At 64.2% G+C, this 82,355-nt stretch carries 67 protein-coding genes, 2 tRNA genes and 2 pseudogenes; 37 read left to right on the forward strand and 34 right to left on the reverse strand.

The features are described from left to right. Positions 1 to 991 (reverse strand): exodeoxyribonuclease V subunit gamma (locus ABF648_RS00455; protein WP_415630321.1); only part of this gene is annotated, 991 nt, incomplete at its 3' end. A 75-nt stretch (positions 992 to 1,066) separates the two neighbouring features. On the opposite strand from ABF648_RS00455, the gene ABF648_RS00460 reads away from it, so the two are divergent. After that, positions 1,067 to 3,238 (forward strand): ATP-dependent DNA helicase UvrD2, encoded by a 2,172-nt coding sequence (locus ABF648_RS00460; protein ID WP_415630322.1) that lies wholly within the window; start codon positions 1,067 to 1,069, stop codon positions 3,236 to 3,238. A gap of 169 nt (positions 3,239 to 3,407) precedes the next feature. On the opposite strand, the gene ABF648_RS00465 is transcribed toward ABF648_RS00460, so the two are convergent. The 3 genes from ABF648_RS00465 to ABF648_RS00475 form a co-directional block, all read right to left on the reverse strand. Continuing rightward, on the reverse strand, positions 3,408 to 4,208 hold the full coding sequence (locus ABF648_RS00465; protein ID WP_415630323.1) for a class II glutamine amidotransferase: 801 nt from the start codon (positions 4,206 to 4,208) through the stop codon (positions 3,408 to 3,410). Positions 4,209 to 4,448: 240 nt separating this feature from the next. Next, positions 4,449 to 5,369 (reverse strand): hypothetical protein, encoded by a 921-nt coding sequence (locus ABF648_RS00470; protein ID WP_415630324.1) that lies wholly within the window; start codon positions 5,367 to 5,369, stop codon positions 4,449 to 4,451. A gap of 331 nt (positions 5,370 to 5,700) precedes the next feature. Continuing rightward, positions 5,701 to 5,862 (reverse strand): DUF5679 domain-containing protein, encoded by a 162-nt coding sequence (locus ABF648_RS00475; RefSeq protein WP_415630325.1) that lies wholly within the window; start codon positions 5,860 to 5,862, stop codon positions 5,701 to 5,703. Positions 5,863 to 6,287: 425 nt separating this feature from the next. On the opposite strand from ABF648_RS00475, the gene ABF648_RS00480 reads away from it, so the two are divergent. Further along, a complete protein-coding gene (locus ABF648_RS00480; RefSeq protein WP_415630326.1) occupies positions 6,288 to 6,887 on the forward strand; it encodes a SprT-like domain-containing protein in 600 nt (199 codons plus the stop codon). Positions 6,888 to 7,091: 204 nt separating this feature from the next. Here ABF648_RS00480 and ABF648_RS00485 read toward each other — a convergent pair whose 3' ends face one another. Further along, positions 7,092 to 8,462, reverse strand: coding sequence for a zinc-dependent metalloprotease (locus ABF648_RS00485; RefSeq protein ID WP_415630327.1), 1,371 nt, complete (start codon positions 8,460 to 8,462; stop codon positions 7,092 to 7,094). A gap of 232 nt (positions 8,463 to 8,694) precedes the next feature. Between ABF648_RS00485 and ABF648_RS00490 the strand changes: the two genes are divergently transcribed. Further along, on the forward strand, positions 8,695 to 9,738 hold the full coding sequence (locus ABF648_RS00490) for a PDZ domain-containing protein (protein WP_415630328.1): 1,044 nt from the start codon (positions 8,695 to 8,697) through the stop codon (positions 9,736 to 9,738). A 282-nt stretch (positions 9,739 to 10,020) separates the two neighbouring features. Then, entirely contained in the window at positions 10,021 to 12,960 is a 2,940-nt protein-coding gene (locus ABF648_RS00495) for a UPF0182 family protein (protein ID WP_415630329.1), read from the forward strand. Positions 12,961 to 13,074: 114 nt separating this feature from the next. On the opposite strand, the gene ABF648_RS00500 is transcribed toward ABF648_RS00495, so the two are convergent. Further along, on the reverse strand, positions 13,075 to 14,442 hold the full coding sequence (locus ABF648_RS00500) for a M16 family metallopeptidase (RefSeq protein WP_415630330.1): 1,368 nt from the start codon (positions 14,440 to 14,442) through the stop codon (positions 13,075 to 13,077). Beyond that, positions 14,439 to 15,716 carry a M16 family metallopeptidase gene (locus tag ABF648_RS00505; RefSeq protein ID WP_415630331.1) on the reverse strand — a complete coding sequence of 426 codons (1,278 nt, stop codon included), beginning with the start codon at positions 15,714 to 15,716 and terminating at the stop codon, positions 14,439 to 14,441. Before ABF648_RS00505 ends, ABF648_RS00500 begins: the two co-directional genes overlap by 4 nt. Positions 15,717 to 15,849: 133 nt before the next feature. Between ABF648_RS00505 and ABF648_RS00510 the strand changes: the two genes are divergently transcribed. Then, on the forward strand, positions 15,850 to 17,094 hold the full coding sequence (locus ABF648_RS00510) for an alpha/beta fold hydrolase (RefSeq protein ID WP_415630332.1): 1,245 nt from the start codon (positions 15,850 to 15,852) through the stop codon (positions 17,092 to 17,094). 143 nt (positions 17,095 to 17,237) lie between these two features. Further along, the gene (gene bioB, locus ABF648_RS00515; protein WP_415630333.1) at positions 17,238 to 18,389 is read left to right on the forward strand and encodes a biotin synthase BioB; all 1,152 of its coding nucleotides are present in this window, start codon (positions 17,238 to 17,240) and stop codon (positions 18,387 to 18,389) included. A gap of 469 nt (positions 18,390 to 18,858) precedes the next feature. Here the strand turns inward: bioB and ABF648_RS00520 are convergent, their stop codons facing one another. After that, positions 18,859 to 19,260 (reverse strand): hypothetical protein, encoded by a 402-nt coding sequence (locus ABF648_RS00520; protein WP_415630334.1) that lies wholly within the window; start codon positions 19,258 to 19,260, stop codon positions 18,859 to 18,861. Between ABF648_RS00520 and ABF648_RS00525 the strand changes: the two genes are divergently transcribed. After that, the gene (locus ABF648_RS00525) at positions 19,253 to 21,274 is read left to right on the forward strand and encodes a CotH kinase family protein (RefSeq protein ID WP_415630335.1); all 2,022 of its coding nucleotides are present in this window, start codon (positions 19,253 to 19,255) and stop codon (positions 21,272 to 21,274) included. The two genes, ABF648_RS00520 and ABF648_RS00525, sit on opposite strands and share 8 nt — an antisense overlap. A gap of 69 nt (positions 21,275 to 21,343) precedes the next feature. Here the strand turns inward: ABF648_RS00525 and ABF648_RS00530 are convergent. Next, positions 21,344 to 21,420, reverse strand: a tRNA-Met gene (locus ABF648_RS00530). Positions 21,421 to 21,611: 191 nt separating this feature from the next. Here ABF648_RS00530 and serA point away from each other — a divergent pair. Beyond that, a complete protein-coding gene (gene serA, locus ABF648_RS00535; RefSeq protein WP_415630336.1) occupies positions 21,612 to 22,808 on the forward strand; it encodes a phosphoglycerate dehydrogenase in 1,197 nt (398 codons plus the stop codon). A gap of 143 nt (positions 22,809 to 22,951) precedes the next feature. Here the strand turns inward: serA and ABF648_RS00540 are convergent, their stop codons facing one another. From ABF648_RS00540 to ABF648_RS00555, 4 genes are all read right to left on the reverse strand, one after another. Then, positions 22,952 to 23,773, reverse strand: a complete 822-nt coding sequence (locus ABF648_RS00540) for an inositol monophosphatase family protein (RefSeq protein ID WP_415630337.1) — start codon at positions 23,771 to 23,773, stop codon at positions 22,952 to 22,954. Positions 23,774 to 23,876: 103 nt separating this feature from the next. Beyond that, positions 23,877 to 24,929, reverse strand: a complete 1,053-nt coding sequence (gene rsgA, locus ABF648_RS00545) for a ribosome small subunit-dependent GTPase A (RefSeq protein WP_415630338.1) — start codon at positions 24,927 to 24,929, stop codon at positions 23,877 to 23,879. Next, on the reverse strand, positions 24,926 to 26,248 hold the full coding sequence (aroA, locus tag ABF648_RS00550; protein WP_415630339.1) for a 3-phosphoshikimate 1-carboxyvinyltransferase: 1,323 nt from the start codon (positions 26,246 to 26,248) through the stop codon (positions 24,926 to 24,928). Before aroA ends, rsgA begins: the two co-directional genes overlap by 4 nt. 33 nt (positions 26,249 to 26,281) lie before the next feature. After that, entirely contained in the window at positions 26,282 to 26,839 is a 558-nt protein-coding gene (locus tag ABF648_RS00555; RefSeq protein WP_415630340.1) for a hypothetical protein, read from the reverse strand. A 137-nt stretch (positions 26,840 to 26,976) separates the two neighbouring features. Between ABF648_RS00555 and ABF648_RS00560 the strand changes: the two genes are divergently transcribed. The 3 genes from ABF648_RS00560 (at position 26,977) to ABF648_RS00570 (ending at position 28,791) form a co-directional block, all read left to right on the forward strand. Continuing rightward, positions 26,977 to 27,780 (forward strand): SOS response-associated peptidase, encoded by an 804-nt coding sequence (locus tag ABF648_RS00560; protein ID WP_415630341.1) that lies wholly within the window; start codon positions 26,977 to 26,979, stop codon positions 27,778 to 27,780. A gap of 65 nt (positions 27,781 to 27,845) precedes the next feature. Next, complete coding sequence (locus ABF648_RS00565; RefSeq protein WP_415630384.1) at positions 27,846 to 28,499, forward strand: sigma-70 family RNA polymerase sigma factor; 654 nt, start codon at positions 27,846 to 27,848, stop codon at positions 28,497 to 28,499. Then, complete coding sequence (locus tag ABF648_RS00570; protein ID WP_415630342.1) at positions 28,492 to 28,791, forward strand: zf-HC2 domain-containing protein; 300 nt, start codon at positions 28,492 to 28,494, stop codon at positions 28,789 to 28,791. Before ABF648_RS00565 ends, ABF648_RS00570 begins: the two co-directional genes overlap by 8 nt. A gap of 182 nt (positions 28,792 to 28,973) precedes the next feature. On the opposite strand, the gene ABF648_RS00575 is transcribed toward ABF648_RS00570, so the two are convergent. Further along, complete coding sequence (locus ABF648_RS00575; protein ID WP_415630385.1) at positions 28,974 to 29,048, reverse strand: 50S ribosomal protein bL37; 75 nt, start codon at positions 29,046 to 29,048, stop codon at positions 28,974 to 28,976. 241 nt (positions 29,049 to 29,289) lie between these two features. Between ABF648_RS00575 and ABF648_RS00580 the strand changes: the two genes are divergently transcribed. Further along, on the forward strand, positions 29,290 to 30,762 hold the full coding sequence (locus ABF648_RS00580; protein ID WP_415630343.1) for a sensor histidine kinase: 1,473 nt from the start codon (positions 29,290 to 29,292) through the stop codon (positions 30,760 to 30,762). Positions 30,763 to 30,786: 24 nt separating this feature from the next. Here the strand turns inward: ABF648_RS00580 and ABF648_RS00585 are convergent, their stop codons facing one another. The 7 genes from ABF648_RS00585 to ABF648_RS00615 form a co-directional block, all read right to left on the reverse strand. Continuing rightward, positions 30,787 to 31,035, reverse strand: a complete 249-nt coding sequence (locus ABF648_RS00585) for a WhiB family transcriptional regulator (protein WP_415630344.1) — start codon at positions 31,033 to 31,035, stop codon at positions 30,787 to 30,789. A 186-nt stretch (positions 31,036 to 31,221) separates the two neighbouring features. Then, positions 31,222 to 34,782, reverse strand: a complete 3,561-nt coding sequence (locus tag ABF648_RS00590) for a multifunctional oxoglutarate decarboxylase/oxoglutarate dehydrogenase thiamine pyrophosphate-binding subunit/dihydrolipoyllysine-residue succinyltransferase subunit (RefSeq protein WP_415630345.1) — start codon at positions 34,780 to 34,782, stop codon at positions 31,222 to 31,224. Further along, the gene (locus tag ABF648_RS00595; RefSeq protein WP_415630346.1) at positions 34,701 to 35,255 is read right to left on the reverse strand and encodes a 2-oxoglutarate dehydrogenase E1 subunit family protein; all 555 of its coding nucleotides are present in this window, start codon (positions 35,253 to 35,255) and stop codon (positions 34,701 to 34,703) included. Before ABF648_RS00595 ends, ABF648_RS00590 begins: the two co-directional genes overlap by 82 nt. Before the next feature lie 22 nt (positions 35,256 to 35,277). Further along, positions 35,278 to 36,624, reverse strand: a complete 1,347-nt coding sequence (locus ABF648_RS00600) for a glycosyltransferase 87 family protein (protein WP_415630347.1) — start codon at positions 36,622 to 36,624, stop codon at positions 35,278 to 35,280. After that, positions 36,621 to 38,036, reverse strand: a complete 1,416-nt coding sequence (locus ABF648_RS00605) for a glycosyltransferase 87 family protein (RefSeq protein ID WP_415630348.1) — start codon at positions 38,034 to 38,036, stop codon at positions 36,621 to 36,623. The genes ABF648_RS00600 and ABF648_RS00605 overlap by 4 nt, the downstream gene beginning before the upstream one ends. Further along, complete coding sequence (locus tag ABF648_RS00610) at positions 38,033 to 39,436, reverse strand: glycosyltransferase 87 family protein (RefSeq protein WP_415630349.1); 1,404 nt, start codon at positions 39,434 to 39,436, stop codon at positions 38,033 to 38,035. The genes ABF648_RS00605 and ABF648_RS00610 overlap by 4 nt, the downstream gene beginning before the upstream one ends. 119 nt (positions 39,437 to 39,555) lie before the next feature. Next, positions 39,556 to 39,627: transfer RNA gene (locus ABF648_RS00615), tRNA-Arg, on the reverse strand. A 213-nt stretch (positions 39,628 to 39,840) separates the two neighbouring features. Here ABF648_RS00615 and lysA point away from each other — a divergent pair. The 21 genes from lysA (at position 39,841) to ABF648_RS00720 (ending at position 59,775) form a co-directional block, all read left to right on the forward strand. Continuing rightward, positions 39,841 to 41,244, forward strand: a complete 1,404-nt coding sequence (gene lysA / locus ABF648_RS00620; RefSeq protein ID WP_415630350.1) for a diaminopimelate decarboxylase — start codon at positions 39,841 to 39,843, stop codon at positions 41,242 to 41,244. A gap of 10 nt (positions 41,245 to 41,254) precedes the next feature. Further along, on the forward strand, positions 41,255 to 42,583 hold the full coding sequence (locus tag ABF648_RS00625) for a homoserine dehydrogenase (protein WP_415630386.1): 1,329 nt from the start codon (positions 41,255 to 41,257) through the stop codon (positions 42,581 to 42,583). Between the two features lie 7 nt (positions 42,584 to 42,590). Then, on the forward strand, positions 42,591 to 43,214 hold the full coding sequence (thrH, locus tag ABF648_RS00630) for a bifunctional phosphoserine phosphatase/homoserine phosphotransferase ThrH (RefSeq protein WP_415630351.1): 624 nt from the start codon (positions 42,591 to 42,593) through the stop codon (positions 43,212 to 43,214). A 372-nt stretch (positions 43,215 to 43,586) separates the two neighbouring features. Continuing rightward, complete coding sequence (rho, locus tag ABF648_RS00635) at positions 43,587 to 45,656, forward strand: transcription termination factor Rho (protein WP_415630352.1); 2,070 nt, start codon at positions 43,587 to 43,589, stop codon at positions 45,654 to 45,656. Between the two features lie 123 nt (positions 45,657 to 45,779). Continuing rightward, positions 45,780 to 46,001: a 50S ribosomal protein L31 gene (gene rpmE / locus ABF648_RS00640; protein ID WP_415630353.1), complete on the forward strand. Its 222-nt coding sequence runs from the start codon at positions 45,780 to 45,782 to the stop codon at positions 45,999 to 46,001. 189 nt (positions 46,002 to 46,190) lie between these two features. Then, entirely contained in the window at positions 46,191 to 47,267 is a 1,077-nt protein-coding gene (prfA, locus tag ABF648_RS00645) for a peptide chain release factor 1 (RefSeq protein WP_415630354.1), read from the forward strand. Further along, positions 47,264 to 48,199 (forward strand): peptide chain release factor N(5)-glutamine methyltransferase, encoded by a 936-nt coding sequence (gene prmC / locus ABF648_RS00650; protein ID WP_415630355.1) that lies wholly within the window; start codon positions 47,264 to 47,266, stop codon positions 48,197 to 48,199. Before prfA ends, prmC begins: the two co-directional genes overlap by 4 nt. A 5-nt stretch (positions 48,200 to 48,204) precedes the next feature. Further along, complete coding sequence (locus ABF648_RS00655) at positions 48,205 to 49,191, forward strand: L-threonylcarbamoyladenylate synthase (RefSeq protein ID WP_415630356.1); 987 nt, start codon at positions 48,205 to 48,207, stop codon at positions 49,189 to 49,191. A 9-nt stretch (positions 49,192 to 49,200) separates the two neighbouring features. After that, a complete protein-coding gene (locus ABF648_RS00660) occupies positions 49,201 to 50,352 on the forward strand; it encodes an MraY family glycosyltransferase (RefSeq protein WP_415630357.1) in 1,152 nt (383 codons plus the stop codon). 46 nt (positions 50,353 to 50,398) lie between these two features. Next, entirely contained in the window at positions 50,399 to 50,845 is a 447-nt protein-coding gene (locus ABF648_RS00665) for a hypothetical protein (protein WP_415630358.1), read from the forward strand. Continuing rightward, positions 50,842 to 51,060: a hypothetical protein gene (locus tag ABF648_RS00670; protein ID WP_415630359.1), complete on the forward strand. Its 219-nt coding sequence runs from the start codon at positions 50,842 to 50,844 to the stop codon at positions 51,058 to 51,060. The genes ABF648_RS00665 and ABF648_RS00670 overlap by 4 nt, the downstream gene beginning before the upstream one ends. Beyond that, a complete protein-coding gene (gene atpB, locus ABF648_RS00675) occupies positions 51,057 to 51,971 on the forward strand; it encodes a F0F1 ATP synthase subunit A (protein ID WP_415630360.1) in 915 nt (304 codons plus the stop codon). Before ABF648_RS00670 ends, atpB begins: the two co-directional genes overlap by 4 nt. Before the next feature lie 44 nt (positions 51,972 to 52,015). Then, entirely contained in the window at positions 52,016 to 52,237 is a 222-nt protein-coding gene (locus ABF648_RS00680) for a F0F1 ATP synthase subunit C (RefSeq protein ID WP_415630361.1), read from the forward strand. A gap of 10 nt (positions 52,238 to 52,247) precedes the next feature. Then, the gene (locus tag ABF648_RS00685; RefSeq protein ID WP_415630362.1) at positions 52,248 to 52,802 is read left to right on the forward strand and encodes a F0F1 ATP synthase subunit B; all 555 of its coding nucleotides are present in this window, start codon (positions 52,248 to 52,250) and stop codon (positions 52,800 to 52,802) included. A gap of 5 nt (positions 52,803 to 52,807) precedes the next feature. Further along, a complete protein-coding gene (locus ABF648_RS00690; RefSeq protein WP_415630363.1) occupies positions 52,808 to 53,575 on the forward strand; it encodes a F0F1 ATP synthase subunit delta in 768 nt (255 codons plus the stop codon). 59 nt (positions 53,576 to 53,634) lie between these two features. Next, positions 53,635 to 55,272, forward strand: coding sequence for a F0F1 ATP synthase subunit alpha (atpA, locus tag ABF648_RS00695; protein WP_415630364.1), 1,638 nt, complete (start codon positions 53,635 to 53,637; stop codon positions 55,270 to 55,272). Between the two features lie 3 nt (positions 55,273 to 55,275). Then, complete coding sequence (locus ABF648_RS00700; RefSeq protein WP_415630365.1) at positions 55,276 to 56,220, forward strand: F0F1 ATP synthase subunit gamma; 945 nt, start codon at positions 55,276 to 55,278, stop codon at positions 56,218 to 56,220. Then, entirely contained in the window at positions 56,221 to 57,672 is a 1,452-nt protein-coding gene (gene atpD / locus ABF648_RS00705) for a F0F1 ATP synthase subunit beta (RefSeq protein WP_415630366.1), read from the forward strand. Continuing rightward, a complete protein-coding gene (locus ABF648_RS00710) occupies positions 57,672 to 58,139 on the forward strand; it encodes a F0F1 ATP synthase subunit epsilon (protein ID WP_415630367.1) in 468 nt (155 codons plus the stop codon). The genes atpD and ABF648_RS00710 overlap by 1 nt, the downstream gene beginning before the upstream one ends. Before the next feature lie 67 nt (positions 58,140 to 58,206). Beyond that, positions 58,207 to 58,671 carry a DUF2550 domain-containing protein gene (locus ABF648_RS00715; RefSeq protein ID WP_415630368.1) on the forward strand — a complete coding sequence of 155 codons (465 nt, stop codon included), beginning with the start codon at positions 58,207 to 58,209 and terminating at the stop codon, positions 58,669 to 58,671. A 54-nt stretch (positions 58,672 to 58,725) separates the two neighbouring features. Further along, positions 58,726 to 59,775, forward strand: a complete 1,050-nt coding sequence (locus ABF648_RS00720; protein WP_415630369.1) for a biotin/lipoate A/B protein ligase family protein — start codon at positions 58,726 to 58,728, stop codon at positions 59,773 to 59,775. On the opposite strand, the gene ABF648_RS00725 is transcribed toward ABF648_RS00720, so the two are convergent. Next, positions 59,760 to 60,401, reverse strand: a complete 642-nt coding sequence (locus tag ABF648_RS00725; RefSeq protein ID WP_415630370.1) for a cob(I)yrinic acid a,c-diamide adenosyltransferase — start codon at positions 60,399 to 60,401, stop codon at positions 59,760 to 59,762. The genes ABF648_RS00720 and ABF648_RS00725 overlap by 16 nt on opposite strands. A 307-nt stretch (positions 60,402 to 60,708) precedes the next feature. Here ABF648_RS00725 and ABF648_RS00730 point away from each other — a divergent pair, with 307 nt between their 5' ends. Further along, positions 60,709 to 61,218 (forward strand): peptidylprolyl isomerase, encoded by a 510-nt coding sequence (locus ABF648_RS00730; protein WP_415630371.1) that lies wholly within the window; start codon positions 60,709 to 60,711, stop codon positions 61,216 to 61,218. A gap of 39 nt (positions 61,219 to 61,257) precedes the next feature. Here the strand turns inward: ABF648_RS00730 and ABF648_RS00735 are convergent, their stop codons facing one another. Further along, complete coding sequence (locus tag ABF648_RS00735; RefSeq protein WP_415630372.1) at positions 61,258 to 62,073, reverse strand: alpha/beta fold hydrolase; 816 nt, start codon at positions 62,071 to 62,073, stop codon at positions 61,258 to 61,260. Beyond that, positions 62,070 to 62,348: a hypothetical protein gene (locus tag ABF648_RS00740; protein ID WP_415630373.1), complete on the reverse strand. Its 279-nt coding sequence runs from the start codon at positions 62,346 to 62,348 to the stop codon at positions 62,070 to 62,072. The genes ABF648_RS00735 and ABF648_RS00740 overlap by 4 nt, the downstream gene beginning before the upstream one ends. Positions 62,349 to 62,426: 78 nt before the next feature. Between ABF648_RS00740 and nucS the strand changes: the two genes are divergently transcribed. Then, a complete protein-coding gene (gene nucS / locus ABF648_RS00745) occupies positions 62,427 to 63,122 on the forward strand; it encodes an endonuclease NucS (protein WP_415630374.1) in 696 nt (231 codons plus the stop codon). A 26-nt stretch (positions 63,123 to 63,148) separates the two neighbouring features. On the opposite strand, the gene ABF648_RS00750 is transcribed toward nucS, so the two are convergent. The 3 genes from ABF648_RS00750 to ABF648_RS00760 form a co-directional block, all read right to left on the reverse strand. Beyond that, on the reverse strand, positions 63,149 to 64,783 hold the full coding sequence (locus ABF648_RS00750; RefSeq protein WP_415630375.1) for a DivIVA domain-containing protein: 1,635 nt from the start codon (positions 64,781 to 64,783) through the stop codon (positions 63,149 to 63,151). Positions 64,784 to 64,959: 176 nt separating this feature from the next. Beyond that, positions 64,960 to 65,406 carry a methylmalonyl-CoA epimerase gene (gene mce / locus ABF648_RS00755; RefSeq protein ID WP_415630376.1) on the reverse strand — a complete coding sequence of 149 codons (447 nt, stop codon included), beginning with the start codon at positions 65,404 to 65,406 and terminating at the stop codon, positions 64,960 to 64,962. A gap of 97 nt (positions 65,407 to 65,503) precedes the next feature. Continuing rightward, on the reverse strand, positions 65,504 to 66,466 hold the full coding sequence (locus tag ABF648_RS00760) for a co-chaperone YbbN (protein WP_415630377.1): 963 nt from the start codon (positions 66,464 to 66,466) through the stop codon (positions 65,504 to 65,506). A 113-nt stretch (positions 66,467 to 66,579) separates the two neighbouring features. Here ABF648_RS00760 and pgm point away from each other — a divergent pair, with 113 nt between their 5' ends. Then, positions 66,580 to 68,211, forward strand: coding sequence for a phosphoglucomutase (alpha-D-glucose-1,6-bisphosphate-dependent) (pgm, locus tag ABF648_RS00765; RefSeq protein WP_415630378.1), 1,632 nt, complete (start codon positions 66,580 to 66,582; stop codon positions 68,209 to 68,211). 189 nt (positions 68,212 to 68,400) lie between these two features. Here the strand turns inward: pgm and ABF648_RS00770 are convergent, their stop codons facing one another. From ABF648_RS00770 to glgX, 7 genes and pseudogenes are all read right to left on the reverse strand, one after another. Next, on the reverse strand, positions 68,401 to 70,107 hold the full coding sequence (locus tag ABF648_RS00770; protein WP_415630379.1) for a DUF885 domain-containing protein: 1,707 nt from the start codon (positions 70,105 to 70,107) through the stop codon (positions 68,401 to 68,403). A 28-nt stretch (positions 70,108 to 70,135) separates the two neighbouring features. Further along, positions 70,136 to 70,918: an NUDIX hydrolase gene (locus tag ABF648_RS00775; protein WP_415630380.1), complete on the reverse strand. Its 783-nt coding sequence runs from the start codon at positions 70,916 to 70,918 to the stop codon at positions 70,136 to 70,138. Between the two features lie 25 nt (positions 70,919 to 70,943). Then, complete coding sequence (glgB, locus tag ABF648_RS00780; protein ID WP_415630381.1) at positions 70,944 to 72,872, reverse strand: 1,4-alpha-glucan branching protein GlgB; 1,929 nt, start codon at positions 72,870 to 72,872, stop codon at positions 70,944 to 70,946. Further along, on the reverse strand, positions 72,862 to 74,235 hold the full coding sequence (locus tag ABF648_RS00785; RefSeq protein ID WP_415630382.1) for a maltokinase N-terminal cap-like domain-containing protein: 1,374 nt from the start codon (positions 74,233 to 74,235) through the stop codon (positions 72,862 to 72,864). The genes glgB and ABF648_RS00785 overlap by 11 nt, the downstream gene beginning before the upstream one ends. Beyond that, positions 74,232 to 75,947 carry a maltose alpha-D-glucosyltransferase gene (treS, locus tag ABF648_RS00790; protein ID WP_415630387.1) on the reverse strand — a complete coding sequence of 572 codons (1,716 nt, stop codon included), beginning with the start codon at positions 75,945 to 75,947 and terminating at the stop codon, positions 74,232 to 74,234. Before treS ends, ABF648_RS00785 begins: the two co-directional genes overlap by 4 nt. A gap of 155 nt (positions 75,948 to 76,102) precedes the next feature. Next, positions 76,103 to 78,331, reverse strand: a complete 2,229-nt coding sequence (locus ABF648_RS00795) for an alpha-1,4-glucan--maltose-1-phosphate maltosyltransferase (protein WP_415630383.1) — start codon at positions 78,329 to 78,331, stop codon at positions 76,103 to 76,105. An 850-nt stretch (positions 78,332 to 79,181) separates the two neighbouring features. Next, positions 79,182 to 81,263 (reverse strand): annotated as a pseudogene (glgX, locus tag ABF648_RS00800) (glycogen debranching protein GlgX); the annotation flags it as partial. Positions 81,264 to 81,669: 406 nt separating this feature from the next. On the opposite strand from glgX, the pseudogene ABF648_RS00805 reads away from it, so the two are divergent. Next, a pseudogene (locus ABF648_RS00805) lies at positions 81,670 to 82,355 on the forward strand (hypothetical protein); the annotation flags it as partial.

The raw sequence follows: 82,355 nt of genomic DNA on the forward strand, positions 1-82,355 counted from the left end.
GGGCCGAGCGTTCACCGAGATGGGGGCTGTCCTCACGTGCCACGCGTACCGTCGTGGTGTCTGCACTCGTGCTGTCGTAGTCTCGCCATTGCCGCCAGGCCGAGTCGTGAACCCGGTCATATCGGCGGGCCAGCACACTGCGGCGTGGTCCGGCTGCGGGAGTGCCCAGCTGCCAGATCGTGACCGGTATTCGGCCGGACAAGGCTGCCAGCAATTCCAGGTCTGAGGGCGGAAAGCCGTGTTCACTGATGACTCCGAGGTTCTGCGGGAGCTTCCGAGCTGCTGAGCTGCCGATCCGTGCACAGAGCTTGCGGGCGCGCGCGGAGGGCTGGGGCCAGTGTTCCAGCCGGGACACCAGGCGCGAGAACAGCTCGGCCTGCCAGATGTCCTCATTCGCCATGGGATTGCCCCGCACATCCAGGAGTCTCCCGGCCTCCCAGGCGATCAGCATGTTGCCGCAGTAGCGCGCGTAGTCGGTGATCAGAGAGACATATCGGCGGGCAGTGGAGATGATTCGGCCCGGCCGGGCACGGCGGGTTTCGCCGTGCCCGTCAAGGTGACGCTGCACAAGGGCGAACCAGGGCTCTCCACCGCACTCCTGCATCACGGCGGTCACATGGGCGACCAGAGCCGGGGACGACCAGGGGTCACCTGTGACATCCAGGCCCAACAGCTCCTGCTCGAGGCGGTGGCGCAGTACCCCCAGGCTGACCATGTCGATGCCGGCACAGATTCCCTCTGACGCCCGGTTTTCCTCTGATGCATCGTGTATCCGAGCATCGGGTCTGCCGGCGGATCCGGTGCCTTCGAGGGCTGTCCATTGGCGCAGGCTGCGACGCTGCGCGGCCCCCCGCACCACCACTGTCGGCTGGTCGAACAGATCCCCTGTGGCATGGCTCAGGTGATCGGTCACCTCGGCGCACAGGGTTGACCAGTCCGGGCATGCCCTCAACTGCCAACCGGTGGTGCGTGCAGGGGCAGGAGAGAGCATGGGAATCACTGTAGAGCTGCCCAGTGACATATTTCTGGAGGCTGTGGGCAGCCATGGTTGTCACAGCGGGCGTCTATGGTTGCCGCCATGACCACCCAGCTCAACTCCGCGCAGCCGACTTCGGCGACTCTCGCGGACAGGGAGGTCCTGGACTGTCTCGACGAGCAACAACGCCAGGTGGCCCTGACGATCGGTGGTCCTCTCGTGGTGATCGCCGGCGCCGGAACGGGTAAGACGCGGGCGATCACCCACCGGATCGCGCATGGAGTGCTGAGTGGACAGCAGCAGGCCGCTGCGATCCTTGCCGTGACCTTCACCACACGGGCAGCGGGCGAGATGAGATCCCGGCTGAAAGCGCTCGGCGTGCCACGGGTCAGGGCCTGCACCTTTCACGCGGCTGCCCTGCGTCAGCTGCGCTATTTCTGGCCCCGCACCATGGGCAGCGAGCTTCCCGAGCTGACAGGATCAACATTTCCCCTCGTGGCGGAGGCCGCCTCCAGACTGCGCCTGAAGGTGGACACAGCACTACTGCGCGATCTCAGCACCGAGCTGTCGTGGGCGAAGTCCACCAATGTGTTGCCCAGGGACTATCCCGAAGTGGCACCCGCCGCGCATCGTTCCGTGTCGGGCGCCGATCCCGAGACTGTCGCCAGGGTGGCCGCTGAATACGAGCGGGTCAAATCCTCCCGTGGGGTGATGGATTATGACGACATTCTGTTGTGCATGGTCGCACTCATGCACGAGCATCCTGACGTCGCGCAGGAGTTGCAGTCCGGTTATCGGCACTTCGTCGTCGACGAATACCAGGATGTCAGCCCTCTGCAACACAGCCTGCTGCGCCAGTGGCTGGGCGACAGATCGGATGTATGCGTCGTCGGCGACCCGGACCAGGCCATTCATTCCTTCGCCGGGGCCGATGCCCACTTCTTGACCAGATTCGACCAGGAATTTTCTGACGCCACGAAGCTGCGGCTCGAACACAACTACCGCTCGACCCCGCAGATCCTGCACTTCGCCAATGATCTGCTTCATCCTCCGGGCCGCCGTTCTGTGGGTGCGGGTGTTCTGTTGAGCCCATCGAGGCCGGATGGTGCGGCGGTGTCCACCATCGCGGCATCCGACGAGGCCGCCGAGGCAGAGGCCGTGACTCGCTGGCTGGTCGAACGTCACGGAGCCGGAACCGCCTGGTCGCAGATGGCAGTGCTGTTCCGCGTCAATGCGCAGGCAGTGGGGCTGGAGGCTGCGTTCACCGATGCCGCAGTGCCCTATCAGGTCAAGGGCACCGAGCGGTTCTACGACCGCACGGAAACCCATGCAGCCCTGGCCCGGTTTCGCCGCGACGCCCTCGCCCACCCCGATGCGCCCGCGCTCGATGCGGTCGAGACCGCCCTCGGCACCCTCGGCTGGAAACAGCAGGCGCCTGAGGGGCAGGGTGCGGTGCGGGCACGTTGGGAAACCTGGACGGCGCTGCGTGACATGGCATCTGATCTGGTCGCCTCGGGCACCACCACCATGGCCGAGCTCGTCGAAGCGATCGCCGAGCGTGCCCGCATGCAGCAGGTCCCGGTGGCCGAGGGCGTCACCTTGGCCACCTTTCATTCCTCGAAGGGCCTGGAATGGCCGGTGGTGGCACTGTTCGGGGTGTCTGAGGGCCTCGTGCCGTTCTCGATGGCAACAGAGCCGGCGGAGATCGCCGAGGAGCGCAGACTGCTCTACGTGGGGCTCACCCGCGCACGCGATGAGCTGCAGATCAGTTGGTCCACCGGTTCTCACGGCAGACGAGGGCGCCGCCGGCCCTCGCGATTCCTGTCTGGCCTTGTTCCCGGAGAGCCGGCAGCGAGCGGAGCCGATCAGCATGGGTCCTCGGCTTCTCGGCGCCGCAGAGCCCGTAGCCAGAAGTGCATGGTCTGCGGGAAGCCATTGACCTCAGCCGTGGAACTGAAGCTGGGCCATCATCAGGCGTGCGAGGTGGCCTATGACGAGGAGCTCTTCGACCGGCTGCGCAGTTGGCGCAGCGCGATGGCGAACGGGCTGTCCCTGCCCGCCTATGTGATCTTCACCGACGCCACTCTGCGAGCGTTCGCGGAGGTGCAGCCAGATGACACCGCTGCTCTACTGCGGATCCGGGGAGTCGGCCTGCGCAAAGCCGAGCGATACGGCGAACAGGTGCTGGAGCTGGTCGGCGGAGCACAGCTGCAGGATGTTCTCGAACGGCACCCGGCAGACAAATCCCACTCGGCTGCCTGAGACGCAGTGCAGGGCGATTGCTCGGAATCGGTGAACGATCACCGAGCGGTCCCGGCGCGAAGCCCGTTGCAGGATTCGTCACGGTTCGATGGCATGTGTACTCAGGACGCATTCACTCCTGACATGTTCACTGCGAGGCCTCGAGCCATGGGGCCGTGATAGGTGAAGATCAGGCCACCGACTGCTGGACGGTTTCGGCGGGCTCGAAGATGTCGAGACGATCGCCGATTTCCACCCGTAGGTCATCGTGCACGGTGATCACGCGGAACTGCTCAATGGACTGAGCGCCCGGTACCGTGATGGCTGAGGAGCACACCACGACCCGCTCCTGGTCTGCGGCCAGCTGCAGGTCGTAGAGGTTGGCGGGCGAGGTGGGCTTCAACGAGGTGGGATCGCACTGCGAATAGGCGTACATCGTGTCCGGGGTGGCCACCAGGCAGTTCAAGGCGTGGGGACGGGCAAGAGGATCATCGATGGCCACGTCTGCGCTGATCAATCTGACGGTTGCTTCGATAGCATCGGGCCAGTCCATGGTGCGTGCGAACACGAGGAGAATCGCGAAGTACAGCTCTGAATCCGTGGTGCCGAGGCATGGACGCGCATCATGCGCAGTGGCCCAGTCGCGCAGCCTCTGGCTGACCGGGAAGGCGCCGTTGTGGCAGAAGGCGATGTCGCCCTGGATGAATGGGTGGCAGTTGTCCTGCATGACCGCAAGCCCTTCCGAGGCCTTGCGGAGGTGCAGTATTTCCTGGCGTGAGGCACGGCGGGTGACAGTTCTCGCGAACTCTGGATCTGTCCACGCTGGGTCGGCGCAACGGTACCGATGCAAATCACCCTCAGAATCGCGCCAGGCTGTGCCCCATCCGTCCTTGTGCTCATGAGACAGCTTCTTCAGGTCCTTGATTCCTGTCGGCATGACCGCTCCGAGTCTGGTGGGCCGGACGGACATGAGACCTAGAAGACGACACATACCTTGTTGCTCTGCCTTTCGAGTACTACCTGTGGGTGCGTGAACCTGGTCCCCCCGCGAAGCACGATACTCATCAAGCGATGCACATCAAGAAGTGATCATCAAACAATCACAATCACCGGCCATTCAGGCTCCGGTCACCAAACCCTTGAGGCTTCAATGAGTTGACCTGTCCTTCACCAGTGTGAGCCCTTGGCCAAAATGGACTCCTGGCATCCACATCGTGAACGGCTCCCAGACTCACGCCGCAGTCGGCAGATCACCGGTTCTGAGCAGGTGGCCGCACATCGGACAGTCCGCAGAGGGGCGGTGAACTGGCCAGTTGCCGCCTTCTGTGTCATTGCCTGCCGTCAGCCGTCCGGAGCGCAGGTGTGCCGCGACGACCGCAGAGGTCACCGTGACAGTCCATTCGAGGGTGGCCGACTCGGGCGTCGCGGATTCGAAGATCCGTTGAGCCCTCTCCGGGCCGCTCCGTCGCCACTCCCGTGGGCCCCGCTGACAGTCCAGACAGGCCGTGACGCCCGGCACGACGAGAGAACTGAGATGACCGCGGGATTTGTCCGCCTGGGCCAACAGGTGCGGTGTGCCACTCCTGATGAGCAGCCAGGCGAGGGCAGGATCCAGGGCCCGGGTCCCGGTGGCGAGCACCACCAGGTCATGGGGGTGGTCGGCGAGCTGGGTCCAGTGCGCTGCCCTCGAGGATCTCCCGTCCATGAGGGGCATCGTGGTGAGGGTGTCGGCAAACCAATGCACTCGATATGTGGACGAGAGCTGGGCACGCAACCGCATCGCCAGGGGACCGATACCCACAACGGCCAGCCATTCCCTGCGCGGGGCGGACAAGTGTGCCTGCAACAGCAACCCCTGCGCGAGCAGTGCGGTCAAGAACTCCCGGAGGAATTTCCGGTCTGCGACGGGCAGACCCGCCAGCAGTCTTTCCGTGGTGATGGACCCGTCCATAAGCGCCAGGACCCGTGGCAGGAGTGCCACACCAGGACCGGTCAGTTCGACTCGGCGGCCGTTGCGACCGGTGAGCCGAAGCTTCGAAGACCCGATGAGCCGGGGGTTTGCTTCGAGTCTCAGATAGGAATCGAGTTTCAGGGACTGACCCTGCTCGGGATGGGCTCGCACCGAATCTGCACACACCGACTCTGGCGGCATCAAGGGGATGCGTGGCGCGGTGGGAAATGCCGGCGAGTCAGGGTGCTTCGCCGAGAGCGAGGTGGGGACAACCTGCTCGGCGTCACAATGCCGATGTGGGCGATGGTGACCCGGCCGGGGAGACGGCGGTGCAGTGGCTTGATTCGCATTCATGCGTCAAGTGTGCGGAATCTGGATGCATCTGCGCCAGGTTTATGAGTGAATCACCAACACGCCATCAGGTGGGACCAACACAGCGGCCGCTGTGGACAACACCTGCTGAGGCTGCGAGACACCAGGAACATCCGAGGGCAGGCTCCTCGCCGGGCTCCGGATATTCCTGGTGGTGAGGTCAGGCCTTGCCCAGGATCCTGTTCAATTTCGTGCCGCACTCGGGGCAGGTGGCCTTGGCCATTCTCGTGCCCTTGGCGTTGACCACCACGTTGCCCTTGGCCTGACGCTTGGTCTTGCACTTCACGCAGTAGTACTCGCCCTCGTAGGTCTCGTCTGCCATGTCTTCTCCTCGTCGTTCAATCGTGTCAGGCAAGTCATCCTCCAGCTGGATGACCGTGGACGACCGCCCTCCATACTCTCCCCAGCTGCCAAATGCCTTCCGCACATCTGAGATGTGGACCCTCGTGTTGCTGCCCTGGTGGCCAGGTACCGAGATGCTGGTCACAGCCAGGGCAAGAAGAAACCCCCGGCGTGCCACGTCTGCCTTCCCCTGCAGACAGGACCCTCCGGGGGTTCCGACAGACACATTGCCAGCGACATGGCACGGCGTCAAGCGGAGCAGACCGTGCGGAGTCGTTTACCCGAGTCTCGACGCCTAGCAAAGACCGCGCAAGGCGAGCGACAGGTCTCTGCCCGGTAACGGCGGAGCTCACCATCCAGCCCGATCGAAGCAAAAACGTCAGTGGCACTGGCTACTCTCAAGACATGCCCAGAAGCCAGCAATTGACGCCATCCGATGACGCTGGTGGGCATCGTCATCCGGACCGTCTGCTGGAGATCCCCCACGGTGCCGAATTGCCGCCCCGGGTGACTCATATCGTCGTACGAGCCAGCTCCAGGCGGAAGCGCACCGTCGAGTTGAAGTCCGAGCAGGATCGGCTCGTGCTCATGGTGCCTGCAGGTCTCAGCGCCCGGCAGGAGTCCGATCTTGCCAAGGATCTGCTGGCGAAGCTGGCCAGGCGGCGGGCCCGCCCGGGGCTCAGTCGTGATGACGCGTCGCTCGCGGCCAAGGCGGAGAATCTGCGTTCTGCCTATCTGCCGGAGGTGCCTGAGCCGGTCAGCGTCCGTTGGGCCACCAACCAGACCACACGATGGGGCTCCTGCACATCCCTCGACCGCACGATAAGGATCTCCAGTGCGCTGCGGCAGATGCCTGATTGGGTTCTGGACTATGTCCTTGTCCATGAACTGGCCCATCTGCGGCATCCCGGCCACGGCGCGGCCTTCCAAGAAATGGTGGAACGCTTTCCCAGAGCAGAAAGGGCGAAGGGCTATCTCCAGGGATGGTCGCAGGCCCGGGGTTGACCTGGCGGGCAAAAACCGGTGCGAGGGATGCGGCGGCGCGGTGATGCAGCGCACTGTGACGTCATCGACAAGGGCGTATGAGATGTGCCGCGCGCTCCATCCAGCGGCTGATTCCCATCGCGGGCGCACCCTGGCCGCCAGACACCCACTTCGAGGTGTCCAACGACTGGCATCACATCACCAGCTGCCCGGAGCTGGTGGTGCTCAGTCGTGCGGCGCGTCCGGGCCCTGATCACTACCGTTGTCACCCTGCTGTTCCAGCAACTTGGCCAACTCGGCGTCCCAGTCCTGCGAGTCGTCCGCGAGCCGATCTCCCTGTACGAACCCCATCGGATCGTCGAGGTCTTTGGCGGTGGGGATCAAATCAGGATGCGACCACAGCGCGTCACGGCCCTCGGTGCCACGGTCGGCCTCGACGGCCTGCCACAACCGCATGGCCTCACGCACGCGTCGCGGATGCAGCTCCAGACCTACCAGTGCTCCGGTTACCTTTTCCGCGGGACCTCCGGTTGCCCTGCGCCGGCGCACTGCCTCCATGAGCGCCGGCTCGTGGGGAAGCCAGTGTCCTGCCGCGTCATGGGACACGGCATCCACCCATCCCTCGACGAGCGCAAGGAGAGTCTCCAACCGGCCGAGCACCTCTTCCTGCTCAGGTGTCCGGACGGGCTTGAAGAGTTTGCCCTGGAGCTGTTTGGACACTTCCTGGAGTTTCTCCGGGGTGAGCTCGCCGAGCGAATCCAGGTCGATGGCATCGGTGAGCGCTGATGCGTCGATGGTGATCTCGCGCGCGAAGTGCTCGATGAGGGCCAGAAGCTGTGGCCCCAGCCAGGCGACGGATGCGAAGAGCCGCTGGCGCGCGGACTCGCGCACCGTGAGGTACATCAGGGCGTCGTCGGGCATCCCCAGACCCTTGATGAAGGCGTCCGCATTCTCGGGAAGGATCACCACACGCGGCACGCTGAGCAGTTGGAGGCCCAGTTCAGCACCGCTGACCACCTCCGCCGCGATCTGCGCGATTGCCTGGGCCAGCTGAACGGAGTACATCTGCCCGGCAGCCGAGCGGAGCAGTGGTCCGAAGATGCCGGTGAACTGGGCGAGCTCTGGCACCTCGGTGGCGGCCTCGCCCCCGAATGTGGTGGCCATGGCATCGGCGATCGACGTGACAATGGGGTCCACGATGGTCCGCCAGCTGTCCATCGTGTCCTCGACCCATTCGGCGCGGCTCCAGGCCTGCGCAGGCCTGGCAAGCGGGGGAAAGCTCGTGACCGGGTCGAGCCAGGATTCCGCGAGCCGATCGGCGTCGGCGAGTTCACGGCGTTGCGTCTGATTCGGCGTGGGATCGGGGCCCAATGACGCCAGCATCTGGCGAGCGGCACGACGCGTGGCGTTCCAGTCGATTCCGCTCGCCGGATCGGCATTCGCCCCTGCCTGCTGAACCGCCTGCTGGAACTGGTTCATCAGCGAGCTCAGATCGAGGCCCTGTGCCGGCACGGTGAAGCCGAGCTGGCGCAACAGTTCACTGAGGGGATCACGCCCGGAATCCTCCCCGGGTCCCATCGTGTTGTCATCATTCATTGCTGACTCCTCATCCGAGATGTGCGGCGGTCCTGTACAACCAATGGCGCAAACCCATCGCACACAACCCTCCGCCTCCATTCAAGCGCACCCGATCAATGGGAAAGCAGCTTCGGCACGCGACGGGAAAGAAGCTTTGGCACGAGCTGCGAGGATTCGACTCGGGTAAACTGCCCGACATGCCTGGGGTGTCCGTGACTGTGTCGTCCACCGCCCGAGGATGGCTGCGCGGATGAGGGGCAGAACCGTCACGGCAATTGTGTCCGGTGTCTGCCTGATCGTGCTCATCATCATTATCGCCGTCATACCCGTGCCCTTCGTGTGCTGGAGTCCAGGCGCACCGCAGAACGCCCTGGGCGACAGCCAAGGGGTACCGCTGGTCTCCGTGGACAGCAATACCGCACCCGGGCAGGGCGGTCAGCTGCTGATGGTTCCCGTGACGACCACGGGCCCGGCGTCGCAGGTGACATTCCCGGCAGCCCTGCTGGCCTATCTGTTTGCCCATCACGCCGCAGTTCCCCGCGCATGGGTCTATCCCGCCGGCATGACCTCCGGCGAGATCATCCAGTCCCGCAATGATGCCTTGTCAGCTGCCCAGCAGAATGCGACTGTGTCTGCGCTGCGGACAGCAGGCATCGAGGTTGACCAGAATCCGGTGGTTGAGTCTGTGTCAACCAGCGGACCTGCCTATCAGCTGCTGTTGGTGGGTGACGTCATCGAGACGGTGAACGGCACCTCAGTCCAGACTCCGGCCGAGGTGGACGAGATCATCGCAGGACTCAGCGTGGGGGAGCCGGTCACCTTCACCATCGTGCGCAAGGCAGTAACCATGAACATCACCGTGACCACGCAGGCCAGTGCATCGAGCCGCTATTCGCCCAGGGTCGGGGTGACCCTCGACCAGGGTTATCGCTACACGCCGCAGGTGCGATTCAACGTGAAGACCGACGAGCAGGATGCCAGCGCCGGGTTGATGCTCGCCCTGGCGGTCTACCAGCGGACCACGCACCAGGACATCACGGGCGGGAAGATCGTCGCTGGCACAGGAACCATCGAATCGGCTGGTGCGATCGGCGTGACGTCCGGCATCGAGGAGAAGATGTACGTCGCCGCACAACACGGAGCCACGGATTTCCTGGTTCCTTCATCGAACTGCTCGGAGGTCAGGCGGGTGACCACCCGCATGAAGATCATCAGAGTGAACAAGCTCGACGACGCAGTGAGTTCGCTCAACGCTCTGCGCGACGATCCCTCGGCGGCTGTGCCAAGCTGCTGATCCAGAAGCCCGCGAGCCAGAAGCTGACGAGGATGCAACGATGAGCCTCATCCCACTGATCAGACCGGACTTCCACCGGCCCCGACGGCCCGGGTGCCGGACGCTTACGAGCACTGATGGCACCGGGTACGGTGTGGCACGTTGGCTCAGCTCGCCGCGGGAGCTGCTGGCGGCGGAGGGTCTGCATCCTGCTGTGAATCGGGCATCGGCTCAAACTGTTGTTGCGCTCATGATTTTTGTTGCAGGGGAGGAGCAATCGTGACTCACGCCGGAGGAAACCGCGTGTCAGCACGCAAGCGCCGGACGCGTGCACTGGGCCCAACCCTGGCGATTCTTGTGGCGATCGTCATCGTGTGGTGGCTGGTCAGCGAACTGGCGACCGATTGGTTGTGGTTCCGCAACCTGGACTACGCGTCCGTCTTCACGACCCGGTGGCTCACCGGAGTGATCCTGTTCGTGGGTGGCGGCCTGCTCATGGGTGGCGTCTGCGCGGTCAGCATGGTCGTGGCCTGGCGGCTCCGCCCCACCCACGCAGCCTCCCTGGACTCGGAGCTCCTGGACCAGTACCGCGGCACGATGAGCAGGCGTACCAGGACAGTGATCGTCATTCCGGCGGTGCTGCTGGGCATCATCGCCGGTGCTGTGTCGGCAACCAATGTCGATGCCACGCTCGCCTTCCTGCATCGCACATCCTTCGGTGAGAGGGATCCCTACTTCCACATGGATGTGTCCTTCTACGTCTTCACGATGCCTTTCCTCGGATTCCTGCTGGCATCGGTGATGGCGGCACTCATTCTCGGCACCATCATGGCGGCGCTGGTGCACTTCGTCACCGGCTCGCTGCGTGCTCCCACAATGCGGTTCAACAACCAGCTGTTCGATCCCCGGAACGCGAATGTCCGGAAAGTGAGCATCCGCAATGCCCAGCGTCCTCCTGCCCAGCGCCAGAATCTCTTCGGTTCGGCAGCGCAGGCGCATCTGTCGGCGATGCTTGGGCTCATCTTCGTGGTCTATGGCCTGCAGCGGCTGCTGTCGCGCTATGCCTTCGCGGTGAGCGACAATGATGCCCTGTTCACGGGCATTGGCTTCACTGACGAGCACTCCCGCATCACAGCCCGTCTGATTGTCGCGATCATCTCGTTCATCTGCGCAGCGATGTTCTTCGTCAACGCCAAGCTGCGAATGTGGCGGTTGCCCTTCACGGCGATCGTGCTCATGATCGTCACTTCGCTGATCATCCAGGGGATCTATCCGGCCGCGGTGCAGCGCCTCAGCGTCAGGCCCAATGAGCCCGACAAGGAGCGGCCCTTCATCGTCAACCAGATCGCCGCCACCCGCGATGCCTATGACATTTCAGACGCTTCGATCACCGACTATGCCGCCAAGACGTCAGTCAGTGCAGGACAGCTCAAGTCCGATGCTGAGGCGCTGCCCGGCATCCGGCTGGTCGATCCGGCAATCGTGGCGCCTACCTTCGAGCAGTTGCAGCAGGTCCGCGGCTACTACTCCTTCCCGCCCGTGCTCGACGTGGACCGTTACAACCTCAGTGGTCATTCCACGGACGCTGTCGTGGCGGCCCGGGAGATCGACATCTCCAAGCTCCCTGACCAGAGCTGGAACAACATCCACACCGTGTTCACACATGGTTACGGCATGGTGGCGGCCTACGGCAACCGCTTCCAGGACAGCGGTGAACCCGACTGGATCGAGGGTGACATCCCTCCCACCGGCCTGCTCAATGAACAGGAACCGAGGCTGTACTTCGGCGAGCGGGAGACCCAGTATGTGGTGGCCGGCAATGTCGCGGGGGCGACACCGGTGGAGCTGGACACTCCGGGCGGAAGCACGACCGGTGGCGAGCAGCACACCACCTACACCGGCAAGGGGGGCGTGCCGATCGGCAATCTCCTCACGCGTGCGATGTATGCCACGAAGTTCGCCGATCTCAACCTTCTGCTCTCCGGCAGGGTGAACGCTGCATCGCAGATTCTCTACAACCGCACACCCCAGGAGCGCGTTGAGGCCATCGCACCATGGCTCACTGTCGACCAGGATCCCTATCCTGCGGTGGTGGACGGCCGGATCGTGTGGATCGTCGATGGTTACACCACCACCCAGGACTATCCGAATTCTCAGCACGTCAACTATCAGGACACCATCTCAGACTCGACCAGCGGGTGGCGCTCCACGAGCAACACCAAGCAGGTCAATTACATTCGCAATTCCGTCAAGGCCGTCGTGGACGCCTATGACGGCACGGTGAAGATGTACGAGTGGGATCCCACCGATCCGATCGTGCAAACCTGGGCGAAGGCCTATCCGCATCTGCTGCTGCCCAAGCAGGACATCTCGCCCGACTTGCTGGCCCACATGCGCTACCCCCAGGACATCTTCAAGGTGCAGCGCCAGATCCTCGGCCGTTATCACATGACAGATCCGGGAAGCTGGTACAACCAGTCGGATCTGTGGGTCGTCCCGGCCGATCCTCGTGACAAGAGCGGAAAGTCTGAGCCGCCCTATCTGCTGTCCATCAAGTGGCCCGGTGACAACACGGCCCTGTTCAGCCAGACCGCCGTCTTCGTGCCGAACAACCGGGAGAACATGGGCGCCTACATGTCCGTCGTGGCCGATGCGGCCAGCCCCGACTACGGGAAGATGCGGGTGCTGAGGCTGTCGGGATCCGAACAGGTGCCAGGTCCCAATCAGACCTACAACGCCATCGTCTCCGACCAGCAGGTGGCCAACAAGCTGTTGCCCTTCGTCGGGCAGAGTGGCAATGCCACGGCCGACGCCCTCTACGGCAATCTGCTCACCCTTCCGCTCGGCGACGGCCTGATCTATGTCGAGCCCATCTACACACAGCGCAAGGACACCTCGGGCGGTTCCTCGGCTGGCAGCTATCCGGTGATGCGCTTCGTGGTGGTGCGCTACGGCACCCATATCGGCATCGGGACGACGCTGCAGGAAGCACTGGATTCCGTGTTCGGTGGGGACGCCGGGGTGGGCAACAGCCAGGATCAGCAGTCTGCGGCGAACCAGGGCAGTTCCACCCAGCCCGCGGCACAGGGTGAGGCTGCGGCCAAGCAGGCACTCCAGGACGCGAATGCGGCTTTCACTGCCGCGAACACGGCGCTGAGGAACGGTGACCTCGCTACTTACCAGTCCCAGCTCGCCACCGCCCAGCAGCGGGTCAACGATGCGATTAATTCAATGGGCGGCTGAGCCGAGGCCGAGATACAGGTCGGTTCCGCCTGTTTGAGTTTTTCATTGTGTGAGTACCACTGGTATCGCCCCACGCGGCACCGACAGGCGTCCGTGTGGGGCGATGCACCCGTCTCACATCGTCGGTGCGGTCACCTGCACGTCGAATCCCTCGGCCTCAAGGGCTGGGAGAAGTGTTTCGGCGTCGCCGCAGAGCGCCATGCGGGCCTCTTGCCGGTGTACCGCATTCGAGACGATCGTCTCGAATGCTGCGCTGGCGTCCGAGGGTGTGGTGGCGGCGATGCGTGCGTGGAAATCGTTCACCCAGCCCGGTTCGATGTGGTGCGCAGCGAGCACGGCGGCCTGATTGGCGATCGCGTCAGCCGTGTCATAGCGCAGCGGGGCAATGCCCACGAGATAGCGGATGGCAGCGCCGGCCTCCGCCTCGCTCAAGGGCTTGCCGGCAATGTCGAGAAGCTCCACGGCTTCCCGGCACGCCTGTGCGGCGACCTCGGTACGGAAGCTCGAACGCAGGCTGAAATTGCCATTGAACCGGCCCGCGGTCAGACCTGCCTGCACTCCGTAGGTGAATCCGCGGTCTTCGCGTAGGGCCATGTTGAGCCGACTGGAGAACAGTCCGCCGACTGCCATGGCTGCCACCTGCAGAGGCACCCATGCCTCATCGCGGCGACCGGGCGTCACCATTCCGATGCGTAGATCTGCCGCAACCGCTCCAGGCCGATCGACCAGCTGGACCGCCGATGGGCCGTGGGCGGCGACAGGTGCCACTCTGGTGGGCGACAGACCGGTCGCAGGCCAGCGACCGAACAGCTTGCAGGCAGCCTCCACGAGTCCTGATGGAAGATCCCCGGCCAGCACGAGCGTTGCGCCCTCGGGACGCCACCAGATGCGATGGAAGTCCCGGACGTCCTGCGGCGACAGAGCAGCCACATCGGCGGCTGTCCCGCTCGCGGACAAGAACTGCCTGCTCCCGGCAGGCCACATCGCCTCACGCAGTGCAGCCGCAGCCAGAGCCGGTGAGGAGATCCTCGCCCGGTCGACCTCCGCGCGTCGGATCGCCTGGTGACGCGCTACATCGGCATCGGCATATTGCGGTTCCCGCACGATTTCGCGCAGCAATTCGAGTCCCTGCTGGGCGTAGGGGGCCGCCACCGACAATGAGGCGTGTGTGGCCCACCAGTTTGCGGAGCCGTCATAGGCGGCGCCGATGTCCTCGATGCGGCAGGCCATTTCGAACCCAGGGTGCGATTCACTGCCCTCGTCGCTGCAGTTCAGCGCCATCGTGGCCAGACCGTCGCGGCCGTCCGGTTCGTCGCCCAGGGCAATGTCCAGGACCAACTCCATGCTGAGCACATATTGACCGGGCAGGTGGTAGGCCCACACGGTCAGACCGTTGCCGAGGGAATGAATCTCCGGAAGGGGGAAGTACCACGGCGTGGCACTGCGAACCTCTGGCCGGACGGGGACGTGCTGATCGGTCATGCTGTCTCCTGGGCCTGGTAGACGAGAGTTGCTCGTTGGCGCGGAGCGAGCCACTCGACGGCTGCCCGTGCGACATCTTCGGCGGTGACTTCGTGTACGCGAGTGAGCCAGGTGTTGACCAGCCCGGGATCACCCAGCAGCGCGGCGAACGAGTTGATCTCATCAGCACGCGCATCCACCGCGGCAAGCCTGCCCAACCATTCACGATCGAAGCCCGCATTGGCACGGGCCAGTTCGGCATCCGTGGGCCCCTGTTCGCCGAGCCGTGTCAGCTCCGCCAACACCGTCTCGGTCACTTCGTCTGCGCTGTGCCCCGAACGCAGCCTGGCGGTGATGGTGGCCATCGACACACCACTGGCAAAACCGAAATCACCGGCCCCCACGGCTTCTGCGGACTCCTGACGCCGTTCCAGGAGATCCACCAGCCGGCTCGACTGCCCGGTGGCAAGGATCAACAGCGCCTGTTCGACACCAAGATGCGCGGGCTCGCCCAGCGGGGGTGTGCGCCAGCACAGATTCACCACGGTGCTCGGAACATCCCGGACCACCGTGGTCGAGGGTTCACCTCGGTGTGGGCCCAGGGCAGTGGTGGCGCGCAGACCCTCCCATGCCTTGGCCTTGACCTGTCCGAGCTGACGCTCAGCCATGGACAGCACCTCGTCTGGAGCGATGGGGCCTGAGGTCACCAGAATGGCATTGTCCGGGCGGTACCAGCGGTGGAAGAAATCCCGTGCATCCTCGACTGTGGCTGCGTCGAGATCGGCCATTGAGCCGATCGGGGGATGGGCATAGGGGTGGTTCTCCGGGAAGTTCAATGCGAGCAGCAGCTCCATCTGGTCGCCGTAGGGCACATTGTCGTAATGCTGGCGCTTCTCCTCCTTCACCACCTCCCGCTGTGTGGTGAAGGTCTCGTCGGTGAGTGCCAGGCTCTCCAGCCTGTCCGCCTCCAGCCACAGGGACAGTTCGAGGGCGCCTGGTGGCACAGTCTCGAAGAAGTTCGTCCGGTCGAAAGAGGTCGTGGCATTCGCCGAACCGCCGATCCCCTCCAGACACGAGAGGTGCTCGCTCGCCGCGACCTGCCGGGAGCCGGAGAACATCAGGTGCTCGAACAGATGGGCGAAACCTGTGGCACCGGGTCGTTCGTCCGCTGAACCCACCCGGTACCAGAGGTTCACGGCCTCTGCTGGAGCTTGTGGGTCGTGATTGATGATGACGCGCAGGCCGTTGGCCAGCACTTGCTCAGTGAGCCGATAGTCCAGGTCGAAGTGCGGCACCGCGCCAGCTTAGCCACCACCTGGAGGCGGTTTTTGGGACCGAGGGTTTCTTCCATGACTGAAAGTGAACCGAAACCGAGGAGATGTCTGCACTGGCTCTTGACAATCTGGCGTGAGGCGCCAGCCTTGGCACATGACATGGCAACGGCGCATCCCCGGTCTTCGCACCCGTCAGATCCGAATCACCGTCCCCCTGGTCCATGACGATTCTCTCGATGAACGCGGGATCGACATCTTCGCCAGACTGGTGTCCCTGCCCGATGGTGACGACAAGCCCTATCTGCTGTTCCTGCAGGGCGGACCGGGCTGCGAATCACCCCGGCCATCGCTTGATCCGAGGACGCCGGGCTGGCTGTCCAGTGCGCTGGACGACTACCAGCTGGTGCTGCTCGACCAGCGTGGCACCGGACTGTCGAGCCCGGTCAGTGAGCCGATCGGCGCGCCGGAGGACCAGGCGGAGTATCTCACCCACATGCGTGCCGACGAGATCGTTGCCGACTGCGAGGATCTGCGAAACGAACTCGGCATCGACCGCTGGGCAGTGCTCGGACAGTCCTTCGGCGGCTTCACGCTGCTGCACTATCTGTCCAGTCATCCAGAATCACTGCTGGCCGGCTATTTCACCGGAGGCCTGCCCGCGGTGGGGCGAGGCTGCGAGGACATCTATGCCGCCTGTTACCGGATGATGGCAGTCAAGTCCGAGGAGTTCTATCGCCGATTCCCGGGTGATCGCGACAGAATGCGTCGGCTGCTCGCGCTGGCCGACGAGGAGGCCATCCGCACCCCCAACGGCGACATCGTGAGCCCCTCTCGGCTGCGCTCGCTGGGGCACAATCTTGGCCATTCCGGCGGCGCCACGACACTGCACTATCTGCTGGAACTCGATCCGGGCTCACGGGGTTTCCGATACGACCTGGCCGACCTGTTGCCGTTCGGCGGGCGGAACCCCTTGTACACCGTCATCCACGAATCCTCTTATGCCGACGGTGTCGCCACGCGCTGGGCGGCGGCACGCACTCTGCCCGATGAATTCCGTGCCGACTCCACCTTGCTCACCGGCGAGCATGTCCTCCCGCAGTGGTTCGACGAAGACTCCTCGCTGAGGTCATGGACCGCTTGTGCGAAGATCCTGGCAGAGCATCCCTGGCCCAAGCTCTATGACGCTTCGGCACTGGGCGAGACGCAGGTGCCCTGTGCGGCCATCGTGTACGCCAATGACGTGTACATCCCGATGAAGTATTCGCTTCAGACGGCCGCCCTGCTGCCGCAGATGCACACCTGGGTGACCAGCCAGTACGAGCACAACGGGTCCAATGCGTCCGGCGGTGAGGTGCTGGAGAGGCTCATTGCGCTGGCATGCGACGACATCGCGCGCTGATTGTTCCGTCGACGACGGTCTATGAGGTACCCACTTGAACAGTGTTCAGTTCTGTGACCTAGTCTGGCTCCGGACAGGGGAGTGGGGCTGCACCTCGCACGTGGTCAGGTCCGGCCTTCCCCGAGGAAGCAGGAGGGTGATCGATGGACACAGATGAGTTGGAAGAGATGGTCGCCCGCGGATTGCGCGGCGAATCGATCACCAGGCAGCAGGCGCTGGACCTGCTTGGCGCCGACGACTCCCAGACTCTCGCCATCGTGGCTGCGGCAGGGCGGGTGCGCCGTCGTTTCTTCGGCACCGGTGTGCGATTGAACTATCTGGTCAGTCTGAAGTCCGGGATGTGCCCCGAGGATTGCTCCTACTGCTCACAGGCCTTGGGCTCCAGTGCGTCGATCGCCCGCTACACCTGGGTGGACGAGGACGAGGTGCACCGGGCTGTGGAGGCTGGCGTCGCCCATGGAGCCTCGACGGTCTGCTTGGTGGCGTCGGGAAGGTCGCCGTCGGACCAGGAGGTTGCCAAGGTGGCTTGCATTGTCGCCCGAATCCATCGGGAGCATCCGGCACTGCACATCTGCACCTGCCTGGGCTTCCTCGATGATGACAAGGCGACAAGACTGCACGAAGCGGGTTCGGACCGCTACAACCACAATCTCAACACGGCTGAATCGCATTACGACGACATCTGTTCCACGCACTCCTATGCCGATCGTGTCGCCACCCTGGAAACGGTCAAGCGAGCCGGTATCAGCCCTTGTACCGGGCTCATCGCTGGGATGGGGGAGACTGACGAGCAGCTGGTCGAGGTGGTCTTCGCGCTGCGGGAACTGGACTCCCAGTCGGTGCCGGTCAATTTCCTGCTGCCCTTCGAGGGCACCCCGCTGGCCTCCCACCGTGAACTCAGCCCGCTTCGCTGCCTGCGGATCCTGTCGATGGTGAGGATGGTGCACCCCGATCGTGAAGTGCGCTCTTCGGCGGGGCGGGAATACCACATCCGCTCCCTGCAGTCGCTGGTCCTGGAGGTGTGCAATTCAATCTTCCTGGGCGACTACCTCACCAGTGAGGGCCAGACCGGGAACGACGACAGGGCAATGATCGCCGACATGGGCTTCCACATCGAGGCCCCGGAGCAGGGTGAATCCGGCGAGATCTGCTTCGGCGCGAATCCCGATCAGCGCAATGTGGATGCAGTGGCCGCCGCTCTGGTATCCGCAGGTGGCGAGCAGGAGCTCGTGGATGGTGCAGGTGTGCCGATCAGGACGCGCGGCGTCGGCTTGGCGGGTTCCCCGAACACCTGAGGCTGTGCCGTGGCTTGCCCTGGGAGTCAGGGGTGCTGCCCAAGAAGTCGACCCACTCGCCAGCAGCGCCGCACTTCCGCCTGGATGCCGATGCTGTGATTGAGGGATCCGTACCGACGGATTGGCCACCAGATATGCCTCACTCATCAACACCTCGCGTGCCCGGTGCGCGACCGTATGTCCCGGAACTTTTCGGGTGGGGTTTCGGCGTGGTGCGCATCCTCCCAGCGTGATCCCTCGGGCCCCACAGATGAGATGTCCCCCACTTATGCAGCAGTCCCTGTGTATCGACCAAAGTTTGAAGTCATGATTGATGGTTGAACAGGCCGATCCCTTGAATCATGCTTCGCAGCTGATACTTCAATTGGTTCGCTGATAAAACTTGTCAGGTGAGATTGCGATTCGTCGGGAAGCAGCTTTTTGGGTTTTTGATCTCTGCGGCGCTCCTTGTAGGTACCTTTGGAGGCGTTCAGCAGATGCCTGCTGCTGCGGAGACTGCATCGCCTGCGGCGGCACCTGCAGACACGAGTGCCAGTGGTCCGCAGCCCTCGAGTCTGCCGTCGATCGGGGCTGAGGGTGCCGCATCCTCGGGATTTCCGACGGCTGGTGACTCCACGACGCTCCCGGCAGCGTCCACGACCCCCGACGTCTCCGCAGATTCGGCGACAGCCACGACATCTGCTGCATCCTCGGCACCGAATCCTGGCATCTCACCTGCCGCGCAGGTGGTTGCGCCGCAAAGCGGCGCGGCGGCCTCATCCCCGACCGCGAAGAACGGCGTGCCGCTCGTCGACATCACCTTGGACACTCCCGGCACACTCGCTGACATCAATGCGAGCAAGGACAACAAGCTGCCTGGCCAGGTGACCATTGACGATCCGTCTGCGCAGAACCAAGACTTCAAAGCCACTGCAGCCACCATCAAGAGCCGCGGGAATTTCACTTGGACTCTTCCGAAGAAGGCCTATCAGATCAAGTTCGACAAGAAGCAGAATCTTCTCGGAATTGATGGCTCAGGCCAGAAGGGCGGCAAGACCTGGGTGCTGCTGGCGAATTACGCGGATGCATCCCTCGTGCGGGACAAAGTCGCCTATGACCTGGCAGATCGCCTTGGTCTGTCCTACAGCCCGAAGTCGGCCTTCGTGGACCTCACAGTCAATGGCGAGTTCCTGGGTTCTTATCTGCTTTGCGACAAGGTTGAGGTCAGCACCAATCGCGTCAATCTGACGGACCCACAAGGGGTGCTGGTCGAACTCGACAACGCCTACGGTGCCACGGAGCCACATAACTTCACTTCTGCGGTCAGCGGGACCCGATTTGTGCTCGATGATTCCGTCGAAGGTGTTGATGATGATGCACTGGATCCCGACACCCAGGCTGGTTGGAATGACATGCAAAGCACCATCAACAATCTCGAGCGATTGTTGTATGCACAGAACCCGGATTGGGGACAGATCAGCCAACTGATTGATGTCGATTCATTCTCCAAATATTTCCTGCTCGCGGAATTCACGGAGAACTCTGATACGACAGCGTCCAGCGTCTACTTCTATAAGGATGGAACTAGCGATAAATTGCACATGGGCCCAGCGTGGGATTACGATATTGCGCTCGGGAACTCCTCCCTCCCGGTTGTGGGTTCGAACCCAACCGAGAGCTATATCACAAATATCAAACTGATTCATCAGGATTCCGGAAATGACTGGTTCAGGGAATTCTTCCGTAACCCCGAGTTCGTTCAGCGCACCAACCAGATCTTCACCGGCACCGGCAAGAATGCCCTTGCACAAGTCCGGACCGATATCGAGACGAACAGGACGACACTCAAAGCTTCTGCTGCCGCAAACTTTGTCAGGTGGCCGATTCTGGGAAAGCGTTCCCCACTGGGTGATCGCACGCTTGGCTCGACTTTCGACAGCGAGGTCGACCGGCTGAAGACTTGGACCGATGCGCGAGTGGCCTACATGAATGGTGTGTACGGATCAGACATCCCGGTCGTGTCCTACACGGTCCAAGTACAGAACATGGGCTGGCAGCCACCGGTGACTGGTGGCATGTGGAAGGGAACTACCGGGCAGGGATTGCGTCTTGAGACGCTCAATATGAATCTGATTGGCTCGCAGACGAGCGGGGGCATCCAGGCGGATGCCCATGTCCAGAACATCGGCTGGACTGGATGGAAACCGGCTGGCAGTGATGTCGGGTCTGTCGGCCAAGGGCTGCGCATGGAAGCATTCAAGCTGCAATTGACCGGAGATCTCGCGAGCAAGTTCGACATCGTGTATCGCGCATATGTGCAGAACTACGGCTGGTTGGGCTGGACAAGGAATGGCGCGGTCGCCGGTACGACGGGTATGGGGCTCCGCATCGAGTCAGTGCAGATCCAGCTTGTCCGTAAGGGCACGGCCATCAATTCGTCGCTGTTCGCCAGCTATCCGGCAATCACCTACAGCAGCCATGTGCAGAACATCGGATGGCAGGCTGCAGCAGAGGATGGCGGTGTGTCTGGCACCACGGGTCAGGGCCTGAGAACCGAGGCGCTCAGAGCCTCCTTGGGGAACATCCCCGGTGGTGTCACCTACCAGTCCCATGTGCAGAATGTCGGCTGGTTGGGATGGGCCTCGGATGGCGGTATTTCGGGAACCACGGGGATGGGTTTGCAACAGGAGGCATTCAAGATCAGGCTTACTGGTGATGCCGCGAACGCCTATGACGTGTACTACCGGGCCCATGTGCAGAACTTCGGCTGGCTCGGGTGGACATCGAATGGCCAGCCAGCGGGCTCGTCGGGCTTCGGCTACGGGCTGGAGGCTTTGCAAGTGGTCCTCATACCAAGGGGAGGCGCTGCGCCAGGGTCGACCTCGAACTCCTTCCTCCAGGGTTGAGGCCTCAGAGAGGTAGAAATGAAAGGCCTCGAACCAACCTGATCACCAGGTGGTTCGAGGCCTTCCGTTTGGTAGCGGGGACAGGATTTGAACCTGTGACCTCTGGGTTATGAGCCCAGCGAGCTACCGAGCTGCTCCACCCCGCGTCGCTCTCGCAACACTACTAGATCTGCCGGGAGAGGCAAAATTGTGCATGGTGTGCTGCACTGAGGTGCCCCTCGATTCCGACACAGGGGCAGCTGACGCGCAGCGACCAGATGGTGCCGCACTGGCCTATGACAACCTGAGACACCCAGTGCTTTGTGGTCCTGCCAATGAGAGCACCTAGAATCATCGCGTGAAGGTTCTGCTGCTTGAAAACATCCACCCTGAAGCCACCCGCATCCTCACGGACGCGGGCTATGACGTAGAAACTCGCTCCGGTGCTCTCGGCGAGGACGAACTCATTTCCAGTCTTGAGGGCATTGACATGCTCGGCATCCGCTCGCGCACCAACATCACCGACAAGGTGCTCTCCAACATGCCCGGAGATCTCAAGGCTATCGGTGCATTCTGCATCGGCACCAACCAGATCGATCTCGATGCCTGCGCCGAGCACGGAATCGCTGCTTTCAATGCTCCCTACTCCAACACCCGCAGCGTCGTTGAGCTTGCAATGGCTGAGATCGTGGCGATGGCCAGGCGGCTCACCGACCGCAATGCCCAGATGCATGCCGGAACCTGGAGCAAGTCGGCCAACGGTTCCCACGAGGTGCGCGGTCGCAGCCTCGGCATTGTGGGCTACGGCAACATCGGTTCCCAGCTGTCGGTGCTGGCAGAGGCCTTCGGCATGCACGTGTACTACTACGACATCCAGGACCGTCAGGCGATGGGCAATGCGCACCGCTGCGACTCCCTCGAAGAGCTGCTCTCCAAGTCCGAGACGATCTCACTGCACGTCGATGGGCGTCCGGAGAACACCGGGCTCTTCGGGGCCGATCAGTTCGCCACGATGCGCTCGCGTTCCCTGTTCCTCAACCTGTCCCGCGGCTTCGTCTATGACGAGAACGCTCTCGCGGACGCACTGCGTTCCGGTCATCTGGCCGGTGCGGCGGTGGACGTCTACCCCAAGGAGCCCCGTAAGTCAGGCGAGCCCTTCGTCTCGCCACTTCAGGGGATTCCCAATGTGATCCTCACCCCGCACGTCGGAGGCTCCACCCAGGAGGCCCAGTACGACATCGGGCGCTATGTGGCGAACAAGCTGCACGAGTTCATCACCACCGGGGCCACCTCGATGAGTGTTGATCTGCCCGAGGTGACCACGCCACCACGCGTCGGTGCGCGCGTCACACACATCCATCGCAATGTTCCCGGTGTGATGGCAGAGCTGAACTCAGTGCTCTCCAAGCACGATGCGAACATCGCCTTTCAGGCGCTGAGCACAAAGGGCTCCATCGGTTATGCCGTCACCGACGTGACCGCTGCGACCGATGGTTGGGTGGATGATTTGGCGCACATCCCGAACACGATCGGTTGCCGGGTCATCAGGGACTGAGTCACTGCAGTCGGGTCGCTGTCTGACTGACGTGAGGCAGCGACCCGCCAGAAGTTCGCCAGAAGTTTCTGTGCGGGCCTGAACTCCGTGATCGGACCTGCCGAGGATGGAGGCCTCAACAGGGAGCATTTGTCTCCGGACGATCAGATGTCTTGACTGGCCTTGCGGCGGGCGTCCTTGCGCAGACGCTCGAGAACCTCTGCATGCAGGCGTCCGTTGGTCGCGAGAGCGCCGGGGCCGACCGGGCCGGGCTCGCCTTCCAGATTGGTGAACCGTCCGCCGGCCTCGCGCACGATGATGTCCAGCGCGGCCATGTCGTGCAGTGCCAGGTCGGGTTCGCAGGCCAGGTCGACGCATCCTTCCGCCACCAGCATGTAGCTGAAGAAGTCACCGAAGGCCCTTGTCCGGCCGCAATCACGGATCAGATCGACGAAGCCCTGGCCACGTCCGTCGCGAATCCATCCCCCGATGGAGGAGTAGGACAGAAAGGCATCGGGCACCGAGGCCACCTTGGACACACCGATCCGGGTGGGCACCAGCAGGGTCTTCCCGGTGAAGGCTCCCGCACCCTTGGCGGCCCACCAGCGGCGTCCCAGGGCCGGGGCGCTGACGACTCCCACGCACATCTCACCGTTCACCCGCAGGCCGATGAGAGTCGCCCAGACCGGCACGCCCCGCACATAGTTGGCGGTGCCATCGATGGGGTCGACGATCCAGGTGCGTGGCCCCTGGCCGGTGTCGTCCATCTCCTCACCGTGCACAGCGTCGCGGGGACGCGCCGTCGCGAGTGTGCGGCGCACCGCCGCCTCGACCGCCTGGTCCGCGTCGGAGACCGGAGTGTGGTCGATCTTGCTGCGCACCTTGAGATCGGTCGCCTTGAAACGGCTCATCGTGAGGGAATCGGCATTGTCCGCCATCAGGTGGGCCAGTCGCAGGTCGTCTTTGAAATCGGACGCATCAGCCATGCCTGAAACTCTATCGTTGCCAGCCCCGTACGCTGGTCACAAGGCCGAACGCTCGGCGCGCCGGAACCTGCTATCCGCCCTTGAGCTGGAGAACTCGGAGGGGCTAGCCGTTCTCGTAGGCCGGGCGGTCGACGGCATCCAGGATGCGGCGGAAGCTGACCAGGCGCTCGGGGGAGAGCTCTCCCCCGGCCAGCGCAGCATCCAGACCGCACTCGGGTGCCCCGGCGTGGTGGTTGCATCCCCTCGGGCAGTCCGCAACGAACTCCGCCAGATCGGTGAAACCAGCCAGAATCGCTTCGGGAGAGACATTGCTGAGGCCGAAGCTGCGCACACCGGGAGTGTCGATCACCCAGCCGGGATCAGCAATCCTTCCTTCGAGAGCGGGCAGCCGCAGCGCCACCACAGAGGTGGAGGTCTGCCGGCCCTTGCCCGTGACGTCGTTGACGTGACCTGTGCGCCGTTCCGCGTCGGGCACGAGCCGGTTGATCAGGGTGGACTTGCCCACGCCCGAATGACCGACCAGCACAGTCACCTTGGAGGCAAGCATCGATTTCAGTTCACTGAGGTCGGAGCCAGGCTCGCAGATGACAATGGGAACACCCAGCGGTTCATAGAGCTCGGTGATCGGCGCAGGATCGGTCAAATCGGACTTGGTGAGGCAGATGATCGGTGCAACTGCCGCGACATAGCCGGCCACCAGCACCCGATCGATCATGCCCGGTCTGGCAGGCGGATCGGCCAGCGAGGCCACCATCATGAGCTGGTCGGCATTGGCCACGATGGGGCGTTCGGTCGGGTCGGTGTCGTCCGCAGTGCGGTTGAGCACCGTCCTGCGCGGTTCGACCTCGACGATGCGGCCCAAGGTGTCCTTCCTGCCGGAGGTGTCGCCTGTGAGACGCACCACGTCACCGACGATGACGCCCTTGCGGCCGATCCGCCGGGATTTTGTGGCCGTCAGCTCGTGTGTGTACTCCCGACCTTCGAGAAGGACCCGGTAGCGGCCCCTGTCCACCCCGATGACGCGCCCGGATGGGGCATCGGAGTAGTCGGGGCGTTCCTTGGTGCGAGGTCGGCTGTGTCTCGAGGGCCGACTGAAGTCGTGGGAGTCGAAATCGGTGCCCCGCCCGATGGCGCCCCGCGTCGGCCTGGCGCTCATCGGCTCTCAGTCATCCTCGTCCAGCGATCCGCGAAGTCGGGCATGGTCTTGGACGTGCATGTCACGTCGTCGAGGACGACACCGGGAACCATGAGGCCAATCAGGGCACCGAGATGTGCCATCCGGTGATCGGCATAGCAATGGAACAGGCCGTCCCCGATCGAAGGGTGCAATTCGTCGAGCCGGCCCGCCATGCCCACGATGTCCAAGCCATCGGGATGTTCCTCGACCGGCACCCCCAGTCGCGACAGTTCTGTGGCGATGGCAGTGATGCGATCCGTTTCGTGTCCCCGGATGTGCCCCACGCCACTGATCTTGGTGGTGCCTCTGGCCGCCACCGCCAGTGCCGAGACCACGGGTGTGAGTTCGCTGGCCTCGTGCAGGTCCAGCACCGCACCTGAAAGGGACGGAGTGCTCGCGGTGAAGCCCTCAGGCGTCATCGTCACCGAGGCATTCATGCGCGCCGCGATCGCCCCGATGAGTGCACCGGGCTGGTCGGTGTGCCGTGGCCAGCTCGCGATGCTCACAGACCCGGAGGTCAGCAGACCCGCAGCCAGGAATGCCGCAGCATTGGTGAGATCGGGTTCGATGCGTTCATCCACCGCAGTGATGGGCCCGGGGGAGACCTTCCAATGTCCAGCAGCTGGGTCCGCGTCCACCTGGACACCGTGCCTGGCAAGGATCGACACGGTCATCGCGATGTGCGGGGCCGAAGGCACTGTGTTCCCGACATGCTGCAGGTCAATGCCCCTGGGGAACCGGGCGGCGCTGAGCAGCAGACCGGAGATGAATTGGCTGGACGCGCTGGAATCGATCTTCACCGTGCGGCCGACCAGTTCGACGGGCGCGGTGAGGGCGAAGGGGATCGAGTCCGCATCGATGCGTGCGCCGAGCTGGCGCAGCCCATCCAGCATCGGAGCCAGCGGACGTTCACCGGCGCGCCTGTCGCCGGTGAAGTGCGTGACGCCGGGGGTGAGCGCCGCGATGGGAGGCACGAAACGCATCACGGTGCCGGCCAGCCCGCAGTCCAGCGGTTCAGCAGGCGCGTGCAATTCGCTGGGCGTGACATGAACGGTGCCGTCCGCATCGACGCCGAAACCGGTGCCGAGCGCCGTCAATGCGTTGATCATCAATTCGGTGTCGCGGGCATGCAGCACACCCTGGATGGTGCTCGGAGCTTCTGACAGCGCGCCAATCACCAGTGCACGGTTGCTCTCGGACTTCGAACCGGGCACTTCCACGCGGGCGCGCAGCGGCTCCGGGCTGGTCGGTGCGGCCCACGAAGGAAGACTCACACTCTTGACGGCGCGGATGGTCATGACGTTCAGGCTAGCCGCCCGGTCGGGTTGAGATCAGCTGGCGATCTGCTGCACCGTGTCGACAGCATTCTGGGCGGCATCCTGCACGCTGCCAACGGCCTGGTGCGTGGCGTCCTGCACCCTGCCGGCAGCATTGTGCACACCGAATCGGGCCCGCCACACGAGGCCCGGCTTGCCCTCGGTGTCCTGGGCGGCCAGCAGTGCCGCCCCGAACATCGCGGTCGCCGTGGTCAGGCCGGTACGAGCGGCATCGTCATCGCGATGACGAAACACCCCGGTGGCCTCGGAGGGCAGCCTCAAGGCACTCATCGCGGCCAGCACGGCCGCATTGGGTCGGCGGGCGACACCGAAGGCATAGCCCAGGCCGGACAGCACCTGGACCGCACCGGTGATGCGCACCCAGGTGGTGGTCTGCTCGGGAATGCGCTCGGCAATCTCTGCGGGAAGGAAGGATTTCGCGCTGCCCACGATCTTGCGGATCGTCGGATCCAGCCGCTCCGCTGCGGCGTGGGGGGAGACCGCGTTGCGGGCGCCCTCCGCGATGAACCATGAGGAGAACAGGGCACGGGACGTGAAACGCAACAATGACATGGTCCATTAGTACCCTGCGGCGCACACCGTGTCACGTATTCGGTGTCACGTGGTCCTGGCTTCCGTTATTCCGGCGCTCGACATTCGCCCCTTCCGCTCGGCGTCTGCCATTGGCGGACGCCGATTACGGTGGATTCATGTGCGGTAGATACGCGCTCAGCGCCGACATCGGTGAACTCGCCGAGAACTTCGCGATCGACGGACTGGCCCGCGACGATGGGGAAATCCTGCAGATCGCGGAAGGTGTCCGGAACACGCCTTCGTGGCTTGCCCCGCGATACAACATTGCTCCCACCCAGACGGTGGCCGCCGTCCTCTCACCCGCACCGGGCTCCGGAGTGCAGGATCCCGGCAGCCAGGCTGCGGGCGAAGCCGGCGGACGGGTACTGGTGGGGTTGCGATGGGGCCTCGTCCCGAGCTGGGCCAGGGGACTGGGCGGCCGGGCCGTCATCAATGCCCGTCTTGAAACGGCAGACGGCAAGCCCTACTTCCGCGCCGCCGTTGCGCGGCGCCGGTGCCTGCTGCCGGCGGATGGTTACTACGAGTGGTACGCATCCAAGCAGGACGGCAGGACGACCAAGATCCCCAATTTCATCCATCGCGCCGATCACTCTCCGATGGCCATGGCAGGCCTCTTCGAGTTCTGGCGCACTCCGGCCGGGGAGTGGTTGTCCAGCTGCGCGATCCTCACCACACGGGCTGCCGACAACCTGGGACACGTCCACGACAGGATGCCCGTCCAGGTTGCCCCTGAGAACTGGACGCCCTGGCTGGACCGTGATCTCACCGATGGCCACGCAGCCCTTGAAATGGTTCACATTCCAGCTGATGAGGAGATGACCGCCTACCGGGTGTCCAGCGCAGTCAACCGGGTTGCCAACGATTCTGCGGAACTGCTGGAGCCCCTGACGGACAACCAGGAGGGGAATAAGGGTGGCTGAGCAGGTGTTCCGACTTCGTGTTTACGAAGACCGCTACCAGCAGTCCGGTAATGTCGTACGTAATGATGATTGCTGCATCTGCGAAAAGTGATTCGGTCGGTGACAAGAACACCGATCCGGATGTCGACGTGCGCGAGACCGAGACCGACGAGGAACGCGCCGAACGCTTCGAACGTGACTCCATGGTCTACCTCGACCAGTTGTACGGCGCGGCACTGCGCATGACCCGGAATCCGGCCGATGCCGAAGACGTCGTCCAGGAGACCTTCACCAAGGCGTTCAGCTCGTTCAAGCAGTTCAAGCCCGGAACGAACCTGAAGGCCTGGCTCTACCGGATCCTCACCAACACCTACATCAACAGTTACCGCAAGGCGCAGCGCGAGCCGCAGACCGGCTCCGGCGATGACATTGAGGACTGGCAGCTCGCGAGGGCCGCCTCCCATGACTCCACTGGCAATCCCTCTGCCGAGACCGAGGCCTTTCGGGGCATCCCGGACGGCGCCGTCACCGATGCCCTCAGCAGACTGTCCCCGGAGTTCCGCGAGGCGGTCCTGCTGGCAGATGTCGAGGGTTTCTCCTACAAGGAGATCGCGGAGATCATGGGCACACCCATCGGCACGGTGATGTCGCGGCTGAACAGGGGACGTGCGCAATTGCGCAAACAGCTTGCCGATTTCGCCAGCGAACACGGTATCGGGAGGCATTCGCAAGATGACTGAGATACGAGACAGCCATGAGCACGTGGTGGGCGTCCACGATCCCGGTGACGCAACCCACGAGGACATGTGCACTTTCGCGATGGACAAGGTGCAGGCATTCCTGCACGGCGAATTGCCGGAAGCCACTGCCGACGAGATTCGCCAGCACCTTCTGATGTGCGAGCACTGCATGGACTACTACGACGTGGAGCAGATGATCTCCGCCATGATCAAGCGCTGTTCCTGTACTCCGATGGCATCCGAGCAGCTGCGGGTGCGGATCACCGCCATCACGCGCACCCGCGAACGGTGAGCGACCTTTGCTGGTAGCACCGGCCCACCGGCGAGATCATGGGTGGCGAGTTCGTGATGTGCACGCAGCGAGCATCCCCGTGCAGGGTGATCGATGGACGCAACGTTGACAGACACCGGGCATAGGCACACGAAGGCCCCGCAATCCTAGGATTGCGGGGCCTTCGTGTGCCTCAGGCAGCGTCACGCATTGGGACGCTTGCCGTGGTTGGCTGCATGCTTGCGCCTCGAACGACGCTTTCGACCTGTCTTGCCCATGTCGACCTCCCGATCCCCGACGCCCGGTGGGACCCGGCGCAGTAGTTGTGGACTCCTGCGATATGGCAACCGCAGGCACGGAGAAACATTCTGCCACCACAGCCCCCTGCGTCCAAAGCAATCCATCCCGGACGCCAATCCAGAGGGTCGTCGTCCTCGACACCAGCGAGGCGGAAAAACGAACTGCGCACCTGCCACGGCCGGCGTAAACGCCCGGATCAGGTCGCCCTAGAGTTGCACCATGCTGTCGATGAGCGAAGTTCTGGCGGGGCGCACCAGTCTGAGTGCGGCAGATCAGAGCTGGCTCGCATCCTTCGTCCGGGAATGGCACCTGCTGTCCGACACCTCCTTCTCAGACCTGGTCCTGTGGGTGCCCGATGCCGACGACAATGTCTTCTGGGCAGCTGCCCAGCAGCGCCCTGTCACCGGCCCTACTGCGCTGGAGGACGATGTGGTGGGCGATGACATCAGCTATGAGCCCGACTCGCTGGTCGTGGAGGCATATCTCTCCCGCCAGATCAGCGAGACCTCCGACAACAAGTTGCAGGCCGGCATCCCGGTGGACGTCTGGGCGATCCCGATCATCCGCCATGACGAGGTGATCGGGATCGTGGAGCGGCACACCAATCAGATGGGTGTCCGGGCGCCGGGAGCCATGGAGGACTGCTATCTCGAGATCGCCGACATACTCTCGGACATGACCTGGCGGGGCGTCTACCCGCTGGAGCCACCCAGTGACTCGGTGATCAGCCCCAGGGTGGGCGACGGACTGGTCTACATCACCAATGCTGGGGTGATCAGCTATGCCAGCCCGAATGCGGTGTCGGCCTATCGCCGTCTGGGCCTGGTGGGAGACATGTTCGGCGAGAGCATCGAAGACCTGACCCTCCACGAACTCGGCGCGGAGATCTTGAGCGTCGCGGCCAGTGGGGCTGTCGGTTTCACGACCGGTTCTCCCGGGGAATTCGATGCCCAGAATCCCGATGGGTGCATACGGCTGCGCGTACTACCGCTCAGCCTGGGAACGCACCGTGCCGGCGTGCTGGTGATGTGCCGCGACATCACGGAATTGCGCGAGCGTGAGCGCGAGCTCATCACCAAGGACGCCACCATCCGTGAAATCCATCACAGGGTGAAGAACAATCTGCAAACGGTCGCCGCATTGCTGCGTCTGCAATCGCGGCGTTCCCACTCCCAAGAGGCCGAGAACGCGTTGTACGACGCGATGAGCCGGGTGCAGTCGATCGCAGCAGTGCACGAGATCCTCTCGCAGAGCTTCGACGAGGCAGCGGATTTCGACAAGGTGGCGGACAAAATCTTGGAGACTGTAGGTGATGTCGCCTCCGCCCGCGGTGGCATCCGCGCCCGCCGTCAGGGAAGTTTCGGTCTCGTCCCGGCGAAGGTCGCCACCTCGCTGAGCCTGGTTCTCACCGAACTGTGCCAGAATGCAATCGAACACGGGCTCGGCGACGAAGCCGGTGCAGTCCATGTACGCCCGAGCCGCACCGCCCAGGGCGGCCTCGTGCTGGATGTCGTGGATGAGGGTGCCGGTCTGCCCGAGGGCTTCGTGATGGGTTCGACCAACAGTCTGGGCACCTCGATCGTGACGACTCTGGTGGCAGACATGGGTGGTGAATTCACCCTGTTCAACAATCCCGGGGGTCCAGGCGCCACATCTCGGGTGATCGTGCCTGCCGAGACCCTCCGGGTCTAGCGGCTCCGAGAAGGTTGCCAGAACTCAGGCACTGCGTCTGTTGCGGGCTGCCCGGCGGCGCAGCGCGCGCCTCTCGTCCTCGGACATCCCGCCCCACACGCCGTGATCCTGGCCCGCATCCAGTGCCCAGGCGAGACAGTCCTCGCGGACCTCGCAGCGTTGGCAGACCTTCTTGGCCTCTTCGATCTGAGCCAACGCAGGACCCGTGTTCCCGATCGGGAAGAAAAGCTCCGGGTCCTCGTTGAGGCAGGCAGCCTTGTGGCGCCAGTCCATCTGGTTGTGACTCCTTCTGCATCGGTGCACGGTCATACCGTGGGCACCGGGAACATCGATTTCATCGGCACGGCTCGTCTGGCGAGCAGCAACCCCGAGATACTACCCTGACATGCTGGTCAGGACTGCCAATGCAACGGCGGACCGGAACTTGACGCACACCTCAGGGCAGTCACCAAGACTACGTCAATCTTGGGTGAGTGCGGCAGTGATCAATTCGTGTTGCTGGCTCATGTGCACATCGTGCCAACCCACCGATGACACGGGCGACGCGGGACGGGTGAAGGGACGCAGCCTGATCTCACGGCCCAGGCCTGCGCTGAGGCGCGGCGTCAAATTCAGTTCGAAGAACTGCCATGCACCCTGGTTGCGCGGCTCCTCCTGCACGAAGCGAAGGTCGTCCAACGACCCGAACTTGGACAGGATGGCAACCAGCGCATCGGTGGGAAGGGGCGAAATACGCTCGATGGCAATGATCGCGACCTGATCCTGCAGACCCAGCTTGGCCCGCTGGGAGACCAGATCCCAGCGCACCTTGCCACTGCACAGCAGGATCCGGTTGACCTTGGAGGGATCGCTGATCGTCGGGTCGGGCAGCGCCGGGCGCCAATTGGGCACCAGGAAATCCTCTGGCTGGCTGACCGCGGCCGGGTTGCGCAACATCGACTTCGGCGTCGCCACCACCAGCGGGCGATGCCAATTCACATAGGCATGCTGACGCAGCAGGTGGAAGTAGGAGGCCGGTGTGCTCGGCATCGTCACCGCAACATTGCCGTCGTCATAGGACTGCAGCCAGCGTTCGATCCGGCACGACGAGTGGTCTGGTCCGGCACCTTCATAGCCATGCGGCAAGAGCAGCACCGTCCCGGAACGTTGGTGCCACTTTGCGAAGCCAGAGGTGATGAACTCGTCGGCGATGATCTGGGCACCGTTGGCGAAATCGCCGTACTGGGCCTCCCACAGCACCAGGGCATCCGGGGCCGCAGCGGAGTAGCCGTACTCGAAACCCATTGCGCCGTACTCGGAGAGATTGGAGTCGTAGATGTCCACCGGGGCCTGGCCGGGGGACAGGTGTTTCAGCGGGACCCAGGCCTCACCGGTGACATTGTCCACCACCGCGCCGAACCTCTGGCTGAAGGTGCCACGACGGGTGTCCTGGCCCACCAGACGGACATGGCGACGTTCCTGGGCGAGGGTGCCGAAGGCGAGCAGCTCGGCCGTGGCCCAGTCGATCGGTCCCTGGCGGATCGCCTTGGCGCGGCGCTGCAGCTGGCGAACCACCTTCGGGTGGGCCGTGAAGTTGGACGGCAATTCCTCATAGACCGCTGCCACCCTCTCCAGCTCCTCGGCGGAGGCAGCAGGGGGAGCGGTGAGGTTGCCGGGCTTGTCGGGGTACATCGGCGAGAGCCGGTACTCCGCGGCATTGTCGACCTGCTTGGTGCTCAGCTCTGGATCACGCACCATCGAGAACACTTCCTCCAGCCGTGCCCGGAAGCGGTTCACCGCCTTCTCGGCGTCATCCATGGAGATGTCGCCGCGCCCGATGAGAGCATCGGTGTAGAGCTTGCGCACCGACTTCTTGTGCGAGATCAACTGGTACATCTTCGGTTGCGTGAAGCTCGGGTCGTCGCCCTCGTTGTGGCCACGACGCCGATAGCAGACCATGTCGATCACGACGTCCTTGTGGAAACGCGCGCGGAAGTCGAAGGCCAGCGCGCCGGCCCGGGCGCACGCATCGGGATCATCGCCGTTGACATGGATGACCGGGGAACCGAGTGCCTTGGCGACATCGGTGCAGTACTTGGAGGAGCGGCCGTCCCGCGGTGAGGTGGTGAAGCCCAGCTGATTGTTCACCACCAGGTGGATCGTGCCACCCACCCGGTAGGGACGCAGCTGACTCATCTGCAGCACCTCGTAGACGATGCCCTGGGCCGAGAACGACGCATCGCCGTGCATCAGGACCGGCATCACCGGGAAATCAGCCGGATGCGGCTGACGATCGCGCTTGGCCCGGGTGATACCCTCCAGCACCGGATCGACGGCCTCGAGATGGCTGGGATTGGCCACCACCGAGACCTTCACCCTCTTGCCGGACAGTGCTGTGAACTGGCCCTCGGCACCAAGGTGATACTTCACATCGCCGCTGATCACCTCGGACTCGGAGGTGGAATCGTCGAACTCGCGGAAGATCTGGGAGTAGAGCTTGCCCGCCACATTGGTGAGCACATTGAGTCGACCGCGGTGCGGCATCCCGATGGTCACCTCGGCCATGTCATGGTCGGCGGCAGCTCCGCACAACTCCGACAGGATGACGATTGCCGACTCGGCACCCTCCATGCTGAACCGGGTCTGGCCGACGTACTTGGTCTGCAGGAAGGTCTCCAGGACCTCAGCCTCACTGAGCCTGTCGAGGATCAGCAGGTGCTCCTCGCGGGGCCGGGTAGGCCTGGGCCGTTCGACTCTCTCCTGGATCCACTCGCGCTGCTCGGGGTCATCGATGTGCATGTACTCGATGGCGAGGGTGTGGCAGTAGGAGTCACGCAGCAAGCCGAGGATGGTGCGCAAGGGCAGGTGCTGGTTCTCCGAACCGGCGAAGCGTCCGAGCGGGAACTCCCGGTCGAGATCCCAGATGGACAGGCCGTGGGCACCCAGCTCCAGATCGGGGTTGGTGCGCATCCGGTACTCGACAGGATCCAGATCGGCCAGCAGATGACCCTTGGAGCGGTAGGAGTGCACCAGTTCGAGCACTCGGGCCGCCTTGGGCACACCAGCGACTGCCTCAGGATCGTAATCCTTGGACCAGCTCAACGGCGGGTGCGGAATGCGCAGGGACTCGAAGATGTCGGTGTAGAAGCCGTCCTCGCCCAGCAGCAGTTGCTGTATACGGCGCAGGAACTCCCCGGACACCGCACCCTGGATGACTCTGTGGTCGTAGGTGGAGGTGAGGGTGCACACCTTCGACACGGCGGACTCGGTGAGCCGGCGCACATTCGTACCCTCATAGCTGGCCGGGTAGTCGATGGATCCGATGCCGAGGATGACTGACTGACCAGCCATCAGGCGCGGCACCGAGAGATTGGTGCCGATACCACCAGGATTCGTGATGGACACCGTCGTGGCTTCGAAGTCGGTGACGGTGAGTTTGCCCTCACGTGCCCGCGTGATGAGGTTTTCGTATTCCACCCAGAACTGGGCGAAGTTCAGGCCGTCCGCGTCCTTGATGTTGGGCACCATGAGGCGCCGACTGCCGTCACGGGCGGTGACATCGACGGCAATGCCGAGATTCACACCCTGGTGCTCGACCAGGGTCGGCTTGCCATCGGCCTCCTCATAGGAATTGTTCATCTCCGACACATCGATGAGGGCACGCAGCATCGCGAAAGCCAGAATGTGGGTGTAGCTCACCTTGCCGCCGCGGGAACGGCGCAGGAAGCTGTTGATCCTCGCGCGATTGTCGATGACCAGCTTCATCGGTACCTGACGTACCGAGGTGGCCGTCGGCACAGACAAGGACTCGTTCATGTTCCGCGCGGTGGACCGCGCAGCGCCCTTGAGCGTTGTCTTCCTCGGTGCCTTGCGGGCAGGTCCGGGACGATCCGCGGGATTGGGGACGTCGGCCGAAAGACCTCGGCCGGTGCCGACCTGGTCGGGCGCGTCCTTGGTCTTCATGGGTGGCTCGACCTTGGGCACCGGTGCCTGGACGCGGCTGGACGGCGGGGCGCCCGCGGCGGAGTCATGACCGGGCACGACGCGTGACCGTGGGGAGCGTGCGTTGCCGGCAGTGTCTCCTGGGCCCCGGGTCGAGGTGGGGATCTGGGCGTCCGGGGCGGCAGCCTGCGAGGTGCTGCGGGCGTGCTCGCTCCCTGAGGGACGAGCGCCACCCGCCGCGGGGCGGGGCCGGGGGTAGGCGGGGGGGTGCGCCGCGGGGGGGGCGGGTGTCCCGGGGGCGGGGGGGGGCTCGGGGCGCCGGGGCGGGCCCCCGGCGCGGGGCGGCGGGCGGGCGCCCCCCCGGCGGCCCGCGCCCCCCCCGGCGATGCCGGTGCCGGGGCATCGCCGGGTGTCTCAGCGGTGCTCGTGCCGGTATTCAGCGGGGGGGTCTGCTCGGCAGTGAAGAATGCGGCCCACTTGTCGGGCACGGAATGCGGGTCCTTCTGGAAGCGCTCCCGCATGTCCTCGATGAGCCAGTCATTTGCACCGAATTCGTCGGTTGTTGCCATCATGTCCGTGGCCTTGCCACGTCCCTCACTTCCATGTGATCGCCCGAGTCGACAGGCTCGAACTGTACTGGGCCGCAGTGCTCCGTCCAACGGCCAGGGAAGCCTTCACGGCTCCATGGCATGAATACGCTGTCAGCGCAACGATCAGACTAGTCCTGATCGCCAGCAGAACGGTTGACCCGATGTTGGGATCCGTGCGCCCGATGAGACCCGAATAGCTGAGCGGGTAGACGAGCTGCGTCACACCGATGGTGGCCATGCCCAGTGCCCCAATTCGCAGCCCAGCAGCGCCCGGGATTCCGGGCACGGGATGGGCGATTGTCCGCGCCACCACGATCGCCAGGGGTGCGAACAACCAGATCAGATACTGTGGGCTCAGCGTCTTGTCAGCCACCATCACCCCGCACACCAGCGCGGTGCAGGCCAGCAGGATGGCAGTCTCCTGGGACTGGCCCTCCTGCTCCGGCGGTAGGCCATGACCGGGCAGACCGGCACCGCCGAACCCGATCCACCAGCAGCACAGCAAGGCGAAGACGATGACCAGGAGCATGACGACCCCGGCCAGCCCCATCCACACATGCACCGAGGGTGCGAAGATTTCGTATGCCTGATAGTTGCTGAACTCCACGAAGGTCTGGTCGCCCGAAGTCCACAACCGGCTGAGCATGAGGGGAGTGGCCCAGACCGATTCGATCTGCAATCCGCGGTCAGACTGGAAGGTGAGCGGCGAGAGGGTGCGCGCCAGTCCCTGGGAGGCCACCGACACCACCACCAGTACGCAACCGGTGATGACGAAGCCGGCACCTCTTCGGCGCGCCGGCCTGGAGATGCCCAGCATCGGAATGATGAGCAGGGCCGGCCACAGCTTCAGGCCGGCACCGAGGGCGATCATCACACCGGCCAGGGCGGGGCGTCTGCGCACCCAGTACAGCGCACCGAGGACGCACAACGTCGGCACCAGATCGAAGCGGAACCACATCAACGGACCGAGCAGGGCGCCGGCCAGTGCCCACAGGCCGGCCGCAAGTGGTGACTCGAAGCGGTACAGCGCGGCGCAGGCGAGGGCGTCCAGAACGACGATGACGAAGCAGAAGGCCGACACATAGCCGTCGATGGAGCCGCCGGAGAACCAGCCCATCAGCTGCATGAACCACACGACCGGCGTGGGGTACTCCACCAGAACCGACCGGATGTCGTCGGCGATCGGCCATGGATGCGCCAGGACCGACTGGGCGTAGTAATTGACGTCATTGCGGATGAAGCTGGCCAGCGACCAGAACACGCACAGCATGACCGCCCTGCTGAACAGCCAGAATCCGACCACCCATTGCGGGCGCTTCAACTCGGCCAGAGTCCCAGATTGGCTGCTCACGATGTCACGCCTCCCGCGCCCGCCGCGCTGTGCAGCGCGGACTTGGTACTGCTCACAGACTCCTCAACAGGCGTGACCACCACGTCACGATGATGTACCAGCCCGACTCGCCAGGATGCGCGCAGCGCCAGAACACTGGCATAGACGGTGAGCACCACCATGAGCACATTGCGCACCGCGAGCACCACGGTGACCGTGATGCCAGGCGTGGCTGTCTGCACCAGCCCGGAATAGTTCAGTGGAAATTCGAACTGGGTGAGTCCGGCCGCGACGAGCCCGAGAACGAGCATGATGATCGCGTGGCGCCGATCCTCGGAACGCAGCTGCGCGGCGATGAGCACGGCGAAAGGGCCCGTCAGCCAGATCATGTACTGCGGGCTGAAAGTCTTGTTGGCGATGATCACACCGCACACGATCGCCAGGGTCGACAAGGTGATGGCCAGTTCGCGGTCACGCCGGCCCGAGTGCGCCCCTGCTGCGGCGAGCGTGTGTCTCGGAAGGCCGATGCCACCGAGCCCGATGAACCAGCCAAGCACCACGACGAGCACAATGAGCACAATCATCGAGACATTCGCGGCTGTGGTCCAGGCGCCGGTTCCGGGGCCATAGATCTCATAGGCATTGAAACGGCTGAGGTGCACAACCCAGTCGTGCCCGTGCGGGCCCAGCCGGGCCAGCATCAGTCCTGTGGCCCACACGGATTCCACCTGGAGCCCGCGGGCCGACTGCCAGGTCAGCGGTGAGGCCGACCGGACGAATCCCTCGGTGGCCAGGGAGGCAAGCCCGATGGCAAGCCCTGTCACCAGGAATCCCAGGCCTCGGCGACGACCGGTCCGGTGCAGGCCGAGCATGGGGACGATGAGCAGGGCCGGCCACAGCTTCGTGGCCGCACCCAGGGCGATGGCACCGCCAGCCAATCTGGGGCGACGCTCCAGCTCCTTCAGGGCGACCAGGACGCACACTGCAGGAATGAGATCGATCCGGAACCACACCAGCGGCCCGATGAGAAAGGTGAACAACATCCACAGGCCGCTGGACAGTCGGGACACCCTCGTCCACAACACCCAGCAGCAGGTCACATCCATGGCGGCCAGCAGCAGCGCGAAGGTGAAGACGTAGACATTCTCCGAGGGCCCAGAGACCAACCTGACTGCTTGCATGATCCAGACCACCGGTACGGGGTACTCGACCAGCGAGTGGGACAGGTCCCCCGTAGCGGTCCAGACGTCGCTGTCGATGGATGTGAAGTAGTACTGCACGTCGTCACTGATGAATCGGGTCTGGGTGACGAACACGTAGACCATCAACGACCGGGACACCATCCAGGCGACCAGGCCCAGCCAGTCGTCCAGAGGTTTTACCCGCGGGCGGGACCACCATCGGCGCAGTCTCGCCCACACGAGGACCGTCATGACTCATCTGTCTGGTTGAGGTCCCCACCAACAGCTGTGTCAGGGTGCTCGATGTCCTCGTCAGCACCCACTCGAGATTCACGGCCGTGCCTGGCGGCGCGGAGTGCACTCGGGCCGAGAAAGCTCCAGGCCCACCGGATGACCTGGATCAGGACACCGATGAGCGCAACATTGCGCGCCACCAGAATCAGGGTGGCAGGGACCCTCATCACCGAGTCGCGGACATTCCAATCGCTCACCAGCATGTCGTAACTCAAGGGATAGACCAGCAGCGTGAGGCCGGTGGCGATGAGTATCCAGACGGAGAGATTGTTGATACGGGTGCGATCGGCATGAAATCGGCGTGCGTGGTGAGTACGGGTGCCGAGCACAGCGAAAGCGGCAGCCTCGGGGCCGCCCAGCCAGATCATGTACTGCGGGCTGAAGGTTTTGTTGGTGATGATCATCACGAGCACGATGAGTTCCACCAGCGCCACCGATTCGATGATCCGTCCGTGCCCACGCCACAGCCAGATGACATAACACAACATGGCCGCAAGCAGCCCGATCACGAAGGCCGCATCACTGGCCTTGATGAGCACCTGAACGCCCGGTCCCCAGATCTCATAGGCCTGATACGGCGACAGCGTGACGATGTAGTCCCCAGCATGGAAGGCCCTGGCCAGCATCGGCACGGTGGCCCAGACAGACTCGATTTGCAGCCCGCGACCCTGTTGCCAGCTCAACGGGGACAGCAACCGGTCCCATCCCGCGTAGACCAGTGAAACCGCGACGAGCAGCACCCCACCGGCAACGAAACCGATGGTGGCGCGCAGTTTCTGCCGGCGTGGTCCGGGCATCAACGCAGGCCACAGCAGGGCCGGCCACAATTTGACGGAGGCGGCCACGGCAGTGAGGAAACCCGCACTCGCGCTGCGCCTGCGCAGTAGCAGGATGAGCGACCAGCCGGCCAGCACCGAAGTGACGAGGTCGAAGCGCAGATAGGCGGTCGGGCCCACCAGGAGCAGGAACAGGGTCCAGAAGACCACTGCCTGGCCCTTCATGGCCCCACCGGTACGCCACAGAGACCAGGTGAACAGGGCGTCCAAACCCAGCATGATCAGAGCGAATGCCACCACATAGGCCTGCTGGTGCCCGAACCCGAGAAGATAGGGCAGCGCCAGCAGCCAGATCACCGGAGTGGGATATTCCTGCAGCGTCTGGCCAGCGCCCTGGTTGAACAGCACTTGGATGCGCTGGAAGTAGTAGACGACATCACCCTGGCTGGCGGGGGAGATGAACGCCCAGATGAAGAAGATCAGCAGCCGCGCCGCGAACCAGAGGAAGAGAAGAAAGCGGCCGGACTGCAGACGCTCCCGGGTGAAGGCCAAAGTGAACTGGCGGGAGACCCGCGTAGTCATCCGCACCGGTGTTGCGGCCGTGGCACCTGAGCACACAACCCCACGGGGCAGGTGATCTGTGGCACAGACCTGGGTCTGGTCTGCCATATCCCTCCCGTGGTGGCTGCGCCCCGGCTGTGCGCTCCCGGAGGGATTCGAACCCTCGCACCCGCCTCCGGAGGGCGGTGCTCTATCCCCTGAGCTACGGGAGCAAGGCCGGCAGAAATGCGCCAGACCGCATGTCAGCCTAGCGCGTGACGCCGTCCGGCTGCCAACCCATCCCCCGGACATGCGTGTGGACGCGCCCGGACGCTCCCATGCCTGGGAATCGGCTCCTCCCGACAGACGATTGTCACAGGAAATCCGGGCGTCCACACATTGTCGGATGTGCTTTTGCCCCTGCGGATCTGGAAAGATGGGTCGATGTGACCCATATGCACGTCGCCGGCTCCATCCATGCCGATGTCTCAGCGCCGGGACCGCAGTGGCTCACCGAGCCCAAGGACATCAATGCCCTGAATCCCAGCCTGTGGAGTTGTTCGGTGGCGCGCGATGCCTCGGGACGTCTCACCGTCGGTGGCGTGGACGTGGTCTCTGCGCTGGAACGCGAGGGCTCACCGCTGTACCTGTTCGACGAGGAGGACTTCCGCCGCCGGGCCCGCGAGTTCCGTACCGCTTTCGGTGGCTGGAAGGTCTTCTACGCGGGCAAAGCCATGCTCACCCGCACCATCGCCCGGCTGGTGATGGAGGAGGGCCTGCACCTGGACGTCTGCTCCGGCGGAGAGCTCCAGGTGGCGCTGACCGGCGGCATGGACCCCACCCGGATCGGGATGCACGGCAACAACAAGACGACGGACGAACTCGAACTGGCCCTCAGCAACAATGTGGGCTGCATCATCGTCGACTCCCTGGACGAGATCGCCCGCATCGAGCAACTGTGCCGTGCGCACGGCTACAGGGCGCGCGTGATGGTGCGCGTCACCCCAGGTGTGGAAGCGCACACCCATGAGTACATCGCCACCGCGCACGAGGACCAGAAGTTCGGCTTCTCGATCGCCAACGGGCAGGCGATGGTCGCCATGGTGCGTTGTCACTACTCGCCGTCCATGCAACTGCTCGGGGTGCACAGTCACATCGGCTCCCAGATCTTCGACACCGGTGGTTTCGAGGTCGCGGCACTTCGCACCATGAAGCTGATGTCGCAATTCACCGATGCCACCGGCGTGCATCTGCCCGAACTCGACCTGGGCGGCGGATTCGGTGTGGCCTACACCAGCGCCGATTCCCCTGCCAGCCCGGACGATCTGGCCACCGGTCTGCGCGACATCGTCGAGCACGAGGCCCGCGCCCATGGCATGGCAGTACCCGCAATGTCGATCGAGCCGGGCCGGGCCATCGTTGGCCCGACAACCATGGCGGTCTACACAGTGGGCACCGTCAAGACGGTCGACCTCGATGGTGGCGGCCAGCGGGTCTACGTGAGTGTCGACGGGGGAATGAGCGACAACATCCGTCCCGCGCTGTATGCCGCGGAATATTCCGCCGTGCTGGCGAATCGCTGCTCGAACGAGACGGGTGTGCTCTGCCGTGTGGTCGGCAAGCACTGCGAGGGCGGCGACATATTGGTGCGTGATGTCTTCCTTCCCTCCGACATCGCCCCGGGTGATCTCATCGCGGTCCCCACGATGGGCGCCTATTCTCGCGAGATGGCCAGCAACTACAACCATGCACTGCGTCCTGCCGTGGTGCGCGTCCACGAGGGGCAGCTGAGCCCGATGATCCGCCGTGAGACCATGGATGACCTGTTCAGACTCGACGTGGGACGCTGAAGGGATGGCAATGGACCAGGACACGGTGGCTGCCTCGGCGCCGGTGAAGGTGCTACGGGTCGCCCTGCTGGGCTGCGGCACCGTCGGGCGTCAGGTGGCCGGCATCCTGCTGGAACATGCCGACGACCTCGCGGCCAAATCCGGTTGCAGGCTCGAAGTCAGCGGCATCGCCGTCCGGGATGCATCTGTGCCACGCCCCGGCATTGATCCGGCACTGCTCACCGATGACGCCGCCGCCCTGGTGGCCGACTCCGGTGCAGACATCGTCATCGAACTGATCGGCGGGTTGGATCCGGCCCGTGAACTGATCATCTCCGCCATCGAGCACGGAGCCTCGGTGGTCACCGCCAACAAGGCGCTGCTTGCCGCGCATGGCGAGGAGATCTTCGCCATTGCCGAGCGCAATGGCGTGGACGTCTACTTCGAGGCCGCAGTGGCAGGGGCCATCCCGATCATCCGGCCATTGCGCGAATCCCTAGTGGGCGACCAGATCCGCACTGTGGTGGGCGTGGTGAACGGCACCACGAACTACATCCTCGACAAGATGACCACCGAGCACCAGAGCTTCGAGGAGGCCCTTGTCAGCGCGCAGAATCTGGGCTTCGCCGAGGCCGATCCGACGGCTGACATCGAGGGTTTCGATGCTGCGGCCAAGGCGGCGATTCTTGCCAGTCTGGCTTTCCATTCCACCGTGCGGGGATCCGATGTCTACCGGGAGGGCATCACCGATGTCACCACCGAGGACATCGATGCTGCCGCCGCGATGGGCTGCGTCATCAAACCACTGGCGATAGCCAAGCTCGATGAGCGCAGCCGGATCGAGGTGCGGGTGCATGCGGCGCTCGTGCCGGACAGCCATCCCCTCGCCATGGTGCACGGACCGAACAATGCGATCTTCGTGGAAGCCACCAACGCCGGGCGGCTGATGTTCCTCGGGCCGGGTGCCGGCGGTTCACCCACAGCCAGTGCTGTGACCGGCGACCTCGTCACGGTGGCACGCAACAGGCTGCGAGGTGTCGTGGGTCCGGCTCATTCGGTCTACAAGGCCTTGGACACCGCCCTGATGGGGCAGACCCTGTCCCGCTACTATCTGCGTTTCAGGGTGACCGACCAGTCCGGTGTGCTGGCAGCGGTGGCTGGGCTGCTCGCCCATCATCACGTCTCACTGCACTCGGTGCGCCAGAATCCCACCGTCGATGGCGACGAGCCGGCCTCGGCCCGGGTCTCCCTGATGACGCACCTGGCGCAGGAGTCCGATGTCCGGGAATGCGTCGAGGAATTGCAGAATTCCGGATTGCTCATCGGACCCGTCCGCCTGATTCGTGCCGAAGGAGTTTAGGAGCCCCATGCATATCGCCTGCCTCGACCTCGAGGGAGTTCTCGTCCCAGAGATCTGGATCAGTGTCGCCGAACGGACCGGCATCGAGGAATTGCGGCTCACCACCCGTGACATCTCCGACTACGACGAACTGATGAACCACAGGCTGAAGATCATGCGTGAGCACGGGCTCACCCTGAGCGCCATCCAATCGGTGATCGCCCAGCTGCACCCGCTGCCTGGTGCCGCGGACTTCCTGCACTGGCTGCGGGAGCGCTGGCAGGTGGTCATCCTGTCCGACACCTTCTACGATTTCGCCGGGCCATTGATGGCGCAGCTGAACCGCCCCACCATTTTCTGCCACAACCTGGTCGTCGAGGACGACACGGTGGTGGGTTACAAGCTCCGCCAGCCGGACGCTAAGCGGGCAGTGGTGCGGGCACTGGAGGAACTGAATTTCACCACCATGGCCACCGGTGATTCCTACAACGACACGCACATGCTCCAGGCAGCAGACTTCGGCGCATTCTTCTGCCCGCCGGAGAATGTCATCGCGGAATTCCCCGACATCCCGGTGGCAAGCGACTATGCGCAACTGCAAGAACTCTTCAGCAAGGCCGCCGAGGACTTGGACGCTGCAGTCCAGGGCTGAGCGGGCGGGTACCGAACATCCTCCCGGCGACACTCTCGGAGGGGTGGCGGGTTGCCCATCACCAAATCGCTGATATTCTTTACGCAGAGCACATCCGGTGCGCACGTAGAACCGGAGTGTCACTCATCCTTCATTCGGGTCCAAGGCCTCGGGCCGATCGGACCGAAACCTGTGCTCTCGTCGTGATCTACGGTCGTCCGGTGTCAACCGGGCACATCCGAGATGACGACATTCACTGAGTTTCCACCGTTCCCCCGTGCCCTCCTCTGCGGGCAGTGCCATGCCTACGAGGTTCCGATTGCCTGCGAGGCTCCGATGGAGTGTGCAACCGCGCGGGGCAGGCAGCCCGTGTGCGGCATGGAAAGGACATCAGTGACCGAAATCACCGAAGCGCCCCCGTCGGCAACCACACCGAGCGGAACTGACGATTCCGCCTCGTCAGTCCTCAGCGCGCTGAAACTTCCGGAACTCAAGCGCGTCGCCGCTGAACTCGGGATCAAGGGCGCGGGGAGTATGCGCAAGGGCGCCCTGGTGAGCGCCATCCACGCCCGCCAGGGCGGGGCCTCCCCCCAGAACGCCGAACACCAGAACGCCGAGTCCCAGGACATTGAACGTGGGCTCAGCGCTGAACGCCCCCGCCGGCGCCGTCGCAGTGTCGAGCGCGATGCGGAGGCTGCTCCGGACATCCGCGCCGAAGATCACCGGGCCGCTTCCGAACCGGCAAGGATGCCGGTCGAGGAGGTCGACCCCCAGCCCGGGACGAGGTCACCGGCACAACCGCAGACGCGGCGTGCCGAACACGCAGAATCCGATTCGGGCCAGCCCGAGCATCGCCATGTCGAGGCCGTTCCCGTGCAGGAGGAGCTGGTCGCAGGCACCTCTCCCGCGAACCATACGGCCCAGGACAGCACGGCGGATGCCGGACAGGATGCGATCGGGGCGCGTCTGGAGGCCGCGAAGGCACAACGCCATGACGGCTCCGAGCACGGACATCGCAATACCCAGGCCGGTCAAGATCGCACAGAAGAAGCCGAAACGACCGCCGACGAGGTCGGGGCTCGTCTGGAGCAGCTGGGCGATCCGCACAGCCACAGCCAGCACGATGTGCCGAATTCACAGGGTGAATCTGCGCGCGGTGAGGAAGCCTCCGAGCAGAACCATCGTGCGAGGTCTCGCAATGACAATGGCCGCCGTGGTGACGACGAAGGCAATGGCCGCCGTTCGCGCCGTCGGCGTCAACGTGATCGCCAGAATCGCCGTGGGCGCTCCAACTCCATGTCGGACATCGACGAGACATCGGTGCACGACGGCGATGTGCTCATCGACGTGGCCGGTGTGCTGGATGTCCTCGACAACTACGCCTTCGTACGCACCTCCGGTTACCTCGCCGGATCCAGCGATGCCTATGTGTCCTTGTCGATGGTGCGCAAGTACGGCCTGCGCAAGGGCGATGTGGTCACTGGCGCGATCCGGCAGGGACATGAGGGCGACCGCCGCGAGAAGTACAACCCGCTGGTACGCGTCGACACCGTGAACGGTGCCAGTCCGGAGGCCATGCGCAACAGGCCCACTTTCGGCAAGCTCACGCCGCTGTACCCGCAGGAGCGTCTGCGGATGGAGACCACCCCGACCAACATGGTCGGGCGCATCGTCGACCTGATGGCTCCGATCGGCAAGGGTCAGCGCGGGCTCATCGTCTCCCCGCCCAAGGCGGGCAAGACCATGGCGCTGCAGGCCATCGCCAATGCGATCACCGCCAACGATCCCGATGTGCACCTCATGGTCGTCCTCGTGGACGAGCGGCCCGAGGAGGTCACCGACTTCCAGCGGGCCACGACCGCGGAGGTCATCGCCTCCACCTTCGACAGGCCGGCCGAGGATCACACCACCATCGCGGAACTGGCCATTGAGCGCGCCAAGCGGCTGGTCGAGCTGGGCCGCGACGTGGTCATCCTGCTGGATTCCATCACCAGGCTTGGACGCGCCTACAACCTGGCCGCGCCGGCATCGGGACGCATCCTGTCAGGCGGTGTCGACTCGGCAGCGCTGTATCCGCCGAAGAAGTTCTTCGGTGCAGCACGCAATATCGAGAACGGCGGATCGCTGACCATCCTTGCCACGGCTCTGGTGGAGACCGGTTCGAAGATGGACGAGGTGATCTTCGAGGAGTTCAAGGGCACCGGCAACATGGAATTGCGGTTGTCCCGCCAGCTGGCAGACAAGAGGATCTTCCCGGCGATCGACGTCGAAGCCTCCGGTACCCGCCGCGAGGAGCTGATCATGAGCCGCCAGGAGCTGGACATCATCTGGAAGCTGCGCCGCGCGCTGTCGGGTCTGGAGAGCCAACAGGCACTGGAAACCCTGCTCTCGCGGATGCGCAAGACGAGGAACAATTCCGAGTTCCTGGTGATGATCTCGAAGACCACGCCGGGAACGGTCTGATCACCGCTCACGGGCAATCATCGGCTATCATGGGCCGCCGGTCCGGTTCACGCAGCCGCACCAAGGTGGCAGCGCGATCTTGATTGCGCCCAGGCGACCCGGACCAATCCAGAGGAGAATGTCATGAAGAAGGCCACCCATCCCCAGTACCACGAGGTGAAGGTCGTCTGTACCTGCGGCAACGAGTTCGTCACCCGGAGCACCTTCGAGGGCGACACGATGACCGCTGACGTGTGCAGCAACTGCCACCCGTTCTACACAGGCAAGCAGAAGATCCTTGATACCGGTGGCCGCGTGGCACGCTTCGAGCGTCGTTACGGCAAGCGCAAGGCCGCTGCCAAGTAGCTGAGAGCGCAGGCGCCGGATGTGTACACATCCGGCGCCTGTTGCATGTTGTGAATCGGATGCGTGAAGCACTGGGGGCACGCATCACGAGCAGGGAGTATTTCTTCGCACGCGAACCCACCGGTGCACAGTGCACCGGATGGAGGTGGGCAGCGGAAGAACAAGCGCAGCAGGAAGGGGAGTGGCCGGGTGTTCGAGGTGGCACAGGGCCTGCGTGAGGAGTTCAGTGACCTGGAGTCACGCCTCGCCGACCCGGAGGTGGTGTCCGATCCGGTGCGCTCCCGTCGCATCGGCCGCCGCTACTCTGAGCTCACTGGCATCGTTCGTGCCCTGGACGACTACGACCGTCGCACTGCCGACCTGCAGGCCGCTCGCGAATTGGCCGACGAGGATCCTGGCTTCACCGACGAGGCTGACCGCATCGAGGCCGGGCTGGACGAGGTGACCGCCAAGCTGACGGCCCTGCTCGCACCGAGAGATCCCAACGACCTCAACGACGCGATCATGGAGATCAAGTCGGGGGAGGGTGGCGACGAGTCGGCGCTGTTCGCCGCCGATCTGCTGAACATGTACACCCGGTTCGGCGAGCGCACCGGATGGGGTGTCGAGATGATGGAGTCAGAACCCACCGATCTCGGTGGCTTCAAGTCCGTCACCGTCGCCTTCCGTTCCAAGGGGAACACCGATCCCGATCGGATGCCCTATGGGATGTTGAAATTCGAAGGTGGCGTGCATCGTGTGCAGCGGGTGCCGGTGACAGAGTCCCAGGGCAGGATTCATACCTCAGCGGCGGGCGTCCTGGTGATGCCCGATGTCGAGGAGGACGAGGTCAGCATCGACCCCGACGACCTCCGGATCGACGTCTACCGCTCCACCGGCAAGGGCGGCCAGGGTGTGAACACCACCGATTCAGCAGTCCGGATCACTCATCTGCCCAGCGGCATCGTCGTCACCTGCCAGGATCAGCGCAGCCAATTGCAGAACAAGGAGCAGGCGATGCGCATCCTGCGTGCCCGGATGGTGGCCGCAGCCGAGGAGGAGGCGACCCAGGCCGCCGAGCAGGCCCGTCGTTCCCAGGTGCGCACGGTGGACCGTTCCGAGCGAATCCGCACCTACAACTTCCCCGAGAACCGGATCACCGACCATCGGATCGGTTTCAAGGCCCACAACCTGGACGCTGTGCTCGGCGGTGAACTCGGCCCGGTGCTCGACGCCTTGCGGGCTGCCGATCTTGAGGAGCGTTTGGCGCAGGGAGGCCAGAAATGAGCAGTTCATTGCCAGACGACTCAAAGTCTGGCGACTCATTTTCCCGTGTCCGTGACGGTGGTGAGCGTCCTGCTGCCGTGCTTCGCGCCGGAATCGAAAGCCTCAGTGCGGCAGGGCTGCCCACACCGCGCGCCGATGCCCGCCTGCTGCTCGCCCACGCAGCGGGAATGGAACCTGCTGGGCTCGCCATCACTCGCGAACTCGACGCGGACGTCGTGAACCGCTACCGGACCCTGCTCGAGCGGCGTGCGGTGGGGGAGCCGGTGCAATACCTCACCGGCACCGCCTATTTCCGGACCATCTCGGTGGCGGTGGGTCCTGGGGTGTTCATTCCCCGGCCCGAAACCGAACTGATGGTCCAGTACGGCTTGCATCATCTGGTCGTCAACCGTGCCGTCATCGGCACCGAACCGGTGGTGGTCGACCTGGGGACCGGTTCCGGCGTGATCGCGGCCGCGATCATTGCCGAATATCCAGGAGAGCCCATCGTCTACGCGGTGGAGAACTCCCCGGAGGCGCTGGTCTGGGCCCACCGCAATCTGGCCGGGACTTCGGCGCACCTCGTGGACACCACCATGGGCCAGGCGCTTCCCCAGCTCGACGGCGGGGTCGATCTGGTGATCTCCAACCCGCCCTATCTGCCGACCGGCAGCGCTGAGCTGCTGCCCCACGATGTGGTGGGCCACGACCCCGATGCGGCGCTGTTCTCCGGTCCGGACGGAATGGATGCGATCCGCGAGCTGGTTCCCACCGCAGAGCGTCTGCTCAAACCTGGTGGTCTGCTCGTGATCGAACATGATGACTCGCAGGGCGAGCCGGTCGTGCAACTGCTGCGGGGCACCGGGAGTTTCAGCCAGGTGGACGATCATCCCGATCTCACCGGGCGTCCGCGGTTCGTGAGCGCGACCCGGACACAGCGAATGGGAGAATGAACAGCGTGAACGAGGTCAGTGAATCCACAGGTCACGACGAGGTTCCCAGGGCTGGATCCGGATCGGGGAGCAGCAGCGTCGAAGCACCGCAGCAGATGCCCCAGGCACCTGACGAGCAGCATGCAGATTCCGGTGAGCACGCGGCTCACCGGCTGTTCCACCTCGCATCCCAGCATCAGGAGGCCATCGTTGCGGCCCAGCAGGCGGTCCGGGCCGGGCAGTGCATCGTGCTGCCCACGGACACCGTCTACGGAATCGGGGCCGACGCCTTCAATGCCGATGCGGTCAAGCGGCTCCTCGAGGCCAAGCACCGTGGCCGCGACATGCCACCGCCGGTGCTCATCGCCGAGCCTGCCATGCTGCCGGCGCTGGCGGCCGATGTGCCCGACAACGCCAAGAAGATGATTGAGCGCTACTGGCCGGGCGCTTTGACGCTCATTCTTCGTGCGCCCGCGAGTCTCCGGATGGACTTGGGCGATACCGAGGGCACCATTGCCGTGCGCGTTCCGGCCGATGATGCCGCTCGTGAACTGCTGCGCCACACGGGCCCGCTCGCGGTCTCCAGCGCGAACATCTCAGGATCTGCCCCGGCGACCAATGCGGCCGATGCTGAGCAGATGCTGGGGAATTCCGTGGCGGTCTATCTGGACGGCGACCCGACGCCCGGGCCGGTGGCCTCCACGATTGTGGATTTCACCAAGAACCGCACCGGACGCATTCTGCGGCAGGGCGTCATCGCCTTCGAGGACCTGGCTGAACTCTCGCCGGGCCTGGAACCACTGGCCAATCCGGTCAGCGACGCGTCGGCCGAGCCGACTGCGGTCCCCGACGGACAACCAGCCGTTGAGCAGACCACCGCCGAGCAGGCCGATGCCGGTGTCGAGGCGGCCGCTGCCGAGCAGGGCGGATCCCCGGCGCTCGAGGAGACTGCCAAGGACATCGATCCGGCCGCCCAGGAAGAGCACGACAAGCCGAAGACACCCGAGGCCTGAGCCGCCACCATGCGCGAGTACCTTCTCGTGATGCTGGTCGCGGCGGTGTGCACCTATCTGTTCTCCGGCCTGGCCCGACGCATAGCCATCCGTACCGGGGCACTGGCTCCGGTGCGCGCCCGCGACGTGCACTCCACTCCGACGCCCTATCTGGGCGGCGCTGCCATGCTCTTCGGCGTCCTGGCGGCATTTCTACTGGCCGCCAACATGCCCTTTCTCGGCCGTCATCCCACGGTGAGTCATGACGCACTGGGCATCTTCGCGGCCGGTGCGGTGATCTGCATCGTCGGTGCGGTCGACGATGTCATCGACCTTCCGTGGATGGCCAAGATCGCCGGTCAGGTGCTCGCGGCCGGTGTCGCCGTGCTCAACGGTGTGCGGCTGTATTGGGTGAGCCTGCCCAATCAGATCATCGCCCTGGACCAACCCAGCTCGATCCTGGTCACCGTGCTGTACATCTTCGTCTGCGTGAACGCCATCAACCTGGTGGACGGCTTGGACGGCCTGGCCGCCGGAGTGGCGGGTATCGGGGCCGCCGCGATGTTCTTCTACACATATCTGCTCGCATACCAGCAGGGCTTCGTGGTGGCCACCACGGCGAGTCTCGTCACGGCGACGATCGCTGGTGTGTGTGCCGGATTCCTGCCCCACAACTTCGCCCCCGCGAAGATGTTCATGGGTGATTCGGGGGCAATGCTGCTCGGGGTGCTGCTCGCCTGCAGCACGCTCTCGCTGACCGGCCAGATCGATTCGTCGGCGCTGAGCCCCAGCGCCGGTGACATCCTGCCTGCTCTGCTGCCCATCGTGCTTCCCATCGCCATGATGGCGTTGCCACTGGTGGACATGACGATGGCCTATGTGAGACGCACGTGGAACGGCAACTGGTGGTTCGTGGCGGACAAGCAGCATCTGCATCATCGGCTGTTGCGCCGCGGTTACTCCACCGTCAAGGCCGTACTGATCCTGTACATGTGGACGGCGCTGGTGGCCTTCGGGGTGATCCTGCTGGGCCTCAAGTGGAGCGGACTGATGGTTCTGGTGGTGCTGGCCGGGCTGACTGTCGCGATTCTGGTGACCACGCTGCCGAACCGCTCCGCACGGAAAGCTCAACTCGCGGCACAAGCTGCTGGGAAAGAGACCGAGACCGTCGGTACCCCGTGATAGTTTCAGTCCGCTGGGATTTCGTCGCCAATCGGGAAGGCTCAACGTGGATGCCGCTGCTGGACTGGTCTGGCCACCCGTCATCGCACGTGGTGGACTCTGCGGAGCGGTCCTGTGCAGTCTTCCGGTGGGTCTCGCCGCGCTCCTGCTGGGCGGCACGAAAGGTCTTGCCGGATGGTATTTGGCTGACCTGGTTGTCTGTGCCTACTTCGTCACCAGCCTGATCTGCGACAGCCTGGCGACGCGCTGGATGGATGCCCGCGGCCTGGTCATGGTGCTCGGCGGATATGTCCTGCGCGCCATCGTCATCGGTGTGGTGCTGTGGCAACTCGTGGCCCATCAGGTGCTCACCGGGGAGGTGCTCACCCGATGGTTCGGGTGGACTACTCTCAGCCTCGTGATCGGTTGGCTGGCAGGTGCGGTGTGGAGCGTGTCCCGCACCAGAACTTTCACCTACAACCAGCCGGCAGGCATTTCGGAGGAGAACCAGTGAGCGATGTGGAACAGGCTGGTCCGATGAACGGGCCGAGCAACGACGCTGGGATGCAGATCTTCTCTTACCTGGTCTCTGGCATCGCCTTCTACGGCGGCCTCGGCTGGGTCGCCAGCCGTTTCCTCCACATCGGCTGGGCCCTTCCCGCTGGCCTGCTCTTCGGCATGGCAGCGTCAATCTACCTCGTGATCAAGAGATTCGGGAGCGGTGAATGAGCAGCACGGCAGCGGTCACCGAGCAGTCAACCGGAAAGAACGCACCCACGGGTGAGGACGATCCCGCCCGTAAGAGTCATCCAGGGTTGATCGTCCTGGCCATCTTCGTGGCCTGGATCGTGCTTTCGCGGCTCACCGTGCTGATCAGCGGGCCCACCAAGCATTGGGACGCACCCAGCGCAGAGGACTTCATCTTCCCCAATTGGTTCGGCACCAGCTGGTTCAACAAGCCGATGCTGCTCGCCCTCATCGGGGCGGCAGGGGTGCTGGTCTTCTGGTTGGTGGCCTCGCGCCATCTGAAATCGGTGCCGGGCCGCGGGCAGTTCTTCGCCGAGTACGTCTACGGATTCGTGCGCAACATCGGACGCGACATGATCGGGCCGGGATACCACCGTTTCATGCCCTATCTGCTCACACTGTTCTCCTTCATCCTGGTGAGCAATTGGTTCGGCGAAACCTTCCTGTTCATGTTCCCCACCTTCTCCCGGGTCAGCTTCGCCTACGCGGGCGCGGCGCTCACCTTCGCGGTGTACGTGATCAGTGGATTCCGCACCCATGGTGGCAGTTACCTCAAGGTGGCGACCGTGCCCTCCGGAGTGCCGGTCTGGCTTTTCCCGGTGATCGTCCCGCTGGAATTCCTCTCCAGCTTCATCACGCGCCCGGTGACGCTGTCGGTGCGACTGTTCGCCAACATGTTCGCCGGCCACATGTCGATCATGGTCTTCATCGGAGGCGGTGCAGCCCTGCTCACCTGGGCGAACAATGCCTTCTACAACGTCACGGGAGTCGTCTCGATGATGTTCGGCATGCTCATGCTGCTGCTCGAACTGTTCATCGGCTTCCTTCAGGCCTACATCTTCACGATCCTGGCCGCGCAGTACATCGGTTCCTCGGTGGGCGAGGCCCACTGACCTGCCCATTGCTTTCCGAGCACACCCACCCGAAAGGAAAATACATGACTCCTCTGGAGATCTCCGGTTCGCTGAATGTCATCGGCTACGGCCTTGCGGCAGTCGGCCCCGGCATCGGCGTCGGCCTTATCTTCGCTGCCGGTATCGGCGGCATCGCCCGTCAGCCCGAGGCAAGCGGCCGCATCATGCAGCCGGTGTACATCGGCTTCGCCATCGTCGAGGCCCTCGCCATTCTGGGCTTCGTGCTCGCCTTCGTGATCAGGTGAGAACCGCCCCATGACAGGAACGCAACTGGTACCACTGATCGATCTCGGTCCACTGGCGCCGGAGCTGCCGGAGTTCCTCGCGGGGCTGGTGCTGTTCGGGCTCATGTGGGTAGTCATCGCCAAGGCGGTGGTCCCCAAGTTCGAGGCGATGTACGAGCACCGGTCCTTCGAGATCGAGGGCGGCATCCAGCACGCCGAAAAGGTGCAGGTGGAAGCCGACAGTGCCCGTCAGCTCTACGAGCAGAAGCTTGCCGAGGCGAACGCGTCGGCCGCGAAGGCACGTGAGCAGACCAAGGCGCGCAGCGAGCAGATCGTGCGCGAGGCCAAGCAGAAGGCTGCCCAGGAGCAGGCCCGGATGATCGCAGAGGCTCGCGCCCAGATCAGCGCTGAACGTGAGCAGGCCGCCAGCCAGCTCACCCACCAGGTCGGCCAACTGGCCACCACCCTGGCCGGGCGCATCGTGGGCGAATCCCTTGAGCAGGACGACCGGGCGCGCCGCACCGTCGATCGCTTCCTCGCAGAACTCGAAGCCCAGCCCGAACGCGGGCTCCCGGGTGGGGAGTGATCAGCGTGGGTCAGGATCACATCGAGCAGCTGGACGGCCTCGCCGACTCCACCGAGGCCTCCCTGGCCTGTGCTCTCGACCTGTTCGCCGTCGCCGATGTGCTCCGCGAGCAGGTGGCCCTGCGCCGCGCGATGACAGATCCGACCCTGCCGGTGCAGAGTCGCGAGCAACTGCTCAGCACACTGTTCGAGGGCAAGCTGGGACCGGCGGCACTCGATTTCTGCCGTCAGGCGGTGGCCCAGGACTGGTCCAGTGGGCTGCAGCTGGCGGACTCCGTCGAGCGGCAGGCCACCAGGATCGCGCTGAAGTCGACCGACCCGCGAAGGGTGCAGGTCGAACTGAACACGGTGCGCGAAGCCATCATCGCCAATGACAAGCTGCGCGCCGCCTTCGGCCGTCACGCAGCCACCGACGAGGCGAAATCGGTGCTGGTCCGGGATCTCATCTCAGGCCGGGCCGACGAGGTGACCACCGCTCTGGTGACACGGGCATCGCGACAGGGCAGTGGAGTGCTCCACGAGCTCGACATGCAGCTGGATCTCACCTCCCAGGTGCAGGGCCGGCGGCTGGCACGCGCAACCGTTGCCCAGAAGCTTCCCGAGGACCAGGCCGACCGTCTCGTCCAGCAGCTGTCACGGCTGTTCGGCGCGGTGGACGTCATCCAGCATGTCGATCCCCGCATTCTCGGCGGCATCAAGGTGCAGGTCGACGACGAGCTCATCGACGGCAGCGTCTCGGCGAAGGTCTCCCAGGCCGCGCGCGGGATCGGCTGACACAGACGTATCAAGACCCCTACCGGGGTGACGAGCAGGAATGAGGAAGACAGGACACCATGGCTGAACTGAGCATCAGTCCGGACGAGATCCGCAGCGCACTGGACTCGTTCGTCAGTGGGTTCACGCCCGCGCAGGCGGCTCCCGAAGAAGTCGGCCGGGTGATTTCGTCCGGCGACGGTATCGCGCACGTCGAGGGTTTGCCGAGTGCGATGGCCAACGAACTGCTGACCTTCGAGAACGGCATCCTCGGTATCGCGCTCAACCTCGAGGCCCGCGAGATCGGCGTGGTCGTGCTCGGGGATTCCGACGGCATCGACGAGGGCTCGACGGTGAAGGGTACCGGGGAGATCCTTTCGGTTCCCGTGGGCGATGGCTACCTCGGGCGGGTCGTGGACGCGATGGGCAATCCCATCGACGGCAAGGGGCCCATCCAGGGGCTCGAGGGCCGTCGCGCCCTCGAACTGCAGGCTGCCGGCGTGATGGAGCGCCAGGAGGTCCGCGAGCCGCTGATGACCGGCCTGAAGGCCGTCGACTCGATGATCCCCATCGGGCGTGGCCAGCGCGAACTGATCATCGGTGACCGCAAGACTGGCAAGACGAGCATCGCCACCGATACGATCCTCAACCAGCTCGACAACTGGAACAGCGGAGATCCCGCCAAGCAGGTGCGCTGCATCTACGTCGCGGTGGGGCAGAAGAACACCACTGTGGCCGAGGTCGTCGAGAAGCTCGACAAGGCCGGCGCGATGGCCTACACCACGGTCATCAACTCCCCGGCATCCGATCCGGCCGGCTTCAAGTACATCGCCCCCTATGCCGGATCGGCCATCGGCCAGCACTGGATGTACAACGGCAAGCACGTCCTGATCGTCTTCGACGACCTCACCAAGCAGGCTGAGGCCTACCGGGCGATGTCGCTGCTGCTTCGCCGCCCGCCGGGCCGCGAAGCATATCCCGGCGATGTCTTCTACCTGCACAGCCGGTTGCTGGAGCGCTGCGCGAAGCTGTCCGACGATCTCGGTGGCGGATCGATGACGGGACTGCCGATCGTCGAGACCAAGGCGAATGACATTTCGGCCTACATCCCCACGAATGTCATCTCCATCACCGACGGCCAGATCTTCCTGCTCTCCGACCTGTTCAACGCCAACCAGCGTCCCGCTGTCGACGTCGGCCTGTCGGTGAGCCGTGTCGGCGGCGCCGCCCAGACCAAGGCCATGAAGAAGGTCTCGGGCACCCTGAAGATCGACCTGGCCCAGTACCGCGACATGCAGGCCTTCGCGATGTTCGCCTCCGATCTGGATGCGGCCAGCCGCCGTCAGCTCGACCGCGGCGCCCGGCTCACCGAGCTGCTGCGCCAGGGACAGGCGAACCCCTACCGGATGCAGGACCAGGTGGTGGTCATCTGGGCCGGCGTCAACGGGCGGATCGACGACGTTCCGGTGGACGACGTACTTCGTTTCGAAGGGGAATTCCTCGACTACCTGCGGGAGAATTCCGACGTGCTGACCACCATCGCCGACTCCGGCGCGTTGAGTGACGAGACCGAAACTAAACTCGGGCGCCTCATCGATGCGTTCAAGCCGACCTTCCGCACCAGCGACGGAAAGCAGCTGTCGGGTGGTCGCGAGTCGGTTCCGGTGGAGGGCAAGGACATCAACCAGGCCAAGATCGTGGCCACCGAGAGGTCCTGAGCCATGGCGGCGACTCTGCGCGAACTCAGGCAGCGGCGTGTCTCCGTCTCCACGACGATGAAAATCACCAAGGCCATGGAGCTCATCGCCGCATCGCGCGTCACCCGCGCCCAGCAGAAGGCCCGGGGAGCCGATGCGTACACCAAGGAGCTGGTTCGCGCCGTATCTGCGGTGGCCGCGTACTCGGGTACCGACCATCCTCTGGTCACTGAAGCGGAACACCCCAGCAGAGCTGCGGTTCTGGTCATCAACTCCGATCGGGGTCTCGCGGGCGGCTATCCCTCTGGTGTCATGAAGGTGGCAGAGGGCCTGCTGAGCCACCTCGGCGAAGAGGGCCTGGAGACCGTCATCTACACGGTGGGGCGCAAGGCCAAGGAATACTTCGCCTTCCGCCACGTGCCGGTGGAGCACTCTTGGACCGGATTCAGTGAGGAACCGCACTACGAGCAGGCTCGCGACATCGGCCAGACGCTCATCGACAAGCTCTTCCAGCCGACCGAGGAGGGTGGGGTGGACGAGATCCATGTCGTCTTCACCCGTTTCGGATCACTGGTCAGCCAGCAACCCGATGTGATCAGGCTGCTGCCCCTCAAAGTGGTCCGCGCCTCTGACGAGGATTCCTCCGAGACCTCCTCCGCCGAGGTTCACGGACCCCAGGAGGAGGGCTTCGTGCCGCCTTACAACTTTGAACCCGATGCTGAGAGCGTGCTCAATGCGCTGCTTCCGCTCTACGTCATCGATCGGATGAAGTACATGCTGCGCGAATCTGCCGCCTCCGAACTCGCGGCCCGCCAGCAAGCCATGCATTCGGCAACTGACAACGCCAAACAGCTGATCGACACGCTCACCCGGCAGGAGAATCAGGCGCGCCAGGGCGAGATCACCCAGGAAATCAACGAAATCGTGGGCGGCGCAGGTGCGCTGTCCCAGTCCTCACAGGAGATCTGAATGACCGTCACAGTCCCTGATCCCGTGGCCACCACCGCTCATCAGGTGGGCCACGTCGTCCGCGTGATCGGCTCAGTGGTCGACGTCGAGTTCCCGGCAGGACGCCTGCCGGAGATCAACAATGCGCTGCACCTCACTGTCGACAGCGGTGAGGGCAGCCACGTCCTGACCCTCGAAGTTGCCCTGCAGATCGGTGACAACACCGTGCGCTGCATCTCGCTGAAGCCCACCGACGGTGTCCGCCGTGGCGCGGAGGCCACCGATACCGGCGCCCCGATCACGGTGCCCGTGGGCCCTGTCACCAAGGGCCACGTATGGAATGTCACCGGCGATCTGCTCAACGCCGATCCCGCCTCGATCACGGTGGAACAGCGCTGGCCGATCCACCGTGAACCGCCGGCCTTCGATGCTCTGGAGCCCGAGACCCAGATGCTGGAAACCGGCATCAAGGTGCTCGATCTGCTCACCCCCTATGTGCAGGGCGGCAAGATCGGTCTGTTCGGCGGCGCTGGTGTGGGCAAGACGGTGCTCATCCAGGAGATGATCTACCGCATCGCCCACAACTTCGGCGGCACCTCGGTGTTCGCCGGTGTGGGGGAGCGCACCCGTGAGGGCAATGACCTCATCAATGAGATGGACGACGCCGGAGTGCTCAAGGACACCGCCCTGGTCTTCGGCCAGATGGACGAGCCGCCGGGAACGCGTCTGCGGGTCGCACTGAGCGCTCTGACCATGGCCGAGTACTTCCGCGATGTCGAGAACCAGGACGTGCTGTTGTTCATCGACAACATCTTCCGGTTCACCCAGGCCGGTTCGGAGGTCTCCACGCTGCTCGGCCGGATGCCCTCGGCCGTCGGTTACCAGCCCAATCTGGCCGACGAGATGGGTCAGTTGCAGGAGCGGATCACCTCCACGCGCGGCCACTCGATCACCTCGATGCAGGCAATCTATGTGCCGGCCGACGATTACACCGACCCCGCACCTGCGACGACCTTCGCGCACCTCGATGCGACCACCGAGCTGAGCCGCGACATCGCCTCCAGGGGCCTGTATCCCGCTGTGGATCCGCTCACCTCGACCTCCCGCATCCTGGCTCCGGAGTACGTGGGCAAGGAGCACTACGAGGTTGCCACCGAGGTCAAGCAGATTCTGCAGCGCAACAAGGAGCTCCAGGACATCATCGCCATCCTCGGCATCGATGAGCTGAGTGAAGAGGACAAGATCGTCGTCTCGCGGGCCCGCCGTGTGCAGCAGTTCCTGTCACAGAACACCTACACCGGCACGAAGTTCACCGGTGTCGAGGGATCGACGGTTCCGGTGGCCCAGACCGTGGAGAGCTTCAAGATGATCTGCGAAGGCCAGTGCGACGACATCCCCGAGCAGGCCTTCTTCAATGTCGGTGACATGGACGACGTGCAGAAGAAGTGGGCGACGTTGAAGGAGCAGGGCTGATGGCCGACCCCCTTCAGGTCGAGGTCGTCGCCGCCGACGGAATGGTCTGGGAAGGCCAGGCGGTGATGGTCATCGCCCGCACGTCCGAGGGCGAGCTCGGGATTCTGGCCGACCATGAAGCGCTGATGGCGGCTCTGGTGCCCTGTGCGGTGGAGATCACCGTCCCAGACGGCACGGACGAGATCATCGCCGTCTCGGATGGTTTCATCTCCGTCTTCCAGAACCGCGTGTCCTTGCTCAGCTCCTATGGTGAGCTGGCACGCGAGATCTCGGTGGACATGGCCCGGAGCACCATCGCCAATCTTCATGACGCCGTGGACGACGGCAAGGCGACCCATGAGGAAGTGCGTCAGTACAACCATGCCGTCGGCCAGATTCGGGCTGCGGAGCGCTTCGAACAACGCCGCAGGGGGGCCGAACCCAGCGGTGAGACTCCGCAACCTGCTCAGCTACGACCAGGCAACTGAACCACCGCACAACCTTCATGGGCAATCGATTCGCCGGACATCGTCCTTGCCGGAGTAGGTTTCATCCATGAGCCTGTTGACCGCGACGGAGATTGCTGTCACAGTCATCGTTGTTGCCCTGCTGGTGTGCATCAGTGTCATCTTCGCCCGGCGCAGGTATCTGTCGCGCAAGGGTGGCGTCTTCGACTGCGAAGTGCGGTCCATGAAGGCCAACGGCAACAGGAAGTGGGCGGACGGGCTGGCCCGTTACGACGCGAACAGGCTGGAGTGGTATCGGGTGCTGTCACTGAGCTTCCGGCCACGGGTGGTGCTGCAGCGCCGGGGCGCAAGTATGCTCGACCACCGTATGGCAACCACGGAAGAAGCCCCGGTACTGTTCGCCGGGCACCAGGTGGTGCGTGTGCAGGTGCGTTCGTCGAACGGTGAACCGCGAATCTGGGAGATGGCGATGGCCCAGGAGTCCCTGATGGGGCTGATGAGCTGGCTGGAGGCGGCGCCGCCCGGAGGAGCCTCCTACAAGGAATACGACTGAACGAATATCCTCACCGAGCTGGGGTTGTGCTTCACGGGGATTGGGCAGGTCCATATGCGCGGTGAGTTCAAGGTCAAGGACGGCAAGCTGGTCGTCGTCGACGTGGACGTGCGTGACGGTCATTTCACCGGCACGCATCTGTCCGGCGATTTCTTCCTGGAGCCCGATTCAGCGCTCGAACAGATCAATGCCGGTGTCGACGCGATGCCGGCTTCCTCGACAGTGGCGCAACTGTCAGCTGCCATTTCGGCCAGGCTGAGCCCTGATGTGCACATGGTGGGTTTCGATCCCGAAGCTGTGGCGATCGCGGTGCGGCGAGCTGCCGGCAAGGCCACCGGGTGGGATGATCTCACCTTCGATCTGATCGGCCCGCAGGTGATGGACCCGACGCTGCACGTGGCCCTCGATCAGGTGATTCCCGACGAGGTGTCCAGAGGCGTGCGCAATCCTGTCATGCGACTGTGGGACTGGGACCGTCCGCTGGTGGTGATCGGCTCCTTCCAGTCGGTGCGCAATGAGGTGGATGCCGAGAATGCTCGGCGCTACGGCATCAAGGTGGTGCGCCGGATCACCGGCGGCGGCGCGATGTTCATGGAGCCCGGCAACTGCATCACCTTCTCACTGGTGGTGCCGGGTTCGCTGGTGGAGGGCCTCAGCTACGAGCAGTCCTATGCCTACCTGGACGACTGGGTGCTGGAAGCCCTCCAAGAGGTGGGCGTGCACGCCAGCTACAAACCCCTCAACGACATCTCAAGCGACAAGGGCAAGATCGGTGGTGCGGCGCAGCGACGGCTGGTGGACGGCACCGTGCTGCACCACGTGACGATGAGTTACGACATCGACGCCGACAAGATGCTGGAGGTTCTGCGGATCGGCCGAGAGAAACTCTCGGACAAGGGAATTCGCAGCGCCAACAAGCGCGTGGACCCGATGCGTTCACAGACCGGCATGAGCCGCCACCAGATCTTCGACCACTTCCTGACCTACTTCAGGTCGCGATACCGCTGCGTCGACGCCGGCTACACGGATGAGGAGATGGCGGCCGCTCACAGCTTGCTGGACACCAAGTTCAACAATCCGGAGTGGACCTATCGCGTCCCGTGAGGATGCGCAGCGTTGTACTCCGCCGAACGTTCGGCACCGGGCACCCACAGCACCTCCTCGCGATTCGCCTCCACATTGGCGTGGCGAGCCAGGTTGAACAGCAGATCGGACAGCCTGTTGAGATATTTCACCGCCAGCAGGTGCACGCCGCCGTTGGGCTTGTCCTCCTCGGTTTCCCCACCGTACTGTTCGACGGCCAGCCAGGCCGCTCTCTCCGCTCTCCGGCAGGTGGAGCGCGCGACGTGCAGCTGGGCCGCCAGCGGGGAGCCACCGGGCAGGATGAAGGAACGCAGACTGGGCAGTTCGTCGCCGAACTCGTCGCACCAGTTCTCGAGCCGGTCGATGGAGGGTTGCAGAATGCGCAACGGCTCGAAGGCCGGTTCCGACTCGCGGGGAGCGGACAGATCGGCGCCGACGTCGAACAGCTCATTCTGCACGATGCCCAGCACCTCCTGAAGCCGCTCGTCGGGATCGAGGGTGAGCGCGACGCCGATGGCGCAGTTCGTCTCGTCCACCTGGCCGTAGGCACTCACTCGCGGATCGGTCTTGTGGGTGAGGTCATTGTTCGACAGCCGGGTGGCGCCGGCGTCACCGGTGCGGGTGTAGATGCGAGTGAGATTGACCATGTGCCCAGCTTATGGCAGCCATTGCCGGTGGGCGGGGTGGCGCAACGCCGGGTGCAGACGCACTTGTGGCAGCCTGGGACGGCAGGGGGACAGCGGGGAGCGGAGAAATCGGATGGTTCGACGTCATGGAATGCGGGCGCGAGCCCTCGCGACGCTGTGTGTGGTGTTCGTGCTGACCATGGCGGGTTGTGCACAGGCACCGTCGTCGCCCGCCCGGGACGCCGTTCCTTCCGGAGCGACGACCACCTGTCACTACACATCCTCAGGCCAACCATCGAAGGCGGTCGATCCACCCGATGGGCGGAGCGTGCCCACCACGGGCACGGTGGTACTCACCTTCACGATGTCCCTCGGGCCAGTGGTGATGACGCTGAACAGGGCGGACGCGCCCTGCGCGGTGCACAGCATGGAGTCCCTGGCCGCGCAGAATTTCTTCACCGACACCAGTTGCCACCGGCTGACCACTGAGGGAATCTTCGTGCTGCAGTGCGGTGACCCGAGCGGAACCGGCGACGGCGGGCCCGGATTCGTCTTCGCTCCGGAACTGGGTGCCGCCAAGGCGTTGTGCCAGGGCGGGGACGACCAGTCCTGCGTCTATCCGAGGGCGACTGTGGCGATGGCGGCTCCGGAGAAGTCAGGATCGCAATTCTTCATCGTCTACCAGGACTCCAAGATGGCGCCCAACTATCCGGTGCTCGGCACCATCGACACCAAGGGGTTGACGATCGTGCGCGGCATCGCCTCGCGTGGTGTGGCACCATCGGCCTCACCGAGCCCGGCCGCACCGGCGACCATTCAGCAGGTCGTTGCCGGCTGAACCGGCAAGCTCATGGTGAATCCGGTGGACAGGCCCGATTCAGGCCAGCACGAAGTCGCGCAACACCCCACCGAATGCTGTTGGCTGATCGGCATGCACCCAGTGCGCCGCCCCCGGGATGACGACCTCTTTCACCATGGGGAACAGTTCGTGCATTGGAGGGCGATACTCCGGCTGAACATAGCCGGAATTCTCCCCGCTCACCCACAACACGGGCCCATCCCAGTGCGAACCCGAAAGATCCGGGAATCCCGACAGGACATCCGTGTTTGCCCGGAGCAGCGCGAGATTGCACAGCCACGACCAACGCCCGGGCCGCGCATTGCGAGGGCCCTGCTCCTGGTGCAGATTCTGCAGCACGAAGCCACGCACCCGCTCATCGGGAATCGCGGTGCTCAGCGCCCGATCGGCGTCGCCCCTGGAATCCAGCGCTGTCAGGTCCAGGCCTGCCATGGCATCCAGCAGATTCTCGAAATAGTCAGAATCTGAATAGCTGACCGGTGCGATGTCGACCACGCACAGTTTGGTGACCAGCTCGGGGTGGTCCAGGGTGAGACAGATGGCGAGCTTTCCGCCCATCGAATGGCCCACCAGGATCACCGGATCATCCAGCGCGCCGCGCACGGAGAGTTCGTCGGCGATCAGGTCGGCGATGAATTCGTAGTCGAATTCCTCAGTCCAGGCCGACCGGCCGTGATTGGGCACATCTACCAGCAGGCACCGCGCCACATCCGAAATCATGCGAGCAGGACCGGCGAGGTTGCGGCCCTGCCCCAGCAGTCCGTGCAGAAACACGACCGTGCGCGAGCCGTCACCGATGCTGGTGACGTGCAGAGCGGGGAGCGGCTCGCTCATGGCCTTCTCGCCCAGCACGCGGTATGGAAGTGCCGTCGATGGTCGACGCCCGAGGAGGAGCCGATCGGCGGCAGTGCCGGCCAGGCCACCACATGCGAGGTGCCCGTCGGGATCCGTTGCTGGCATTCGGGACAGATGTAGTTCTTCACCGACTGCCCGGTCCTGATCTGGCGAACAAGCCACCGTCCGTCGCGCTTCTCGGCGCTTGTCTGGAAGCCGGCTGCCGACAGCGGCCGCGCGGTGCGGAGGTGCTTGCTCGGGCGGTGGTGAGCCATGTCACCCAGGATAGAGGTGTGCGCAGTCCCGTGGGCTGGCAGAAAACAGGGATGGGCATGTGCTGCTAGCGTGACGGCGTGCGCGTCGTGATTGCCCGGTGTGAGGTCGACTATGCGGGCAGACTGACTGCCCATCTGCCGCTGGCTCCCAGGCTGATTCTGGTGAAACAGGACGGCTCCGTGTCGGTTCATGCCGACGATCGCGCGTACAAGCCCTTGAACTGGATGAGTTCCCCCTGCACGCTGCGCGTCGAATTTCCCGACGGCGAGGCCATCGGTGCGGAGCCGGTGGAGCAGAACTGGCAGGTCACCAGCCGTGGCGGCGAGACGCTGCAGATTGCGATCACCGAGATTCTGGCCGACAACGAGTACGAACTGGGTGTTGACCCCGGCCTGCAGAAAGATGGCGTGGAAGCCCACCTGCAGGCGCTTCTCGCGGAGAATCCCGGCGTATTCGGCGACGGTTACCGTCTGGTGCGACGCGAGTACCCCACCCCGATCGGGCCGGTCGACCTGCTGCTGCGCGCCGGCAACGGAGGATATGTAGCGGTCGAGGTGAAACGCCGCGGCGAGATCGACGGCGTAGAGCAGCTCACCCGCTATGTCGAATTGATGAATCGCGACCCTCTGCTGGCGCCGGTCTCAGGTGTCTTCGCGGCCCAGCAGATCAAGCACCAGGCCATGGTGCTCGCCAAGGATCGTGGGCTGGATTGCGTGACAGTGGACTACGACGCGCTGCGCGGCATGGACCACGCGGAGGACCGACTGTTCTGATCGGCGCACGCAGCGGTGGTTGCGGCTCAGTTCCTGCCGTCGGCCTGATCGTCTGATCCGGGCTTGGCTTCACCGGTCGCGAGCAGCGTGGTCTCCTCGTCAGGAGAGACATCACCCGCCGCTGCCGATCCGGCGGTCGACGAGAGCCACTGCTGGTTGTCGTCGTGGACAGCGGGGATCTGGTGTGTCTGTTCGCTCGACTCGCCATCTGAGGACCGAGCGCTCAGACTGCCATCGGCTGAGCCGATGGGGGAGGCCACCGGAGCAGCCGGATCCATGTTGCCGGTATTGGGATAGTCCTCGACGGACTGCTGAGCCAGCCCCCTGATGTTGGCCAGCTGAGCAAGCACTGCGTCCTTGCGCTGCAACAGCGCATTTGTCTCGCGGGTGAGCTGTTCCTTGCGCCAGGCGTACTGCTCCTCGAGGCGATCCTTCATCATCGCGGTCTGGCGGTGCGCGGCGGCAAGCTGCGCCTCAGCCTCATGAGCGGCAACCGCCTTCACCTTCTCGGCTGCCTGCAAGGACTCCGAGGTGACCTTGCTCACCTCGTCAGCGTGGTCGGCGACCTCCTGGGTGGACTGCTCGCTGGCCTGGGTTGCGGCCGCATAGAGGGCTGCCATTTCCGAACGCATCTTCTCAGCCTGGGCGCTCGCCTCGGCGATCGTCTTCTCCGCCTGCTCGTGCGCCTGCTTGGAGATGGTGTCGGCCTGGGACCGTGCACCCGAGACGATGTCCGCAGCCTGCGTCTCGGCTCCGGTCGTGAGGTCGTGCGCCTGCTGCTTGGCGGCCGCCAGCGCAGCGGCGGCCTCGTTGCGATTGTTCTCGGTGAGCTGGGCCGCGTTGGACTTCGCCTCGGCGACCAGCTCAACCGCCTGCTGATGGGCTGCCGCCAGGGTGTCTTGCGCATCGTTGTGCGCCTGCGTGGTGACCCGCTCACCCTCTGAGCGGGCATCGGCCACCAGCTTGTCGGCATCGGTGTGAGCCTTCGCCAGGACCGACGAGGCATCATTGCGAGCCGCAAGGGCGGTGTCTGCCGCCTGCTGGCCAGCCTGCTGGGCCACGGTTTCGGCATCGCTGGCTGCCCTGCGGGCTGTCAGGTCCGCATTGTGCTGGGCCTCGTTGAGCACGGATTGGGCGTGCCGCTGGGCGCTCTCGATGACTGATGCGGCCTGAGCCTTGGCAGCGTCGATCAGCGCTGAACTTTCTCGCTGCAGCTCTTCTCGCGCGGCCCGGAGATTCGTGAGGCCCGAGATCCGGATGTCGTCGGCCTCGGTCTGCGCATTGGCCCGCAGGTCAGCCGCCGCTCGGCGAGCCTCCTCCTTGATGCGCTCAGACTCGACGCCGGCTTTGGTGACCAGTTCGTCGGCCTGGGCTTCGGCCGCGCGGAGCAGGCCGGTCGCGTGTGCGCCCAGTCGTGTGAAGTCTGTGGTTCCGCGCTCGTTGCGCAGAGATTCCAGATCGCGCAACCGGTCGCGGTTGAGCTGACGTGCCGCCGAGAGCTGCTGCTCGAGATCCCGTACGTAATTGTCAACCGTGGAACGGTCGTAGCCCATCATCGAATGCGGGAAGCTACCCGCCGCGCTGGCACGGTCGTCAAACAGGTTGAGCCCGGTCTCCTCACCGAGATCAGCATCGGTGGGATTGCCGTTGAAATCGCTCATTGATGGCTCCTCGAACAGATCACAGTCGAGGCTACCAAGCCGGGCCTTGACACTGCATCGGACCCGCCCGGAGGGCGGTACTGCTCAATTCGACAAGGAAGAGGCCAGCGCGGCGGGCTGGGCTCCGCATCCCAGAGGAATGCAGCGGCCGGCCCGCCGTGTGGAACCGGCTGGAATCACTTGCTGGGGTACTCGGTGATCTCGATGAGGACACCCTGGCCCGACTTCGGGTGGATGAAGTTGATGCGGTTGCCGCCGGTACCCTGCTTCGGCTCGTCGTAGAGCAGACGCATGCCGCGCTCACGCAGCGTGGCGCTCACCTTGTCGATGTCGTTCACCTTCCAGGCCATGTGATGCAGCCCGGCGCGACCGTTGTTCTTCGCGAGCCACTTGGCGACGGTGGCCTGGTCATTGAGGGGGGACATGACCTGGATCTGGGTCATGTCAGGGCGCAGCTGCCCGGCCGGAGCCATCATGATCTCGCAGACGCCCTGCTCCTGGTTCTCCTCACAGTGAAGTTCATGCCAGCCGAAGTTCTCCTGGTAGTACTTCGAGGCCGCATGGGCATCGGGGCAGGCGTAGGCCACATGATCAATACATACGAACAGATCTTCGTTTTCCATGCCGCCATCCTCCCACAGCCCCGTCTGACGGCTGAGAGCTGCCCCGGAGTCACAGCCGCTCTCCCAGCACAGCCGGCGAGTCCCAGCCCTGACCCGCTCAGTACAGTGCCGCGCCCAGTGATCGGCGGGCGCTGAGCAGCACCGGATCTGTGGGGTCCATCGTGGTGAACAGTTCGAGCACGCGCTGGCGGAGCAACTCCCTGTCATCGCCGGCGGTGGTGCGGATCAGTGCGATGAGGCGGTCGAGCGCAGCCTGGGTCTGGCCGACGACCATCTGTGCGTCTGCGGCGGTGAGCGCCTTGCTGACATCGCCGGGTGCGGCGTCCGCGGCAGCCACTGCAGCGTCAAGATCCGAACCGGCAGAACGGGCCAGCAGTGCGGCGGTGGCACGTCCGGCGGCCGCCTCGGTGTCGCGAGGATTGGCCGTGAGCAGCTTGTCGAACTCATCACGGGCCAGCTCGAAGTCACCCTTCTCCATGGCGGCATCCGCCGCGGCGAACCGCGGGTCGGGCCCGGACTCGGGATGCGCCTTGGGGGTGACGTGCCCGGCGATGCCATTGGCCACCGCGGAGGCGAGCACCTGGTCGATGACACCCTTCACCTGGGCCTGGTCGGCAGTGCCCTGGAACAGCGGCAGCGCCTGGCCTCCGATGAGGGCGATCACGGTGGGAACCGCGCTGACGTGCAGCGCCTGGGCGATCTGCGGCTGGGCGTCCACGTCGACGGTGGCCAGCAGCCAACGACCGCTGCCCTGGTCGGCGAGTGTGCTGAGGGTGGTCTTGAGCGTCGCACATCCGGGATCGGAAGCCGAGAGCAGAGCCAGCACGACGGGATAATTCATCGACTGCTGGATGACCTCGTTGAGCTCCTTCTCGGTCACCTCGAGGGTGTAGTCGCCGGCCGAGGTCGGTCCGCTGCTGGGCGCTGGACTCTGCGCAGCGATCTGAGAGAGATCGATGGCCCCGGGACGACTGAAGTCGGCATGCCCGGCAGCTGCCCTGGAGGCCTGGGCAGCGGGGCGTCGGCCCTGGGTGGGATGAGGATTCTGCGGTTGACTCATGGCGTCATTCTGTCACCGCCGCGCGGGAGCTCCACGTGGTGCGGGGCTTTCTTCGATGGGGCAAGCTTGGGGTTCTCGGAGACAATGCGTGGCAGGTGCGCGAAGATGGGGGCATGGCTGATCCTCGTGCCGGGCAACCGGCCCTTTCCACAGATCTCATCGATATCGACGCTGTTGTCGGTGCCTATTACGACAAGCGCCCTGATCCTTCCGACCCAGACCAGCAGGTCGCCTTCGGCACCTCCGGACATCGCGGTTCAAGTCTGGACACCGCCTTCAATGAGGCGCACATCGCCGCCATCACCGCAGCGATCGTGGAATACCGCGCGGCGCAGGGCACCACCGGGCCGCTGTTCCTCGCCAAGGACACCCACGGCCTGTCCCTGCCGGCCTGGAAGACCGCCATCGAGGTGCTCGTCGCGGCCGGTGTGCAGGTGTTCGCCGAGGCCGAGGACGAGTACACCCCCACACCTGCCCTCTCGCGTGCCGTCATCGTGTACAACCGCGGGCGGAAGGCCGAGTTGGCCGATGGCATCGTCGTGACTCCTTCGCACAATCCGCCACGCGACGGCGGATTCAAGTACAACCCGCCGAACGGCGGCCCAGCCGACACCGATGCCACCGGATGGATCGCTGCGCGGGCCAACGAGCTGCTCGGGAATCTCGACGCCATCTCCCGGGTGCCCTATGAGAAGGCCAGGCAGAAGGTCGAGCACACCGACTACCGCACGGCCTACTGCGAAGACCTGCGCTCGGTGGTGGACATCGAGGCCATCAAGAACTCTGGCCTCAGGATCGGGGCGGATCCGCTGGGCGGCGCTTCGGAGCAGTACTGGGAGTACATCTCCGAGCACATGCTGCCGAACCTCACGGTGGTCAACACCGTCATCGACCCGACCTGGTACTTCATGACCCTGGACACCGACGGCAAGATCCGGATGGACTGCTCCTCGCCGAATGCGATGGCGTCCCTGGTGGCCAACAAGGACAAGTACGACATCGCGACCGGGAACGACGCGGATTCGGATCGGCACGGCATCGTCACACCCGATGCCGGGTTGATGAATCCGAATCACTACCTCTCCGTCGCCATCGGCTACCTGTTCGGCAACCGGCCTGGCTGGGCACCCACCACCGCCATCGGCAAGACCCTGGTGTCGTCCTCGATGATCGACAATGTGGCGGGCAAGCTCGGCCGCAAGCTCATCGAGACCCCGGTGGGCTTCAAGTGGTTCGTGCCTGGCCTGATTTCCGGCGAGTTGGGCTTCGGCGGCGAGGAGTCGGCCGGGGCGTCCTTCCTGGAACTGGACGGGAACACCTGGACCACCGACAAGGACGGCCTGATCCTCGACCTGCTGGCCAGCGAGATCACCGCGAAGACCGGGCACACCCCCTCCCAGCACTACGCGGAGCTGGAAGCCGAGTTCGGCACCTACTACTACGCGCGGGTCGACTCCGAGGCGAACCGCGAGCAGAAGGCTCGCCTCAAGGCGCTCTCGCCGCAGGACGTCACGGCGACCGAACTGGCCGGTGATCCCATCACGCACATCTACACCGAGGCACCGGGCAACAATGCACCGATCGGCGGAGTGAAGGTGACCACCGACAATGGCTGGTTCGCGGCGCGTCCCTCGGGTACCGAGGACAAGTACAAGATCTATGCCGAGAGCTACCGCAGCGCCGAGCACCTGGCCAAGCTGCAGAGCGGGGCCCGGGAGGTCGTCACGGCCGCGCTGGGCGACTGAACCGAGGGGGCGATTCAACGATCGATTGACGGCCCGGGCCTGGTGTGCGCACCGGGTTCCGGGTCGTCAGCCTGTCAGAGGCCGGCAGTCTGACAGATGACCTTCACCGATGCCTGCCAGCTCGGCGCCCTCCTGGTGGGCACAGGCCTGGTGAGCACGGGCCAGGTGATCCAAGTGCCTGGTCAGTCCTCAGGCCAGGACCGCCTGTTTCAGCACGTCCAACGGCAGGCTGCCCAGGTCGAGTACGCGGCTGTGGAAGGCCTTCAGATCGAAGTCATCGCCGGCCTGCTGACGGGCCTGCTCACGCAACTCGAGCCAGGCTTTCTGTCCGAGCTTGTAGGAGGGCGCCTGACCCGGCCAGCCGAAATAGCGATTGACCTCGAAGCGCGCGAAGCCCTCGTCCATCGACACGTGGGCATTGAAATAGCGCCAGGCCTTCTCGAAGGTCCACTCGCCGCCGCCGGCATCCTGAGGTGCAGCCATGCCGCAATGCAGGCCGATGTCCAGCACGACGCGCACCGACCTCAGTGCCTGGGAGTCGAGCATGCCGAGCATGTCGCCCGGATCGTCGAGGTAGCCGAGTTCAGCCATCAGCTGCTCGGCGTACAGCGCCCAGCCCTCGCCGTGTCCGGACACCCAGCAGCCGTTGCGCCGCCAGTTGTTGAGCAGATCCTTGCGGTAGATCGCCTGCGAGCACTGCAGGTGATGGCCTGGTACGCCCTCATGGTGCACGGTGGTCAGCTCGCGCCAGGTGGAGAAGTCCTCGGTGCCTGCCGGAACCGACCAGAACATCCGTCCTGGCCGGGCGAAGTCGTCGCTTGGCGGGGTGTAGTAGATCCCGCCGTCGCTGGTGGGTGCGATGCAGCATCCGATGGTACGAATCGGCTCGGCGATGTCGAAGTGCACCTGGTCGAGCGCGGCGATGGCACCATCGGCCGTGTGCTGCATCCATTGCTGGAATGCGTCGACGCCGTGCAGTCGGTAGCGCTCGTCGGCATCCAGGGCTGCCAGCGCGTCGAAGATGCCGGCCCCGGGCACAATTCTCTGCGCAATCCGCTGTTCCCTCGCGGTGATCTCGGCAACCTGCTCGAGACCCCACCGGTAGGTGGCCTCCAGGTCGATCGATGAGCCGAGGAATTCCCGCGAAGCGAGTCGATAGCGTTCCGTGCCGACGCCATCCTGGGCGGTGGACAGTCTTGTCAGCTCTCCGCGCAGTGCGGCGGCGATGGTGGCGTAGGCATCCCGTGCAGTGGCCACGCCGGTCTCCAGCTGTTCGGCGGCATCGCGTGGCAACGTCGTGCCGTCGGCAAGCCGGGCACCGGCCAGCAGACCGTCGAAATAGCCACCGGGAGCGATCCAGCGCTCCACCTGGGATGCAAGCTCTGCCACCTGACGGCCGGCCGGCTTCAGGCCCTGGTCCACACCTGCATACTGTGACGCCAGCCAGCCGTCGAGAGCCTGCGGTACCGCACCCAGCCGGAGGGCGATGGTCCTCCACTGGGCGGCGGTGCCGGTGGGCATCGAGTCGAATCCTTCGCGCACTGCATGCAGGCCCGAGGCGATGTTGTTGATATTGGCCTTGTCCTCGCCGGCGGCGTGCTGCTCCAATTGCAGGCTCAACCGCTCGCGCAGCGCGGCGAGTGTGACACGGTCCACCTCGTCGACCGCCGTTGTGGCTTCCAGGGCTTCCAGGGTGCGACGCACCAGCGCGTCGTGTGCGTCCAGCCCGGCGGGGGAGAAGTCGTCGAGTTCATCCTGGCGATCGTCAATGCCCAGGGCGGTCATGGTGAGTGGGCTCATGGCGAGCTCCTGGGCGAAATGCTCGTCGGCGAGCCTGTCGGCCTCGGTGTGGGGATGCTCCGGGGAAATTCCAGATGCGGTCTGTCGCGTCGTCATTCTCGGCAGGCTAGCGCAGCCGGGCGCCTCAGTGATGCTCGATGGGAGAGCCGTTCTCGGTGTAGCGGCGAGGAATCCCCGCCACCAGCGCTTCGAGACGCCTGGCCGACAGCGCCGTCACATGTCCTGGGATCTCTTCGGGCGCCACCCAGTGGTAGCCCGCGATCTCCGTCGCTGGGCGGGTGAAGGCCGAGGTGATCGAGGAGTCGAGCCGGCCACCGTCGAAGATGAATTCCACCGCATCACCCCAGCCCAGATAGGGCGGCATCCAGTCCACCACGAGCGGCTGGTCGAGGGGGATCGTCAGGCCCAGTTCTTCCAGCAGTTCGCGTTCGGCACCGCGGCGTGGCGTCTCTCCCGCCTCGACGATTCCGCCGGGCAGCTCCCAGTCCTTCTTGTAGGTGGTCTGCACCAGCAGCACGCGGCCCTGCTCGTCACGGATGAAGACGTGGCCGATGATCCGGTGGGTGGCCATGACGGTGTCCATCACAGCGGTGAATCCGACCGGTCCGTACACCTGGTCGCTGATCAACCGGGCATACAGCACCGCGTCGTGGAAGCCACCGTTGCCGTCGGGGACGACTTGGCGGCGCCTGCCCTCACAGCGGAAACCGGCCCGCTGCAGGGCCCAGCGAGCCATCCGGTCGCTGGCCGGCACGGACGCCTCGACGCGGCGCAATCCCTGGCCGATGAGCGCATCGTCGGCGGCCAGGCTGACGGCGCGGTCGAGCCGTTCCTGGTCGACCACGCCCTTCCATTCGAGCGTCCCGATGTCGTCGGTCGCATTGACAACAACCCGGAAGTCAGCCACCAGTGCCCCCAAGACGCCATGGGATTCACCCCTGTGGCAAAGCCTCCGCGTCTGCGTGGGGATCGTAGCGCAGCCACACGCCTGACATCGGCGGAATGGTGATCATCAGCTGGTGACCCCCACCGTCCTCCTCAGAGAGCTCATGGGTGAGGCGATCGCCGTTGAGATAGGTGCCTTCGCCGTCCCAGCGCTCGTCGTTGGTGTTGAGGATCTCGTGCCACACACCCGCCCGGGGCACCGTCAGCCCGTAGTCGACATAGGGCTCGGGGGAGAAGTTGACCACGCAGGCCACCATGTCCCCGTCGTCGCCGAAGCGCATCCAGGAGTAGGTGTTCGCCATCCAGTCGTCGGCATTGATCCAGGCGAAGCCCACCGGCTCATGATCGTGCTCGTACAACGGCGGCACCTGCGCCTGCACCAGATTCAGCTCGCGCATCATGTCGCGCAGACCCTTGTGCCAGTGCAGCCCGTCGACCCACCACTCCAGGCCGTCCGACTCGTTCCACTCGGAACGCTGACCGAACTCCTGGCCCATGAACAGCAGCTGCTTGCCCGGGAAAGCCCACATGAAGGAGTAGAAGGCACGCAGGGTGGCGAACTTGCGCCAATCGTCCTGAGGAATCTTGTTGATCATCGATCCCTTGCCGTGCACCACCTCGTCGTGGCTGATGGGCAGGATGAAGTTCTCCGAGTAGGCATACACCATCGCGAAGGTCAGGTCATTGTGGTGGTACTGCCGATAGATCGGGTCGAGCTTCAGGTACTCCAGGCAGTCGTTCATCCAGCCCATGTTCCACTTGTAGCCGAAGCCCAGGCCGCCCTCGTGCACCGGCTTGGTGACACCTGAGAAGCTGGTGGACTCCTCGGCGATCATCATGACGCCGGGCTCACGCTCGTAGAGATGCTTGTTCACATAACGCAGGAAGTCGATGGCCTCCAGGTTCTCCCGGCCGCCGTAGATGTTCGGCACCCACTCGCCCTCCTTGCGGGAGTAGTCGAGGTAGAGCATCGAAGCCACGGCGTCGACGCGCAGCGCGTCGATGTGGAATTCGGAGATCCAGTACAGCGCATTGGAGATGAGGAAGGACTTCACCTCGTTGCGGCCGTAGTTGAAGACATAGGTTCCCCAGTCGGGCTGCTCGCCCTGGCGTGGATCGGCGTGCTCGTACAGCGCGGTGCCGTCGAAGCGGCCGAGTGCCCATTCGTCCTTGGGGAAGTGTCCCGGAACCCAGTCGAGGATGACGCCGATGCCTGCGGCATGCAGTGCTTCGATGAGCACCCTCAGATCGTCCGGCGAACCGAGCCGGCCATCTGGAGCGTAGTAACCGGTGACCTGGTAACCCCATGATTCGATGAGCGGGTGGGACATGACGGGCATCAACTCGACATGGGTGTATCCCATCCACTTCACGTACTCGGGCAATTCCTCGGCAAGCTGGCGGTAGTCCAGTGTCTTGCGCCAGGAGCCCAGGTGCAGCTCGTAAATGCTCATCTGGGAGTGATAGGAATCCACCTCGGCGCGTCGCTTCAGCCATTCATCCTCGGAGGGCGCCCACTCGTGCTCGGACTCGTAGACGATCGAGGCGTTGTAGGGCGGCAGTTCACCACGGAAGGCATAGGGATCGAACTTCTCGTGCCAGTAACCCTCGCGGTCCTGGATCTTGAACTTGTACTTCGTGCCCGGCCCGATGCCCTCCTTCCACAGACCCCAGACTCCGCTGCCGGGGATGAGCTCCATGTCATCGCCCTGCCACCAGTTGAAGTCGCCGATGAGCTGCACTCGTTGCGCATTGGGTGCCCAGACCGCGAATCGAGTGCCTTCCAGATCACCGCGTTCATCATCGTGCACGGTGACCGTATGAGCTCCGAGCCGGCGCCACGCCTCTGTGTCGCCGCCGCTGTGGAAACCCTCCAGATCCCAACCCGTCAGATTCCCGAACTTGTCATGCGCCATTGTCTGGCCTTCCTGTTCGTGCGCTGATACCCGAACCGATGATCTCCATGAGGGCATCCATCGGTATGTGAACCCAGTCGGGTCTGTTGCTGGTCTCGTAGACCACCTCGTAGACGGCCTTGTCCACCACATATGCAGTGAGCGTATCGGTGTCGGGCGTCGTCATGGCAATCCCGCAGTACCCGGATTCAAAAGCCTGGATGCAATCGTGCGCCCAGGCGCTCCCAGCGTTGCCGGTGGCGGCCACGTAGCCGAAGGAGCGCACCATCCCGGCGACATCGCGCCACACTGAATCCAGCGTCGCACGTTCGGCGAAGGACTTCATCGGCTCCCCCTCCAGATCGATGATCTTCCACCCGCTCGTGGTGAACAATGTCTGTCCCAGATGAAAATCGCCGTGCACGCGCTGGGCGGGCAAACGGCGCCCGCGCAGGGCATTGAAGAGTTCGGCGATCTGCTCCCGACATGGCCCAAGAGCCGGGACCTGCACGATGGCCTGGTCGAGACGCGCGGTCATCGTGACGGCCACGGCATCACAGTCGAGTTCACCGGTGGGCAGGGTCTGCGCGAGCGCGGTGTGCACCCGGGCGAGAGCTTCCCCCAGGGCACTGGCCTGCGCGGTGAAGTCCTCACCCTTTTCCGCTGCCGCGATGGCCAACGGCCAGCCCTCATCCTGAACGTGTAATTGCTCGCTCAGCATGAGCAGATCGGCACGGCGGGACGTGCCGGGGGATTCCGCTGGAATGGGCAGTGCCGCATCGGCCCAGCCGTACAACTCATCGACATCGCTCACCCCGAGCCGGCCCAAGGCCTCGTGCATTTCGATGTCGATATTGCGGCCCGGCTCCAGGCGTCGGAAGAATTTCACCAGCGCCGTGTGACCGAGGAAGCATGAGCTGTTGGACTGCTCGCCACTGAACGGACGCGCAGGAAGTGACCCGGCCAGCATGTCCGATCGAACCAGGTGTGCCGACCAGTTCTTGTCAGCGGCGCCTGGATCACCTTGCCGACCGTCAGCCCGCAGCGCGTCCAGCACCACCTCAAGGGCTTCCGGATCGTGCGTGGCATCATGCACCCAACCCAGCCGAGGCTCGGCTGCGCGCCCCAGCACAGCCGGCTGGTAGGGCTCGGTTCGGTAGCTGAGCAGCAACTGGTAGTACTCCTGGGTGCCATCCGGGTAGTCGACGGTGAGGATCTCGCTGCGCACCGCCGGCTCGCCCTCTGCGGGGGAGCCGAACCAGTCGAGAGACGTGATGGACGCCGGTATGCCTCGGCGTCCCTTGCCGGCGAACCATCGAGCCGTGGATGCGTGCAGCCAGCGAGGGTCCTCGGTCATCTCTGCCATCGGCGTGGCGGCGTTCATCTGGCCTCCTCCTGCTCCACCGGATCGCTGACATCCAGCCAGGCGAAGCCCCAGGCGGGAAGTCTGTAGTGGAATTCACCGTCCGCAGCGATCGGCTCCAGCTCCTCCGAGCGCAGCAGCGAGTTCGGCACCCTGCCCACCAGACGAGAGAGGTACAGCAGCACCTCCTGATCCTTCCCGGACAGATTGTTCAGGCAAAGGATTCGCTGATATCCCTTGTCATCAGGCCGTTTCCAGGAGCGCAAGAAGCCCAGGACGGCATCATTCTCGCCGCCCATGTCAGTGAAATCGCCCAGCCCGAAGACCGGATAGGCCTTGCGCGTGCTCAGCATGGAGCGCAACCAGAACAACAGCGAGGACGGATCGTCGATCTGGTCGGCGACATTGACATCGGCGGGCGTGTAGGGGGGATCGGAGAGCAGGGGCAGGAAGAACTTGTCCGGGTCCTGGCTGGAGAAACCGGCCGAGGGTGCCGACGTCCACTGCATCGGGGTGCGCACACCATCGCGGTCGTGCAACCAGATGTTGTCCCCCATGCCGATCTCGTCGCCGTAGTAGAGCACGGGCGAACCTGGCAGGGACAGCACCATGGCGTGCATGAGCCGGATCTTTGCGGGGTCGTTGTCCATCAGCGGCGCGAGCCTGCGCCGGATACCGAGGTTGAGCCTCATCCTGGGTTCAGGTGCGTAGGAGCGCCACATGTACTGACGGTCGTCCTCGGTGACCATCTCGAGAGTGAGCTCGTCGTGATTGCGCAGGAAGGTGCCCCATTGGCAGCCGTCCGGGATGGACGGGGTGGAGGCAAGCAGAGTGGTGATGGCTTCCCGGGTATGGCGCTTCAGGCTCATGTAAAGACGGGGCATGACTGGGAACTGGAAGGCCATCTGGCATTCGTCGCCGTCACCGAAATAGTGCACGATGTCCTGCGGCCATTGGTTGGCCTCGCACAGCAGAATCCGGCCGGGGAATTCTTCCTCGACCATCTTGCGCACCTTCTTGAGGATGTCATGGGTGCCGGGCAGGTTCTCACAATTCGTGCCCTCCTGCTCCACGAGGTAGGGCACCGCATCCAGTCGAAAACCATCCACCCCGAAACCGAGCCAGAAACGCAGTGCATCCAGCATTTCATTGAGCACATTGGGATTCTCGTAATTGAGATCTGGCTGGTGTGAGTAGAAACGATGCCAGAAGTACTGACCGCGCACCGGATCGTAGGTCCAGTTCGAGGTTTCGGTGTCGAGGAAGATGATTCGGGCATCGGAATAGTCATCCGGCTTGTCACGCCACACGTAAAAGTCACCGTAGTGTCCTGTGGGATCCTCGCGGGAGGCCTTGAACCAGGGGTGGCGGTCCGAGGTGTGATTCATGACGAAATCGATGATGATGCGCAGGCCCCGATCGTGCGCCTTGTCGATGAATTCACCGAATTCACTCAAGGTACCGATGTCGGGTTGGATGGCCCGATAGTTCGACACATCGTAGCCGCCGTCGGCCATCGGGGAATCGAAGAAGGGCGGCAGCCACAGGCAGTTGACACCGAGCCACTGCAGATAGTCCAGGCGGGCGGTGAGTCCTGCAAGGTCGCCGATGCCATCGCCATCGGAATCGGCGAACGAGCGGACCATGACCTCGTAGAAGACGGCGGTACGGAACCATTCCTTGTCCTGCGAGTAGTCGATGGCACCAGCGGGCTGCACAAGGCTGAGCGCCATTTCGAGACGGGAAAGCTCGTCCTCGCTGGCCTGGGCCTCGGCGCCTACCAGTTCCTCATCGAGTCCTGGATCTGCGGCGTGTTCGTTGCTCACGATTGGCTGTACTTTCTTGCATAGGGTGAATGCAGAGATGACAAGGTGCTTTCCGGTGTGATTCAGAGCGGACGGATGGTCAGCACATGGGCGGGCTTGGCGGGCCAGAGCCGTACATAGGCCTGCGAGCCCCACGCGAATTCTTCGTCGGTGAGTTCATCGTGCACCATCAGCCCACCGTCCCAGCCGAGTCCCAGGGCATCCATGTCGAGATGCACGGTGCCGTCAACTGTCTCGTCGGGATTGAGGGAGACGATCACCACGATGCGATCCTCGCCGTCACGCTTGGAGAAGGCGAACAGCTGGTCGGAGTCGGTGGCCAGTACCTGGGTGTGCCGCAACTGCTGCAGAGCCGGATGCGCATTGCGGATCGCGTTGAGCTTGCCCATCAGTGAGTTCAGATTGGGCTGGGAATCGAAATTACGAGGTCGGAACTGATACTTCTCGGAGTCCAGGTATTCCTCACCACCAGGACGAAGCAGCGCATGCTCGAACAATTCAAAACCCGAATAAACACCCCATGCGGGGGACATTGTGGCCGCCAAGATGGTCCTGATGGCAAAGGCAGCCGGATTTCCGGATTGGGTGAATATCGGATTGATATCGGGTGTGTTGGTGAAGAAATTGGGACGCAGATAGGCCACCGTGTCGTGACTCAGCTCCCACAGATAATCCCCGAGCTCCTGCTTGGTGTTTCGCCAGGTGAAGTAGGTGTAGGACAGATGAAAGCCCACCTCGGCCAGCGCGTGCATCATCTCCGGCTTGGTGAAGGCTTCCGCCTGCATCAGCACCTCGGGGTGGCGCTCATGCAGTTTCTCAGAAATCCAGGCCCAGAAGTTGATCGGCTTGGTGTGCGGATTGTCCACCCGAAATATGGTCACGCCATGACCGATCCAAAATTCCATGAGGCGCAGTACTTCGGCATAGATGCCGTCCGGATCGTTGTCGAAGTTGATTGGGTAGATGTCTTGGTACTTCTTCGGCGGATTCTCCGCATAGGCGATCGTGCCGTCAGGCCTGGTGGTGAACCATTCCGGATGGGATTGCACCCACGGATGGTCGGGGGAGGCCTGAAGCGCAAAATCCAATGCCACCTCGAGACCGAGGTCATGGGCGTGGGCCACAAAATGGTCGAAATCATCCATGGTGCCCAGCTCTGGGTTCACCGCGTCGTGACCGCCCTCTGCTGATCCGATCGCCCACGGCGACCCAGGATCATTCGGGCCCACCTCAAGGGTGTTGTTCGCTCCCTTGCGGAAGGAGTGCCCGATCGGGTGGATCGGGGGGATGTACGCCACATCGAAGCCCATCGCGGCGATCCGGTCGAGCATCGCCTCGCTGGATGCCAGAGTGCCCGAGGTCCAGGAGCCGTCCTCGTGCTGCACGGCCCCGATGGAACGCGGGAAGAACTCGTACCACGCCGAGAATTGCGCGCGGCGCCTGTGCACGACCAGGGGGAAGTCCCGGGTGGGGGTGAGCAGGTGGCGCGGGCACCAGTCCACCATGAGTGCGTGCAGGTCCTCACGCGTGGCAACCGAGACGAGTTGTTCGGTGGAGGCCTTCTGGTCGAGCTGCCAGGACGCCTCTGCGAGCACCCATTCGGCCACCTCGTCGTGGGCGTCGTGGGCAGCCTGAGTGGCTTCATCGAGAAGGACGCCACCCTGGGCGCACACCAGCGCCGTGTCGATGCCGAGTCCCAGTTTGATGGAGGCATTGTGCCGCCAGGTGCCCCACCGGTCGTCATAGGCCTCGATGCGGAATGTGTAGTCACCGGGATCGCCCACAGTGATCTGGCCACGCCAGATGTCGAGACCCATCGGTTCGACCTGCCACATCTCAGTGCGTTGCTCGACACCGTCCGGATCGGTGACGATCGCTGATGCGGCGAGCAGGTCGTGGCCTTCGCGGAAGATGTTGGCGCCCACATCGACCGTCTCGCCCTCGGTGGCCTTCGCCGGATAAGCACCGCCGTCCAAGACCGGCCACACATTGTGGATCGGGATGCGCCCGAAGCCATCGGGTGCGGGTCGACAGGATGCCGGGTGCCGGGGCTCAGGGGTGGCGATCGGTGTTTCAACAGCAACAGCATCTTCGCGCTCGGCGAGGGTTCGCTGAGTCCGCGCAGCCTCGTCCATCACCGTGGTGGGTGCGACGACGTCATGGTCTCCAACCTCCGCAGATGGCACCGTCTCGTCATCGTGCGAGGAAGGCTCAAGATCCTTCGATGATCCACGCACTGGACGGATCGGCTGGGGGACAGGGCGGCGCTGCTTCCTGTTTCTGCTGGACACGACACCACGCTACCTTCCACGGGCTCCGAGGACAGCAGTTTCCCCCGGCTGAAACACCGCCAAATCTGCGAACAACGGTTGTCACAGCGTGAACCGCGTGAACCGTGGGTACTTCAGGAATGACGACAGCAAGCAGCACGGCGAGACCCCCGATGAGGCCACAGACAACGGCATCGTGAGAGGCGCACAGTCTCGGCGTCACACCGGCGGCGAGGGTGTCGCACACCCAGGCCCGTGCCACGACCGGGCAGGGACCAGATGACGACTAGTCCTGGTCCGGATCAGACTTCTTCGACTGCCTGGGATGAGACCGCCCGCCCCGGGTCTTCCGCGCAGACCTGGGCTGCGCGGTTTTCGCGGCAGCCTTGGCCTTCTCATCCGCCTCGGCCTGCGCATCAGCGGCAGCCTTGGCCTTCTCATCCGCCTCGGCCTGCGCATCAGCGGCAGCTTGCGCATCCGCCTCGGCCTGCGCATCCGCCACAGCCTGCGCATCGGCCGCGGCCTTCGCCTCGGCCATTCCCTTCAACTCCTCCGCCGTCCTGGCCTTCGCCTCGGCATCGGCCTGCGCGGAGTTCGCCGCCTGCGCTGCGGAGTCTGCCACCCCCTGCGCCTCGCCGGCCTGCCTGGCCGCCTCATCGGCTCTGGCCCGAGCCTCATCAGCCAGACGCGTCTGCTCGTCTGCCTCTGCCCGGGTGCGCTCGGCCACTTCGTTCGTTGCATCCGCCTGGGCCAACGCATCAGAGGCAGTCCGAGCAGCCTCGTCCGCTGCAGCCTTCGCATCGTCGGCAGCCTTCGCCGATGCCTCCACCTTGGCGTCGAGCTCTGCCTCGGCCTGCTCGGCCGAGGTGACAGTGACCTTCATGACGACGACAGTGCGGCCGGGCATCGTGAAGCTCTGCCCGGGTTCGAATTCGGTGGCGGGAAGCTCCCCTGCAACCGCGCTCGTGGCGACCACCTGGAAGTGCTGTCCCCAGGCAAGCGGAGGAAGCACAACCTGGGTCGGCTGGTCGCCGGAGTAGTACCAGGTGAGGAATGCCGTGTCGGACTCGTCGGAGACGTACATCCCGAGCAGCCGGCGCGAACCGTCACCCCAGTCACCGTCACCCATCTCGCCGCCCGAACCGCTCAGCCAGCCGATGTTGGGGCGCATCAGGGACAGACCAACGGGCGTCACGATGTCATGCCGGTGCCGATATTCAGTGGCGCGCAGCAGAGGATGTTCCCTTCGCAGCTCAAGCAGGGCCTTGGTGAGGTCGTAGACATCTCGCCACTGGTCGAGAAGTCCCCAGTCGAGCCAGTTGATGGGCCCGTCCTGACAGTAGGCATTGTTGTTGCCATGCTGGGTACGCCCCATCTCGTCGCCCGCGCAGAACATGGGTACTCCATCGGACAGGATCAACGAGGTGAACAGATTCCGTATCTGACGGTGACGCAGTGCATTGACAGCAGGATCGTCGGTCTCGCCCTCCGCGCCGCAGTTCCAGGACCGATTGTCGTTGGAGCCGTCCCGGTTGCTCTCCCCATTCGCCTCGTTGTGCTTGCCGTTGTAGCTCACGAGGTCACGAAGCGCGAAACCGTCGTGGGCATCGATGAAATTGATCGTGCTCGCCGGCGCCCTGCCGTTGTAGTCGAAAGTGTCGGCCGAGCCTGACAGACGTGTGGCCAGTTCGTCGACGCCGTGCACCATGGAGCGCCAGTAGTCACGCATGTATCCGCGATAGCGATCGTTCCACTCGCTCCACCGGGGGCCCCAGGCCCCCACCTGATAGCCATTGGGGCCCATGTCCCAGGGCTCGGCGATCATCTTGATGTTCTTGAGCACCGGGTCCGTCTCGACCTGACGGTGGAACTCATGATCGAAATTCACCTGGTGGTCCTCATCGCGCACCAGGGTGGTTGCCAGATCGAATCGGAATCCGTCCACTCCCATCTCGGTGACCCAGTAGCGCAGCGAGTCCATCACCAGTGCCAGCACATCGACGTGCGCGGTGTCCACGGAATTTCCGCACCCGGTGACGTCGTAGTCATTGCGCAGGTCATCGGTGAGTCGGTAGTAGCCCTGGTGGTCGATTCCACGGAAGCTGAGGGTTGGTCCCTCGTGGTTGCCCTCGCAGGTGTGGTTGTAGACCACATCGAGGATGACCTCGATGCCTGCCCTGTGCAGGGCGGTGACCATCGACTTGAATTCCACGACCTGGTCCCCCTCGGTACCCACCGAGCAATAGGCGGCGTGCGGAGCGAAGTAGCCCAGCGTGTTGTAGCCCCAGTAGTTCGACAGGCCACGGCCGATGATGAAGGGCTCGGAGACGAAGTGGTGCACCGGCAGCAATTCGATGGTGTTGATGCCGAGTTCCTTGAGATGTTCGATGACCGCCGGATATGCAATACCTGCATAGTGACCGCGCAGGTGCTCGGGCACGTCAGGGTGAAGCCTGGTGAGACCCTTCACATGCGTCTCATAGATGACGCAGTCCTCCATGGGGCGCCGCTGCGCAATGGCTTCGGGAGCAGGAGTATCAGCCACCACCACCGAGAGTGGCACCGATGCCGCCGAATCGCGCGTGTCGCGGGTGTAGAAGTCGCCGGATACGTGATCGAAGATTGGGCCCTTGTAGTCCACCCCCGCAGTGATGGCCCGGGCATAGGGATCCACCAGCAATTTGGCTGGATTGGCGCGCAGACCCTTGTCGGGGTCCCATTCACCGTGAACACGGAAACCGTAGCGCTGCTGGGCCTTCACGCCGGACACCTCGGCGGTCCAGACACCACCGTCTCCTGTCATGTCGATGGTGCTCTGTTCCTGGCCGTTGGTGTCAACCAACTCAAGCTCGACCCTTTCCGCCCGGGGGGCCCACAACCCGAACCTGCAGCCGGTGTCCGTCAGACGAGCCCCGAGTGCTCCGGACACCTGCGTGCGTGTCATTTCAGTCATGCATCATGCTTTCTCGACAGTCGGATGCCTGCTCACAAGGAGATCTGGGCGTCCGGGCGGTTCACTCCGGTCGGGCGTCAGCTTATCTGCACGATTCAGTGGCGACCGGGATGACCAAGTCATCAGGGTGGCGCACTATCTTGACTGTGCGAGCCCCATTCATGAGGGGGGAGAACCGATCACGAGCTCGCCGGAGGGCTTGGATGGTGAAGAATCGTCGAAGACAATGCGGATGCAGGTGCCACCGCGGGGAGGTCGATGTCATGGTGAGAACGCTGCGATGCTCGTCCACGAGTCACCGCAGAGAGCGGCGCCCAGAAGACCCGTTGCCGCGGGTACTCCTGACACAACAGGACGTGCTCCCCCCGATACAGGACGTGCTCCCCCCGATACAGGCCGTGCCGCAGTGATCGCCACCGCGCTCGGCTCCTTCTCCGGAACCGACATGGCCGCCACGATCCGCACAGTGCTGGACCTGCTGCCCGATCGTGCGCCGCTGCCTGAGCTTCCCGACCGAGGGCCGCACGCCCAGATGATTCCGCGCACCATGTGCCTGCTGGACGATCTGCCCTTCGACCTGCAGCCGTCCGGATGGCGGCTCTGCCTCGGCCCCTCGTTGGTGGCCCGCCGGGCCCGGCGCATGCTCGCCGACGACATCGATGTCCTGGCGGAGAATCTGCCGAACTGGACGGGCACGCTCACGGTGACAGTGGCGGGTCCCTGGACGCTGGGCGCGTGCATCGATCTGCCCCGGGGAGGGCGCAGCATCGCCGACGAGGGTGCCCGCCGCGACATCGCCCAGGCCTGGACATCGGCGATTGCCGAGCATGCGTCCCATCTGCAGGCCATCGCCTCCGGGCCGGTTGCCGTGCAGATCGACGAACCCTACCTGTCCGCGGTGCTCAACGGCTCGATCCCCGATGAGTCGGGCAGGCACACACTGCCTCGGGTGGAGGGGCACGAGGTGATGGCCGTCTTGCGCGCAGCCGTGGACGCTTCACGCGCCGGGGGAGGGGGAAAGGCCGGCGAGCACACCTTATCCCAACCCATACACCCCCCCCCCCGGCGCGGGTGTTGTGTCACAGGACAGCG

This window comes from Propionibacterium sp. (assembly GCF_047719395.1).
Classification (GTDB): domain Bacteria; phylum Actinomycetota; class Actinomycetes; order Propionibacteriales; family Propionibacteriaceae; genus Propionibacterium.

Coding starts and splice junctions, on each gene's coding strand:
- atpD (WP_415630366.1), top strand. CDS start 56,221: ATGACCGTCACAGTCCCTGATCCCGTGGCCACCACCGCTCATCAGGTG.
- ABF648_RS00680 (WP_415630361.1), top strand. CDS start 52,016: ATGACTCCTCTGGAGATCTCCGGTTCGCTGAATGTCATCGGCTACGGC.
- rsgA (WP_415630338.1), bottom strand. CDS start 24,929: ATGAGCGCCAGGCCGACGCGGGGCGCCATCGGGCGGGGCACCGATTTC.
- ABF648_RS00625 (WP_415630386.1), top strand. CDS start 41,255: ATGGACCAGGACACGGTGGCTGCCTCGGCGCCGGTGAAGGTGCTACGG.
- ABF648_RS00540 (WP_415630337.1), bottom strand. CDS start 23,773: ATGGCTGATGCGTCCGATTTCAAAGACGACCTGCGACTGGCCCACCTG.
- ABF648_RS00500 (WP_415630330.1), bottom strand. CDS start 14,442: ATGACCGATCAGCACGTCCCCGTCCGGCCAGAGGTTCGCAGTGCCACG.
- glgB (WP_415630381.1), bottom strand. CDS start 72,872: ATGGCGCATGACAAGTTCGGGAATCTGACGGGTTGGGATCTGGAGGGT.
- ABF648_RS00595 (WP_415630346.1), bottom strand. CDS start 35,255: ATGATGGCAACAACCGACGAATTCGGTGCAAATGACTGGCTCATCGAG.
- ABF648_RS00700 (WP_415630365.1), top strand. CDS start 55,276: ATGGCGGCGACTCTGCGCGAACTCAGGCAGCGGCGTGTCTCCGTCTCC.
- ABF648_RS00585 (WP_415630344.1), bottom strand. CDS start 31,035: ATGGACTGGCGCCACAAGGCTGCCTGCCTCAACGAGGACCCGGAGCTT.
- ABF648_RS00510 (WP_415630332.1), top strand. CDS start 15,850: ATGACATGGCAACGGCGCATCCCCGGTCTTCGCACCCGTCAGATCCGA.
- ABF648_RS00785 (WP_415630382.1), bottom strand. CDS start 74,235: ATGAACGCCGCCACGCCGATGGCAGAGATGACCGAGGACCCTCGCTGG.
- ABF648_RS00460 (WP_415630322.1), top strand. CDS start 1,067: ATGGTTGCCGCCATGACCACCCAGCTCAACTCCGCGCAGCCGACTTCG.
- ABF648_RS00580 (WP_415630343.1), top strand. CDS start 29,290: ATGCTGTCGATGAGCGAAGTTCTGGCGGGGCGCACCAGTCTGAGTGCG.
- bioB (WP_415630333.1), top strand. CDS start 17,238: ATGGACACAGATGAGTTGGAAGAGATGGTCGCCCGCGGATTGCGCGGC.
- ABF648_RS00485 (WP_415630327.1), bottom strand. CDS start 8,462: ATGAATGATGACAACACGATGGGACCCGGGGAGGATTCCGGGCGTGAT.
- pgm (WP_415630378.1), top strand. CDS start 66,580: ATGGCTGATCCTCGTGCCGGGCAACCGGCCCTTTCCACAGATCTCATC.
- ABF648_RS00725 (WP_415630370.1), bottom strand. CDS start 60,401: ATGGTCAATCTCACTCGCATCTACACCCGCACCGGTGACGCCGGCGCC.
- mce (WP_415630376.1), bottom strand. CDS start 65,406: ATGGAAAACGAAGATCTGTTCGTATGTATTGATCATGTGGCCTACGCC.
- ABF648_RS00710 (WP_415630367.1), top strand. CDS start 57,672: ATGGCCGACCCCCTTCAGGTCGAGGTCGTCGCCGCCGACGGAATGGTC.
- ABF648_RS00610 (WP_415630349.1), bottom strand. CDS start 39,436: ATGACTACGCGGGTCTCCCGCCAGTTCACTTTGGCCTTCACCCGGGAG.
- ABF648_RS00465 (WP_415630323.1), bottom strand. CDS start 4,208: ATGTGTCGTCTTCTAGGTCTCATGTCCGTCCGGCCCACCAGACTCGGA.
- ABF648_RS00490 (WP_415630328.1), top strand. CDS start 8,695: ATGAGGGGCAGAACCGTCACGGCAATTGTGTCCGGTGTCTGCCTGATC.
- rpmE (WP_415630353.1), top strand. CDS start 45,780: ATGAAGAAGGCCACCCATCCCCAGTACCACGAGGTGAAGGTCGTCTGT.
- atpA (WP_415630364.1), top strand. CDS start 53,635: ATGGCTGAACTGAGCATCAGTCCGGACGAGATCCGCAGCGCACTGGAC.
- ABF648_RS00470 (WP_415630324.1), bottom strand. CDS start 5,369: ATGCCGCCAGAGTCGGTGTGTGCAGATTCGGTGCGAGCCCATCCCGAG.
- thrH (WP_415630351.1), top strand. CDS start 42,591: ATGCATATCGCCTGCCTCGACCTCGAGGGAGTTCTCGTCCCAGAGATC.
- ABF648_RS00770 (WP_415630379.1), bottom strand. CDS start 70,107: ATGACGACGCGACAGACCGCATCTGGAATTTCCCCGGAGCATCCCCAC.
- aroA (WP_415630339.1), bottom strand. CDS start 26,248: ATGACCATCCGCGCCGTCAAGAGTGTGAGTCTTCCTTCGTGGGCCGCA.
- ABF648_RS00475 (WP_415630325.1), bottom strand. CDS start 5,862: ATGGCAGACGAGACCTACGAGGGCGAGTACTACTGCGTGAAGTGCAAG.
- ABF648_RS00660 (WP_415630357.1), top strand. CDS start 49,201: ATGCGCGAGTACCTTCTCGTGATGCTGGTCGCGGCGGTGTGCACCTAT.
- ABF648_RS00570 (WP_415630342.1), top strand. CDS start 28,492: ATGACTGAGATACGAGACAGCCATGAGCACGTGGTGGGCGTCCACGAT.
- treS (WP_415630387.1), bottom strand. CDS start 75,947: ATGGCGCTCAGCCTTGTGCAGCCCGCTGGTGCCATCGACTACTCGCAG.
- ABF648_RS00555 (WP_415630340.1), bottom strand. CDS start 26,839: ATGTCATTGTTGCGTTTCACGTCCCGTGCCCTGTTCTCCTCATGGTTC.
- ABF648_RS00735 (WP_415630372.1), bottom strand. CDS start 62,073: ATGAGCGAGCCGCTCCCCGCTCTGCACGTCACCAGCATCGGTGACGGC.
- ABF648_RS00720 (WP_415630369.1), top strand. CDS start 58,726: ATGCGCGGTGAGTTCAAGGTCAAGGACGGCAAGCTGGTCGTCGTCGAC.
- atpB (WP_415630360.1), top strand. CDS start 51,057: ATGAGCAGCACGGCAGCGGTCACCGAGCAGTCAACCGGAAAGAACGCA.
- ABF648_RS00560 (WP_415630341.1), top strand. CDS start 26,977: ATGTGCGGTAGATACGCGCTCAGCGCCGACATCGGTGAACTCGCCGAG.
- ABF648_RS00740 (WP_415630373.1), bottom strand. CDS start 62,348: ATGGCTCACCACCGCCCGAGCAAGCACCTCCGCACCGCGCGGCCGCTG.
- prmC (WP_415630355.1), top strand. CDS start 47,264: ATGAGCAGTTCATTGCCAGACGACTCAAAGTCTGGCGACTCATTTTCC.
- ABF648_RS00750 (WP_415630375.1), bottom strand. CDS start 64,783: ATGAGCGATTTCAACGGCAATCCCACCGATGCTGATCTCGGTGAGGAG.
- ABF648_RS00480 (WP_415630326.1), top strand. CDS start 6,288: ATGCCCAGAAGCCAGCAATTGACGCCATCCGATGACGCTGGTGGGCAT.
- ABF648_RS00565 (WP_415630384.1), top strand. CDS start 27,846: ATGATTGCTGCATCTGCGAAAAGTGATTCGGTCGGTGACAAGAACACC.
- ABF648_RS00760 (WP_415630377.1), bottom strand. CDS start 66,466: ATGAGTCAACCGCAGAATCCTCATCCCACCCAGGGCCGACGCCCCGCT.
- ABF648_RS00520 (WP_415630334.1), bottom strand. CDS start 19,260: ATGGTCACCTGGCCAGGCAGCTTGTTGTCCTTGCTCGCATTGATGTCA.
- ABF648_RS00715 (WP_415630368.1), top strand. CDS start 58,207: ATGAGCCTGTTGACCGCGACGGAGATTGCTGTCACAGTCATCGTTGTT.
- ABF648_RS00605 (WP_415630348.1), bottom strand. CDS start 38,036: ATGACGGTCCTCGTGTGGGCGAGACTGCGCCGATGGTGGTCCCGCCCG.
- ABF648_RS00685 (WP_415630362.1), top strand. CDS start 52,248: ATGACAGGAACGCAACTGGTACCACTGATCGATCTCGGTCCACTGGCG.